Below are 115,343 nucleotides of genomic sequence, written 5' to 3'. Positions count from 1 at the left end.
CCAGAATCTTGATCAGGTGATGCCGCTGCTCGATTACTGCCTGGAGCGCGGCTATGAATTGCGTTTCATCGAGCTGATGCGCATGGGCCATCTGGCGACCGACTCCAATGCGTTCCTGCAGCAGTTCGTCAGCCTTCAGCAGTTGCTGAGCCTGATCGGCGAGCGTTATGAGTATCTGCAAGCCGATGCGCCGGTCGATGCCACGGCGGTGCGTTACGAGATTTCCGGCCTGGGCCATTTCGGCGTCATCGCCAACGAGAGTGTGCCGTTCTGCCGCACCTGCTCACGCTTGCGTCTTTCGTCCACGGGCTGGCTGCATGGCTGCCTGTCGTCGAGCAATCGCCATTATGTCGGCGACTTGCTGGACAAACCGCGTCATCAAGCGCTGCCCGCCTTGCAGCGCCTGCTGGTGAAAGCCTTGGGCGACAAGCAGGAAGTGGCATTCTCCGGTGGTGCAACCATCATGAAGATCATCGGCGGCTGAGCAGGCTCCCCTGTAGCAGCTGCCGAAGGCTGCGTCCGGCTGCGAAGCCGCCGTAAATCCTGTAATCAAAATATATCTGGAGTACCGTATCGCCTGATCTTGCGACCGCTGCGCAGTCGAACGCAGGCTTCGCCAGCTGCTACAGGGGCGTGCTTCTCCCGAGCTGGCGCGGAAGCTGCATCCCATGGCCATTCGCCGGTTTTCCGTCACCGGCCTCTGGAGGGTAGGATGCGTAGCCTGGTTTTGCTGCTGGCCGTTTTGGCGCTTGGTGGCTGCATGAAAGTCAGCGACATGGCTGAAGAGACTCACTACCAGATGAGTGACGTGGGACTGCTGGATCACAGCGACAGCCGTCGGGTGAACAATCTGCGCATTCAGCCGGACTCGTTCATTTACATCGCCCAAGGTCCTTTCGCGCCACCAGGTATCGTTTATCCGCGACCAAACGCGGTGGCTGAAGAAGCTTTCAACGGCTTTATCGAATACTTCCCGATGGTGCGCCGCGCCCAAACTCCCGAAGGCCTCGACCAGGCTATGGCGGACGCCCGTGCCGCCGGTGCGCATTACTTGCTTTACACCCGGTTCGCCAAGGCGGACGACCGTATTGGCAACACCGATGAGTGGATCGATCAGGAGTATGTGGACCGTCTCGGCATCGACAGCGGCGTGATTCAGATCATGTTGATCGAGACCAGCACCCAGTATTTGATTGATACTGCACGCATCAAGAGTCGTGGCGGTTTACTGACGTTCCACGACAACAAGCCAGAAGACCTGATTGGCCCGCCGCTGGAGCAATATGCGCGCAGCCTGATCGGGATCAGTAACCAGTAATCCAGGGAGAACGCCATGAGTGGCCCGCAAAAAGCCAACGATTTGTTGGGGCAAATCCCCAAAACCAAAGGCTTGCCGCCGGTCCATCTGTGGAACCCCGATTTCTGTGGCGACATCGACATGCGTATTGCCCGCGATGGCACCTGGTACTACCTGGGCACGCCAATCGGGCGCAAGCCGATGGTCAAACTGTTCTCCACCATCATTCGCCGCGATGGCGACGACTATTTCCTGATCACACCGGTCGAGAAGGTCGGGATCAAGGTCGATGATGCACCGTTTGTGGCAGTTGCCGTTGATGTGGAAGGCGAGGGCGAGGCTCAGATCCTGAACTTCACCACCAACGTCGACGAAACTGCGCAGGCGGGTGCCGAACATCCGATCCGCGTGGTGATTGACCCGGTCACGCAAGAGCCTGCGCCTTACGTTCATGTGCGTACTAATCTCGAAGCCTTGATTCACCGCAATGTGTTCTACCAATTGGTGGAGCTGGCAGTGAGCCGTGAGATCGACGGGCAGCGCTGGTTGGGTGTGTGGAGTGGCGGGGAGTTCTTTCCCATCGGCCTGGAGCCTTGACGCTCCCAGTGTTCATCCAAAAATCAAATTGACACCTAATCGTATGATGATTAGCGTGGGGCTCCATCGCGCCCGGTTCTGAGGTATCCATGTCCAGCAGTTTTCATGCGTCGACCGTCGATTGGCTCGGTTGCTGGATTGCCGCAGGCCAGGTGAAGCCCGGCGAAACCCTCAAGGTAGAAGCCGATCTGGGCGAGCAATTAGGTGTCAGCCGCACGGTCATCCGCGAAGCCATCAAAACCCTGGTCGCCAAAGGCCTGCTCGAAGTCGGGCCGAAGGTCGGCACGCGAGTGTTGCCGGTGCGTCGCTGGAATCTCTTCGATCCGCAAGTCGTCGGCTGGCTGTCACGCAGCGGTTTGCCGGAAAACTTCGTCGACGACTTGCTCGACCTGCGCCGCACCATCGAACCCATGGCCGTACGCTGGGCCTGCGAGCGGGCCACTGTCGAACAGGTGCAAGCCGTGCTGTTAGCCTATAACGCGCTGGCGCGGGCGGTGGACAGCGGCGTCGATTACAACCGCGCCGACCGGATATTCCACGAGTGCATCCTCGCCGCCAGCCACAATCAATTCATCGAGCAAATGGTCCCGGCCCTCGGCGCGCTGCTGGCGGTATCCTTCGAGGTTTCCGCCGCTGATCCGGATGAGCTGCGTCGTACGTTGCCGATTCACAAAGACATGGCCGATGCCATCGCCGCCCGCGATGCTGCGCGCGGGGTGTGGGCCTGCATGACCCTGATCGACAACGCGGAGCTGGCGATCAAGCGTTACTACCCGCAAGTCATGGCCGACAAAAAGGTCAGCTGATCACATAAAAGCAATAAGAATGGAGGTTTCATGGCGTTGAATGCGGTTACCCAGCACCGTGCACGGCTTGGCGAAGGCCCGTTCTGGGACGTGCGCACGCAAGCCTTGTACTGGGTCGACATCGCCGGCAAACAGGCGTTGCGGCTGATCGGTGCCAACGTACAGATCTGGGAAATGCCGGAACACATCTCCGCGTTCATCCCCTGCGAAAGCGGTGATGCGTTAGTCGCGTTGAGCAGTGGCGTCTATCGGCTGGACCTCGACTCCCCAGGCCTTGAGCCACGCCTGACCTTGTTCTGCGTCGCCGACCCGCAACCCGGCAATCGCCCCAACGAAGCCCGTTGCGATGCGCAGGGTCGGCTCTGGCTCGGCACCATGCAAAACAACATCGGTGAAAACGGCGAAGACTTGCCCGTCACGCGTCGCTCCGGCGGTCTGTTTCGCATCGACCGCGATGCCCGGGTCACGCCGCTGCTGCGGGGGTTGGGGATTCCCAACACGCTGTTGTGGAGCGAAGACGCCACGACGCTGTACTTCGCCGACAGCCTCGACGCCACGCTGTACCGGTATTTCATCCATGCCGACGGCAACCTGGACACCGCTTATGTCTGGTTCGGTCCCGACAAACGGGGCGTTCCCGACGGCTCGGCCATGGATGCCGAAGGCTATGTGTGGAACGCCCGCTGGGACGGCAATTGCCTGATCCGACTGACGCCGGACGGCCATATTGATCGAGTCATCGAACTGCCGATCAGCCGGCCCACCAGTTGCGTGTTTGGCGGCGAAGACTTGAAAACCCTGTACATCACCAGCGCTGCGAGCCCGCTCAACCACCCGCTGGACGGCGCGATGTTGTCCATTCGAGTGGACGTGGCTGGAAAGCCTTGTACGCGCTTCGCTGGATAAATCCCAAAATATGGGATGCAAAATTATATATTGAGATTTTTTATCGGGCAGGTTTATAGTCGGCCATCAGTTACACGCACTCACACTTAAAAAAAACAAAACAGGTGAAGTGATGCAGCGATTTTCCATACAGCCTTTTGACCGGACATCGACAGATGCCCGGTTTTTTTCGTGCCCGAAAAAGGAGTCTTGATTCATGGCTGAACCCCTTTCCTTGCCGCCGGTGCCTGAGCCGCCCAAAGGCGAGCGTCTTAAAAACAAAGTGGTCCTGCTGACCGGTGCCGCCCAGGGTATTGGCGAGGCCATCGTCGCGACGTTCGCATCGCAGCAGGCCAAGCTGATCATCAGCGACATCCAGGCCGAAAAAGTCGAGAAAGTCGCGGCGCATTGGCGTGAGCAGGGCGTCGATGTAGTGGCGATCAAGGCCGACGTGTCGAGCCAGCAAGACCTGCACGCCATGGCCAGGCTGGCGATCGACCTTCACGGGCGAATCGACGTGTTGGTCAACTGCGCCGGGGTCAACGTGTTCCGCGATCCACTGCAAATGACTGAAGAAGATTGGCGCCGCTGCTTCGCCATCGACCTCGACGGCGCCTGGTACGGTTGCAAGGCTGTGCTGCCGCAAATGATCGAGCAAGGCATCGGCAGCATCATCAACATTGCCTCGACCCATTCCACCCACATCATTCCGGGCTGCTTCCCGTACCCGGTGGCCAAGCACGGCTTGCTCGGCCTGACACGCGCACTCGGCATCGAATACGCGCCCAAGGGCATTCGCGTCAACGCCATCGCGCCGGGCTATATCGAAACCCAGCTGAACGTTGATTACTGGAACGGTTTCGCCGATCCACATGCCGAGCGTCAGCGCGCCTTTGATTTGCATCCACCACTCCGCATCGGTCAGCCGATTGAAGTGGCCATGACCGCTGTTTTCCTGGCCAGTGATGAAGCGCCGTTCATCAATGCGTCGTGCATCACCATCGATGGTGGTCGCTCGGTGATGTACCACGACTGAACAAAACGGCTTTCAGGCGCGGAATTACGCCTGAAAGCCAATCATCATACGATATGACTATTAGCTTCACCGTTTGCACCGGCTTTCAAATAACGCTCAAAAAAAATAACAAGGAGTCTGCTTATGAATCGTCGTCGTGGGATCCGTTCCCTGTGCTGTGCCGCTTTGGCGGTTACTGCGGTCAGCCTGAGCAGTACGTTGCTGGCGGCCGAGGAAGTGAAAATCGGTTTTCTGGTCAAGCAAGCGGAAGAGCCCTGGTTCCAGACGGAATGGGCGTTCGCTGAAAAAGCCGGCAAAGAGAAGGGCTTCACCCTCATCAAAATCGCCGTGCCGGACGGCGAGAAAACCCTCTCCGCCATCGACAGCCTGGCCGCCAACGGTGCCAAGGGCTTCGTGATTTGCCCGCCCGACGTGTCCCTCGGCCCTGCGATCATGGCCAAGGCCAAGCTCAACGGCTTGAAAGTGATCGCCGTCGATGACCGCTTTGTCGATGCTGGCGGCAAGTTCATGGAGGACGTTCCGTACCTCGGCATGGCCGCCTTTGAAGTCGGTCAGAAACAAGGCCACGCCATGGCCACCGAAGCGAAAAAACGCGGCTGGGACTGGAAAGACACCTATGCGGTGATCAACACCTACAACGAACTCGACACCGGCAAGAAACGCACCGACGGTTCGGTCAAGGCGCTGGAAGACGCGGGCATGCCCAAGGACCACATCCTGTTCTCGGCGCTGAAAACCCTCGACGTACCGGGCAGCATGGACGCCACCAACTCGGCACTGGTGAAACTGCCGGGTGCGGCGAAAAACCTGATCATCGGCGGCATGAACGACAACACCGTGCTCGGCGGCGTGCGCGCCACCGAAAGCGCCGGTTTTGCCGCGGCCAACGTCATCGGAATCGGCATCAACGGCACCGACGCCATCGGTGAACTAAAGAAACCTGACAGCGGTTTCTTCGGCTCGATGCTGCCCAGCCCCCACATCGAGGGCTACAACACCGCCAGCATGATGTACGAGTGGGTCACCACCGGCACCGAACCGGCAAAGTACACCGCCATGGACGACGTGACACTGATCACGCGCGACAACTTCAAGCAGGAACTGGAAAAGATCGGCCTCTGGAATTAACGGCTGGTTGAGTTCAACGGCGGCCCTGGCGACGGGGCTGCCTGACCTGTGTGAAGAGGTGGTTTTATGCACGCGCAACTACAGACACACGAACACAGCGTTGGCGGCAGCCTGCGTTTCAACGGGATCGGCAAGACCTTTCCCGGCGTGAAGGCGCTGGATGGCATCAGCTTCGTCGCGCATCCGGGGCAGGTTCACGCCTTGATGGGCGAAAACGGTGCCGGCAAATCCACGCTGCTGAAAATACTCGGCGGCGCCTACTCTCCAAGCAGTGGCGCCCTGCAGATCGGCGAGCAGACGATGGTCTTCAAGTCCACCGCCGACAGCATCGCCAGCCGCGTCGCGGTGATCCATCAGGAGCTGCACCTGGTGCCCGAAATGACCGTCGCGGAAAACCTGTTTCTGGGGCATCTGCCTGCCAGTTTCGGCTTGATCAATCGCGGCGCCTTGCGCCAACAAGCGCTGGCCTGTCTTAAGGGGCTGGCCGATGAAATTGATCCGCAAGAGAAGGTCGGGCGCCTGTCCCTTGGTCAGCGCCAATTGGTGGAAATCGCCAAGGCACTGTCCCGCGGCGCTCATGTGATCGCGTTCGACGAACCCACCAGCAGCCTGTCGGCGCGAGAAATCGACCGATTGATGGCGATCATCGGGCGCCTGCGCGATGAAGGCAAAGTGGTGCTCTACGTCTCCCATCGCATGGAAGAAGTGTTCCGCATCTGCAACGCCGTGACGGTGTTCAAGGATGGCCGTTACGTACGCACGTTCGAAGACATGCGCGAGCTGACTCACGATCAATTGGTCACGTGCATGGTCGGTCGCGATATTCAGGACATCTACGATTACCGACCCCGGAAACGGGGTGCAGTGGCGCTTAAAGTCGAGGGACTGCTGGGGCCAGGCTTGCGTGAACCGGTCAGTTTCGAGGCGCACAAAGGCGAGATCCTGGGGTTGTTCGGTCTGGTCGGCGCGGGGCGCACAGAGTTGTTCCGCTTGCTCAGCGGACTGGAGCGCAACACCGCCGGGCGCCTGGAATTACGGGGCCATGAATTGAAACTGCGTTCACCCCGCGATGCCATCGCCGCCGGTGTGCTGCTGTGCCCTGAGGACCGTAAGAAGGAGGGGATCCTGCCGCTCGCCAGTGTCGCCGAGAACATCAACATCAGCGCTCGCGGTGCGCACTCCACCTTCGGCTGCCTGTTGCGCGGCTTGTGGGAAAAGGGCAATGCCGACAAACAGATCAAGGCGCTGAAGGTGAAGACGCCGAGCGCCCAGCAAAAAATCATGTACCTGTCCGGCGGCAATCAGCAGAAGGCCATTCTGGGTCGCTGGCTATCGATGCCGATGAAAGTCCTGCTGCTGGATGAACCGACTCGCGGTATCGACATTGGTGCTAAAGCCGAAATTTACCAGATCATCCATAACCTGGCCGAAAGCGGCATCGCGGTGATTGTGGTGTCCAGCGACCTGATGGAAGTGATGGGCATTTCCGACCGTATTCTGGTGCTCTGCGAAGGCGCGATGCGCGGCGAGGTGTCTCGCGCCGAGGCCAACGAATCCAATCTGCTGCAACTGGCTTTGCCGCGCCAACGCGCTGACGGCGTGGCGAACTGAGAGGTGACTATGATGACAACCCAAAACAACACTTTGCCGACCCAGCGCAAACCGCTCGACCTGCGGCGCTTTCTCGATGACTGGGTGATGCTGCTGGCGGCGGTCGGGATTTTCGTCCTGTGTACGTTGCTGATCGACAACTTCCTCTCGCCGCTGAACATGCGCGGCCTGGGCCTGGCGATTTCGACCACCGGGATTGCCGCGTGCACGATGTTGTATTGCCTGGCGTCCGGGCACTTCGACTTGTCGGTGGGCTCGGTGATTGCCTGCGCCGGCGTGGTGGCGGCAGTGGTGATGCGCGACACCAACAGCGTATTTCTCGGTGTGGTGGCGGCGCTGTTCATGGGGCTGATTGTCGGGCTGATCAACGGGATCGTGATCGCCAAGTTGCGGGTCAACGCGTTGATCACCACGCTGGCAACCATGCAAATCGTTCGCGGTCTGGCGTACATCTTCGCCAACGGTAAAGCGGTCGGCGTTTCGCAAGAGCAGTTCTTCGTCTTCGGTAACGGCCAGTTGTTTGGCGTGCCGGTGCCGATCTTGATCACCATTGTCTGCTTTTTGTTTTTCGGCTGGCTGTTGAACTACACCACCTATGGGCGCAACACCATGGCCATCGGCGGTAACCAGGAAGCGGCGTTGCTGGCAGGGGTCAACGTTGATCGGACCAAGATCATTATCTTTGCCGTGCATGGCGTGATCGGGGCGTTGGCCGGGGTGATTCTGGCTTCGCGCATGACCTCCGGCCAGCCGATGATCGGCCAGGGTTTTGAGCTGACGGTGATTTCGGCCTGTGTGTTGGGCGGGGTGTCGCTCAGTGGCGGAATCGGCATGATCCGGCACGTGATTGCCGGGGTGCTGATTCTGGCGATCATTGAGAATGCGATGAACCTGAAGAACATCGACACGTTTTACCAGTACGTGATTCGCGGTTCGATTTTGCTGTTGGCCGTTGTCATCGACCGCCTCAAGCAACGCTGACTGATCCGACGTCATACTGATCGTTCCCACGCTCTGCGTGGGAATGCCTCAATGGACGCTCCGCGTCCGCTTCGGCAGGGACGCGGAGCGTCCCGGGCTGCATTCCCACGCAGAGCGTGGGAACGATCATTGAACGATCATTGACTACATGACGGTCCTCCTTCCGTCACTTCCCCTAAATATCCCTTGCCCGCCGTCGCCCGTTTCGGTTATCACTTTGTACATGATTAGACAGGTACGATTTGACAAGAAACAACGGGTGGTCGACGAACTCATCCGGCGCATCGAAAGCGGCCTCATGGAGGACGGCTTTCTGCTGCCGGGCGAGCATCAGTTGGCTCAAGAATTCAAAGTCAGCCGAGGTACGCTGCGTGAAGCCCTGGCCGAGTTGAAACGGCGCAACTACATCGCGACGCAAAGCGGGGTCGGTTCCATCGTCACCTTCGACGGTGTGGTGCTCGATCAGCGCAGTGGCTGGGCGCAGGCACTGGCCGACAGCGGCGCGCTGATCAACACCGAAGTGCTGCGGCTGGAGGCGGTCACCCGTCCCGATCTGCTGCCACGCTTTGGCACCGACCAGTTCATCACCCTCGACCGTCGTCGCCGCTCCAACGACGGCACGCTGGTTTCCCTTGAACGCTCATTGATGCCCGCCACCGGAGGCCTGGAAAGCCTGCCGCGCGTTGGCCTGATCGACAACTCCCTGACCATCACTCTGGCCGCTTACGGCTACATCGGCGAGCGCGGCGATCAATGGATCGGCGCAGAACCCTTGAATGCCGAAGACGCCGAGTTGCTGGGCCGTCCGGTCGGCACGGTGTTCCTCAAAGCGTTGCGCACCACCTACGACCGGCAAAACCGCTTCATGGAACAGGTCGAAAGCCTGCTCGATCCCGTGCATTTTCGCCTGCACCTGCAATTTGGAACTTCTTCATGACCGCGCTCAATCGTGCCCTTGGCGCGTTCTACGGACTGGCCCTGGGCGACGCGCTGGGCATGCCGACCCAATCGCTGAGCCGTACCGAGATCAAGGCCCGCTTCGGCGAAATCACCGATTTGCAGGATGCCGGCCCCGATCAACCCATCGCCGCCAACATGCCCAAAGGCTCAATCACCGACGACACTGAACAGGCGATGCTGGTCGGGCAGTTGCTGGTTGAAGGGAAGGGCAGGATCGAGCCGTCGATGCTTGCGCAACGCCTGATCGAATGGGAAGCCGAGATGCAGGCCAAGGGCTCGCAAGACTTGCTCGGGCCTTCGACCAAGCAGGCGATCGAGATGATCCTGGCGGGTCATTCGCCTGAAGAGGCGGGGCGCTATGGCACCACCAATGGCGCCGCGATGCGTATTACGCCCATCGGGATTGCGGCGGATGTCGCCGACCCTGAGCGCTTTATCGACGCCGTGGTGCAGGCCTGTCAGGTCACCCACAACACCACGCTGGGCATCTCCAGCGCAGCGGCGGTGGCGGCGGTGGTTTCGGCCGGAATCAATGGCATGGACCTGGGCGAGGCATTGAACCTCGGTCAGCAAATCGCTCAAAAAGCCGAAGGTCATGGCCACTGGGTGGCGGGCGGGCGGATGGCTTCGCGCATCAGTTGGGCGCGCAGCATCAGTGTCGACAGTGACAAGGCGTTGCTGGCGGATCTGCTGTATGACGTGATCGGTACTTCGGTGGCCTCGCAGGAGTCGGTGGTGGTGTCGTTTGCCCTGGCTCAGCAAGTGGCCATCGGCGAGATGAGCGCCTTCGAAGCCGTGTGCATGGCCGCCGGTTTAGGCGGCGATACCGACACCATCGCGGCGATTCTCGGCGCCATGCTCGGGGCCTGCCTGGGCCTTGAGAGTTGGCCAGCGGCAATGATCGATACGGTCAAAGCGGTCAACGATCTGGAGCTGGAACCGTTGGTGCAGGGGCTGTTGGCCTTGCGCTGACCGCGCTGACGCCTTCGCGGGCAAGCCCGCTCCCACAAGTACGATGCATCCCCTGTGGGAGCGGGCTTGCCCGCGAGGCGCGCCACCTATTTGAATTTTCCACCGCAACTTCCGTCATTGCCCACAACCACAAAAATGGCAACAGGAGCATTTTCATGAGTTCATCAACCGCCGGGCAAAGTGCCGGGCAACTGGAAACACGCGGCATCGAACCGGTGCCGGAAGCGGAGTGCAACGGTCATCCGCTGCAACTGTTTTGGGTCTGGTTTGCCGCCAACATTTCCATCCTTGGCCTGCCGCTGGGTGCCACGCTGGTGGCGTTTCGGGGGCTGGCGATCTGGCAGGCGATCATCGTCGCGATCCTTGGCGCCGCCGGTTCCTTCGCCGTCGTCGGGATCATCTCCATCGCCGGCCGTCGTGGTCGCGCACCGAGCCTGACCTTGTCGCGCGCGATCTTCGGTGTGCGCGGCAACATCGGTCCGACCCTGGTCTCGCTGATGTCGCGTCTGGGTTGGGAAACCGTCAACACCACCACCGCCGCGTTCGTGCTGTTGTCGCTGTGCTCGATCCTGTTCGGCTCGCCGGTAGAAGCCAAAAGCGCGCCGGTCCTGACGTTGGTGTTTATCGCGATTTTCGTGCTGCTGACGTTGTCGGTGTCCGGCCTCGGCCACGCGACGTTGCTGGTGATCCAGAAGTGGGCGACTTACGTGTTCGGCGCGTTGAACATTCTGGTCGGCGGTTTCCTCTGCGCCACCATCGACTGGAGTGCGGTGTTCAACGCCACGCCGGCGCCGTTGAGCGCGATGATCATCGGCGTCGGCACCATGGCCGCCGGCACCGGGATCGGTTGGGCCAACGCCGGTGCCGACATGTCGCGCTACCAGCATCGCAGCGTCAAAGCCGTGCGCCTCGTGGCCTCGGCAGCGTTCGGCGCGGGGATTCCGCTGGTGTTGCTGATCACCCTCGGCGGCCTGCTGTCGGTGGGTAACAACGACCTGGCCTCGGCCACCGACCCGATCGTCGCGATCCGCGACATGCTGCCGACCTGGATGGCGGTGCCGTACCTGATCACCGCGTTCGGCGGGTTGCTGCTGTCGAACAACCTGTCGGTGTACTCCGCCGGCCTGACCACGTTGACCCTCGGTCTGAAGGTCAAGCGCGTGCACGCCGTGGTGGTCGATATCGTCGCGATCTTCGCCGGTTCGATCTACTTCATGCTGATTGCAGACAGCTTCTACGGCCCGTTCATTACCTTCATTTCCTTGCTGGCGGTACCGATCACCGCGTGGGTCGGGATCTTCGTCGTCGACCTGATTCACCGTCACTACTACAGCCCCAAAGATCTGCTCGACGTCAGCCCGGGCAGCGCTTACTGGTACAGCGGCGGTATCGAATGGCGCGCGTTCGGGGCGTGGGCGGTGGCGATCGTGCTGGGCTTCAGTTTCACCACCATCGGCACCACCGAACAAACTGTGTGGTTCCGCGGCTTCCTGTCCGATTCGTGGCTGGGTCATAACGGCCTGGGCTGGATCGTAACCTTCCTGGTGGCCGGCGGGATCTACTGGGTACTCGGCGGCGCAAAAGATCGCCGCGCCGCCATGACCGAGAATGCTCATGCCTAGATTGCTGCACACCGGCCAGGTCATCATCGACCTGGTCATGGCCGTGGATAAACTGCCGCAGGCGGGCGGCGATGTATTGGCCCAGTCCGCCAGTTTCGAAGCCGGCGGTGGCTTCAATGTGATGGCTGCCGCGCAGCGTAATGGCCTGGCCGTGGTTTACCTCGGACGTCACGGCACTGGTCGTTTCGGCGACCTGGCGCGTGAGGCGATGAGCGCTGAAGGCATCCGGATCGGCATCGCCCACCGCGCTGAACGGGACACGGGATTGTGCGTAGCGGTGACGGAAGCGTCGGCCGAGCGCAGTTTCATTTCCTACATCGGTGCCGAAGGCGAGTTGACTGCTGGCGACCTGGCAAGTGTGCCGGCGCAGGCGGGCGACTTTGTCTACGTCAGTGGCTACAGCCTGCTGCAGGTTGGCAAGGCTCAGGCGCTGGTGGATTGGGTGTTGGAACTGCCGAAAGAGATCACGGTGATGTTCGATCCGGGCCCGCTGGTGGATTCGCCGGATGAGCCATTGATGCAAGCCTTGCTGGCGCACATCGATATCTGGACCAGCAACAGTGTCGAAGCGCTGCGCTTTACCGGCGCGCCGGACATTGCCGAGGCGCTGGATCGCTTGGTCGATCATCTGCCGGCCGAGGTGCTGATGGTGGTTCGCGATGGCCCGCAAGGGTGCTGGATCAGCCAGCGTGGCGATCGTCAGCATGTGCCGGGTTTCAAGGTGGCGGCCATAGACAGCAACGGCGCCGGTGATGCACATGCCGGGGTGTTTGTTGCCGGATTGGCGCAAGGCTTGTCGGCGCTGGAGGCAGCACGCCGGGCGAATGCGGCCGCGGCGTTGGCGGTGACACGGTGGGGGCCGGCGACTTCGCCGATGGCGGATGAAGTGGATGCGTTGATTCGCGAGACGTTCGGCGCCTGATTTTTCGCCTTCGCGGGCGAGCCCGCTCCCACAATGAACGTCGTCGTACACAATTCTTGTGTTCACAACCAAACCTGTGGGAGCGGGCTTGCCCGCGAAGGGGCCAGTAAACTCAACATCAATCCTGGCCTTAACACGTCTTGCGTAACGCCTCGATCAGGGTATGTCTTTGCTTCCACGCTTCAGGGATGTTGATCGTTATGGGCTGAGGCCACCTTTTTTACCCGAACTATCACTCGAACCGAGACCGCCTTCGCTGGGTGTCTTGGTGTCCGGTAGAATTCAACCCGCCCTGGCGGCCGGCATCGTTGCCCTGAGTCCTCGGGTCCGTCCCGGTGGAGGGCGGCAGGCTGCTGTCGACACCTGTGCCATTGGTGTTCATGCCGGGGGCGCTCTGGATAGCGGGTGCCTTCGGGCCCTCGACCGGGTTGGTCGGACCGGTGCTCGCGCCCAGCGTTCCGGCCAGGGATGCGCAAGACAACAGGGCGGTAAAGGAGAGGGCGGTCAACCTGGACAGGATCATGGCATCGTCTCCGATTAATAGAGTCCTTACCTGATGTTGGTCTGCCCCCAATCTGGATTGGTGCCTGATGAGCGACGAACGGTTCAGGCCTGGCGCATCGCTTCCGGTGTTGCGACCCGGCGCCAGATCAACCGGCCCACGGTGATCGACCAATTGACGAAGGCCACTGCCAGCACGGTCATCAGCAGCGCCGGCATGCCTTGCTCGACGATGATTTTCCCCGCCAGCAACGGAAAGCCAAACACGCCGATGAAGTAGCAGAGGCTGAACAGCAACAAGGCTTGCGACGTGGTGCCATGCGGTGCTTCGTTGGCCGCGAGGCCGTTGATCACCGAATAGGTCAAGCCGTAACCGACCCCGAGCATCACGGCCGCCAACACATAGCTGAACCCGCTGTCGACGACGAAACCAAACATCACTATCGACCCCATCATCAGGCCGGACAACAGGCAGGAGGCCCGCAACGGATCGCGCTTGACCACGATCCCGGCAATCAGCATCCGGCTGCTGATCGCCGCGCCCATGAAGCCGAAAAAGAACAGCGAGTAGTCCAGCGAACGCGATGCGGCGTAACTGGTCTGGAAGCTCGACAGCCCGCCGAACACGCACCCGCCGAGGCCGACCATGATGATCGGGAACACCGCTTTGGACGACAGCACCTGCGCCGTCGCCCGCCAGGAAATCCTGGCGGCCGAAGTGGACGGCGCGGGCGATTTTTTCAGCTGTGCATCCAGTCGCCAGAACAGCAAAACACCGATCAGGCTGGCCAGCGCAGCAAGGTAAAACGCTGCCGTCACCGGATAGCCGAGCGCGCTGGCCGCCCGGCCGAGCAACGGCCCGCTGCCGATCCCGGTCATCATGCTGCCCGACAGCAGCGCAAAGTATTTCGCGCGTTGGGCCGGCGTCACCAGACTGGCGACAATGATCGGCCCGAGGGTATAGAACACGCCCCAACCCAGTCCCAGCAGAAGTCCGAAAAACAACAGCAGATTGCCGAAGCCAGGCGTCAAGGCGAAACCAAGGCTGGCCGCTGCCAGCAACACGCCAAACACGGCAATCGAACGCGCAGCGCCGAGCGCATCGGACAAGTGCCCGGAGACAATCACCGCAGCGAAGGTACTGAGCATGGCGGCCGAAATCACACTGCCGGCATCGTGTTCATTGCCGCCGCGTGAGCCGATCAGCAACGACAGCAAAAAGGTCGAGCCATAGGACAGCGACAGCAAATAGCTGGCGAGGCAAAACAAGCCGAACAACCGGCCGGAGACTGGGGGTGTTGCGCTGGACATGAAACGGTTCCTTGACCCGAAAGAAGTGAGCGTCCTCTATCTATCACGCATGGCGTCGATGTTAGGTCCCTGGTTACCGATTTCAGGGTTAGTGCTGGCCGGAGTATTGCCGTCAGCAGGCGCCGATCTCTTCCTTGAACTGCTCCATGAAACCCTTCAATCGTGCATGTCGGATCTGCGCCAGGCCTTGACCGGTCGGGGTCTGGAAACCGTCCGCCAGGTGCAGCAGCTTGGTCTGGAAATGGTCGAGGCAAAAACGCGTGTCGTCGTAGTCGCGGTGCTTCGCCTCCGGGTCGAACGGGTCATACAACGCGCTGCCCATGCGCCCGGCCACGTAGAACGTGCGCGCTACACCGAGCATACCGAGGGAGTCGAGGCGGTCGGCGTCCTGCATGATTTTCGCTTCGAGCGAGGTGGGGGATGTTGGCGCTGAAGCTGTGCGCTTCGATGGCGTGGGCCACTTCGCTGACTTTTTCGTTTGGCCAATGCAGGTCGGCCAACACGGCGCACGCCTTCTCGGCAGCCATTCGCGACGCTTGCGATCGCAATGGCGAGTTCTTCTCGATCGCCACGCAATCATGCAAAAGCACCGCTGCCAGCAGCACCTCAAGATCACCCCCTTCCTGCGCGTGAAGTGTGCGCACGGTGTGCCAGACCCGGTGCAAGTGCGACAGATCGTGGGCGCCGTCCTCCGAGGGTTCCAGCGCATGGGGCAGCAATTGAGCGGCAAGGGTTTGCAGAGGGGAGAAAGCATGAATTGTCATAACAGTCCTTTGAAGTGAAAGTGTTGTAGCCGCTGGCGAAGCCTGCGTTCGGCTGCGCAGCAGTCGTGAGATCAGACAATGGGGTGTTACAGGAAAACCGCGTGCTCAGGTTTTACGACTGCTGCGCAGCCGAACGCAGGCTTCGCCAGCTGCTACACATGCTCTACAGATCAGCTTTGAATTTCCAGTGTGACGAGCGCCGCGAGGCGACTTAGTATGGCGTTTTTCAACCTTTGACGAAGGCACGTCCCCATGACGATCGAGATCCGCCCGGCGACCCCCAGCGATGCTCCGCAAATCCTCGGGTTCATCACTGAACTGGCCGACTACGAACGTGCCCGCCACGAAGTCATCGCCAGCGTCGCCGACATCGAGCGCAGCCTGTTCAGCGAAGGGGCCACCGCTCACGGCCTGATCTGCCTGCGCGACGGCCTGCCGATCGGCTTCGCGGTGTTCTTCTTCAGCTATTCCACGTGGCTTGGCAGCAACTGCCTGTACCTCGAAGACCTCTACATCACCCCCGAACAGCGCGGCGGCGGCGCCGGCAAAACCTTGCTGCGCCACCTGGCGAAAATCGCCTGCGCCAATGATTGCGGACGGTTTGAGTGGAGCGTGCTGGACTGGAACAAACCGGCCATCGAATTCTATAAATCGCTGGGCGCGCAGCCGCAGGGAGGAGTGGGTGCGGTATCGGATGGATGGGAAGGTATTGCGCGAGTTTGCCGAGGGCCATTGATCGTCAGCCTTGTCGGTTAAAAGGTCGCAGCCATGAGCTGCGATTTTTTTGCATGCATCCCAATATATGGGAGTGATATTTATATATTGAGATTATCCCGCTTCCGGGTTTATAGTCCCGCTCACTCACTGCCAATAAACAAAACAGGTGAAGCGATGCTGGCGCAATTGATCGCGCTCGATTGGGGGACAACCTCATTACGTGCTTACAAACTCGCCGACGGTGGCCAGGTGCTCGAACAGCGTGCGCTGTCGTCGGGGATCATGCAGTTGCCCAACACGCCGCGAGTGATTGCCGGTCAGGTGTGCGCTGACGGTTTTGAACTGGCTTTCGATGAGGCCTGCGGTGACTGGCTCGATGCGCAGCCGGATTTGCCGGTGATTGCCTGTGGCATGGTCGGCAGCGCCCAGGGTTGGCTTGAAGCGGCTTACCGCGATACACCGGCGAACGTCGCCACTCTCGGAACTTCCCTACAAACAGTACGCAGTCTTCGCGGTGTCGATGTGCACATCGTGCCGGGTGTGATTCAGCGGTCGCGATTGCCGAACGTGATGCGCGGCGAAGAAACCCAGGTGCTGGGTGTTCTGCAAACCCTGTCGAGCGAGGCGGGCAACGATCTGTTGATCGGCCTGCCGGGCAGTCATTCGAAATGGGTGGAAGTGGCCGATGGCTGCATCGTGCATTTCGATACCTTCATGACCGGCGAAATCTTCGCCGTGCTCAGCGAACACAGCATTCTGGGGCGCACCCAGCAGCAAGGCGCGTCCTTAGATGGCCAGGCTTTTGATCGTGGGGTGCAAGTGGCGTTGTCGGCGGACGGCGAGATCGGCCCGCTGTCGACGGTGTTCAGTGCCCGCAGCCTCGGACTGACCGGCGAACTGAGCGCCACGGCCCAGGCGGATTATTTGTCGGGCTTGTTGATCGGTCATGAGCTGGCGGCGCTGGCGACGGCCCAGCGGCGTCGGCGCAACAGCGTGCACCTGCCTTCGATCATCCTCATCGGTAATGCCCAACTCTGTGCCCGCTATAGCCGGGCCCTCGACGCCTGCGGATTTGCCCGGGTGACGCTGGCCGAACAAGCCACCGAACGCGGGTTGTGGCAGTTGGCGCTCGCCGCCGGACTGATCACTTCCAACCCATCCCGTTAAACCTGACTGGAGGTCTGACATGCTCAAACACGCCTTGGCGCAAAACGGCCTGATCGCGATCCTGCGTGGCCTGCGCCCGGAAGAAGCGGCGGCCATCGGCGAAGTCCTGTACGCCGCCGGATTTCGCGTCATCGAAGTGCCGCTCAATTCCCCTGAACCGTACGAAAGCATCCGCATCCTGCGCAGTACCTTGCCCGCCGATTGCCTGATCGGCGCGGGCACGGTGCTGACACCGGAGCAGGTCGAGCTGGTGAAAGCCGCTGGCGGCCAAGTGATCGTCATGCCGCACAGCGATCCGAAAGTGCTGCGCGCAGCGAAAGCGGCGGGGTTGTTCCTGTCGCCGGGTGTGGCGACACCGACCGAAGCGTTCGCCGCACTGGCCGAAGGCGCCGACGTGCTGAAGATGTTCCCCGCCGAGCAGATGGGGCCGGCGGTCATCAAGGCCTGGCTCGCGGTATTGCCGGCCGGGACCATTCTGGCGCCGGTTGGCGGGATCACGCCGGACAACATGCAGGTGTTTATCGACGCGGGTGTCAAAGGTTTCGGTCTCGGTTCTGGCTTGTTCAAACCGGGAATGACCCCAGAGGACGTGGCCGTCAATGCCAAGGCCTACGTGGCTGCCTGGAAAGCCCTTTCGCTAAGACTGTTTGGCGCTGTGAGCGCTGCCTCTAATAAGAGAGACAAGAAAATGAAAATCACCAAACTGACCACCTTCATCGTTCCGCCGCGCTGGTGCTTCCTCAAGATCGAAACCGACGAGGGCGTGACCGGTTGGGGCGAGCCCGTGGTTGAAGGCCGTGCCCACACCGTGGCGGCGGCCGTTGAAGAGTTGTCCGACTACCTGATCGGCAAAGACCCACGCAATATCGAGGACATCTGGACCGTGCTCTATCGCGGCGGCTTCTACCGGGGCGGCGCGATCCACATGAGCGCGCTGGCCGGTATCGATCAGGCGTTGTGGGACATCAAGGGCAAGGCCCTGGGCGTGTCGGTCAGCGATCTGCTCGGTGGCCAGGTGCGCGACAAGATTCGTGTGTATTCGTGGATCGGTGGCGACCGCCCGGCAGACACTGCGCGTGCGGCGAAAGAAGCGGTCTCCCGTGGTTTCACGGCGGTGAAAATGAACGGCACCGAAGAGCTGCAATTTCTCGACTCCTTCGAGAAAGTCGACCTGGCCCTGGCCAACGTCGCGGCCGTGCGTGATGCGGTCGGGCCGAACGTCGGCATCGGCGTGGACTTCCATGGCCGGGTGCACAAACCCATGGCCAAGGTGCTGATGAAGGAGCTTGATCCGTACAAACTGATGTTCATCGAAGAGCCGGTGCTCAGCGAAAACTATGAAGCGCTGAAGGAACTGGCGCCGCTGACCAGCACCCCGATTGCCCTCGGTGAGCGGCTGTTCTCGCGCTGGGATTTCAAGCGTGTGCTGAGCGAAGGTTACGTCGACATCATCCAGCCGGATGCGTCCCATGCCGGCGGCATCACCGAGACCCGCAAGATCGCCAACATGGCCGAAGCCTACGACGTGGCGCTGGCGCTGCATTGCCCGTTGGGGCCGATTGCGCTGGCGGCGTGCCTGCAACTGGACGCGGTTTGCTACAACGCGTTCATCCAGGAACAGAGCCTGGGCATCCACTACAACGAGAGCAATGACCTGCTCGACTACGTGAAAGATCCGCGGGTGTTCGACTACGACAAAGGCTTCGTGAAGATCCCTAATGGCCCGGGCCTGGGGATTGAGATCAACGAGGAATACGTGATCGAACGCGCAGCGGTCGGCCACCGCTGGCGCAACCCGATCTGGCGCCATGCCGATGGCAGTTTTGCCGAGTGGTGATTGATCCCTGACACCACACCGCCCCTGTAGGAGCACGGCTTGCCTGCGATGGCGTCAGTACTGACGCCGCTGACCATCAGCTGGACCGTGTAAGGCCCAATCGCGGGCAAGCCTTGCTCCTACAGGGGATACGTTGCGCCCACTGACCTCAATAACCATAAGAAGAGGCACTCCTCATGCAACCGCAAACCCTCACTGGGCAAGCGTCGTTGGTGACGCCCAGTCGCAAGCGATTTTTCATCATGGTCCTGCTGTTCATCACGGTGGTGATCAACTACCTGGACCGCAGCAACCTGTCCATCGCGGCCCCGGCGCTGACCAGCGAATTGGGGATCGATCCGATCCACGTCGGGTTGATCTTCTCGGCGTTCGGCTGGACCTATGCCGCGATGCAAATCCCCGGCGGCTGGCTGGTGGACCGTGTGCCGCCGCGCATCCTCTACAGCGTCGCCTTGCTGCTGTGGTCGATCGCTACGGTGATGCTCGGTTTCGCCGCCAGTTTCATCGCGTTGTTCGTGTTGCGCATGGCGGTCGGTGCTCTGGAAGCACCGGCGTACCCGATCAACAGCCGCGTGGTCACCACCTGGTTTCCCGAGCGCGAACGCGCCACGGCCATCGGTTTCTATACCTCCGGGCAGTTCGTCGGCCTGGCGTTCCTGACGCCGGTATTGGCCTGGCTGCAACACGCCTACGGCTGGCACATGGTGTTCGTCAGCACCGGCGCAGTGGGGATTCTATGGGCGGTGATCTGGTATGCGGTGTACCGCGAGGCCCGGGATTTCAAAGGCGCCAACGACGCTGAAATCGACTTGATTCGCGAGGGCGGCGGGTTGGTGGATATCCAGGCTGAACAAGCCAAAGTCAAAGCGAAATTCAGCTGGACGGACCTCGGGATTGTTCTGACCAAACGCAAACTCTGGGGCATCTACCTCGGGCAGTTCTGCCTCAACTCGACGTTGTGGTTTTTTCTGACGTGGTTCCCGACCTACCTGGTGAAATATCGCGGCATGGACTTCATCAAGTCCGGCCTGCTGGCGTCGCTGCCGTTTCTCGCGGCCTTCGTCGGCGTGCTGTGTTCGGGTTTTTTCTCGGATTTTCTGATTCGTCGTGGTTACACCGTAGGCTTCGCCCGCAAGCTGCCGATCATTGGTGGCCTGCTGATTTCCACCTCGATCATCGGCGCCAATTTCGTCGAGTCGACGCCGTTGGTCATTGCATTCCTGGCGTTGGCCTTTTTCGGCAACGGCCTGGCTTCGATCACTTGGTCGCTGGTATCGACCCTGGCCCCGGCACGGTTGCTGGGACTGACCGGCGGGGTATTCAATTTCATCGGCAACCTGTCGGCGATTGCCACGCCCATTGTCATCGGCTTCCTGGCGACCGGTGATTCGTTTGCCCCGGCGATTACCTACATCTCGGTGCTGGCGTTGATGGGCGCGCTTTCCTACATCTTGCTGGTGGGCAAAGTCGAGCGTATCAAGTTGTAGTCGCAGGCATCGGGCGACCATAATGCCGCCCGTTCACTCGCTCAACGGTAAAGGCTGGATATGCAGGAAGACGCCCCAAAAATCGCCAAGGACGCCGCGCCGACCGGCACCCAGACACTGCTTCGTGGTCTGGGTGTGGTTCAGGCCGTGGCCAGCGGCGCCCGCGATCTCAAGGAAATCGCCCGGCTGATCGGCACGACGCGCAGCACCACCCATCGTCTGGCCAGTTGCCTGGTGGACGAACGTTATCTGCGCGTGGTGCCGCAGGTCGGTTACCTGTTGGGGCCCAAGTTGATCGAACTGGGTTTCCAGGCGCGCGAAGAGTTGCCGTTGGTGACGCTGGCCGGGCCGTATCTGGATGAGCTGTCGGCGTTGACTGGCGACACCGTGCACCTGGCGATTCGTGAAGGTGACGAGGTGCTGTACCTGCACAAGAATCCGGGACGCAATGGCCCGGAAATGCGTTCGCGGGTCGGCCATCGCATGCCATTGGCGCGCACCGGGATCGGTAAGGCGTTGATGCTCGATGACACGCAGCAAGAGTGGCAGCGGCTGTACGAAGTCAGCTTGCCGGCGGGTGGGAAAAATCAGTTCTGGCCGCTGCACCCGGAGCAGTCCTGGGAGCAGTTTCAGCAGCGCATGGTCGAGTACGTGGCGGGTGGTTACGCTTTTGACCTGGAAGACAACGAACCGTCGATCCGTTGCGTGGCGGCACCGATCCGCGATGCGAGCAAACGCATCGTCGCCGGTATCAGCATCGCCAGCACCGTGCCCTATATGCCGCTGGAAAAAATGGCCGAGCTGATTCCCCTGATCAAAGGGGTCACGGCCCGGCTGTCGGCGGAGCTTGGCCTGAAGGTTTAAACCTTGAGGGTCGCCATGTCGATCACGAAACGGTACTTGACGTCACCGGCGATCATGCGGGCGTAAGCCTCGTTGATCTGGCGAATGTCGAGCATTTCGATGTCGCACGTGATGTTGTGCTCGGCGCAGAAATCCAGCACTTCCTGGGTTTCGGCAATGCCGCCAATCAACGAACCGGCCAGCATGCGACGGCCCAACACCAGTTTGGCGGCGTGCACGGGCGGGTCCACCGGTTCGATCAAGCCGACCAGAATGTGCACGCCGTCGAAGCGCAGGGTGTCGAGGTAGGGATTGAGGTCGTGCTGCACCGGAATGGTGTCCAGCAGGAAATCGAAATAGCCAGCCGCTGTTTTCATCTGCTCGGCATCGGTGGACACGATCACATGGTCCGCGCCCTGACGCCGGGCTTCTTCAGCCTTGCTCGCCGAACGGGTGAACAACGTGACTTCGGCGCCCATCGCCTTGGCGAACTTGATGCCCATGTGGCCGAGGCCGCCCATGCCGAGAATCCCGACTTTGTCGCCAGGCTTCACGCCGTAGTGTTTGAGCGGCGAGTAGGTGGTGATGCCGGCGCACAGGATCGGCGCGGCGCTGGCCAGCGCAAGTTTTTCCGGGATGCGCACCACAAAGTGTTCGCTGACGACGATGCTGTCGGAGTAGCCGCCCATGGTGTTGCTGCCATCGACCCGGTCCGGGGTGGCGTAGGTCATCGTCGGGCCTTCCAGGCAATATTGCTCAAGGTTGGACTGACAGGCTTCGCAGCTGCGGCAGGAGTCGACCATGCAACCGACACCGACCAAATCGCCGACTTGGTGTTGGGTAACGTTCGCACCGATGGCAGTGACTTTGCCTACGATCTCGTGGCCGGGCATTAGCGGGTACACGGCAATGCCCCACTCGTTTCGCGCCTGGTGGATGTCGGAATGGCAGACGCCACAGTAGAGAATCTCGATGGCAACGTCGTCGGCGCGAGGGCTGCGGCGTTCGAATTTCATCGGGGCGAGGGGAGTGGAGGGCGACTGGGCGGCGTATCCGATGGCGGTGTACATGAGGAACCTCGCAAAAGCAGTGACAGGTGAAGCGGCGCATTTTGGGCGCCACGCCGATCACCGGCCATGGCGATTCCTCCGGGTGTCATGCCTATTCCTCCGGCATCAGCCTTTGACCGATCCCATTGGTAACCAGACCTGCGATGATGCTTTCATCCCTTTTCTCGCGACTTTTTTGTGAAGAGCTTCCATGCAGTTGACCCGTCACCTCGATGCCAATGCCTCCCTGGTTTCGCTCATCGAGCCACTGTCCACCCGTGATGGCTTCGTGCCGACTGCATTGCCGGGCGTGCAGGTTTTACGCGCCAGTTGCGATGTCGCCCGTGGGCCACAGATCTATGAACCGAGCCTGGTGATCATCGCCCAGGGCAGCAAACTGGCGTATCTGGGGCCGCGCACCCTTGAATATGGCGCCGGGCATTATCTGATTCAGGCGCTGCCGGTGCCGTTCGAGTGTGAAACCTTTGCGGCACCCGGCGGGCCGATGCTGGGGGTGTCGGTCGCGATCGACAGGGTGATGCTGGGCGAGTTGGTGCTGGCAATGGGGTTGGCGCCGGGGCGTCATATTGCGGCGCAAACGCCAGAGTCCATGACTTCGGCGGTGCTCGATGATGAGATGCGCGGATGTGTCGAGCGGCTGCTGCGTTGTCTGCACGATCCGCTGGAGAGCCGGATCATGGGCCCGGCGAGATTGCGTGAATTGTTGTTTGTGGCGCTGCGTGGACCTCAGGCCGACGTGTTGCGGGCGCTGGTGGAGCAACAGGGGCAATTCGCCCGGATTGCAGCATCACTCAGTCATCTGCATGCGCATTACACCGAACCGTTGAATGTCGAGACCCTGGCCAGTTGCGCGAACATGAGTGCGTCGACGTTCCACGAGCATTTCAAGCGCAGCACATTGTTGTCGCCGGTGCAGTATCTCAAGCGTTTGCGGCTGCTCAAGGCGCAGGCGTTGCTGATGTCGGAGGGACTGGGCGTCGCGCAGGTGGCGCACCGTGTGGGGTATCAAAGCACGTCGCAATTCAGTCGCGAGTACAAGCGGTACTTCGAGCGTAATCCTGGGGAAGAACGTGTCGCCTGAGTTGGCAATGGATCCGCCTGTAGGAGCCGAGCTTGCTCGCGATAGCGGATTGTCATCCGACATCATTGTTGTCAGACACACCGCTATCGCGAGCAAGCTCGGCTCCTACAATATTAGCGGGCAACAAAAAGGCCCCCATTCGGGAGCCTTGATGTTCAGGCGTTCGGCTTACATATTCGGGTAAGTCGGGCCGCCAGCACCTTCCGGTGTGACCCAGGTGATGTTCTGTGCAGGGTCCTTGATGTCGCAGGTCTTGCAGTGAACGCAGTTCTGGGCGTTGATCTGGAAGCGCTTTTCGCCGTCTTCCTTGGTGATCACTTCGTACACGCCGGCCGGGCAATAACGTTGAGCGGGTTCATCGTACAGCGGCAGGTTTTTGCCGATCGGGATGCTCGCATCAGCCAGTTTCAAGTGGCACGGCTGCTCTTCTTCGTGGTTGGTACCGGAGATGAACACCGAGCTGAGTTTGTCGAAGCTGATCTTGCCGTCCGGTTTCGGGTAGTCGATCTTCTTGCAGTCGACCGCGAGCTTGAGGCAAGCGTAATCCGGCTTGGTATCGTGCAAGGTGAACGGCAGTTTGCCGCCGAAGATGTTCTGGTCCAGCCAGTTGAAACCACCGCCGACGATCGCGCCGAACTTGTGGATCGCCGGGCCGAAGTTACGGCTGGCGAACAGTTCGTCGTAGAGCCAGCTCTTCTTGAAGGCGTCGACGTAAGTGGTCAGCTCTTCGGTGCCGTCTTTCTCGGCGAACAGCGCTTGGGCCACGGATTCAGCGGCGAGCATGCCGGATTTCATCGCGGTGTGGCTGCCTTTGATCTTGGCGAAGTTCAGGGTGCCGAGGTCGCAACCGATCAGCGCGCCGCCCTTGAAGACCATTTTCGGCAACGAGTTCAAGCCGCCTTTGCAGATAGCACGCGCGCCGTAGCTGATGCGCTTGCCGCCTTCCAGGTACTGCTTGAGCACCGGGTGATGCTTGAGGCGCTGGAACTCGTCGAACGGCGACAGGTAAGTGTTGCTGTAGGATAGGTCGACGATCAGGCCGACGACCACCTGGTTGTTTTCCAGGTGATAAAGGAACGAGCCGCCGGTGTTCTCGGTGCCCATGATGTCCAGCGGCCAGCCAGCGGTGTGAACCACCAGGCCCGGCTGATGCTTGGCTGGATCGATTTCCCAGATCTCTTTCAGGCCGATGCCGTAATGCTGGGCATCGGCTTCGCTGTCGAGGTTGAAGCGCTTGATCAGTTGCTTGCCGATGTGGCCACGGCAGCCTTCGGCGAACAGCGTGTATTTGCCACGCAGTTCCATGCCAGGGGTGTACAGGCCTTCTTTCGGATTGCCTTCACGGTCAACACCCAGGTCGCCGGTGATGATCCCGCGAACCACGCCGTTCTCGTCGAACAGCGCTTCCTGAGCGGCGAAGCCCGGGTAGATTTCCACGCCCAGGTTCTCGGCTTGCTGGGCCAGCCAGCGGCACAGGTTACCCAGGGAGATGATGTAGTTGCCTTCGTTGTGCATGGTCTTGGGCACAAAGAGGTCCGGAACTTTTTGCGCGCTTTCAGCGTTCTTGAGAACGAAGATGTCATCGCGGGTGACCGGCGTGTTCAGTGGGGCGCCGAGTTCTTTCCAGTCCGGGAACAGTTCGTTCAGAGCCCGAGGTTCGAACACCGCGCCAGAAAGAATGTGTGCGCCGACTTCGGAGCCTTTTTCGACCACGCAGACGCTGATTTCCTTACCGGCTTCGGCGGCCTTCTGCTTCAAACGGCAGGCGGCGGAAAGACCAGCGGGGCCGGCACCGACGATGACCACGTCGAATTCCATGTATTCGCGTTCCACAGGTTATCTCCTACTCAAGGCTCAACAGTTTTTTTTCTAATTGGAGGTTTGGTGTCGCATCCATGAATCCCGGCACAATGCCAGGAGAGGATAATCGATGAGCCACCTTTCTCTCTGGGTGGCGCATTATATCTACACCACTCTCAGCGTCCAATACAAACGTTTGTTTGAATTGGCTCAAAGCCAGAGAAATCAAAGTCACGCGGCTTACGAACGGCCATTTTGCCGTATTGACCGGAATAGGCGTTCCGGTCAAGATACGGTCGGTTTTGCGCTCGCCGTAGGCTGGCTGTTGGTTTCAAGAGCACCTCTAAAGACAGGGCGAAGGCCGTACAAGGTGATGCGTAGCGCAGGTTTGGCGCGCAGTTTACACGCCGCGATAATGAATGACTCCTCAGTCACTACTGACGAACGGTCATCATCATCGTGAGCGAAGGTCACTTGACACGATTGCCGGCGTTTTTAGAGGTGCCCTTGCGCCCGATGAGCATCAACCGCCAGGTTCGCCTAGGCGACTTTCTTTTCACCGGAGAGTAACGAGGAATCCATGAAGGTTCTTGTAGCTGTCAAACGCGTTGTGGATTACAACGTCAAGGTTCGCGTCAAGGCGGACAATTCCGGCGTCGACCTCGCTAACGTGAAGATGTCGATGAACCCGTTCTGCGAAATCGCAGTGGAAGAAGCCGTACGCCTGAAAGAGAAAGGTGTTGCGACTGAAATCGTCGTCGTCTCCGTCGGCCCGTCCACCGCTCAAGAGCAACTGCGCACCGCGCTGGCTCTGGGGGCCGACCGCGCCATCCTCGTCGAGTCCGCCGAAGACCTGACTTCCCTGGCCGTTGCCAAACTGTTGAAAGCGGTTGTCGACAAGGAACAGCCTCAGCTGGTGATCCTTGGCAAACAAGCCATCGACAGCGACAACAACCAGACTGGCCAGATGCTCGCTGCATTGAGCGGCTACGGTCAGGGCACGTTCGCTTCGAAAGTCGAAATCAGCGGCGACAGCGTTGCCGTGACTCGCGAAGTCGACGGCGGCGCGCAGACAGTTTCCCTGAAACTGCCGGCCATCGTCACCACCGACCTGCGTTTGAACGAGCCGCGTTATGCGTCCCTGCCAAACATCATGAAAGCCAAGAAGAAGCCTCTCGAAGTGCTGACTCCGGATGCTTTGGGCGTTTCCACCGCCTCCACCAACAAGACCGTGAAAGTCGAAGCGCCTGCTGCACGCAGCGCGGGTATCAAGGTCAAGTCGGTGGCTGAACTGGTCGAGAAACTGAAAAACGAAGCGAAGGTAATCTAAATGACTATCTTGGTTATTGCTGAACACGACAACAAAGTGCTGGCCCCGGCCACGCTGAACACCGTTGCTGCTGCTGCCAAAATCGGTGGCGACATCCACGTTCTGGTTGCAGGTCAGGGCGCTGGCGCCGTGGCTGAAGCCGCTGCGAAAGTCGCTGGCGTGGCTAAAGTGCTGCTGGCCGACAACGCCGCTTACGCTCACCAGTTGCCGGAAAACGTTGCTCCGCTGGTCGCTGAATTGGGCAAGGGCTACAGCCACATCCTGGCTGCCGCGACTTCCAACGGCAAAAACATCCTGCCGCGCGTTGCTGCCGCGCTGGACGTTGACCAGATCTCCGAGATCATCTCGGTTGAAAGCGCTGACACCTTCAAGCGCCCGATCTACGCCGGTAACGCTATCGCTACCGTTCAGTCGACCGCTTCGGTGAAAGTCATCACCGTGCGTGCTACCGGTTTCGACCCGGTGGCTGCTGAAGGTGGTTCTGCTGCTATTGAAGCCGTTGCTGCTGCTCATGACGCTGGCACTTCGAGCTTCGTTGGCGAAGAACTGGCCAAGTCCGATCGTCCGGAACTGACCGCTGCCAAAATCGTCGTTTCCGGCGGTCGCGGCATGCAGAACGGCGACAACTTCAAACACCTGTACGCCCTGGCCGACAAGCTGGGCGCTGCTGTCGGAGCATCGCGCGCCGCAGTCGACGCAGGTTTTGTACCCAACGACATGCAGGTCGGTCAGACCGGCAAGATCGTTGCTCCACAGCTGTACATCGCCGTCGGTATCTCCGGCGCGATCCAGCACCTGGCCGGCATGAAAGACTCCAAAGTGATCGTTGCGATCAACAAGGACGAAGAAGCGCCGATCTTCCAGGTGGCCGATTACGGCCTGGTGGCGGACCTGTTCGAAGCCATCCCCGAGTTCGAGAAGCTGGTTTAATCCAGCGGCCTGACTTATAAAGAGCCCGACCTTTTGGTCGGGCTTTTTTTTGTTCTTCTGTAGGAGATGTCGAGTGAAACGAGGCTGCGATCTTTTGATCTTCCGCTTGGGATTCGAGTGGACCTGAAAATTCGCAGCCTCGTTTCACTCGACAGCTCCTACAGGCGATAACAGGGTTTTAGTGGAGAGTGTCGCCATGGATCTGCGCTGCGTAGTTGGCTGGTCATTACTGCTGGGCTTGACGGTGTTGCCGGCGTTGTCCAGTGCCGCGGGCAAGTGCGAGCGGCTGGTGGTAACCGGAAGTCCGGATGCGCCGCCGTACCTGTGGCAAGACCCGCAAGATCCAAAGCACCTGATCGGTGCCAGTGCTGATCTGTTGCAGCACGTGGCGGGGGAATTGGGCATCAAAGTCGAGTTGCTCTACGCCGGCAAACGCTCCCAGGCGCTGGACGAAGTGCGCAGCGGGCGCATGGACCTGCTGGCGGACACGCCATTGACGGTCACTGAGCTGGAAACCCTCGATTACATTCATCCGCCCCTACTGGAAAACGACTACCTGGTCTGGACACGTAAAGACTCGAAACTGGTCTACAACAACGTGCAAGACCTTCACGGCCATCCTGGCGCATTGTCGGAAAAGTCTCGAATGACCCCGGCATTCAGCACTTTTGCAGAGCAGCAACTGACGCTCAGCCGCACGCCCAACCTGACCCAGGCGTTTCAGAAACTGCTCTTGGGTGAAGTGGAGTTTGTTCTCGCGGGCCGCTATTCAGGCATGGCGGCCGCGCAGGCATTGAGCATGGCCAACGACCTGATCGCCCATGCCGAACCCGTCGACAAACCCGGCCTGTTCCTCGCGGTATCTCATAACTCCGCCTGCAACGATCCTTGGTTGCGCGGACAGCTGGCCAAAAAGATGACAGAATTGCCCGCCTCAGGACTGGCGGACACCGCATTGCAGCGCAATATCGAGCGTTGGAAAGCGCAGCAACAGCAACAACCTGTCAGTGCCCCAAAACAGTAGGGATTTTTAGTGAGTATTCGACCTCTTTTCGCTGCCCTGGCCGTTCTGGCTCTGGCGGGTTGTGCAGCTGACCCTGCGCCGAATGAACAGATTCGCCTGACCGAACAGGCACTCGTACAAGCCAAAGCCGTGGGTGCCACCGCCGAAGACGTGCCGGAAATGAAGCTGGCCGAAGAAAAATTCGCCCGTGCCCAAGGCAACATGGCTGACCAGTCCTACAAACATGCGCGCATGCGGGCCGAGCAGGCCGAGCTGGACGCGCGTCTGGCTGAAGCCAAAGTGCTGACCCTCAAGAGCGAGGAGCAATTGAATGTGCTCAACACCCGCATCACTCGTTTGCGCAAGCAACTGGGAGATGCCCAATGAGCCTCAAGTCAACAGTTCTCGGCGGCTTGATCCTGGCCGGTTGTGCAAGCCTGTATGGGTGCGCCGGCCAACACAGTGAAGCCGCCTTGCAAGAGGCTGGCGCAGACTTCCAGAAGGTCAAGGAAGACTCCAATGTGCTGCGTATCGCGCCAAAAGACGTGATCCGCGCCGGTGAATCCCTGGCCCGCGCCGATCGTCTGTCCAGCTATTGGGGCAGTGGTTCGGACGTCGTGCATTACGCCTACTTGAGCCAGCGCTACAGCGAAATTGCGCGTGAGCACACCAATCAAGTGCTCAACGAAGAGCGCGCGGCGAAGCTCGAACTGGAGCGCCAGCGTCTGCAATTGGCTCTGCGTGAATCCAAACTGGTTAGCGTGCAACAGCAAGGCAAATGGCTCGAAGAACAGATCCTCGCATTGACCACTACTCAGACCGACCGCGGTCTGGTGATGACATTGGGCGATATGCTGTTCGATACGGGCGAGGCGGAGCTGAAGAACTCGGCCAACCGCGTGGTATTGAAGATCGTGCAGTTCCTGCAGCTTAACCCCAACCGCGTGGTGCGGATCGAGGGGTATACCGACAGCACCGGTGGCAAGCAGGACAATATCAAGCTGTCCCGTGACCGTGCACAGTCGGTAGCCGATGTGCTGATGGATCTGGGGATCGATGAAAAGCGCATTCATGTCGAAGGGTACGGGGATGAATACCCGGTGGACGTGAACGCCTCCGAGCGCGGTCGTGCGCAAAACCGCCGCGTGGAAATTGTTTTCTCCGACGAAAAAGGCCAATTGGGCGCTGCTCGCTAAGGGCTGCGTCATTGGAAAGCCCGGCCTGCCAGTCAGCGCCGGGTTTTTTTACGCCTGCAAACGGCTTCACGTTCTCCCAAAAAGCAGTACAGATTTTGCTGACACTGCACTGTATGGTCGACTATTGTGGCAACTGTCCCAGTACACTTCTAAACTGTTCCGGTATTGTTCCCCACAAGAATAAAATGCCCGTGAAATCGAGTGCTGCGTCATGACCAATCTTTTGCTCTACCAACGTATTGCTCAACAACTGGCCGAAGACATCCGCCGTGGTGTCTATCAACCGGGAGAGCGCGTGCCTTCGGTGCGCAAGATGAGTTCGCAGCTCAACGTCAGCCATGCGACGGTGTTGCAGGCGTATGCCAATCTTGAAGATCAGGGCCTGATCCGTGCCCGGCCGCAGTCGGGTTATTACGTTCACCAGACACCGGCCCTGACCGCGCCAACTCCCGACATTGCCCGGGTCGAGCGTCCAGGCCTGGTCACGCGCAGCAGCATCATTCAACAAGTGTTGGTCGAATCCCGCCGCGAGGGGGTTTTTCCGTTGGGGGCTGCGGTGCCCAGCGTCGATTACCTGCCGGTGCGGGCGCTGCATCAGCAATTGGCCAAAGTCACCCGATTCCACAGTCCGCGTGCCTTCAGCTACATGTTCAGCCCAGGTTTTGAACCGTTGCGCCGGCAGGTGGCGATCCGCATGCGCGATGCCGGTGTGGTGGTTGATCCCTCCGAAGTGGTCATCACCCACGGCTGCGTCGATGCATTGCAGATGTCATTGCGGGTACTGACTCGGCCCCGGCGACCTGATCGCCGCCGAATCACCGACTTATTATGGTCTGCTGCAACTGGCCGACTTGCTCGGTCTCAAAGTGATCGAAATCCCCAGCGACCCCGCTACCGGCATGAGCCTGGAAGCCCTGCAACTGGCGGCCAATCAATGGTCGATCAAGGCGCTGGTGTTGACCACGCGTCTGAGCAATCCATTGGGCGGAACCATGCCCGAGGAACGCCAGAAACAATTGCTGCGCCTGGCGTCGGATTTCGACATCCAGATTGTCGAAGATGATATTTACGGCGAGCTGATGTTCGAGCAGGGGCGCACCAAATCGCTCAAGGCCTACGATCGGCTGGATCGGGTCATCTATTGTTCCAGCTTCTCCAAGACCTTGTCGCCGGGCGTGCGGATCGGCTGGATGATCGCTGGCAAGTACCAGCAGGAAATCCAGCGCTTGCAGACGTTCAGTACCCATTCGGCCTGCAGCGTCACGCAAATGGGCATTGCGGCTTATCTGGAAAACGGCGGTTACGACCGGCACTTGCGCTACATCCGTCAGGAATACCGCAAGAACCTCAGCGCCTTTCAGCTCGCAGTCCAGCAATACTTCCCGGAAGGCACGCAGATGACCCGGCCTACTGGCGGCTTCATTCTGTGGGTCAGTTTGCCGGGACGGGTAAACACACAGGAACTGCACGTACGGGCGTTGCAGCAGGGCATCAGCATCGCGCCGGGGCTGATCTTCAGTAACACCGAGCAGTTCAATCACTGCATTCGGCTGAACTGTGGCATCCCCTGGAATCGAGAAGCCGAACGTGCCTTGATGACCTTGGGGATGTTGGCGACGCAACTTTGCCAGGAGATGGCCGGCGGCTTCTAAGCCGTCGTGCGGTCGTTTTGCGCGGTGCTTGTCATGTGACGTGCAACAGGCGAGCATATGGCCCTCTGCCGTTAGCGCTGTTGGGTTCATGAAGCCGATTTTTCCTGCCGTCTGCCTGTCTTTTTGCCTGTTGATGACCGTTCAAGCCGAAGGCGTCATGGCGGCGGCTGGTCAGGAAAAACCGGCAGTCAGCGCAACGTCGAAAAAGCCGGCGCCCGCCAAGAAAGCCGCGCCAGCCAAAAAGAATGCGGCTGTGGTGAAAAAGCGACCACCCATTGCCTCCAAGTCGAAACCGGCCAGTGAAGTGGTGAAAACCCAGCTTCCTTCCGCCAATCTTGATTTGAGACTGCCCCCGCAAATGGCAGAAGAATTCAAACCGCTCGGCACTGTGCCTTTGCCCAGGCACGATCCGTTGTTGCCGCCCATGTTTGGCGAAAAAAAGCCGGACAGCAGCCCTTTTCAATTGAACGGCCGTTTGCTCAGCAACGAAATGCAGTTGCAACTGCGCAATGAAGAGCGCCGGGAAGTCGAAGGGGCGGCGCTGGATTTCGAGTTCAAGCAGTAAATCATTCCCATCCGTGACCCGCAGGCCAGACGCTTTGTCGGAGACTGGTCAGTCACGTTGATTTGAACGAAAAACCCCGGTTCAGGTAATTTTAAACAACTGTTTTAGCGGTTACTCTGTGCCCCGTCCTTTTACATATCACACCTCGTGAGGAGCTCGTCGTCATGAAATGCCGTGAAGGCTGTGGCGCCTGTTGCATTGCCCCTTCCATCAGTTCACCGATTCCCGGTATGCCCAATGGCAAAGCCGCGGGCGAACGTTGCGTACAACTTTCGGTCGATAACCTGTGCAGCATCTTCGGCAACCCGGAGCGCCCCGCGGTGTGTTCGGCATTTGAAGCCGACGTCGAAGTGTGCGGAAGCAGCAGTGACGAGGCGATCAAATTGCTGGGATGGTGGGAGCAAATGACCGCGGCGTGATGTGTTCAAACAACGGAACTTCAACAATAAGGAATAAGACTATGGGTTCGCTGCATCGTATTGCTGTTTTGTGTGGACTGACCGCCGCGTTGGCCACCACGGCCGTTCAGGCTGAAGACTGGAAAGTCGCCAAGAACGAGGACGGCATCAAGGTCTCCCTGAGTGAAGTGCCTGGCTCGGACTACAAGGCCTACCAGGGCGTCGTATTGATGAAGACCACTGTTGCCAAACTGCGCGCACTGCAGGAAGACGTGTCCGGTGCCTGTGCCTGGATTCACGAATGCAAAACCCAAAAGCTGCTCAAGCATGAAGGTGACCAGAGCTGGACCTACACCCAATTCAATACCCCATGGCCGGTTACCCCGCGTGACTCGGTGCTGCACGTCACCACCGTCGAAGGTACCGATGGCAGCCTGACCCGCAAGCTCGAAGGCGTACCGAAATACGTCCCGGAAGAAAAAGGTTTCGTGCGCGTCACCAAGGTCGACGGCTTCTGGAAGTTCGTACCCAAGGGTGACCAGGTTGAAGTGACCTATCAGGTTCACACCGAGCCAGGCGGCAGCGTGCCGTCGATGGTTGCCAACAAGTTTGTGGTCGATGCGCCGTTCGATACTTTGAAAGCCCTGAAACAACGCGCCGAGAAGTAATCACAGCGTTGTTCTACAAAACGCCCCGACTGGTTCGGGGCGTTTGCGTTTTAACGCAGGCCCCGGTTTTATTGTGTTTCCGGATATGCGTTGCACAAAATTTTCACAATGGCTCCAAGACAATCCGCCCGCACCCGCCAGTCAAACAGTAATCAATGGCAATGAGGCGGGTGATCGTGCAACATTTGCGCACCGCGCAAGCCCCGGGGCCAGGTATTGGCTAACAGAGGGCAGGGCGCCGCAGTATTTTTTGAAACTTCAACTTCCAATGGGTCCTAAAACGACATGGCAAACCCGGACGCCCTGAATCAGCAGCGAGCTTCTAGTCGCCTGCTGCAACCGACCGTCAAATCGCACCTGGCCTACACGCTGCTGTGCGCCTTGATCATGATGGTCATGTTCAGCCTGCTGCGTGTTGCGCTGCTGGTCTACAACCGCTCGATGATCCTCGACACACCGGCTTCCACTTTCCTTGAAGCATTCGCCAACGGTCTGCGTTTCGACCTGCGACTGGTGGTCTACCTTTGCGTTCCGCTGTTGCTGGCACTGTTCAGCGCGCGGGCCATGGCTGCGCGCGGCTTCTTCCGTTTCTGGCTGACCATCGCGTCGAGCATCGCGCTGTTCCTCGGCCTGATGGAGATGGACTTCTACCGCGAGTTCCACCAGCGCCTCAACGGTCTGGTCTTCCAGTACGTGAAGGAAGACCCGAAAACCGTGATGAGCATGCTCTGGTACGGTTTCCCGGTGGTTCGCTATCTGCTGGCCTGGGCCTTTGGCACATTGATTCTGACCCTGGCGTTCAAGGGCGCTGATCGTGCGACCCGTCCTCGCGGCCCGTTCAGCGGCGGCAGCATCGGCACTCGCCAGATCGCCCCGTGGTATGCGCGCATCGGCGTGTTCGTCGTTTGCCTGCTGATCTGCGTAGTGGCCGCTCGTGGCACTTTGCGTCAGGGCCCGCCGCTGCGCTGGGGTGACGTTTACACCACCGACTCGAACTTCGCCAACCAGTTGGGCCTCAACGGCACACTGTCGTTGATCGCGGCGGCCAAGAGCCGGATGTCCGAAGATCGCGACAACATCTGGAAAGCTACGCTGCCGCAGCCTCAGGCTCAGCAGACCGTGCGTGACATGCTGGTGATGAAAGACGAAAAACTGGTGGATGCCGACATCGCCGCCGTGCGTCGCGATTACATGCCACCGGCCGACAAGACCCTGCCGATCAAGAACGTGGTGGTGATCCTGATGGAAAGCATGGCCGGTCACTCGGTCGGCGCGTTGGGCGGCCCGGGTAACATCACCCCCTACCTCGACAAACTGTCGAAGGAAGGCCTGTTGTTCGACCGCTTCTTCTCCAATGGCACCCACACCCACCAGGGCATGTTTGCCACCATGGCCTGCTTCCCGAACCTGCCGGGTTTCGAATACCTGATGCAAACCCCGGAAGGCAGCCACAAATTGTCCGGCCTGCCGCAGTTGCTCAGTGCCCGCGACTTCGACGACGTATACGTCTATAACGGCGATTTCGCCTGGGATAACCAGTCGGGTTTCTTCAGCAACCAGGGCATGACCAACTTCATCGGGCGTAACGACTACGTGAACCCGGTGTTCTCCGACCCAACTTGGGGCGTGTCTGACCAGGATATGTTCGACCGTGGCCTGGTAGAGCTAAAGGCTCGTGAAAACGGCAAGCCGTTCTATGCCTTGCTGCAGACGCTGTCGAACCACACGCCGTATGCCTTGCCGACGCCATTGCCGGTTGAACGCGTGACTGATCGCGGCAACCTGAACGAACACCTGACCGCCATGCGCTACTCCGACTGGGCGCTCGGGCAATTCTTCGAGAAGGCGCGTAAAGAGCCGTACTTCAAGGAAACCCTGTTCGTGATCGTGGGTGACCATGGTTTCGGCAACGAACAGCAAATCACCGAAATGGACCTGGGCCGCTTCAACGTTCCGATGCTGATGATCGCGCCGGGTATCCAGGAAAAGTTCGGCCAGCGTGACCACACCGTCGGCACTCAGATCGACATCGTGCCGACCATCATGGGCCGTATCGGTGGCGAAGTGCGCCATCAGTGCTGGGGACGTGACCTGCTCAACCTGCCTGAAGGCGATGCCGGTTTTGGCGTGATCAAACCGTCGGGGAGCGAGCAGACTACCGCCATCCTTACGGCTGACCAGATCCTGGTGCTGCCAAAAGAAAAGGAAATGGAGCCGAAGGTGTACCGCTACGAACTGGGCGCCAACCCGCACGCCGAGATCGTTCCTAACGATCCGCGCACTGCCGAGTTGAAACTCAAGCTCGAGTCGTTCCTGCAAACGGCGACCAAAAGCCTGCTCGACAACACCGCCGGTGTGGTTGACGGCAAACCGGACTAAGTTTCCAGCGCATTAAAAAAGAGGCCCTTTTCAAGGGCCTCTTTTTTTGCCTGTTAAACCGTTATATCCGGCCAAGCAAGAGCAAAATCAACAGCACCACCAATACCACGCCGATGATACCCGACGGGCCATAACCCCAACTTCTGGAGTGCGGGAAGACCGGCAGACCACCGATCAGCAAGAGAATGAGAATAACGATCAAAATTGTGCCCATGTCTATTACCTTGTTGGAAGTGTTATGGAAAGACCTGACTTTTAACTGTCTGCTGGAAGGTTAAAATTTCAAGCTGCTTACAAAGTCCGACTGATGCGCGAGTCGGAAAATTCCATGTTTTTTTAATGTTTTTTGAAGACCCGGCTATTTCTTTTTCACAGGATTAGTTGGAGCACACGCGCCCGCGGTTTGCTCGGGCCATTCAGCAATCTGATACAGCGTGGGTCGGGTTATGTCCTTCGCTACACTCAGCGCATCTTCCCCGGAACCACAAGGCTGTTTGCTATGCAAAATCGCATGATGATCACTGGCGCGGGCTCGGGCCTGGGTCGCGAAATCGCGCTGCGCTGGGCGCGTGAAGGCTGGCAACTGGCCTTGTCGGATGTCAGCGAGCCTGGCCTGCAAGAAACCCTCAAACTCGTTCGCGACGCCGGCGGTGATGGTTTTATCCAGCGTTGCGATGTACGCGACTACAGCCAACTGACGGCCTTCGCCCAGGCGTGCGAAGAGAAGCTCGGCGGCATCGATGTCATCGTCAACAATGCGGGCGTGGCGTCGGGCGGCTTCTTCAGCGAACTGTCCCTGGAGGATTGGGACTGGCAGATCGCGATCAACCTGATGGGTGTGGTCAAGGGCTGCAAGGCGTTCTTGCCGCTGCTGGAGAAAAGTAAAGGCAAGATCATCAACATCGCGTCGATGGCCGCCCTGATGCAAGGCCCGGCCATGAGCAACTACAACGTGGCCAAGGCCGGCGTGGTGGCGTTGTCGGAAAGCCTGTTGATCGAACTGGCACAACAGGAAGTAGGCGTGCATGTCGTATGCCCGTCGTTCTTCCAGACCAACTTGCTCGACTCTTTCCGCGGCCCGACCCCAGCGATGAAAGCCCAGGTCGGCAAATTGCTGGAAAGTTCGCCAATCACCGCCACCGACATTGCCGACTACATCTACAAACAGGTGGCCGCCGGCGAATTCATGATCCTGCCTCACGAACAAGGCCGCATGGCGTGGGCGATCAAACAGAAGAACCCGCAACTGCTCTACAACGAAATGACCGTCATGGCCGACAAAATGCGCGCCAAGGCCAAACAAAACGCTGACTGAACTTGCCCATGGGTGTCAGCGTCGTTAGGGTGGCCGCCATCGGCCATCCTCACGAGGCATCTGCATGCTCAATTACCTGTGGTTTTTCCTCGCGGCGCTGTTCGAAATCGCTGGCTGTTTCGCGTTCTGGATGTGGTTGCGCCAAGGCAAAAGTGTTTGGTGGGTCGTGCCGGCACTGCTCAGCCTGACCTTGTTCGCGCTGCTGCTGACCCGCGTCGAAGCCGCCTACGCCGGTCGCGCCTACGCGGCCTACGGTGGCATTTACATCATCGCTTCAATTGGCTGGCTGGCGGTCGTCGAGCGGATTCGTCCATTGAGTTCGGACTGGATCGGCGTGGCGTTGTGCGTGATCGGCGCGAGCGTCATTTTGTTCGGCCCGCGCTTCTCGGTTTCCTGAAGGATTGTTCCTGCGTCCGAACGATTTGTCGGATGTTTCCGTCAGTGGTGGTCGTCCGGTGCTGTAGGGCCGGACTGATTTGTCGTCATCGCATTGAAGCCCTTCGATGCGCCGGGCATCTTCAAGGACCGGTAATCCTGAAGGACCAATGCCATGCTTGTACTCAGTCGTGTTGTGGGCGAGATGATTTCCATCGGTGACAACATTTCAGTGCGTATCCTCAACGTCAACGGCGCCAATGTGCGCTTTGGCGTCGAAGCGCCGCAAAACGTCAATGTGCATCGCGCCGAAGTCTATGAGCGCATCCAGGCCAAGCGGGCAAAGGCCAAGGGCCGCTGAACCGTTCAGTCAAACAGATGCTTGGGCACATCGTGCTTGAGCATCAATTGGCACTGCTCGCTTTCCGGATCGAAGACAATCAGCGCCTGGCCCTTGGTCAATGCCTGGCGAACCCGCAAAACGCGGGTTTCCAGCGGTGTATCGTCACCGTTGTCGGTGCCGTCACGGGTCACGAAGTCCTCGATCAGGCGGGTCAGGGTGTCGACTTCAAGTTGGTCGTGGGGAATCAGCATGGGCACCTCGGCTAAAACAATGTCGGGATGCTACGGCGAATGACCGCTTGCGACTAGCCTCGGCCTCATGCGTTGCCTGTGCGGACGCCTTCGCGAGCAAGCCCGCTCCCACATTCAATTGCGTTCCTTCAGGAGGAACTCGGTCAAATGTGGGAGCGGGCTTGCTCGCGAAGGCTATCTGTCAGCCACTAAAGATACCAGGCCTGGAGTCAGCTATCGTTGCGCTGCCCGACAAGGCTATCCACCGAAGGCACCCGCGTATCACTTTCCATCTGCGTCTCATGTTCAAGCTGATGACTGAACCGGTCCAGCGAGCCCTTCGCCGGTTGCGCATCACTGGCAAACACTGGCGGACTCAAGATGTAGGCGCCGAGCAATCGACTCAACGCCGCCAAACTGTCGATGTGCGTACGCTCATAACCGTGCGTGGCGTCGCAACCAAAGGCGAGCAGGGCGGTGCGAATGTCATGCCCGGCGGTTACCGCCGAGTGCGCATCGCTGAAGTAGTAACGGAACAGGTCGCGGCGCACGGGCAGTTCATTGTCACTGGCCAGTCGCAGCAAATGGCGCGACAAGTGATAGTCGTAAGGTCCGCCGGAATCCTGCATTGCCACACTGACGGCGTGTTCGCTGGAGTGCTGGCCGGGTGCGACGGGCGCAATGTCGATTCCGACGAATTCGCTAACGTCCCACGGCAACGCTGCCGCCGCGCCACTGCCGGTTTCCTCGGTAATGGTGAACAGTGGATGACAATCGATCATCAACGCTTCACCACTGTCGACGATGGCCTTGAGCGCCGCCAGCAGTGCGGCGACACCGGCCTTGTCGTCGAGATGGCGGGCGCTGATGTGGCCGCTTTCAGTGAATTCCGGCAACGGGTCGAAAGCCACGAAATCGCCCACGCTGATCCCCAGCGAATCGCAGTCGGCGCGGGTGGCGCAGTAGGCATCCAGGCGCAGTTCAACGTGATCCCAGCTGATCGGCATTTCGTCCACGGCCGTGTTGAAAGCATGCCCGGATGCCATCAGCGGCAACACGCTGCCGCGAATCACCCCGTTATCGGTGAACAGGCTGACCCGGCTGCCCTCGGCAAAACGGCTGGACCAGCAACCGACCGGCGCCAAGGCCAGGCGACCGTTATCCTTCACGGCACGAACCGCCGCACCGATGGTATCCAGGTGAGCGCAAACCGCACGGTCGGGGCTGCTTTTTTTGCCTTTGAGGGTTGCACGGATGGTTCCGCGCCGGGTCATTTCGAATGGAATGCCCAACTCTTCCAGGCGTTCGGCGACGTAGCGCACGATGGTGTCGGTGAACCCGGTCGGGCTGGGAATGGCGAGCATTTCCAGCAGGACTTTTTGCAGGTAATCGAGATCCGGTTCAGGGATTTTACTGGTCATGGAAACTCCTGATGGGTACAGAACATCGATGGTTTCGATGAGGGGGATAAGTTAGATTTTTGGTGCCTGGCACGCCGCCTTCGCGAGCAAGCCCGCTCCCACATTTGACCGAGTATCCCTGTGGGAGCGGGCTTGCTCGCGAAGGGGCCAGTTCAAGCACTACAGATCTAAAGGGCCGCCGGCTGACTGTGCGGAAACAACAAATCCACAAACCGCTCAGCCGTCGGCTGCGGTTCATGGTTGGCCAGCCCGGCGCGTTCATTGGCCTCGATAAACACATACTCAGGCTGGTCGGCGGCTCGCACCATCAGGTCGAGCCCGACCATCGGGATATCCAGCGCCCGTGCCGCCCGCACCGCGGCGTCGGCCAGGGTCGGATGCAGGATCGCCGTGACGTCCTCCAGAATCCCGCCTGTATGAAGATTCGCCGTCTTGCGTACGAACAGATGCTCGCCTGCTGGCAGGACGCTGTTGTAGTCGTAACCCGCCGCATGCAACGTGCGCTGGGTTTCATGATCCAGCGGGATTTTGCTTTCACCACGGGTGGCGGCCTGCCGACGCCGGCTCTGGGCCTCGATCAGTGCGCCGATGGCGTGCTGACCATCGCCGATCACTTGCGCCGGGCGCCGAATCGCCGCCGCCACCACCTCAAACCCGATCACCACAATCCGCAGGTCCAGCCCTTCGTGGAAGCTTTCCAGCAGCACGCGACTGTCGAATGGGCGGGCGGCTTCGATGGCGTGCTGCACCTCTTCAATCGTGCGCAAATCCACGGCAACGCCCTGGCCTTGTTCGCCATCCAGCGGTTTGACCACCACGCGTTCGTGCTCGTCGAGAAACGCCAGATTGTCATCGGCGTTACCGGCCAATTGTTGCGCAGGCAGGTTCAGTCCTGCGGCCTTGAGCACTTTGTGCGTCAGGCTTTTGTCCTGGCACAAGCTCATGCTGATGGCGCTGGTCAGGTCGCTCAACGATTCGCGACAACGCACCCGGCGTCCGCCATGGCTGAGAGTGAACAGGCCGGCATCGGCATCATCCACCTGTACATCAATGCCGCGACGATGGGCTTCCTCGACGATGATTCGCGCATATGGATTGAAATTGGCCTGCGGCCCCGGTCCGAGAAACAGCGGCTGATTGATGCCGTTCTTGCACTTGATGGCGAAGGTCGAGAGGTTGCGAAACCCGAGTTTGGCGTAGAGGCTTTTCGCTTGTCGGTTGTCGTGCAAAACGGACAAGTCCAGGCAACTGAGCCCACGGCTCATGAAGTGCTCGATCAAGTGACGCACCAACACTTCGCCCACCCCCGGTCGTGAACATTGCGGGTCGACCGCCAGGCACCACAGGCTGCTGCCGTTTTCCGGGTCGTTGAACGCCTTGTGGTGATTGAGGCCCATGACACTGCCAATGATTGCGCCGCTGTCTTCGTCTTCGGCCAGCCAATACACCGGGCCGCCCAGATGCCGTGGGGTCAACAGACTTGCATCGATCGGCAACATGCCGCGCGCCTGATACAGCTGGTTGATGGCCTGCCAGTCCGCCTCGCTTTGTGCCCGACGAATGCGAAAACCACGAAACACGCGAGTGGCCTGACGGTAATCGCTGAACCACAAACGCAAGGTGTCCGAGGGGTCGAGAAATAGCTGAGCCGGCTCCAGCCCCAGTATTTGTTGAGGCGCGGCGACGTACAGCGCAATGTCGCGCTCGCCCGGCTGCTCGTTGAGCAGCGCTTGGGCGAGGCAGGCCGGATCAGGAAAGGTGTGCCCGATCAGCAACCGGCCCCAGCCGCAATGCACGGCAATCGGCGCGGCGCTCAAGGCGCTGCCATCTTCGGCCAGACGCGCCTGCAAGCGTTCATAAGAAGGTGGCTGGCCGCGCAACAAGCGTTGGCTATAAGCCGTGGCGTGGGGTTTCATCGATCAGATTCCTTGCTCACTGAGCCACAGGTTCAGGGCCGCCAGTTGCCACAGCTTTGAGCCGCGCAACGGGGTCAATTGACCCTGCGGGTCCGTCAGCAAACGGTCGAGCATGGCCGGGTTGAACAGGCCGCGATCCTGGCTGGGGTCAAGCAACAGGTCGCGCACCCAGTTCAGCGTGTCACCTTGCAAATGCTTGAGGCCTGGCACCGGGAAGTAACCTTTCTTGCGGTCGATGACTTCATTCGGAATCACCGATCTCGCGGCTTCTTTCAAGACGTGTTTGCCACCGCCCGGCAGTTTGAATTTCCCCGGTACGCGGGCCGACAATTCCACCAGGCGATAGTCAAGAAACGGTGTACGCGCCTCCAGCCCCCAGGCCATGGTCATGTTGTCGACGCGTTTGACCGGGTCGTCCACCAGCATCACCGTGCTGTCCAGGCGCAGAGCCTTGTCCACCGCTGCATCGGCGCCGGGCTGTGCGAAATGTTCCTTCACGAAGTCACCGGCGGCGTCATTCGCTGTCAGCCATTTCGGCTGCACAGTGGCCGCGTACTCCTCATGGCTGCGGTCGAAGAACGCCTCGCGATAGGCTGCGTACGGATCGCTTGCGCCGTCGACCTGCGGATACCAGTGATAACCGGCGAACAGCTCGTCCGCACCCTGGCCGCTTTGCACCACTTTGCAATGCTTGGCCACTTCGCGTGACAGCAGATAGAAGGCGATGCAGTCATGACTGACCATCGGCTCGCTCATGGCGCGGAATGCCGCTGGCAATTGCTCGATGATCTCTTTTTCGTCGATGCGCAATTGATGATGCCGGGTGCCGTAGTGGGTGGCGATCAGGTCCGAATACTGGAACTCGTCGCCGCGTTCGCCGCCGGCATCCTCAAAACCAATGGAGAAGGTCGACAGGTTTTCCACGCCGACTTCACGCAACAGCCCGACCAGCAGGCTTGAGTCGACGCCGCCCGAGAGCAGAACGCCAACGTCGACCGCCGCCCGTTGGCGGATCGCCACGGCGTCGCGCGTGCTATCGAGGACACGGTCACGCCAGTCTTCGAGGGTCAGATTGATTTCGTCGGCGCGCGGGCCATAGGGCAGCGTCCACCAGGTTTTCTGTTCGGTGCTGCCGTCCGCTTCGATGCGCATCCAGGTCGCCGGTGGCAGTTTTTCAATGCCGGCCAGCAGGGTGCGCGGCGCCGGGACCACGGCGTGGAAGTTCAGGTAATGATTGAGCGCCACCGGGTCGAGAATCGGGTTGATGTCGCCACCCTTGAGCAACGCCGGCAACGCTGAGGCAAAGCGCAGGTGCTGACCGGTGCGCGACAGGTACAGCGGCTTCACACCGAGACGGTCGCGGGCGATGAACAATCGTTGGGCGTCGCGCTCCCAAATGGCGAACGCAAACATGCCGTTTAGCTTGGGCAGCAAGGCTTCACCCCAGGCGTGATAGCCCTTGAGCAGCACTTCGGTGTCCCCGCCGGAGTAGAACGTATAACCGAGGTTTTCGAGCTCGGTGCGCAACTCGGGGAAGTTATAGATCGCGCCGTTGAAGGCCAGGGACAGGCCCAGTTGATTGTCGATCATCGGCTGCGCCGAGCCGTCTGACAGGTCCATGATTTTCAAGCGCCGATGGCCTAGGGCAATCGGTCCTTGAGCATGAAAACCCCAGGCGTCAGGGCCACGAGGGGCTAAGTGATGGGTGATTCGTTCAACGGCCGCGAGGTCCGCAGGTTGATGATCGAAGCGTAACTCGCCAGCTAATCCGCACATAAAATCCTTACCGGTTTTTCCGTTGGGGAGGGTCAATCGATACCCGGCCAAATCGGCGGGTACTCAGAAACTGACCCAGTGGGACTGTGGGAGTTTTAGATCGATAAGTAATAAGCCCATGTGGTGGACGGGGCGGTCTTACCCGAAAAAAGGTGGGGGTGTGCGGTACATATTGCTGCCAAACATTGAAAATCCTGCTGTATCAACCACTGAACAGACCAGATTTTCGTGCTGTTAATCGGTCATTGAACGAGCTACTTCGGGGTCATTGACCCCGAATCAAACGCCGCAGCGCAAAACGGTTGGGATGACAGGCTTCGGCCACGGCCCTGGGCAGTGGCAGGGGTTCGTCATCGAGCCAGGCGGCAAGCAATTCGCCTGCTAACGGCGCGGTGATCAATCCCCGTGAACCATGGCCGCTGTTGACGTACAAGCCGTCCAGCCATGGAGCAAGGGATGTCCGGCGTTTGCCGGGCATCCTTGCTCAGGGCGATGTAAGCGTCGGCGAAAGCCTGGTGATCGGCCAAGGGGCCGACAATCGGCAAGTAGTCCGGGCTGGTGCAGCGAAACGCCGCGCGACCTTCAAGTGCTTCAGGTTGCAGGGTGTGCGCGCCGAGCCGTGTGACCAGATCCGCCGAAATCTCTTCGAGCATGTTCAGGTTGCCGGCATGCTCGGCCGCCGTGGGTGTCAGGTCATCGCTGTTGAAATCGAAACTGGCGCCCAGTGTGTGTTCACCCATCCGGGCCGGCGCGACATACCCTTCGGCGCAGACCACAGTACTCAGGCTTTGGCTGCCAGGTGTCTGATGCAGACGAGTGATCTGTCCGCGAATGCGTTTGAGCGGCAGTTCGCTGCTGTAGGGGAAACGCTTGATCTCGGCTGCGCCGGCCAGCACTACGACCGGTGCGCTCGCCAGCAAGGTCTCGCCATCCCAGGCTTGCCACTGATTATCCTGGCGACGCAGTTCCAGGACCTCGTGGTGCATCAGGAGCTTGATATTCGGTTGCCCGGCTTGCCATTGGCACAAGGCGGGCGGGTGCACCCAACCGCCTTCGGGATAAAACAGGCCGCCCGATTGCAGGCCGATGCCGGCACGGCTCTGGGCCTGCTCTCGATCCAGTGTGTGCAATAAATCCTCGGGGAACGCCGCCGCCAGTTGCGCCTGACGCTGCGCTTCCTTGGCATTGAACGCCAGTTGCAGGACACCACAACCGTCCCAGTCGAGGCCCCGCTGCAAATGCTCAAGCAAACGTCGGGTGTAGCCAAAACCGCTGACAATCAATTGCGACAGCGCCGTGCCATGGGCCGAAAGCTTGAGGTAAAGCACGCCCTGTGGATTGCCCGAGGCTTCCTGCGCCAGCGCGTCGTGGCGCTCCAGCAGGCTCACCTGCCAACCCCGCGCCGCCAGGCTGGCAGCGCTTGCACAACCGGCCAGGCCGGCACCGATGACCAAGGCATGACGCTCGCCCGTCAACGGCGCCGGACGCGCAAACCAGGGTTTTACGGCAATGGGCGCAACGGCGTCCTCGGGCCATCCGAGGAACACGCCCCGCAGGATTTCCCACTTGTGGCCGATGCCCGGCGTGCGCTTCATCTTGAACCCTGCGCCATTGAGCAAGCGTCGCACCCAACCGGTACTGGTGAACGTGCTGATGGTCGAGCCGGGCGCTGCCAGCCGTGCCAGTTCGGCAAACAGTTCGGCGGTCCACATGTCGGGGTTTTTGCCGGGGCGAAACCGTCGAGAAACCAGGCGTCAATCTGTGCGTCCAGTTGCGGCAACTGTTCAAGCGCATCGCCAATCAACAGGGTCAACGTCACGCGACCGTTATCCAGAATCAGGCGCTGGAAGCCTTGATGAATGGCCACGTACTGGGCGAGCAATTGATCGGCGAACGGTTTGAGTTCTGGCCACAACGCCAGGGCTCGCTGCAGGTCGGGCAAGCTCAGAGGGTACTTTTCGACGCTGACGAAGTGCAGCCGTGCACCCGCCACGGCGTGCTGTTCGAACAATTGCCAGGCACACAGAAAATTCAATCCGGTGCCGAAGCCCGTCTCGCCAATCACCAGTCGGCCGCCGTCCGCCAACGCGCTGAAACGCTCACGCAGAGCGTTTTGCTCAAGGAACACGTAACGGGTTTCTTCGAGGCCCGACTTGTCAGAAAAATAGACATCGTCGAACACTCGCGAGTACGGACGACCCTGGTCATCCCAGTCGAGTTGGGCGTGAGGCAATACAGGTTTCATGGCAGGCTCGGCAACGGCAAGGCCGCCATTCTAGCCGATCGACGGGACGCTGCCTGATCCATGGCAAGGTCCATGGCGGTCCCGACAGTGAAAATCGGATTTCTCCCCCGCTGGAGGAATCAATCCGCTAGTCTTGCTCACATCTGGAAGGGAGCCGCCCATGTTTGAGTCTGCTGAAATCGACCACGCCATTGACAAAGAAACCTATGACGCCGAAGTGCCGGCACTGCGCGAAGCCTTGCTCGAAGCTCAGTTTGAGCTAGGCCAGCAGAGCCGGTTTCCGGTGATCATTCTGATCAACGGCATCGAAGGTGCCGGCAAGGGCGAGACGGTCAAGTTGCTCAACGAATGGATGGACCCGCGCCTGATCGAGGTCCGCACGTTCGACCAGCAAACCGACGAAGAGCTGTCACGGCCACCGGCCTGGCGCTATTGGCGGATGCTTCCCGCCAAGGGACGCATGGGGATTTTCTTCGGAAACTGGTACAGCCAGATGCTTCAGGGCCGGGTCCATGGCGAGTTCAAGGACCCACGACTCGACCAGGCCATCAACGCGGCCGAGCGTCTGGAGAAAATGCTGTGCGATGAAGGCGCGTTGATCGTCAAGTTCTGGTTCCACCTCTCCAAGAAACAAATGAAGGCCCGCCTTAAAGCGTTGGCCGACGACCCTTTGCACAGCTGGCGCATCAGCCCGCTGGATTGGCAGCAATCGCAAACGTATGACCGGTTCGTGAAGTTCGGCGAGCGGGTATTGCGTCGCACCAGTCGTGACTACGCGCCGTGGCATGTGATCGCCGGGATGGACGCGCGCTATCGCAGCCTGGTGGTGGGCAAGATTCTGCTCGATAGCCTGCACGGCGCACTGAAGCGGCCGAAGATACACCCGGAAAAAGTCAGTGCCGCGCCCGTATTCCCCAGCGTCGATCAAGTGAACCTGCTCGACAGCCTCGACCTGACCCAGCAACTGGACAAAGACGACTACGAAGAGCAGTTGGTAACTGAACAGGCGCGGTTTTCCGGGTTGATGCGTGACAAGCGCATGCGCCGACATGCGCTGGTGGCGGTGTTCGAAGGCAACGATGCCGCAGGCAAGGGCGGGGCGATTCGCCGGGTGGCGGCGGCGCTTGATCCGCGTCAGTACAGCATCGTGCCGATTGCCGCGCCCACCGAAGAAGAGCGGGCGCAGCCCTATTTGTGGCGTTTCTGGAGACACCTTCCGGCGCGGGGCAAGTTCACCGTGTTCGATCGCTCCTGGTACGGACGGGTGCTGGTAGAGCGCATCGAAGGATTCTGCAGCCCGGCGGACTGGCTGCGCGCCTACAGCGAAATCAACGATTTCGAAGAGCAGGTCGCTGATGCCGGGGTGATCGTGGTCAAGTTCTGGCTGGCCATCGACAAACAGACGCAGCTGGAACGCTTCCAGGAGCGCGAACAGATCCCCTTCAAGCGGTTCAAGATTACGGAGGATGACTGGCGCAATCGCGACAAATGGGACGCGTACCGCGCCGCGGTCGGCGACATGGTTGACCGTACCAGCACGGAAATCTCTCCCTGGACCCTGGTCGAAGCCAATGACAAGCGCTGGGCGCGGGTCAAGGTGCTGCGCACCATTAATCTGGCGCTGGAAGAGGCGTTCGAAAAGTCCGACAAGAAGGCGAAGAAACACAAGGACTGAGTCGATGGCTACGCATACGCGGGATGAATGATTGTCGCGGTCGATTGTGAGGTGGACATATGCTCGGTCCACTCTCAACCGATAACAACAATGAGGTATGCCATGCGTGAAGTGGTGATCGTCGACAGCGTGCGGACCGGCCTGGCCAAGTCCTTTCGCGGCAAGTTCAACCAGACCCGTCCGGACGACATGGCGGCGCATTGTGTCGACTCGTTGCTAGCGCGCAACGGCATCGACCCGGCCAGCGTCGAGGATTGCATCGTCGGTGCGGGCTCCAACGAAGGCGCGCAGGGCTACAACATCGGGCGCAATGTCGCCGTGCTCTCGCGTCTGGGCATCGGCACTGCCGGCATGACCCTCAACCGCTTTTGCTCCTCGGGCTTGCAGGCGATTGCCATTGCCGCCAACCAGATTGCTTCGGGGTGCAGCGACATCATCGTGGCCGGTGGCGTCGAATCCATCAGCCTGACCATGAAAAGCGTCAACACCGATAACCTGATCAACCCGCTGCTCAAGGAGCAGGTGCCGGGCATTTACTTCCCGATGGGGCAGACCGCCGAAATCGTTGCGCGTCGGTACAACGTCAGCCGCCAGGAACAAGACCTGTACGCCTTGCAAAGCCAGCAGCGCACCGCCCAGGCGCAGGCCGCCGGTCTGTTCGATGATGAAATCGTGCCGATGGCGGTGAAGTACCGCGTGGAAGACAAGGCCACCGGTGCGATTCAAATCCTCGATGGCATCGTTGATCGCGATGACTGCAATCGGGCGGACACCACGCTGGAAAGCCTGGCGGGACTGAAGCCGGTGTTTGCTGAAGACGGCTCGGTGACGGCGGGCAACTCCTCGCAGCTGTCCGACGGTGCCTCGATGACGCTGGTGATGAGCCTGGAAAAAGCCCTGGAACTGGGGCTCAAGCCGAAGGCGTTTTTCCGTGGTTTCACGGTCGCCGGGTGCGAGCCGGATGAAATGGGCATCGGCCCGGTGTTCTCGGTGCCGAAGTTGCTCAAGGCCAAGGGCTTGCAGGTTGCCGACATTGATCTGTGGGAGCTCAACGAAGCGTTTGCCTCGCAGTGCCTGTACAGCCGAAATCGGCTGGAGATCGATAACGAGAAGTACAACGTCAATGGCGGTTCGATTTCCATCGGGCACCCGTTCGGCATGACCGGCTCGCGTCAGGTCGGGCATCTGGTGCGTGAGTTGCAGCGCCGCAATTTGCGCTACGGCATCGTCACCATGTGCGTGGGCGGCGGGATGGGCGCGACGGGGTTGTTTGAGGCGGTGCGTTAAATTCGCAAAGCTGTGTCGCCTGATCAACCGCTATCGCGGGCAAGCCCGCTCCCACATTGGAATGCGATCAACTGTGGGAGCGAGCCTGCTCGCGAAGGTAGCGCCTCGGTCTAAAGCTGGGCACTCGATGTCTGCATCCGCTCGATGTACGCCTGAATCTCGCGCTGCGCCGCCTCTGCATTATTAAACGGCCCCTCCAGCGTGTTTTCACGGGTACTGAAAAACAACTCCCCATTCACGCGACACAACCGGTCACTGCGAAAGTGTGTCGCGGGGGCTTTGTCCTGGGCGCGCATGCCGTACATGGCGATTCTCCTGAAAGTGATCCGATGAGCTTATGCACGAACCCCTTGGCACGCCTGAGCAACTGATCGACGGCCGATCGTCAATTAGTTGCTGCGACCTGCACAGTTTCATTTGCGCCTGCTCGCCAACTGTCCCTGTGTGCCAGGCCTCTCTGCGCCTAGAATGACGATTCTCGCCATCTGGCTGTTGGGGTTCGCATGCACATTTCATCCGGTCGCTGGGTTTACGGTCTGTTTCTGGCCCTGCTGACTGCGCTGCTGTGGGGAATCCTGCCGATCAAACTCAAGCAAGTGCTGCTGGTGATGGACCCGGTGACCGTCACCTGGTTTCGCTTGATCGTATCCGGCGGGTGCTTGTTCGTTTATCTGGCGGCGACCAAACGTTTGCCGAGCCGCAAAGTGCTCGGCCCGCGCGGTGGCTGGCTGGTGCTGATGGCGGTGCTCGGTCTGGTCGGTAACTACGTGTTGTACTTGATGGGTTTGAACTTGCTCAGCGCCGGCACCGCGCAATTGGTGGTGCAGATGGGCCCGATCATGTTGCTGATTGCCAGTCTGTTTGTGTTCAAGGAACGCTTCAGCGTGGGGCAGGGGGTTGGGCTGCTGGTGTTGCTGGTCGGTTTCGCCCTGTTTTTCAATCAGCGCCTGGCCGAGTTACTCACTTCGTTGACCGAGTACACCACCGGCGTGCTGCTGGTGTTGCTGGCGTCCACGGTCTGGACCTTCTACGCCTTGGGGCAGAAGCAACTGCTGACCGTGTGGAATTCGTTGCAGGTGATGATGGTGATCTACCTGTTCTGTGCGCTGTTGCTGACGCCGTGGGTGCACCCACTGGAAGCGCTGCAACTGAGCCCGCTGCAAGGCTGGCTGCTGCTGGCGTGCTGCATGAATACGCTGATTGCCTATGGCGCGTTTGCCGAAGCGTTGGCCCATTGGGAAGCTTCGCGGGTGAGTGCGACGCTGGCGATCACGCCGTTGGTGACGTTTGCCGCGGTGGCCGTGGCGGCATGGTTGTGGCCTGATTTTGTGCATGCCGAGACGATCAACGGTCTGGGCTATAGCGGCGCGGTGCTGGTGGTGCTGGGGTCGGCGCTGGTGGCGTTGGGGCCTTCGTTGATTGCCGGGCTCAAGGCCCGGAAGGTGCGGATGGCGGCCGGTTAAACCGCGTCATCGTTCATCGCGGGCAAGCCATGCTCCTACGGGTTTTGTGTCGATACCGGACATTTTGATCGACGCAAAACCCGTAGGAGCATGGCTTGCCCGCGATGGCTGACTGCTAGGCGCTACACATCTCAGCCCTTGGCCCCGGCCTCCAGCATGTTTTCCGGCCGCACCCACGCATCAAACTGTTCATCGGTCAGATAACCCAACTGCAACGCCGCCTCCCGCAACGTCAGCCCCTGCGCATACGCCTTCTTGGCAATCTCTGCCGATTTGTCATAGCCGATGTGCGGGTTCAACGCGGTCACCAGCATCAAGCCCCGCTCCAGATGTTCAGCCATTTGCTCTGCGTCCGGCTCAAGTCCGGCAATGCAGTGCTGCTGGAAGTTGCTGCAGCCATCGCCCAGCAGGCGGATAGATTGCAGCAGGTTGTGGATGATCACCGGTTTGAACACATTCAATTGCAGATGGCCCTGGCTCGCCGCAAACCCGATGGCGACGTCGTTGCCCAAGACCTGGCAAGCCAGCATCGATAGCGCTTCGCACTGCGTCGGATTGACCTTGCCCGGCATGATCGAGCTGCCCGGTTCGTTGGCCGGTAATTTCACTTCAGCAAAACCGGCTCGTGGCCCGGAGCCCAGCAGGCGCAAGTCGTTGGCGATTTTCATCAGGGTCACCGCCAGGGTTTTCAGTGCACCCGACAGGGTCGTCAGCGGCTCATGACCGGCCAGCGCGGCGAATTTGTTCGGCGCCGTGATGAAAGGCAGGCCGGAGAGGGCGGCCAGTTCGGCGGCAATCGCTTCGCCAAAACCGTGAGGCGAATTCAGCCCCGTGCCGACCGCGGTACCGCCCTGGGCCAGCTCACATACGGCTGGCAACGCGCTGCGGATCGCCCGTTCGGCGTAATCCAGTTGCGCGATGAACGCCGAAACTTCCTGGCCGAACGTGATCGGCGTGGCGTCCATCATGTGCGTTCGGCCGGTCTTGACCAGTTTCATGTGGCGCGCTGCCAGCTCGGCCAGGCCTCCCGACAATTCACTGATCGCCGGTAACAACTGCTGCTGAACGGCCTGCGCCGCGGCGATGTGCATGGCGGTGGGGAAACAGTCATTGGAGCTCTGGGAGCGATTGACGTGATCGTTGGGGTGCACCGGCGACTTGCCGCCGCGTGGGTTGCCGGCCAGCTCGTTGGCGCGGCCAGCGATCACTTCATTGACGTTCATATTGCTTTGGGTGCCGCTGCCGGTCTGCCAGACCACCAGCGGGAACTGGTCGTCATGGTTGCCATCGAGCACTTCGTCCGCCGCCTGTTCGATCAGCCGGGCGATGTCGGCGGGCACGTCGCCGTTACGGTCGTTGACTCGCGCCGCGGCTTTTTTGATCAGTGCCAGGGCATGCAGCACCGCCAGCGGCATTTTTTCGTTGCCGATGGCGAAGTTAATCAGCGAGCGTTGCGTCTGAGCGCCCCAGTAAGCTTCATCGGGGACTTCCACCTGGCCAAGGCTGTCGGTTTCGATACGGCTCATCATGCACACTCCTGTAGGTCTGATAGCGCAGTTTAGGCCGTGATCGTCGGCCGTGGTTCCATCTGACAGGTTTTTGAGCCTTCAACCCCTCTAATTCAGGCCCGACAAGGCTTGGGGTTGAGCGACACACTTTTTTAGGCGCAGAATGGACGCCCTTGGGGTTTTACCTCGCCTGCTAGAAAAGGAAACTCGATGACTCGTCTTCGTGCCATCTGTACCGCGGTTGCACTGGTTTGCGCCAGCGGCCCTGTTTTTGCCGATACCGCCAGCCATAACGCCAGTGCCGAAGCTTTCCTGACCCTGGCGCACGCTGACAAATTGGGCACTCCGGTGTACATGCAAGTGCAGCAAATGTTCGCTCAGCGCTTTGAACAGACCAAAGCCCCTGAATCGAAAAAAGCGTTGCTGGAAACGTATCAGGCCAAAGCCAACGCTGCGCTGGACCAAGCCATTGGCTGGAACAAGCTGAAACCGGAAATGGTCAAGCTCTACACCGCCAACTTCAGCGAGTCCGAGCTCAAAGACCTGGTTGCGTTCTACCAGTCGCCACTGGGCAAGAAAGTCCTGGAAAAAATGCCACAGCTGACTCAGCAATCGGCCCAGATGACTCAAGCCAAGCTGGAAAGCGCAGTGCCTGTAGTCAACAAGCTGCTGGCTGACATGACGGCCGAGCTGGAGCCGAAAGGCGCCGCCGCTCCAGCCAAGAAAAAGCCTTAAGCGGAGTTCGGTATGACCATGCAACAACGCATCGAATCGACACTGGGCCTGTTACAGCCGCAACACCTGCAAGTGCTGGATGAAAGCCACATGCACAGCCGTGGGTTGCAGACTCACTTCAAGGCCGTGGTGGTCAGCCAGCAGTTCGAAGGGCTGAATCGCGTCAAGCGTCACCAGAAAGTCTACGGCACGCTCGGCGAGTTGATGGGCGAGTTCCATGCGTTGGCGCTGCATACCTACACGCCCGAGGAATGGGCACAGATCGACGCGGCCCCGGCCTCACCGACCTGTGCTGGCGGCAGCAAGCATTAAACCCGCGTTTTTTGCTAGAATCCGCAACGCGCCGCTCACCCGGCGCGTTTTTTTGAATCCGGTTCACCCTTTGCGAGGGTAGCCACCTGGAGAAACACCCATGACACAACAGATTGTCGTGGCGGCACTGTATAAGTTCGTCACCCTGCAAGATTACGTCGCCCTGCGCGAGCCACTGCTGCAAGCCATGGTCGACAACGGCATCAAAGGCACGCTGCTGATAGCTGAAGAAGGCATCAACGGCACCGTGTCCGGTACCCGCGAAGGCATCGACGGACTGATGGCCTGGCTCAAGAACGACCCACGCATGGACGACATCGATCACAAAGAGTCGTACTGCGACGATCAGCCGTTCTATCGCACCAAAGTCAAACTCAAGAAAGAAATCGTCACCCTGGGTGTTGATGGCGTGGACCCGAACAAAAAGGTCGGCACCTACGTTGATCCGCAGGACTGGAATGCGTTGATCAACGATCCGGAAGTGCTGTTGATCGACACCCGCAACGATTACGAAGTATCGATTGGCACCTTCGAAGGCGCCATCGACCCGAAAACCACCAGTTTTCGCGAATTTCCCGACTACATCAAAGCCAACTTCGACCCGGCCGTGCACAAGAAGGTCGCGATGTTCTGCACCGGCGGCATCCGTTGCGAGAAAGCGTCGAGCTACATGCTCAGCGAAGGTTTCGATGAGGTCTATCACCTCAAGGGCGGTATCCTGAAGTACCTCGAAGAGGTGCCGCAGGAAGAAACCAAATGGCAGGGCGACTGCTTTGTGTTCGATAACCGTGTGACCGTTCGTCATGACCTCAGCGAAGGTGATTACGATCAGTGTCATGCCTGTCGTACACCAGTCAGCGTTGAAGACCGCGCCTCAGAGCACTACGTGGCCGGCATCAGTTGCCCGCATTGCTGGGACACCTTGAGCGAAAAAACCCGGCGCAGCGCCATTGATCGGCAGAAGCAGATCGAACTGGCCAAGGCGCGCAACTTGCCTCACCCGATCGGCTACAACTACAAGCAAACTCCTTCCGAGGCTTGAACCATGTCAGCGCGCCGCCTGCTCTATGTGATGGATCCGATGTGTTCTTGGTGCTGGGGCTTTGCGCCAGTGGCTAACGCCTTGGTCGCGCAAGCACAGGCGGCAGGCGTCGACGTGCATTTGATCGTCGGTGGTTTGCGCACCGGCAGCGGGGCGGCGCTGGAGCCCACCACCCGGCGCTACATTCTTGAACATTGGCAAGCGGTCACCGAGGCCACCGGCCAACCGTTCAAGCTTGAGGGGGCGCTGCCCGACGGTTTTGTCTACGACACCGAGCCCGCGTGCCGGGCTCTGGTCACTGCGCGCAGCCTGGCGCCGGATTGCGCGTGGAAGCTGCTGGGCCTGATTCAGCACGCGTTCTACGCCGAAGGTCGCGACGTCACCCGCGCCAGCGTGCTGGTCGAACTCGCCGAGCAGGCCGGTTTGCCGCGCATTGAGTTTGCCGCCGCGTTCGACCGTGCCGATATGCACGCCGCCACGGCGGCCGACTTCACCTGGGTCCAGGACTTGGGCATCGCCGGTTTCCCAACCTTGCTGGCTGAGCGTAATGGTCAATTGGCGTTGCTGACCAACGGGTATCAGCCTCTGAGTGAACTGTCCCCGTTGCTCGGCCGCTGGCTGGAGCGTGCTGCCTGTGCATGATGTGCCCGATGACGTCCCGGCGCCCAAGCCTGTCGATCGATTGAGCTGGGCCGAAATCCGCCGACTGGCCTTGCACCATAAAAAATCCCTGTGGATCGCCAACGGCGTCGCCGTGCTGGCGACCTTGTGCAGCGTGCCGATTCCATTGCTGCTGCCGTTGCTGGTGGACGAAGTATTGCTGGGGCACGGTGACGCCGCGCTGAAGGTCATGAACCACGCCCTGCCCGAAGGCTGGCAGAAAGCGGCGGGCTACATTGGCCTGATGTTGCTCGTGACCTTGGTGTTGCGCTGCGGGGCCTTGTTGTTCAACGTCGTGCAGGCAAAGTTGTTCGCGGCGCTGGCCAAGGACATCGTCTATCGCATTCGCACCCGGCTGATCGAGCGGCTCAAGCGAATTTCCCTGGGCGAATACGAAAGCCTGGGCAGCGGCACCGTGACCACGCACCTGGTCACCGACCTGGACACGCTGGACAAATTCGTCGGCGAAACCCTCAGTCGTTTCCTCGTGGCGATGCTGACCCTGGTGGGTACCGCGAGCATTCTGATCTGGATGCACTGGAAGCTGGCGCTGCTGATCATGCTGTTCAACCCGTTGGTGATCTATGCCACGGTGCAGTTGGGCAAGCGGGTCAAACACCTGAAAAAACTCGAAAACGACAGCACCTCGCGCTTCACCCAGGCACTGACCGAAACCCTCGATTCAATTCAGGAAGTACGCGCCGGTAACCGCCAGGGGTTCTTCCTCGGGCGCCTTGGCCTGCGAGCCCGGGAGGTGCGCGATTACGCGGTGAACTCTCAGTGGAAAACCGATGCCTCGAACCGCGCCAGCGGCCTGTTGTTCCAGTTTGGCATCGATATTTTCCGTGCCGCGGCCATGCTCACCGTGCTGTTTTCCGACCTGTCCATCGGCCAGATGCTGGCGGTGTTCAGCTACCTGTGGTTCATGATCGGTCCGGTGGAACAACTGCTGAACTTGCAGTACGCCTATTACGCCGCCAGCGGCGCGTTGTCGCGGATTAACGAACTGCTGTCCCGGGCCGATGAGCCGCAGTACCCGGGTGGCGTCGACCCGTTTCAGGGCCGTGACACCGTGGGCATTGAAGTCCAGGGCCTGAGTTTCGGTTATGGCGACGAGTTGGTGTTGAACAAGATGGACCTGTCCATCGCCCCCGGGGAAAAAGTCGCCATCGTCGGTGCCAGTGGCGGCGGTAAAAGCACCTTGGTGCAGTTGCTGCTGGGTTTATACACGCCGCTGGCCGGGACCATTCGCTTCGGTGGTTCGACCCAGCAAGAGATCGGCCTGGAAACGGTCCGCGAAAACGTCGCTGTCGTCCTGCAACACCCCGCGCTGTTTAACGACACCATTCGCGCCAACCTGACGATGGGCCGTGAGCGCAGTGACGAAGCCTGCTGGCAAGCGCTGGAAATTGCGCAATTGCAGCACACGGTTCGAGAATTGCCTGACGGCCTCGACAGCATCGTCGGATGCTCCGGTGTGCGTTTGTCCGGCGGCCAGCGCCAACGCCTGGCGATTGCGCGGATGGTACTGGCCGAACCCAAAGTGGTGATCCTCGACGAGGCCACTTCCGCACTGGATGCTGCCACTGAATACAACCTGCACCAGGCGCTGGCACGGTTCCTGAGCAACCGCACCACGCTAATCATCGCGCACCGCTTGTCGGCGGTGAAACAGGCCGACCGGGTACTGGTGTTCGATGGCGGGCAGATTGCCGAGGATGGCGACCATCAGCAGTTGATTGCCGATGGTGGTTTGTACGCCAAGCTTTATGGGCATTTGCAGCAGTTGTAGCTTAGCGCCAAAGGACGTTAAGGGCGTTTTCCCCGCCGTCGTAACCGAACTCCTTCATCACCACTGAGCACGATGTGCAGGGCGGCATGGTGGTGGCGATGTTCACCGATTTGATTGCTTTTGGATCAGGGTATTTCTCGCGAATCACTCTGATCAATTTACTTTCGCTGTCCAGGGAAGTTGGCGCGCTGGTCAATGCTGGATGATAGGTTCCAATGTCTTTGATGGTGGGCGGCACAGCGAGTATTTTTCCGGTGTCAGTCACTTCCAGAGCGGTGCGCGGGAACTGCTGATTGATGTCGATATTGAAATAAGTTGTTGTGCCGACGTTGACCCGATCCGCGCCTAGATTATTCCTGAACAAGGGAAGATGTCCCGTCGCCCCTTGCGCTCCCGAAACACTCACGTAGATCTCCCGGTTTCCGGTGCTGGTGGTGACTTCGGCATAGGCGATATTCCTCGGATTGTAAGAGCGCTGATGACGAGGGATCAGTGCATGGAGCTTTCTCATCGTCTCGTCGATCCTCAAAGAGCTGGTCGTATTCTTCAGATTGATGGTTGGCTCAAGAAACAATGTATCGAAAATTTCTACTGTTCTTTGACGAAAGGCCTCGGGCGCTTCCTTGCTACGGGACCAGGTTGTTGCACCCTCTGGTAGTCGGGTGACAATCATTCGGGTCGAGTGATCAAACATCAATGCCTCACCCGGGCTTGTATCAACCTTCAACCATTTCATGTAGTTCGCAGGCGTGGCGGTCGTTCCAATGGGGATGGCGATTTTATCCATAGTCTTCATCGCGCGTTCAAGTGCAGGGAGGCCGTGGATACGTGCGATATTGTTAGCGTTCAGGGAGCCTGTGTACACGCGCAGCAGTTCTTCGCCGACAGTGCCATCGGCCAGTTCACCCTTCAACATCCGTTTCAGTGTCAGCGGCTCACGCAGACTTTGCTCTTTTGACAACGTCGCAACGTAGTACTTGTCTGTGTTGAATCGGCTGAAAACGTAGGTCGTCGATTCATCGGCGGACTGCACGATAATGGCGCCGACCTTATGCGAATCGGTAGCGCCTTCATAGGTTCCCCCGACCATGATGCGTCCGTAGATTCCTTTCTGAAACTCCAGTGCTGCCGGGATGGTTTTTTTAGGAACTGGCCATGACTTGGTGAAGCCCAGTGTTGTCAGGTCTGCGTCGAACTTCTTCAGTGTGTCTCCCGCCCCTTGATAGACGGCGCCGTCAATGACCAGGAAAGGCTCAGCGTGGCCGCCCCTGGCACCCGGTGTAGATATCCGGTCGCCGAACCAGGGGGCGTAGTCTTTTGTTTCATCGAATGAGCCAACGGCAGGGGTGGCAAAGGGGTCTCCGTTGACGTAGCTGACAGGACAGGTGGTCTCCCCTGGCGCACGACGCAGGCGACAGGGAACCAGCTTCCGCGCAAGGCTGTCGTCAATCAAACCGATGCGTCGCAGTTTGTCGCGATCGAGCCGATAAGGCACATCGTCGAAGAAAAAGGTCGTTCGGCCATCGACCTCAAGTATCTCCTGCACTCGAGTATCTTCCGGGATTTTAACCAGTAGGGAGTCGCCGCTCTTTCCAATGGGCGGATACAACGATGGCCCAATAGACAGTGCGTTTTCAGAAGTTGTCAGAGGATGTCCGTAGGGTTTGGCAGAAACAGGATCGATCAGATAGTGGACTGGTTTGGTCGTTGATCCGATATTGCGTACAGGGACATCGTCGAGTCCGCGAAAGGTCGCCAATTGATCGCTCTGTGTGAGGGGGCGCCAGCGGCCTGGATCATTGACCTGAGGCAAGCCTTCGATGAAGTTGTACGTGTTTGCTCTACCGAGTGCAGGCTTCAAGCTGTTGTAAGACTTTTTGGCTGCGAATTTAACGCCTGCATACAAACCTCTCAGAGTTCCGCGTGAGAGCCGTAGTGCCAGCGTCGGAAGGCCATAGAAAGGAATTGCGTTTTGTACGGATGAAATAAGCAGTTTTTCAGCCAGTGCGCCAAATCGCGGAAGTGCAGCGCGTACACCCGAGCGGACTGCAATGGAGGCCAGCTTCACTGAGCCCGATACGAATTTCCCCAAGGGAAGCGCGAACGAGACCGCATCCACAATCAAACCAAAAATGGCCCATACCCTTTTTTCGGGTCGCCTGAAAGCAGGTCCTCTATGCCTCCCCAAAACGGTATGAATCCTTTGACGGAGACCAGCCAATGAGGGCGCGCGGCGATACGCTCAATCTCGGTTTCGCCCTTGGCCGAAGCATGAAGCAGTTTTTCGTCATGGTAAAAAAAGTGGTCGGCAATGTAGTTTGAAAGTTCCGTTGCTCGGGAACTCGTTACGCTTGGGCGCGCCGATTGCTCATTCTCGATGCCAATGGAAGGGGCGGTAAATGTTTTACCAAACTGATCAATAATTGCCTCACACGCTGCATCTTTCTTTGGAAAACTACCGGCTTCATGAGCTTGCCAATCAAACGGCACTCTTGTTTTATGGCGAAAAGAAACGGCTTTAAAGTTAACGAGGGGCACTGGGGTTAGCTGGGAGCTTACTGTTCCGCCAAGCATGGATAATAAAAAATCCGTACGCAGTCTAATAATCCCTGCACGTGGTAAACATTCGTAATAGGCAACCCGGTTCTTGTAAGAGATCTGCAAAATAAAGCCCATTCGAAGCCGAAGCGGTAGCGTGATGGCGGGTGTCTCGTCTTCTAGCTCTATCTCGTTGGTGGATTTTCTCAAGGTGTAGATCTTTACCTCGCCCAACTCTATGGCTTGGCGTTCATCATGGGGGAGTGATGTCAGCAGGCTTTTCAGCAGTGTTTGATACGCGCTTTTACTCAAATCGAGATAGCTTTTGAATTCCGCCTCAAATAACTGCGTCGCATCTGGCAGGGGTTTTCGCTTCAGTGCGGCAGGAAAACTGGGATCATTGGAGTTAATTGTACGGTCTGTGTTGAGGCTGATTCGATACGCGCTTTTGCGTGTTCCATCCTGCTGGGTGATGTGCCAGCTTCTGTTCAGCCTCCCTGACATGTAGACGTCTTGAAAGGTGTAGATTTTGTCCCGTAGCGGTGGTGTTCGTAAAAACCCACCTGCTTCACTGGATTCGAAGTCTTCAATTAACTTTCGCCCGTCAGAGATGAACGGAAAGTGGGTTCGGTTGCCAAAGACTTCTCTGAATCCTACAGGCGTCCAGCGTAAAGAGTCCCTGAAATACGTCCTCATCTCCCTCTCGGCGATAGAAGATCTTTTTGGGTAGTCGACGTCCAGTTGAATGATCGCTTTTCTCAAGGCGTCGGTGTGTTCGTCGAGTGACTTGATAGATTGAGTTTTTTCCTCAAGTGAGTAATCCGCGTCGGTTCTCTCAGTAACAACACCATTGGTAATCGCCCATTCGAGAGTTGCAGGCATTCTGCACAGGGTGATGAGTTCCAGCTCTTGTGGACTGGCTTGCATAGACTGCCGAAGCGGCAAATCCACCAATTGCTGGAAGCTCATGCGCTGGATCAAGTCCGGCTCCATGGCTTCAGCGAGCGTGACTCCGTGAACGAAATTGACCCAGACGACGGAGCTTCTATAGGGCAGGCCGGGCGGGATGTCGCAGACTTGAAACTCTGTTGGAAATTCGGTTTGGAACAAGCGAGCGAGCAAGATGGCCTCAACCATTGAGGACGCCCGTTTGCTGTCGAATAGATGCTGCTCGAATTCCGCCCAGATGTTCTGGTAACTCTTTCCCCAGTTTGAGCGCTGTTGCCAAGGGTACCCGGAAATGTTTTCTGGCTTGTCGTTCCTTGATGCATTTGTCCAGAGCCGAATGGCTTTACTGATTAATTTGATTCGTACCCCGGCAGAGGCATCCTCACCCGGTTTTCCGCCGTACCAGTTCAATCCTTCCAGCAATAAACTCCCTAGTCGCTGGGACTCCGCAGAGCGCAGAATTTTTTCGAGAAAAACCATAGGCGTCGCGCGAACTTGCTCGATGGTCGGGCGAGGGGAGGTGTTTTTTTCGAAGTGGCTAAAGAGTGAAGTTTGTGATCCGGGGAGGAATCGCTTAACGATGTCGATAATGTCCCGATCCGTCAGTTGAGCGATCAGGCTATCGAGGGTCATGCCATCTTTCGGTGAGGCCTTCTGGATGGTTGCCAGGAGCTTAAGGTCTTTTTTGTCTGGGGTGCGATTGATCGCTTCGATATCAACACCACTGTCCAGTTGCAGCGAGTAGCGGGCGCGCTTTTCTTCCAGGGTGTGAATCGTCGCACGATGTTCAGCGGCGTTTCCCGGATCCCAGGGGGAAATGCCGTAATGGTTGATCATTTGTACAAGCTTGAGGGTGCCTGGTTCTTTATCTTGGGCGCGGAGGAGGGAAGTAGATTGGAGAACTATGAAGGTTTCCAGGTCTTTTGATGAGAAATCGGGCTTTCTCAGAGCGGCGATAAGTGTGTCGTAGTCGGACAACACTTCTTGGTACTCCATGGCCGCGGAGAATGGTAGATGTTGTTCTTCTGATAAGTCACTCGGTGATGTTGTAGGTAACGGCATGTTCATGGGTGTCTCTCTATTATTGGCTGGACTCCTGTAAGGCGATGTTCAAGTTGTAAGCGCTTACAGAAAGACGAGCAGTTTTACGCCGGCAAAAAATAATAGTGAGGTACATATGTATCGCTCCAGATTCTTGGCATGAGGCCCCGACGAGAGCGGTTCATAGGTCGATATCCAGAGTGACTGTATTGGTTTGCGTGCATTGGCTTTTTAGTGTTTGAGAATGCGTCCACATGCCTCTGAGGGAGCACGGAGGGTGAAATGTCGACTCTGGCTTGCCTGTAGGGGCAACGCACCCTAGTCTTGGAGGAGCGATCACATTGGGATGATGATCTGGTAGTGCTAAAACAAGGGACCTCATGAATCAAACCCGGACTCTCGGAACGCCGCGGCTATTGGGCATTGTCTGGCCATTTATTGCCGTCGTGCTGTTTCAGGCCCTGTTGGGTGGCGTCAGCCTTTACGTTCTGTCGGCAGTGCGCGGCTATGTGGCCGGTGAAAGTTTGTGGTCGAAGGGGCAAAAAGACGCCATCTATTACCTCAACCTTTACGCGGACAGTCGCGACGAGGCAATTTTTCTCAAATACCAGAAAGCCATTGCTGTACCTCAGGGTGGCCACGAGTTGCGCCTGGCGCTGGACCACCAGCCACCTGATATCGAAGCCGCGCGAGTGGCGATCCTCAAGGGCGGCAACCACCCGGACGACGTTTCCAGTCTGATCTGGCTCTACCTCAACTTTCGGCACTTCAGTTACCTTGAAAAAGCCATCGACCGCTGGACGGTGGGGGACGCGTACCTGCTGCAGCTCGATGAGGTTGCGCAAGAGATGCACCGGCGCGTGGCCGACAGTCAGGTCACATCTGCCGATATCAAACGCTGGAGAGACCAGATACTCGCCATCAACGATGCCGTGACGCCAGCCGCCAAAGCGTTCAGCGACGCATTGGGCGAGGGCTCTCGCTTGATTCTCCGGTTATTGCTGGTGACCAACCTCGCCACGGCGCTGGGCCTGATTGCCCTTGCGTTGCTGCGTACGCACAAGTTGCTCAAGCAGCGCCATGAGTTCGCCGAGGCGCTGCAACTGGAGAAAGACCGGGCTCAGATCACCTTGCAATCGATCGGCGACGGGGTGATCACCACGGATGTCGAAGGCGCTATCGCCTACATGAACCCCGCCGCCGAGGCCCTGACCCACTGGAAAGCCGAACAGGCGACGGGTTTGCCTCTGGCGGCGCTGTTCAACTTGCTGGACGAAAACGCCCAGGCTGACGGGTTCACCCTGATCGAACATATTCTGAGTGGTCAACTCAGTGGGGGCAGCGAACATTCCAAACTGATTCAGCGGCTCGATGGCAGCACGGTGTCGGTGACGCTGGTCGGTTCGCCGATTCGCAATGCGGGCAAGGTCAGCGGCACCGTTCTGGTGTTGCACGACATGACGCAGGAGCGCCAATACATTGCCAATCTGTCCTGGCAGGCGACACATGACGCCTTGACCGGGCTCGCCAACCGGCGTGAGTTCGAGTTCCGACTGGAGCAGGCACTGCACAACCTGACACGGCATTCCGGGCGCCATGCCCTGATGTTTCTCGATCTGGATCAATTCAAACTGGTCAACGACACCTGCGGCCACGCGGCGGGCGATGAGTTGCTGCGGCATATTTGTGCCTTGTTGCAATCCGGTTTGCGTGAAGGAGACACCCTGGCTCGGCTGGGGGGCGATGAGTTCGGTATCTTGCTGGAAAACTGCGCACCGGAGGCGGCCGAGAAGATTGCCGAAAGTTTGCGTCAGACCGTACAGAACCTGCATTTTGTCTGGAAGGGGCGACCCTTTGTCACCACGGTGAGTATCGGGCTGGTGCATGTCGCGCAACCGCCTACAACCCTGGAGGCTTCCTTGCGCGCCGCGGATATGGCGTGTTACATGGCCAAGGAAAAAGGGCGCAATCGGGTTCAGGTCTATCACGCCGATGACTCGGAACTGTCACTGCGTTTTGGCGAGATGGCGTGGGTGCAGCGCCTGCACATGGCGCTGGAAGAGAACCGGTTTTGCCTGTACTCCCAGGAAATCGCGCCGTTGGGGCATACCGAGCGCGGTGGCGGGCATATCGAGATTCTGTTGCGCCTGCATGATGAAGCCGGTCGTATGATCCTGCCGGACAGTTTTATTCCGGCGGCGGAGCGTTATGGACTGATGACCGCTCTCGATCGCTGGGTGGTGGAGAATGTCTTTAAGATCATTGCCCAATGCAAAGCCGAAGAGCGCAAGGGGCCGTACGCGATGTGTGCGATTAATCTGTCAGGCACAACTATCGGAGATGAGGCGTTTCTGGACTTCCTGCGTGAACAGTTTGTTAATTATTCAATTCCGCCTGAAATGATTTGTTTTGAAATCACTGAAACAAGTGCAATTTCCAATTTGGGCAGTGCAATTAGATTTATCAATGAACTCAAAGGTTTAGGCTGTCACTTCTCGTTAGATGACTTTTGTGCCGGAATGTCCTCGTTCGCTTACTTGAAACATTTGCCTGTAGACTTCCTGAAGATCGATGGGAGTTTCGTAAAGGATATGTTGGACGACCCGATTAACCGCGCCATGGTCGAAGTGATCAACCACATCGGCCATGTCATGGGTAAGCGCACGATTGCCGAGTTTGTAGAGTCACCCCAGATTGAACAGGCATTGCTGGAGATCGGGGTCGATTTCGCTCAAGGGTATGTGATTGAACGCCCGCATCTGTTTACCTGCGATAGTTTGCAAAGTCGTCCTGCCAGGCCCCAGCCTCTGTTGTTCAAGGCCCCGGGCACGTTCCGTTGAAATCTCTTGTTGATCCGAACAATCACAATCAAAAGGAGCCCGACAGTGATCGACACATTCAACCGAACCGGACCACTCATGGAAGCTGCAAGTTATCCCGCCTGGGCGCAACAGCTCATCAAGGATTGCAGCGAGAGTAAGCGCCGGGTTGTCGAACACGAGCTGTATCAACGCATGCGAGACAACAAGCTCAGTGCAAAAACCATGCGCCAGTACCTTATCGGTGGCTGGCCGGTGGTTGAACAGTTCGCGTTATACATGGCACAAAACCTGACCAAGACCCGCTTTGCCCGCCATCCAGGTGAAGACATGGCGCGTCGTTGGCTGATGCGCAATATTCGCGTCGAGCTGAACCACGCCGATTACTGGGTGCATTGGAGCAGGGCTCATGGTGTCAGCCTGGAGGATCTGCAAGCGCAACAAGTCGCTCCCGAACTTCATGCACTGAGCCATTGGTGCTGGCACACCAGTTCAGCAGACTCGTTGATCGTCGCCATCGCGGCCACCAACTACGCCATCGAAGGCGCCACTGGGGAGTGGTCGGCGCTGGTGTGCTCCAGTGGCATCTACGCCGCAGCGTTCCCTGAAGAAGATCGCAAACGGGCCATGAAGTGGTTGAAGATGCACGCTCAGTACGACGACGCGCATCCATGGGAAGCGCTGGAAATCATCTGCACCCTGGCGGGCATGAACCCGAGCGCATCCCTGCAAGTGGAATTGCGCCAGGCCGTCTGCAAGAGCTACGACTACATGCATCTGTTTCTGGAGCGCTGCATGCAACTGGAACATTCAGAAAAAGCTGCGGTGGTGCGTGAGCGCATGGCGTTGGCGGAAAGTTGATCTGACGGTTGTGCACAAAAAAGGGGAGCCGATTGGCTCCCCTTTTTTTTGAGTTTTCAAAGGCTTAACCCGCCATCGCCAAACGGTTACGTCCTTCGCGCTTGGCGACATACAACGCACTGTCGGCGCGCCGCAACAGGCTTTCGGCAGACTCACCTGGCAACAGGGTCGAGCATCCAAGGCTGACGGTCAGTTCAACGGCATTACCATCCGCCTGATAGTCCTGGGACTGGGCCGCAATCCGCAGTCGCTCGCCGACCATGGCTGCTGCTTCCCGAGTGGTGTTGGACAACAGGATCAGGAACTCTTCGCCCCCAAACCGAAACACCATGTCGACATTGCGCAGCTGGTTTTTGATTGCGCCGGCGACTGTCTTGAGCACTTCATCGCCAGCATTGTGACCGTAGCTGTCGTTGACGTTTTTGAAATGATCGATGTCCAGCATCAGCAACGACAAAGGCATCAAGTGGCGCCGCGACATCTCGATTTCGCGCTCGAGGGTCTGGTCCATGGCAATGCGGTTGCCGGTATCGGTCAAGGGGTCGCGTAATGCACTTTGGGTCGCCGCCCGGTACAGCAAGGCGTTGCGTATCGGAAAGAGCAGTGCGGACAGCAGCGACTCCAGGTTGCCCTGATCAAGTTCACTGAAACGTTGATTACGACGGAATACCAAGTCACCAAGGGGCTCGCCTTCATGGCTGAGGCTGTAACTGACCGAGTGATGGCCGCGCTGGCCAAACTCCAGGCGCAGGTCACTGGCCTGATGCTCGTATTTCAAGGCATCCAGCGGCACCAGGCGCTGAACTTCGCGAAAGAAAAGTCCGAGTATCCGTTGGGGCTCAAGACTGGTTTGCAGCTGCTGGCCCAGTTGCTGACGCAATTGCGCAAGGCTGACGGGCCGCTCCAGAAGGGGTGGCTGCTGACCAAGTCCCAGGCGTTGCAATTTCGCGCTATCGAAGTCAATTGCGTTGGTCTGGGGAGGTGATTTCATATGGCGTGAGCCCCTAAAGCAGTAAGACTGTCTTACAGGCTGGGTGAGAGCGGCTTTGGGCTGCGCGTCGTACTGGTCCATCAGTCCCGTAGGACATTTGGCGCAAGTTTAGTCTGCTTTGCCGAAGATTAGTAACCTATCGACTCAGACATCCCCCCGACTGCTTTCACACTGCGTGTTTGAGCAACGTTAGATCGAAAGTCGTGCCATTCGGTTCATTCAGATAAAAGGCTATCAAATTCAGCAGGTTGGACTTTGCAGGGAAGACGGCTGGCAAAGTGGGTGGCGGTTGTTTGACAGCTGCGGGAGTGTTTACGACGCGCTTTAAGTGCCGCGACGGGAAGTCGGCGCGGCACGTAAAAGCGACGTGTGGTGATTACTGCGCGTTAAAAGCCTGACCATTGATGCCGGTACTGTCCGGGCCCATCAAGTAGAGATAGACCGGCATGATCTCCTCCGGGGTTGGATTGTTCAGCGGATTTTCCCCCGGATAGGCCTGGGCTCGCATGCTGGTGCGCGTGGCGCCCGGGTTGATGCTGTTGGAGCGAACGGGGGCCACGGTGTCTACTTCGTCCGCCAGGGTTTGCATCAAGCCTTCGGTGGCAAACTTGGACACGCCATAAGCGCCCCAATAGGCGCGCCCCTTACGGCCGACGCTGCTGGAGGTGAACACCACCGAGGCGTCCTGCGACAGCTTGAGCAGTGGCAGCAGGGTGCTGGTGAGCATGAACATGGCGTTGACGTTGACTTGCATGACCCGCATGAAGTTTTCGCCGGACAGCTGTTCGAGCGGCGTGCGCGGACCAATGATCGATGCGTTGTGCAGCAAGCCGTCGAGATGGCCGAATTCGGTCTCGATCATCGCCGCCAGTTCATCGTACTGGTGGGGCAGGGCGGTTTCCAGGTTGAACGGGATCACCGCTGGCTGTGGGTGCCCGGCCGCTTCGATTTCGTCATAAACCTGCGTCAGGTTCGCTTCGGTCTTGCCCAGCAACAATACGGTGGCGCCATGGGCTGCGTAGGTTTTCGCAGCGGCCGCGCCGATGCCACGGCCTGCACCGGTAATCAGAATGACCCGGTCCTTGAGCAATTCGGGGCGGGCGGAATAATCAAACATAAGAAACCTCTACGAGAGTTAGATCGTTCCCACGCTCCGCGTGGGAATGCAGCCAGTGACGCTCTGCGTCGTCGCTCAGCAGCCACACAGCGCGCTATCGAGCACCTTGCGCAACTCCAGCGGATGATCGACCACTACATCCGCACCCCAATGCCGCGGGTTATCGTCCGGATGAATGTAGCCATAGGTCACGGCGGCCGTCTTGGTGCCGGCGTCGCGCCCCGACTCGATATCACGCAGGTCATCGCCGACAAACAACACGCTGGCCGGGTCCAGATCGAGCATCTTGCACGCGAGAATCAGCGGCTCCGGGTCGGGCTTGCTGTTCTTCACATGATCCGGGCAGATCAGCAGCGCGGAACGCTCGGCCAGCCCCAGCTGTTGCATGATCGGCTCGGCGAAACGCAGCGGCTTGTTAGTGACCACGCCCCAGATCAGGTTGCTCTTCTCGATGTCGGCCAGTAATTCGCCCATTCCGTCGAAGAGCTTGCTGTGAACCGCACAACCGGCGAGATAGCGCTCCAGGAATTCCAGTCGCAGCTCTTCAAAGCCTGGTGATTCCGGGTCCATCGAAAAGGTCACGGCGACCATCGCCTTGGCGCCACCGGATATCTCGTCACGAATGTGCTTGTCATTCATGGGGGGCAAGCCACGGTCGGCGCGCATTGCCTGGCAGATGGCAATAAAGTCCGGCGCGGTGTCGAGCAGCGTGCCGTCCATGTCAAAAAGGACTGCTCTGATACGCATCGGCTTACTCCTCGCGCAGGGTCTGGATCATGTAGTTGACGTCCACGTCGGCCGCCAGTTTGTAGTGTTTGGTCAGCGGGTTGTAGGTCAGGCCGATGATGTCTTTGACGGTCAGGCCGGCCATTCGACTCCAGGCGCCGAGCTCGGAAGGGCGGATGAACTTCTTGAAATCATGGGTGCCGCGCGGCAGCAGTTTCATGATGTATTCCGCGCCGACGATAGCGAACATATACGCCTTCGGGTTGCGGTTGATGGTGGAGAAGAACACTTGGCCGCCGGGCTTGACCATGCGGAAGCAGGCGCGGATGACCGAAGAAGGATCGGGCACGTGCTCGAGCATTTCCAGGCACGTGACGACGTCGAACTGCTCGGGCATTTCTTCGGCGAGGCCTTCGGCGGTGATCTGGCGGTATTCGACGTTCACGCCCGATTCCAGCTGATGCAGCTGGGCGACCGCGAGCGGTGCTTCGCCCATGTCGATACCCATGACGGTGGCACCGCGCTGGGCCATGGCCTCGCTCAGGATGCCGCCGCCGCAACCGACGTCCAGAACCTTCTTGCCGGCCAGGTTGACCCGCTCGTCAATCCAGTTGACCCGCAGCGGGTTGATGTCGTGAAGCGGCTTGAACTCGCTTTCACGGTCCCACCAGCGATGGGCCAGGGCTTCGAATTTGGCGATTTCGGCGTAGTCGACGTTGCTCATGATTCAGTCCTCTAAAACTTGAAAAATCCTGTTGCCCCGGTTTTCGGTCCGGGGATCTTACGATTCGGTACGGCCACTGATGCGCTGGCCCCAGGCTTTGGCGGTGGCACAAAGCTGTTCTTCATCCAGGCGGGTCAGGCGTCGGTCATCGAGCAGTTGCTTGCCAGCGACCCACAGGTGTTTCACGCAATCGCGGCCGGTGGCGTAGATCAGTTGCGAAACCGGGTCGTAGACCGGTTGTTGCGCCAGGCCTGACAGGTCGAAGGCAACGATATCTGCCGCTTTGCCGACTTCCAGTGAGCCGGTTTCAGACTCGATGCCCAGCGCGCGAGCGCCATTGAGCGTGGCCATGCGCAAGGCACGATGAGCATCCAGCGCAGTGGCGGAGCCGGCAACGGCCTTGGCCAGCAAGGCAGCGGTGCGGGTTTCGCCCAGCAGGTCGAGATCGTTGTTGCTGGCGGCGCCATCGGTGCCCACGGCCACATTGACGCCCGCCTGCCACAACCGCTCGACCGGGCAAAAACCACTGGCCAGCTTGAGGTTGGACTCCGGGCAATGAATCACACTGGTGTTGCTTTCTACCAGCATCACCAGGTCTTCATCGCTGATCTGGGTCATGTGAACGGCCTGGAAGCGTGGCCCGAGCAAGCCCAGGCGCCCGAGTCGGGCCAAAGGACGTTCACCACGCTGCTCGAGGGACTGCTGCACTTCGAAAGCCGTCTCATGGACATGCATATGGATCGAGGCGTCCAGCTCTTCGGCAATCACCCGGATTTTTTCCAGATTGTCATCGCCCACGGTGTAGGGGGCATGGGGCCCGAAGGTGACTTTGATGCGCTCGTGATGCTTGAGATCGCCAAACAACTCCACGCCCTGACGAATGGCTTCGTCCGCCGTGCTGGCGCCCGGGATCGGGAAATCGAGAATCGGAATGGCGATTTGCGCGCGTATACCGCTGTTATGCACGCGCTCGCTGGCAACCTTCGGGAAGAAATACATGTCAGAGAAGCAGGTGATGCCACCTTTGATCTGTTCGGCGATGGCCAGGTCCGTGCCGTCACGTACAAACGCTTCATCGACCCATTTGGCTTCTGCGGGCCAAATGTGGTTCTCCAGCCAGGTCATCAGCGGCAGATCATCGGCCAGGCCACGAAACAGCGTCATGGCGGCGTGGCCGTGGGCATTGATCAGGCCGGGGCTGAGTAGCACGTCTGGCAACTCGCGTACTTCAGTTGCGTTAAGCTTCAGCGCAGCCGAGCGTGGGCCGATAAACACGATGCGTCCGTCACGGATGCCCAGGCCATGCTCTTTGAGGACAACGCCAGCGGGTTCGACGGGTACCAGCCAGGTCGGCAGCAATAACAGGTCGAGCGCAGCGGCTGTGTTCGGCATCGAAGATCGGTTCCAGTGCTTTTGTAAAGGATGGCGAAGTATACCCGAGCGTCTTCGCGGGGGGATCGCTATAATCGGCGGCTTTTGTGCTTGAGTGCGGGGTGTGGGATGCGCGATCGACTGTTGGCTGCGGAGAAAGTGAAGGCCATCGATTGGCGTGATGGTGCCCTGTACCTGCTGGATCAGCGTATTTTGCCCTTCGAAGAGACCTGGATTGCCTACACCAGCGCAGCCGGTGTGGCCGAGGCCATTCGTTCGATGGTGGTGCGCGGTGCGCCGGCGATCGGTATCAGTGCGGCCTATGCCATGGTGCTTTCCGCCCGCGCCCGAATTGCCGAGGGCGGTGACTGGCAGGCCTCGTGGGAAGAGGATTACGCGTTGCTGGCCGATTCCCGTCCAACGGCGGTGAATCTGTTCTGGGCCTTGAGTCGCATGCGTGACCGCCTGGATCGCCTCAAGGAAGATGCTGATCCGCTGGCGGCACTGGAGGCGGAGGCTATCGCCATTCACGAAAGTGATCGCGAAGCTAACCTGACCATGGCCCAACTGGGTGTGGACCTGATCCGCAAACATCAGGGCAATGCCCAGGCAATCCTGACCCATTGCAATACCGGCGCACTGGCCACCGGCGGCTTCGGCACTGCTCTGGGTGTCATTCGCGGCGCTTTTATTGAAGGCATGGTCGAGCGCGTTTACGCCGATGAAACCCGTCCGTGGCTGCAAGGTTCGCGTCTGACGGCGTGGGAGCTGGCCAACGAGGGGATTCCCGTGACCCTGAATGCCGATTCAGCCGCCGCGCACATCATGAAAACCAAAGGCGTGACCTGGGTGATCGTCGGCGCCGACCGGATCACCGCCAATGGCGATGTCGCGAACAAGATCGGCACCTATCAGTTGGCGGTCACCGCCATGCACCACGGCGTGCGCTTCATGGTGGTGGCGCCGAGCTCGACCATCGACATGAACCTGGCCAGTGGTGATGAAATTCCTATCGAGGAACGTGACGGTCGCGAGTTGCTGGAAGTCGGCGGCAAGCGGGTCGGGGCGGACGTCGATGCGTTCAATCCGGTGTTCGACGTCACCCCGGCGGACCTGATTGATGCGATCGTTACTGAAAAAGGCATCGTCGAGCGTCCGGATACCGCGAAGATGGCGCAGTTGATGTGCCGCAAGCGCCTGCATTGACGCTTTGTGTTGTCGGATAAATTGCTATCGCGAGCAAGCTTTGCTCCCACAGGTTTCACGTTCCTGTAGGAGCAAGGCTTGCCTGCGATGAACGATTACTCGGTCTGCCCCCGCATTTCGCCTGCAAATCCGGACTTGGGATAGCTCTGAGCCTCTCTCGTCTCCTTCAAGCCTGTCATCGGTCAACTAACTATGCTCCATGCGCATCTGGGGGATAGGTGCGTGGCGGCTCTTGTGATAACATCCGGCGTTTTCCGAGGCTGCCCCACGGGGTTGTCTTTACTGCGCAAATCCAGGGTTCAACTTGTTGATTTGTCGTAAGTCGGTGTATGGCACTCAGCCTGCAGCGGCGAGCTTCGTTCGTCCCATATGGATGTGACGAAGTTTCACCAGAAAAAGGAATCGAGCTTCTCATGGGCGAACTGGCCAAAGAAATCCTCCCGGTCAATATCGAAGACGAGCTGAAGCAGTCCTACCTCGACTACGCAATGAGCGTAATTGTCGGGCGGGCCTTGCCGGATGCGCGCGATGGCTTGAAGCCCGTGCACCGGCGTGTGCTGTTCGCGATGAGCGAGCTGGGCAACGACTTCAACAAGCCGTACAAGAAATCTGCCCGTGTTGTCGGCGACGTTATCGGTAAGTATCACCCGCACGGTGATACCGCGGTATACGACACGATCGTCCGGATGGCGCAGCCATTCTCGCTGCGCTACCTGCTGGTAGACGGTCAAGGCAACTTCGGTTCGGTGGACGGCGACAATGCCGCGGCCATGCGATACACCGAAGTGCGCATGACCAAGCTGGCGCACGAGCTGCTGGCTGACCTGCACAAGGAAACCGTGGACTGGGTGCCGAACTACGACGGCACCGAAATGATCCCGGCGGTCATGCCGACCCGTATTCCCAACCTGCTCGTCAACGGCTCCAGCGGTATCGCCGTGGGCATGGCGACCAACATTCCGCCGCACAACCTCGGTGAAGTCATCGACGGTTGCCTGGCACTCATCGACAACCCCGAGTTGACCATTGATGAGCTGATGCAATACATCCCTGGTCCGGACTTCCCGACGGCCGCGATCATCAACGGTCGCGCCGGCATCATCGAAGCCTATCGCACCGGCCGTGGCCGCATTTATATGCGCGCCCGCTCGACGATCGAAGACATCGACAAGGTCGGTGGCCGCCAGCAGATCGTCATCACCGAACTCCCTTACCAGCTCAACAAGGCGCGTCTGATCGAGAAGATCGCCGAGCTGGTGAAAGAGAAGAAACTTGAAGGCATCACCGAACTGCGCGACGAGTCCGACAAGGACGGTATGCGCGTCGTGATCGAGTTGCGCCGTGGCGAAGTGCCTGAGGTGATCCTCAACAATCTCTACGCCCAGACTCAGTTGCAAGCGGTTTTCGGTATCAACATTGTTGCGCTGATCGACGGCCGTCCGCGGATCCTGAACCTCAAGGACCTGCTGGAAGCCTTCGTTCGTCACCGTCGCGAAGTCGTTACCCGCCGTACCGTGTTCGAACTGCGTAAAGCCCGCGAACGTGGTCACATTCTGGAAGGTCAAGCGGTTGCCCTGTCGAACATCGACCCGGTCATCGCCCTGATCAAGGCCTCGCCAACGCCGTCGGAAGCCAAGGAAGCGCTGATCAGCACTGCCTGGGAATCCTCCGCCGTAGTGGCGATGGTCGAGCGTGCCGGTGCCGACTCTTGCCGTCCAGAGACCCTGGACCCGCAATACGGTCTGCGCGAAGGCAAGTACTTCCTGTCGCCAGAGCAGGCGCAAGCCATTCTGGAACTGCGTCTGCACCGCCTGACCGGTCTGGAACACGAAAAGCTGCTGGCCGAGTATCAAGAGATCCTCAACCAGATCGGCGAGCTGATCCGCATCCTCAGCAGCGCCACGCGCCTGATGGAAGTGATCCGCGAAGAGCTGGAAGTGATTCGCGCCGAATACGGCGATGTGCGCCGCACCGAGATTCTCGATGCCCGTCTCGACCTGACCCTGGGTGACATGATCCCGGAAGAAGAGCGCGTCGTGACCATTTCCCACGGTGGCTATGCCAAGACCCAGCCTTTGGCTGCGTACCAGGCTCAGCGTCGTGGCGGTAAAGGCAAGTCGGCGACTGGCGTCAAGGATGAGGACTACATCGCTCACCTGCTGGTCGCCAACAGCCACACCACGCTGCTGCTGTTCTCCAGCAAGGGCAAGGTGTACTGGCTGAAAACCTATGAAATTCCGGAAGCGTCCCGCGCTGCCCGTGGTCGTCCGCTGGTCAACCTGCTGCCGCTGGACAGTGATGAATACATCACCACCATGCTGCCGGTCGAGGAGTACACAGAAGGTCATTTCATCTTCATGGCCACTGCCAAAGGCACCGTGAAGAAGACCCCGCTGGAATCCTTCAGCCGTCAACGCAGCGTAGGTCTGATCGCGCTGGAGCTGGACGAAGGTGACGTGCTGATCTCTGCCGCGATTACCGATGGCGAGCGCGAAGTCATGCTGTTCTCCGACGGTGGCAAGGTCACTCGCTTCAAGGAAACCGACGTTCGCGCCATGGGCCGTACCGCTCGCGGTGTTCGCGGCATGCGCCTGCCGGAAGGTCAGAAGCTGATTTCCATGCTGATCCCGGAAGAAGGCAGCCAGATCCTCACCGCTTCGGCGCGTGGTTTCGGCAAGCGTACGGCGATCACCGAGTTCCCTGAGTACAAGCGTGGCGGCCAGGGCGTTATCGCCATGGTCAGCAACGACCGTAACGGTCGTCTGGTCGGTGCAGTCCAGGTGCTCGACGGCGAGGAAATCATGTTGATTTCCGACCAGGGTACCTTGGTTCGTACCCGTGTCGACGAAGTCTCCAGCCTGGGTCGAAACACCCAGGGCGTGACCCTCATCAAGCTGGCCAGCGATGAAACGCTGGTCGGTCTGGAGCGGGTTCAGGAGCCGTCGGAAGTCGAAGGTGAAGAACTGGAAGGTGAAGAGGGTGTTGAGCTGGAAGGAACCGTAATCGGTGCCGAACCGGACGATGCTGTCGACAACCTGCAGGCGGACGCCGCAGACGAAGAAGAGCCGCAAGACTAACCAAAATCGTAGCAGGGCAGAGTGTTTGCTCTGTCCGCTACCGTGATTGCATAGCGAGAGTGGATGTGAGCAAACGAGCCTATAACTTCTGCGCAGGTCCTGCTGCGCTTCCTGAAGCTGTCCTGTTGCGTGCCCAGTCCGAGTTGCTCGACTGGCATGGTAAAGGTCTGTCGGTCATGGAGATGAGCCATCGCAGCGATGAGTTCGTGTCCATTGCCACCAAGGCCGAGCAGGATCTGCGTGATCTGCTGAATATCCCCTCGAACTATAAAGTGCTGTTTCTGCAAGGTGGCGCCAGCCAGCAATTTGCTCAGATTCCTCTGAACCTGTTGCCGGAAAACGGCTCTGCCGACTATATCGACACCGGTATCTGGTCGCAGAAAGCTATCGAAGAGGCTTCGCGCTTCGGCCACGTCAACGTTGCCGCTACCGCCAAGCCTTACGACTATTTCGCCATTCCTGGCCAGAACGAATGGAAGCTGTCGAAAGACGCGGCCTACGTTCACTACGCACCAAACGAAACCATCGGTGGCCTGGAATTCCAGTGGATCCCGGAAACCGGCGACGTTCCGCTGGTCGCCGACATGTCTTCGGACATTCTTTCGCGTCCGGTCGATGTTTCGCGTTTCGGCATGATCTACGCTGGCGCCCAGAAAAACATCGGTCCGAGCGGTATCGTGGTGAACATCGTTCGCGAGGACCTGTTGGGTCACGCCCGTTCCATTTGCCCGACCATGCTCAACTACAAGGTCGCCGCCGATAACGGCTCGATGTACAACACGCCTCCAACCCTGGCCTGGTACTTGTCTGGTCTGGTGTTCGAGTGGCTCAAGGAGCAAGGTGGTGTTGAAGCCATCGGCAAGCTCAACGAAGTGAAGCAGCGCACGCTGTACAACTTCATCGATGCCAGCGGCTTGTACAGCAACCCGATCAACACGCCTGACCGCTCGTGGATGAACGTGCCGTTCCGTCTGGCGGACGACCGTCTCGACAAGCCGTTCCTGGCCGGTGCCGACGAGCGTGGCTTGTTGAACCTCAAGGGCCACCGCTCCGTGGGTGGCATGCGCGCCTCCATCTATAACGCCGTCGATATCGTTGCGGTCAACGCATTGGTTTCGTACATGGCAGAGTTCGAGAAGGAACACGGCTGATGTCTGAGCAAGAACTCAAGGCACTGCGCCTGCGCATTGATGCCCTGGACGAAAAAGTCCTTGAGCTGATCAGTGAGCGCGCACGTTGCGCCCAGGAAGTTGCGCGAGTAAAGATGGCCTCGCTGGCCGAAGGCGAAGTGCCGGTGTTCTATCGTCCTGAGCGTGAAGCCCAGGTGCTCAAGCGCGTAATGGAGCGCAATCAGGGGCCGTTGGGCAACGAAGAGATGGCGCGGTTGTTCCGTGAAATCATGTCCTCGTGCCTGGCGCTCGAGCAGCCGCTGAAAGTGGCTTACCTCGGCCCTGAAGGCACGTTCACTCAAGCGGCGGCCATGAAGCACTTCGGCCACGCCGTGATCAGCAAGCCCATGGCGGCGATCGACGAAGTGTTCCGCGAAGTGGCGGCCGGTGCGGTGAATTTTGGCGTGGTGCCGGTGGAAAACTCCACCGAGGGTGCGGTCAACCACACCCTCGATAGTTTCCTGGAACACGACATGGTCATCTGTGGCGAAGTCGAGTTGCGGATTCACCACCACCTGTTGGTCGGTGAAAACACCAAGACTGACAGCATCAGCCGCATCTACTCCCATGCCCAGTCCCTGGCCCAGTGCCGCAAGTGGCTGGACGCGCACTACCCGAATGTCGAGCGCGTGGCGGTGTCCAGCAACGCCGAAGCGGCCAAGCGAGTAAAAGGTGAGTGGAACTCGGCGGCGATTGCCGGCGACATGGCTGCCGGCCTGTACGGGCTGACCCGCCTGGCCGAGAAAATCGAGGATCGCCCGGATAACTCCACGCGATTCCTGATGATCGGTAGCCAGGAAGTGCCGCCGACCGGCGACGACAAGACTTCGATCATCGTCTCCATGAGCAACAAACCCGGTGCGCTTCACGAGTTGCTGGTGCCGTTCCACGACAACGGAATCGACCTGACGCGAATCGAAACGCGTCCATCGCGCAGCGGTAAATGGACCTACGTGTTCTTCATCGACTTCGTCGGCCACCACCGTGATCCATTGGTCAAAGGTGTGCTGGAAAAGATCAGTCAGGAAGCAGTGGCACTCAAAGTGCTGGGTTCCTACCCGAAAGCAGTTCTCTAAGGGGTAGCAAATGAGTGGAGACTTCCTCGCTCTGGCACAGCCGGGCGTGCAACAACTTTCGCCTTACGTTCCGGGCAAGCCTGTGGATGAGCTGGCACGTGAGCTGGACCTTGATCCGGCGAGCATCGTCAAGCTGGCCAGCAACGAAAACCCGTTGGGCGCTAGCCCCAAGGCGCTGGCCGCGATTCGTGATGCGCTGGCCGAACTGACCCGCTATCCGGACGGCAACGGCTTTGCACTCAAGACCCTGTTGGCCGAGCAGTGCCGTGTCGAACTGAGCCAGGTGACGCTGGGCAATGGCTCCAATGACATTCTTGAGTTGGTCGCGCGTGCCTATCTGGCGCCGGGCCTCAACGCCGTGTTCAGCGAACACGCGTTCGCGGTTTATCCAATCGCGACTCAGGCTGTCGGCGCGCAGGCCAAGGTGGTTCCGGCCAAGGATTGGGGGCATGACCTGCCTGCAATGCTGGCGGCCATCGATGCCAATACTCGTGTGGTGTTCATCGCCAACCCGAACAACCCGACCGGGACCTGGTTCGATACCGAGGCGCTGGACGAGTTCCTGCAAGACGTGCCGGAGCACGTGCTGGTGGTGCTGGATGAGGCTTACATCGAGTACGCCGAAGGCAGTGATCTGCCGGATGGCCTGGATTTCCTCGCGGCTTACCCGAACCTGCTGGTTTCGCGCACGTTCTCCAAGGCCTATGGCCTGGCATCGCTGCGCGTTGGTTATGGCTTGTCCACTGCCGTCGTCGCTGATGTGCTGAACCGTGTCCGCCAGCCGTTCAACGTCAACAGCCTGGCCCTGGCCGCGGCGTGTGCTGCGTTGCAGGATGTCGAGTACCTGGCTGAAAGCCGTCGCCTGAACGAATCCGGTATGCAGCAACTGCAAGCGGGTTTTCGTGAACTGGGGTTGAGCTGGATTCCATCCAAGGGCAACTTCATCTGTGTCGATCTGGGTCAAGTGGCCGCGCCGGTGTTCCAGGGTTTGCTGCGTGAAGGTGTGATCGTGCGTCCTGTGGCCAATTACGGTATGCCGAACCATCTGCGCATCACCATCGGTTTGCCGGCTGAAAACAGTCGCTTCCTTGAGGCGCTGACCAAGGTTCTGGCTCGTGGTTGATGTCACTGCACTGCAATCTGCTGCACCTATGATCGGTCGCCTGGTGGTGGTCGGTCTGGGATTGATCGGTGGTTCGTTCGCCAAGGGTTTGCGTGAAAGTGGCCTGTGCCGCGAAGTGGTGGGGGTCGATCTCGACCCGCAGTCGCGCAAACTGGCGGTCGAGTTGGGCGTGGTGGATCGCTGCGAAGAAGACCTGGCTGTTGCGTGCCAGGGCGCGGACGTGATTCAGCTGGCCGTGCCGATCCTTGCCATGGAAAAAATGCTGGCGCGCCTGGCTGCAATGGATCTGGGTGCTGCGATTCTGACTGACGTCGGCAGTGCCAAAGGCAATGTGGTGCGTGCGGCAACTGAAGCTTTTGGCGGCATACCGTCGCGTTTCGTGCCGGGGCATCCGATTGCCGGTTCCGAGCAGAGCGGGGTGGAAGCCTCCAATGCCGAGCTGTTCCGTCGTCATAAAGTGATTCTGACGCCGCTGGATCAAACCGATCCGGCCGCGCTGGCAGTGGTCGACCGTTTGTGGCGCGAATTGGGCGCCGATGTCGAACACATGCAGGTCGAACGCCACGATGAAGTGTTGGCGGCGACCAGCCATTTGCCACACCTGTTGGCGTTCGGTTTGGTCGATTCGTTGGCCAAGCGCAATGAAAACCTTGAGATCTTCCGTTACGCTGCCGGCGGTTTCCGCGATTTCACAAGAATCGCGGGGAGCGACCCGGTCATGTGGCACGACATCTTCCTCGCCAACCGCGAAGCTGTCCTGCGCACACTTGATACATTTCGCAGCGACCTCGACGCCTTGCGCGACGCGGTCGATGCAGGGGATGGGCACCAATTGTTGGGCGTGTTCACGCGCGCCCGTGTTGCCCGCGAGCATTTCAGTAAAATCCTGGCCCGCCGGGCCTATGTGGACGCTATGAATTCCAACGATCTGATTTTCCTGGCTCAACCTGGTGGCCGCTTGTCCGGTCGGATTCGCGTACCAGGTGACAAATCGATTTCCCACCGTTCGATCATGCTCGGCTCCCTGGCTGAAGGCGTCACCGAAGTCGAAGGCTTCCTTGAGGGCGAAGACGCTCTGGCGACCCTGCAGGCCTTCCGTGACATGGGCGTTGTGATCGAAGGTCCGCACCATGGTCGCGTGACCATTCACGGCGTTGGCCTGCATGGCCTGAAACCTGCGCCAGGCCCGATCTATCTGGGTAACTCCGGTACGTCGATGCGCCTGCTGTCCGGCCTGTTGGCTGCGCAGAACTTCGACAGCACGCTCACGGGCGATGCTTCGCTGTCCAAGCGCCCAATGAACCGCGTGGCCAACCCGCTGCGTGAAATGGGGGCGGTGATCGAGACCGCTGCTGAAGGTCGCCCGCCGATGATCATCCGTGGCGGCAATAAGCTCAAAGGCCTGACCTACACCATGCCTATGGCCAGCGCTCAGGTGAAATCCTGCCTGTTGCTGGCCGGTTTGTATGCCGACGGCAAGACCACCGTTACCGAGCCGGCGCCGACTCGTGACCACACCGAGCGCATGCTGTGCGGCTTTGGCTACCCGGTCACCGTCAATGGCGCGACCGCATCGGTTGAATCCGGTCACAAACTCACTGCAACCCACATTGAAGTGCCGGGCGATATCTCTTCCTCCGCATTCTTCCTCGTGGCGGCGTCGATCGCTGAAGGTTCGGAGCTGGTACTTGAGCACGTTGGAATCAATCCGACGCGTACTGGCGTAATCGATATCCTGCGTCTGATGGGCGCCGATATCACGCTGGAAAACCAGCGTGAAGTCGGCGGCGAGCCCGTTGCAGATTTGCGCGTTCGTGCAGCTAAACTGAAAGGTATCGAGATTCCCGAGGCGCTGGTTCCGCTGGCTATCGACGAATTCCCGGTGCTGTTCGTGGCTGCAGCCTGTGCCGAAGGGCGCACGGTACTGCGAGGCGCTGAAGAGCTGCGGGTCAAAGAGTCGGACCGGATTCAGGTCATGGCTGATGGCTTGCTGGCGCTGGGCGTCAAATGCGAACCGACCCCGGATGGCATCATCATCGACGGCGGCCAGATCGGCGGCGGTGTGGTGCATGGTCATGGTGACCACCGGATCGCCATGGCATTCAGCGTTGCATCGCTGCGCGCGACTGCGCCGATCCGCATTCATGACTGCGCCAACGTTGCGACGTCGTTCCCGAACTTCCTCGCGTTGTGCGCACAGGTCGGTATCCGGGTTGCTGAAGAGGCTCAGTCGTGATCAACAAGTCGCCAGTCATTACCATCGATGGTCCGAGCGGTTCCGGTAAAGGCACCATCGCCGGGATATTGGCAAAGCGTCTGGGCTGGAATCTGCTGGATTCGGGCGCGTTGTACCGATTGCTGGCGTTCGCCGCGCACAATCATGGTGTTGATCTGACCAATGAAGAGTTGCTGAAAGCGCTCGCCGCTCATCTGGACGTGCAATTCATCGCTGCGACCGACGGTCAGTTGCAGCGAATCATTCTGGAAGGCGATGAAGTCAGTGATGTGATTCGCACTGAAAGTGTCGGCGCCGGAGCATCCCAGGTTGCGGCGCTGCCCGCTGTACGCGAGGCGCTGCTGCAGCGCCAGCGTGCTTTCCAGGAAATGCCGGGCCTGGTCGCTGATGGTCGCGACATGGGCACGGTGGTTTTTCCGGACGCGCCCTTGAAGATTTTCCTCACCGCCAGTGCCGAGGAGCGTGCGCGCCGTCGATACTTGCAGTTGAAGGGCAAAGTCGATGGTGTTAGTCTGTCGAGTCTGCTAGATGAGATACGTGTTCGCGATGAGCGTGACACCCAGCGAGCGGTAGCCCCGCTCAAACCGGCGGCTGACGCCATACAGCTGGATTCCACGGAATTATCCATCGATCAGGTGCTGGAACGCATCATGAGCGAGATCGCCATTCGCGATATCGCCGGGTGACCAAGAAGGCCGCAGGGGACCAGTCATAGTCCTGTGGTGGCTTCTTTTAAATGAAACTAACCCATACCGTCTGGGGTGTGGAGATGGGCGTAGTCTTCGCCCTCATCAACAGGAATTAAAATGAGCGAAAGCTTTGCGGAACTCTTTGAAGAAAGCCTAAAAACCCTGAACCTTCAGGCGGGCTCCATCATCACCGGTGTTATCGTTGATATCGATTACCAAGCTCGCTGGGTAACCGTTCACGCTGGCCTGAAGTCTGAAGCACTCATCCCGCTTGAGCAGTTCTACAACGACGCTGGCGAACTGAACATCAACGTCGGTGACGAAGTTCACGTTGCTCTGGACTCGGTTGAAGACGGCTTTGGTGAAACCAAGCTGTCCCGTGAAAAAGCCAAGCGCGCTGAATGCTGGATTGTTCTGGAAGCAGCCTTCGCAGCCGAAGAAGTGGTCAAGGGCGTTATCAACGGTAAGGTTAAAGGCGGCTTCACTGTCGACGTTAACGGCATCCGTGCGTTCCTGCCAGGTTCTCTGGTTGACGTCCGTCCTGTGCGCGATACTACGCACCTGGAAGGCAAAGAGCTGGAATTCAAGGTCATCAAACTCGACCAGAAACGCAACAACGTTGTCGTTTCCCGTCGCAGCGTCCTCGAAGCCGAGAACTCCGCCGAGCGTGAAGCTCTGCTGGAATCCCTGCAGGAAGGTCAGCAAGTCAAAGGTATCGTCAAAAACCTCACCGATTACGGCGCATTCGTCGATCTGGGTGGCGTGGATGGCCTGCTGCACATTACCGACATGGCTTGGAAGCGTATCAAGCATCCTTCCGAAATCGTCAACGTTGGCGACGAGATCGATGTCAAGGTTCTGAAGTACGATCGCGAACGCAATCGTGTTTCCCTGGGCCTGAAGCAACTGGGCGAAGATCCATGGGTTGCTATCAAAGCCCGTTACCCAGAAAGCACTCGCGTTACCGCTCGTGTAACCAACCTGACCGACTACGGCTGCTTCGCTGAGCTGGAAGAAGGCGTTGAAGGTCTGGTACACGTTTCCGAAATGGACTGGACCAACAAGAACATCCACCCTTCGAAAGTCGTACAAGTCGGCGACGAAGTGGAAGTTATGGTTCTGGACATCGACGAAGAGCGTCGTCGTATCTCCCTGGGCATCAAGCAGTGTAAATCTAACCCATGGGAAGATTTCTCTGGCCAGTTCAACAAGGGCGATAAAATCTCCGGCACCATCAAGTCGATCACCGATTTCGGTATCTTCATTGGTCTGGACGGCGGCATCGACGGTCTGGTTCACCTGTCCGACATCTCCTGGAACGAAGTGGGCGAAGAAGCCGTTCGCCGCTTCAAGAAGGGCGACGAGCTGGACACCGTTATCCTGTCGGTTGACCCAGAGCGCGAGCGTATCTCCCTGGGTATCAAGCAACTGGAAAGCGATCCGTTCTCCGAGTACGTTCAAGAGAACGACAAAGGCGCAATCGTTAAAGGCATCGTGAAAGAAGTTGACGCTAAAGGCGCCATCATCACTCTGGCCGACGATATCGAAGCGACTCTGAAAGCCTCCGAAATCAGCCGTGACCGCGTTGAAGACGCGCGTAACGTTCTGAAAGAAGGCGAAGAAGTAGAAGCCAAGATCATCAGCGTTGACCGTAAGAGCCGCGTAATCCAGCTGTCGATCAAGTCGAAAGACGTTGAAGACGAGAAAGAAGCAATCCAGAGCTTGAAAGACAAGCCTGCTGCTGACGTCGCTGCTGGTCCTACCACTCTGGGCGACCTGTTGCGTGCACAAATGGAAAAGCAGAACTAAGTTCTGTCAGACCATAGAAAAAGGGCGACTTCGGTCGCCCTTTTTTGTGCCTGCGATTTGGTGGGATTGCCGATGCATTTGGGGGGGGCAGTGATGTGATTGCTTGTGAAACCAACATCCCCTATAAACGGTCTTTTTGTATAGTCGGATCAAACGTTTGTTTGCAGCTAACCTTTAGCTTGAAGTGAACGACAGCCGGGCAGGGCGTCCGGCATAAGGAAGTGAATGAACAAGCTCATTGTCGCTATAGCAGTACTGACATTGGCGGGTTGTACTACTAATGCCAAGACTCACGTCGTGCGCGGGGTGAGTGGTATCGAGATTGATTGTTCCGGACTGGGGTCTGGGTGGGAGAAGTGTCGCAAGCGAGCAGACAAGGAGTGCAAAAAGCAGGGTTACAAGGTCCTGGCCCGATCTGATGATGTCAAGGATGATGAATTCCCCTTTGGTTTCAACCCGGCGGGATACCTCACGCGGACCATGCTTGTAATTTGTCGGTGAGGTTGAGTGTCTTGAGATCGCTTGAATTTGGGTGAGTTGTTTTGATAACGATTTGTCAAATCCTGGGCTGTTCAAATTCTTCCGGGCGTGCTAAAACCTCTGAAGCGATTTTCCTAGCTGCTTGAAAAAGAAGGGAAAAATATGACGAAGTCGGAGTTGATCGAACGAATTGTCACCCATCAAGGGCTGCTCTCATCCAAGGATGTGGAGTTGGCCATCAAGACCATGCTTGAGCAAATGTCCCAATGTCTGGCCACTGGCGATCGTATCGAGATCCGTGGTTTTGGCAGCTTCTCCCTGCACTACCGCGCACCGCGCGTAGGTCGCAATCCGAAAACCGGTCAGTCCGTCAGCCTCGACGGCAAGTTCGTTCCACATTTCAAGCCAGGTAAAGAACTGCGTGATCGTGTGAACGAGGATGAGGAGGAGGGGCTTTGACGGCTGCCATCTTTCAAGGAGCCATTCATGCGTAATCTCAAGCGTGTATTGCTCGCCTTGTTTGTGTTGTTGCTCGTATTGGTGATTCTGGCGTTTGTTTTAGAGAATCAACAATCGGTTTCCCTGCTATTTCTTGGCTGGGCAGGGCCGCAGCTACCAGTGTCGCTGGTGGTGGTTCTTGCGTTGCTGGTCGGCATGGTTATCGGTCCGATGCTTGGCTGGTTTCTGGGGCGCGCGGCCCGGGCTTCACGCAAGCGCCTGGCCTGACAGTCGAAACTCTGGCGAGTTGCTGAGGTATCGAGAGTGTTATCTCGGCAGCTGTTCGTCACATTCCCAACGATATCATTGACGCGGCCCTTAACGCCGATAGACTCATCCGTGGCCGATGGTTAGGGGGTGTCGGGCATGATCCTGCAACAACTTGGTTGTGGAAACCGTAATAGACAAATCTGCTTGCCATGAACACAACGCGCTCGTTATTCAGAAGCGGTTCGGCGTTCGCGGCTGAAGAGTAATGGAAGTTTTCAGGATGAATGTGGTGGGCAAGAGCAAATGAGTTGTTCAAAAGTCCTGGTGACGGGCGCGAGTGGGTTTGTCGGGTCCGCGGTTGTAACCAAGTTGTTGTCGAGTGAGAAGTTTTCCGCGGTGTGCGGTGTTCGCGGGTCGTCCCAAACGGACTTTCCCTGTGAGCATATCTTTTTTGAGTTGGGCGCCAACATTCCTGTAGATGCATTGGCAGGTGTTACGGCGGTCGTGCATGCAGCTGCGCGTGTGCATGTGATGACTGCGCAGGGGGCGGATGACCTTAGTGCCTTCCGGGCAGCCAATGTCGATGGAACAATCAAATTGGCGGCCATTGCCGCGCAGGCGGGCGTAAAGCGCTTTGTTTTCATCAGTTCAATCAAGGTCAATGGGGAGCATACCCTTCCTGGCCAGCCATTTACTTCGATTGATTTGCCGGCACCAGTCGACGCCTATGGCATCTCCAAGCGTGAGGCTGAGGACGCTCTAATGGAGCTGGGGGCGCGCACCGGAATGGAGATTGTGATAATTCGTCCTCCTCTGGTCTATGGCCCGGGCGTAAAGGCCAATTTCCTCAATATGCTTCGATGGGTCGAACGAGGAGTACCGCTGCCATTTGGTTCGATCAACAATCGACGCAGCATGGTTGCACTGGATAATCTGGTTGATTTGATCGTACGTTGCATTGAGCATCCCGCGGCCCCGGGTAATACCTTTCTCGTCAGTGATGGCGAAGATCTTTCCACGACACAGTTACTTCGACGTGTGGCGCAATCACTTGGCGTGCGCTCTGTACTGATCCCTTTCCCGCAAAAAATACTGTCTCTGGCGTTGGTTTTGATGGGGAAGCAGGCTCTTTCCGTACGCTTGTGTGGTTCGCTTCAGGTCGATGTGCGGCGAACATGTGAGTTGTTGCAGTGGGCGCCGCCTGTCGGTATTGAACAAGCGCTAGCAGGTGTGGCGAAACATTATCTGGATACGAAAACCAAATGATCTTTCTGTTGTTGGTAGGGGTGTTTGTCGCATCCTGGTTGATGACGTTTTATTTGCGACGCTACGCCTTGCGTAACAGTCTCATTGATATTCCCAATGCCCGAAGTTCGCACTCGATCCCTACTCCTAGGGGGGGCGGCGTATCGATAGTTGTTTCGTTCCTTGGAGCATTGTGTGTTTGCGTTTTATCCGGGGTGGTTTCGTGGGGCGCGTTTGCGGGATTGTTTGGGGCTGGTGCTGTCGTGGCCTTGATAGGGTTTGCTGATGATCATGGTCACATTGCGGCTCGATGGCGGTTGCTCGGGCACTTTTCAGCGGCCGCGTGGTTTTTGTTTTGCATTGGGGGGCTCGCCCCTCTGAACCTGTTTGGATTTGTTGTCGACCTGGGTTGGTGGGGAGGTGCGCTGGCTGCAATCTATCTGGTCTGGCTCTTGAACTTGTATAACTTCATGGATGGGATCGACGGTATTGCGGGGGCTGAGGCTATCTGTGTCTGCCTGGGTGGTGCATTTCTATACTGGTTGGGCGGCTTTACAGGTGAGTTGTGGGTGCCTCTTTTGCTCGCCAGCGCTTGTGCGGGTTTTTTGATCTGGAATTTTCCGCCTGCGAAAATTTTCATGGGGGATGCCGGCAGTGGGTTTCTTGGATTGATTCTCGGCGGCCTGGCTTTGCAGGCGGCTTGGGTTGCCCCGCAATTGCTGTGGAGTTGGCTGATTTTTGCGGGTGTTTTCATCGTGGATGCGACCTACACAATGCTGCACCGCTTGATTCGGGGAGAAGGTGTATGAGGCGCATCGTAGTCATGCCTATCAATATGCGTCTCGACATCACCTCAGCCACAAGAAAATCACCCTCGCGGTCGTTTTGATCAATGTTCTTTGGTTGGCTCCGCTCGCGATATGGGTTGGGATTGGGTCGCTGGATGGGGGGATCGGTCTGTTGGTCGCCTATTTGCCTCTTGTTGTGTTGGCGGTGAAGTACAACGCAGGCAAAGCCGAGACCTGATTCGAGCGGTGTTTGGCGCGAAGCTGTTTGTATGGGCTTATAGATGGCCACTGTCAAGCGCAGATCTTTGAGTAAGGTGCGCTTGCGACGATGGTGGTCACTTGGTCGCCAAGGCACAGAATCCGCGGATGGACGTACTGTAGCCGCCACTCAATTGCACAAAATTGTATGGTAAACTTCTCTGGTTTTTGCGGAGTGATGGCATAAAGCCAATACTCCGCTGGCAGATGTGATTCTCTTGCGTAGCCAACGCAGCATTGCTATGCGCAAGGGTGATGTGTTCGTTCGGGTGTAATGGGGTGGGTAACCTCCTTCGGGTTACGCCGGTCTATCCCGCAGTTCCTGGGTAGCATGGATGAGCAGTGAGCACTTGCTGGCGATCCTGTTGCAGGTATTCGAACATCGTCATTGTTTTTCAGGCATTGACGGTGAGCGGGGCTGCAAGAATGGATCGCTGCGCAAGAGGGCTCCAGCCCGTGTTGAGTACAGATTCGCGATATGTCCCCCTTTTTGTTGCTCCTCTGGATGCAGCGGGTGTAGACGTTCAACTGATGAGTGGCAACCGGATGATGGAATCGGGTTTTTGGTCCGGGAAGTGAGGAGTAGGGCAATGAGAGTTATGGTGTTGGGTGTTTCCGGAATGCTGGGTAACGCAGCCTACCGAGTGTTGTCGGCTAACCCCGATTTGACCGTTTACGGTACTGCTCGGAGCGAGGGTTCCCGGAAATTTTTCTCAGAGGCCTTGGCCGAGAAAATCATTCTTGGCGTGGATGTCGAAAGTCAGGATTCGCTGATCAAGGCTTTCGGGACGATAAGACCTGATGTCGTGATCAACTGTGTGGGACTGGTCAAGCAATTGGCCGATGCAAATGATCCTCTTCAGGCTGTGCCAATCAATACATTGCTGCCTCACCGTCTGGCTGCCTTGTGCAAGGCGACTGGCGCGCGCCTGGTCCATATCAGCACCGATTGCGTTTTCTCGGGTGAGAAGGGTGGGTATCTGGAATCCGATTTCCCTGACGCTTACGACCTGTATGGGCGTTCCAAGCTGTTGGGCGAGGTTGATTATCCTCACGCCATTACATTGCGCACTTCGATTATTGGCCGGGAGCTGTCTGGACATCGCAGCCTCGTCGGTTGGTTCCTTGCGCAGCAAGGGACCGTTCAAGGATTTACCGGCGCTATCTTCTCCGGTTTGCCAACCATGGAGTTGGCACGAGTGATCAACGAGTACGTTTTGCCGCGCCCTGATCTGCATGGTCTGTATCACGTAGCGACCCAGCCTATAAACAAGTACGACTTGCTGAAGCTTGTGGCGAAAACTTATGGAAAAGACACTGAGATTGTCCCTTCGGACAGGTTGACGATCGACCGTTCGTTAAACGCGGACCGCTTCCGGGAGGCAACTGGTTACGTTGCCCCTGAGTGGCCGGTTTTAGTACAAAACATGCATGACTTCAATTAAGCGCAAGGTTTAGATAATGTTCGATAATAAAGTTTTGATGATTACCGGCGGTACAGGCTCTTTCGGTAACGCTGTTCTGAATCGTTTTCTGAAGACAGACGTCAAAGAAATTCGCATCTTCAGCCGTGATGAAAAAAAGCAAGAAGACATGCGGATTGCCTTGAACAATCCAAAGCTGAAATTCTACATCGGCGACGTTCGTGACTACGACAGCATCCGCGATGCGATGAAAGGCGTTGATTACGTCTTTCACGCGGCCGCGCTGAAGCAGGTTCCTTCCTGCGAGTTCTACCCGATGGAAGCGGTACGCACCAACGTCCTGGGTGCGGATAACGTCATGAAAGCGGCAATCGCGAACCACGTTGATCGCGTTATCGTGCTCAGTACCGACAAAGCGGTGTATCCGATCAATGCAATGGGCATCTCCAAGGCAATGATGGAGAAGCTCATGGTGGCCAAGGCCCGCATGCAGTCCGAAGGCGAAACCGTATTTTGCGCGACGCGTTACGGCAACGTCATGGCCTCCCGTGGCTCGGTTATTCCGTTGTTCATCGAGCAGCTGCGCGAAGGCAAGTCGATCACCATTACCGACCCGACCATGACCCGCTTCCTGATGTCGCTGGAAGACTCTGTCGACCTGGTATTGCATGCATTCGAACACGGCCGTCAAGGCGACATCTTCGTTCAGAAGGCCCCGGCATCGACCATCGAGGTGTTGGCTCAGGCGCTGAAGGAATTGTTCGCCAAAGAAAACGACATTCGCGTCATTGGTACTCGTCATGGCGAAAAACTCTACGAGTCGCTGGTTTCACGTGAAGAGTTGGCAAAAGCCGAGGACATGGGTCAGTACTATCGTGTACCTGCCGATAATCGTGACCTCAACTATGCAAAATTTGTCGTTGAAGGCGAGCTGGAAATCACCCAGTTCGAAGACTACACCTCTCACAACACGACTCAACTCGATGTCGAAGGCGTGAAGCAATTGCTCCTGAAACTGTCCTACATCCAGGAGCAACTCAATGCTTAAGGTAATGACCATTGTCGGGACTCGTCCCGAGCTGATCAAAATGTCGCGGGTTATTGCCGAGTTCGATGCTCATACCCAGCACATCCTCGTTCATACCGGACAGAACTTCGACTATGAGTTGAACCAGGTATTCTTCGATGACCTGGATATCCGCAAGCCGGATTACTTCCTCGGAGCAGTAGGCGCCAACGCCGCGCAAACCATCGCGCGCGTAATCGAGAAAGCCGACGAAGTCCTGGAGGCTGAGAAGCCGGACGCTCTGATGCTGTACGGCGATACCAACTCCTGCCTGGCAGTGATTGCAGCCAAGCGTAGAAAAATTCCGGTATTCCACATGGAAGCTGGTAACCGCTGCTTCGACCAGCGTGTTCCGGAAGAACTCAATCGCAAGGTTCTGGATCACCTCAGCGACATTAACCTGGTATTGACCGAGCACGCTCGTCGCTACTTGCTGGATGAAGGGATTCCACCCGATCGTATTATCAAATCGGGCTCTCACATGCAGGAAGTGCTGGAGCATTTCGAACCCAAGATCGTGGGCTCGCAAATCCTCGAAAAACTTGAGCTGAAGTCGAAGAACTTTTTCGTTGTCAGCGCGCACCGTGAAGAAAACGTCGATACGCCGGCCAACCTGCAGGACCTGTTGAATACGCTGCAGGCTCTGGTTGAAACCTATGACATGCCAGTCATTGTTTCTACCCACCCGCGTACACGTCAGCGTCTGGAAGCATTGGGGCTCGACGGTCTGGATTCGAGAATTCAGTTCCTCAAGCCATTCGGTTTCTTTGACTACATCAAGCTGCAGATGGAAGCGTTCTGCATTCTGTCTGACAGCGGCACCATCACCGAAGAGGCTTCGCTGCTGGGCTTGACCGCCGTGACGATTCGTAATGCACACGAGCGTCCAGAGGGTATGGACCAGGGCACACTGATCATGAGCGGCCTGAAGTCGGAGCGGGTTCTGGATGCTGTGCGTATTGTCACCAGCCAGGATCAGGCCGGTGCTATTCGTCGTGTGGTACCAGACTATGAAGGTGGGCTGGTGTCGCAGAAAGTGCTGCGGATTGTTTTGAGTTACGTAGATTTTATCAATCGGACCGTTTGGTCGAAGTAAATCCGAATTTAGCGCAAGCAAAAAATAGCGAGAGAAAAATGAGCACGAATACTCAGACGTTGGACGCAATTTACAATGCAGGTGAACGTCTGGTTCCGGGAGAGACTCACGGTCGAGATGAAGTGGTTCGTCATAAAAGCAGTTATCAACTGTTTCGTGATGTTATTGAAGCCGACATCTTGCGTGATCCGTCAATGCTTGTGTCTGGTATCACTATCCTGGACATCGGCTGTGGCACAGGGCATGGGACCTTCATGCTCGGTGAAATTCTGGGCGCACAAATCGTGGGCATCGATCCAAGTATCGAGTCGGTTCAGTACGCAAAAGATAACTACGGCGCGAAAAACATTCAGTATGTGAACGGCGATGCCGAGTCATTCGTGCGCGATGCCCATTCATTCGACTACGTCGTCTCTCGCCATGCGCTAGAACATGTCGTGGATGGCCTGAACTTTGCGCTTAAAGTTCATTGCCGGAAACGTCTGATGGTTAACGTTCCATTTAACGAGGGGGATGGTAACGTCCACCACCTCGTTCACTGGATCAAAGAAGAGCATTTCGAAGCCTATCCGAATAAAGAGTTCTTTTACGAAGGACTGGATGGCGTTACCGAACTGACGCGTACCGAAGAAAATCCGCCAAACTCGATTCTTTGCATTTCCAGTGCTCCTGAACTGAAGCCTGTGCGCGAGCTTTTCGAGTTTCCGATCGCAGAATGGAAGCCTGAGTTCCTGCAGAACCTGGGTATTGAAAGTCTTGAGTCGGATCTTGAACAGCGCGAGTTGAACATTCAGCAGCTTCATGCGCAGATCCAGCAGCGTGAGCAGTATTTCATTGAGAAAGAAGCTCAACTTGACGCGCATCACTCAAATTTGCGCGACCTGGAAAATGACATTCGTCGTCGTGAAGCGTGGGTCGCAGAGAAAGAAACTCAACTCGCTACTCATGAAGCAAACCTGGCTGGTATGCAGGCAGACCTCGTACGTCGCGAAGAGATCATTGCCAATAGCAAGATTGCTCGTCTCGCACTGAAAGCAGGTTCTTATCGCAAATGAAGGTACTTCAGGTCAATGGTTACGAGTCACCAGGTCGTCGATTTAATGGTCTATCCATTACGCCGCTTCTGAAAAAATACGATGTCGAATCTCGACACCTTATTTGGGAGAAGGATACTCAGAACCCCGAAGTCCTGACTTTCGAGGGAAAGAACACAAGGAAAATCAACCGGATTATCAATCGGGTTGAACGCCTGACTTCAATGCAGTCGGTGTTGTATCCGCACGCCAAGCAGATGATGAAAATGCCTGCCTTCGAGGAGGCAGATGTACTGCATTTGCACATCATCCACTCGGGTTACATGAGCCTCGGCGACCTGCCGGAAATCACCCGTCGCAAACCGACGGTGTGGACGCTGCATGATCCGTGGGCAATGACCGGGCATTGCGTCTACCCGTTTGAATGCAAGCGCTGGATGACTGGCTGCGGTAAGTGTCCTGACCTGGATATTCACTTTCCACTGCTGATGGATACCACGCGGTTTTTGTTCAAATACAAAAAACGCGCTTACAACAAATCGAAGTTTGACGTAATCGTTGCCTCGAAGTGGATGCGCGATATGGTCGAGGCTTCTCCTCTTTTCGAGGATGTTGATATCCACCAGGTACCGTTTGGCCTGGACCTTGATTTCTTCAATCCCAAAGCCTCGCCGGATGCGCGTAAACGCTTCGGTATTCCCGATGATGCGTTGGTCATTTGCTTCAGGGCTGTGGATAACCAGTTCAAAGGGCTGCCATACATCATCCAGGCACTTGAGCGTATTAGCGCCAAACAACCGGTCTGTCTGCTGACGCTCAATAGCAAAGGTTTGATGGAGCAGTTTGCCGATCGATTCCAGTTGGTTGAGCTTGGCTGGACCAACGATGAAGAGCAGGCCCGGGATGCTTTTGTCGCGTCAGACATCTTCCTGATGCCGTCGATCGTAGAAGCCTTTGGCGTAATGGCCATTGAAGCGTTCGCTTGCGGCAAGCCGGTGATCGTGTTCGAAGGGACTTCGTTGCCAGAAGTAACTTTCGCTCCGGAGGTCGGGGTGTCCGTACCGATGCACGATGGAGAAGGACTCTACCGTGCCCTGCAACACCTGATCGACAATCCGGCCGAACGTGAAGAGCGTGGTCGCAAGGGACGAGAGATTGCCGAGTTGCACTATGGTGACGACTTGTATGCCCAGCGACTGGCGGAGATATACAAAACGGTTGCTGCTAAATGAAAGTACTGCTTTTAACTGATATTCCACCTTGCCGTAACTTTACTGCAGGTTTGGTACTGGATCGGTTGGTCGGTTTTTTGCCCAAGGACCAGATCGCAATTTGTGCGGTTGTTAATCCGGCGCTGAACCCGGAGATTCCGGCGGAACTTGACGCAGTCCCCAAGCTGATTTTAAAGAAGCCACGAGAAGCAGCTGTTCGAGTGTTGCCTCGTAAAGCAGGGATACTGTCGGCGTTTCCGTTTGAATTGGTACAGGCTGGTCGCGTTAGCAAAGAGTTGCTGCCGCAGATCGTCGAGTTTGCCAAGGCGCAGAAAGTTGATGCGGTGTGGGTCGTATTGCAAGGCCAGACGATGGTGCGTCTGGCCCGTCAATTGACCAAAGCCCTCAATGTGCCGCTACTGACTCAGGTCTGGGATCCCTTCGGTTGGTGGTTGCAAGCGAACCTCATCGATGGGTTTACTCGCCGTCGTTTGCTCAAGGAGTTCGACGAAGTCATCAAGGGTAGCGTTTCCTGTGCCACCGCGTCGTGGGCGATGTCCGAAAACTACACGAGCAAGTACCGCGTCGTTAATGCGCCGGTAATTGCCGGCCTGCCTCGTGAACTGGCATTGCCGCCCGCAACCCGCGCGCATGATAGCGATGAATTTATCATTGCCATGGCCGGGCAATTCTATGCACAGACAGAGTGGGAGTGCCTGCAACACGCCCTGAATGCCTGCAACTGGAAAATTGCCGGTAAACGGATTCGTGTGCGTGTCATGGGTGGGGCTTTCAAAGTATTCACTCAGAGTCCGTCAAACTTCGAGTACCTGGGTTGGCAAAGCCAGGAAGAGACCATTCGACTGTTGTCCGAGTCGGACCTCCTCTATTTGCCTTACTGGTTCTCGGGCGAGTACCACGAAGAATCCAGCAACAGCTTCCCGTCGAAGGTCGTCACTTACTTTGCCGCGGGCCGGCCGGTGTTTTGTCATGCGCCGACTTACGCCTCTCCAGCAAAGTACATCAAGGCCAATGATGCTGGCTTCCTTTGCGAGTCACTCGATACTTCGGCGATCATCAGCCAATTGGAGAGAGCCGTTCAGGACACCGAGGCGTACGGTCGTTTTGCCGCCAATGGCCATTCATGCTTCATGAAGGATTTCACTCTGGAACGCATGAAAGAATCCTTTCTTGCGTTTTTGGGAAATCACACCAAAGCATCAATGGGGCTTTCTAATTGAGTCAGAATATCCTCACCGCTCATGTAAGGCACTTCGATCTAATCAAGCAACTGATCAAACGCGATGTTGATATGCGATTCAAAGGGGCGCTGTTGGGCGTCCTTTGGCCGCTGATCACGCCATTGATGACGTTGGCGATGTATGCCGTAGTGTTTGGCTACTTTTTGCCTTCTCGTTGGCCTGGTGTCGAAGGCATCACTGGTTTTGCGTTGATGTTGTTCCCCGGTCTGATCGTATTCACGTTTTTTGCTGAATGCGTAAACCGCGCGCCCAACCTGATTACCTCAAATCCCAATTTCGTCAAGAAAGTGGTGTTTCCGGTCGAACTATTGGTTTGGGTACCCATCGGCTCAGCCGTGTTCCAGCTGTGCCTGAGTGTGGTCGCGTGGGCGGCTATTGCGTTGTTCGTCAACGGCGGACTGCAATGGACCATTGTATTTCTGCCAATCGTCATCGCCCCAATGGTTTTATGCCTGTTAGGCATTACGTGGTTCCTCAGTGCCCTCGGGGTTTTCCTGCGGGATATCGCGCAGTTGACCATCGTGATCACCCAGGCCTTGATGTTTTTCTCCCCAGTGCTCTATCCACTCGACAAGCTCCCTCAGTGGGCCAGTCAGTTGATCATGCTCAATCCGCTGTCGTTCATCGTTGAGCAGGCGCGATTGGTAATGATTAATGGCGTGCTTCCCAACTTTCAAGGGTTGTTGATCTACGCCTGCGTGAGCCTGGTCGTCTGCTGGCTCGGCCTTCGCTTCTTCAGATCTGTCAGACACGGCTTTGCGGACGTTTTATGAGTATGGACATGACTACAGAAGTAAAACCGCAACCGGTCATCGAAGTTGTTGGTCTTGAAAAGGCCTACCACATTTATGACGCGCCCCATGACCGCCTGAAACAGATCTTTCTCGGTTGGAAGCGCAATTACTATCGCGATTTCCTCGCACTGAAAGACGTCAGCTTCGAAGTGCTGAAGGGGCAATCAGTCGGTGTGATCGGTCGCAACGGTGCCGGTAAAAGCACTTTGCTGCAACTGTTGACCGGGACACTGACACCGACCAAAGGCTCGGTGAAAATTAACGGGAAGGTCGCCGCAGTCCTGGAGCTGGGTTCGGGGTTCAATCCAGAGTTCAGCGGGCGCGAAAACATCTACCTGTACGCCAGTTTGTTTGAACTGAAGAAGTCTTGCATTGAGGAACGGTTCCAGAAGATTGTCGACTTCTCGGAACTGGGCGATTTTATCGATCAACCTGTAAAGGCCTACTCCAGTGGTATGCAGGCTCGATTGGCGTTCTCCGTAATTGCTCATGTCGACGCAGATATTCTGATTATCGATGAAGCCTTGTCTGTCGGGGACGCGTTCTTCGCGCAGAAGTGCATGCGATTCCTGAGACAGTTTCAGGAGCAGGGCACGATTCTATTCGTAAGCCACGATCTTGCTGCAGTAACGGCTTTTTGCGATCACGCTATCTGGCTTGAAGGTGGTGTTGTTCGCGATGCTGGCAGCGCGAAAGACGTCTGTGAGAAGTACTTTGCGCAGCTCTACATGCAACATACCGGTGCCGAGGGCGCGGCTCCGGTGGCGGTTGAGGCAGGCGTCGAAGAAGAGATCGAAGATGTAGTCGAAGAAGAACCAATCGACGAAGTTATCGAGCAACGTATCGTCATGCATGACGATGAGTCCATCGCCAAAGGGGCTCAAGAAATCGAGAGCTTTGGCTTCAACCCACAGTCTTCAACATTCGGGACCGGTGGCGCAGAAATACAAAAAGTCAGTTTCACCAATGCCAACGGTCGCCAGCTCACGGTCTGTGAGGGGGGCTGAAGTTGTCGTCAAGGTTTCAGCCAAGGCGATCCACGATGTGGATTTGCCGATTATCGGTTTCATCATCAAAGACCGTTTGGGGCAGCCTTTGATCGGTGGCAATACCTACCACTCCTATAAAGAGTCACCGGTCAGGGTTGCTGCAGGCAAGCGAATTGATGCCGAATTCCATTTCAAGCTACCGATTCTGGCCGTTGGTGACTATTCGATCGTGGCCGCTATCGCCAACGGTACTTTGCATGAACACGTGCAACTGCATTGGATGCACGACGCCGTATTGTTCAAAGTAGTTGCTACGAGCATCGACGGCGTCATCGTCGGAGCGCCGTTGGACAAAATCATTCTTACCTCTAAGGCCTGACCCGACCATGACACAACAACAAGATCCAGGGCGGTTAGCCTGGGCGGATGCTTGCCGACTGATTGCGATGTTTGGGGTGTTGCTCATCCATATTTCGGCACCGATTTTTTACGATTATCGAAATATAGAACTCAATAGTTTCCTGGTCGCTAACGCCCTCGACTCGATCGCGAGGGTTTCTGTGCCGCTGTTTGCAATGCTTTCCGGGGCATTGTTGCTGGGGCGAGACATGTCCAAAGGGCTGGGCGGGATTGTGTCCAGGGTTCTGAAGGTCGCTATCCCACTCGCGTTCTGGAGTGTGCTGCACGTTTTCTGGCTTAACTACTGGACCGGGAAACCGCTCGATGTTCCGAATGCGCTGTTCCAAGCCCTGCAAGGACCGGTGATGTATCACCTGTGGTTTGTCTACATGACCATCGGTGTTTACATTCTGCTGCCTATTCTCCAACCGATTTCGGTAGCTCTACTGGCTAGCAAACGATTCGCGGCTTATTTCTTCGGCGTTTGGTTTGTGATCAACGCGGTGACAGTTTACTTTCCGGTCAACATCCTCACGCATCTAACGCTCTCCAACTTTTTGAGTTGGCCTGGCTACTTCCTGCTGGGGTTCTATCTCATTCGCTCGGATATTCTGAGTAAGTTTCCTGTCTGGTGCAGCGGGGTCGTCTTTTTCCTGGCGAGCCTGGCGACGTTCCTGATCAGTTGGCGCCTCAATTCGTTGTCACCCGTTCCGAACGAGACCGCCTTCCTGTATTTCAGTCCTAACGTATTGATTGCAGCGTGCGCCGCATTCCATATGATCAGGAAAATCCGGGTGACCGCTGTGTTGATCCGCCCTGTGGCGTTTTTGTCGAGCATCGTCTTCCCAGTCTATTTTATGCATTTGTTGGTAATCGACCTGATCAAGGCAGGGATGTTCGGATTTACCTTGAACCTTGCCGCCATGTCGACATTCACGGCAATTTTCAGTCTGTCGCTGGCAACCTTTGCCGTTTGTCTAGTTCTGGCTGCGTTGACTCGCGTGATACCTTATTCGTCAAAACTGGTTGGCTGACTATAAAATTTTGATAAAAGCCGCTTGAAGACGGCTTTATACGAGGGGGCAAAATGACCGTAAACGAATCGATGGGCTCATTGCAGCAGGATTCCTCGGTAGAGGATCCTATAGATCTCACCATTGTTATTCCTTGCTTGAACGAAGCGGAAAACATTGTCGGTATTCTTGATAGTGTGAAAGCAGCAGTCGCCGGGCAGCCGTTCACCACTGAAGTCATCGTTGTCGACGATAAAAGTGATGATGAAACGTACAGCCTTGCATCCGCCTGGGGGGATGCCAACAAAGTCCAATTGCCGGTTCGAGTGATCAGCCGTTCATTGCATCGTCGCGGCTACGGTGCCGTTGTTCGGTACGGTGCAGCCCACGGCATCGGTCGGTATTGCATATTTGTCTCCGCAGATGCCGTTGACCCGATTCACTTGATTCCAGCGCTCTACAATGAGATGCAGAAGGGCGCCATCCTGGCTCAGTGCTCGCGTTATATTCAAGCTGGTGATGACGGAACCATTCCATTCAAATACAAATTCTTTCAATTCTTCTTCCGAATTGGAGTGCGTGTAGCGTTGGGTCAATATATTCCGGACTCGACCTACGCATTCAAAATGTTTCGCAGAAGAGAGACCCTGGGCGTTGGGCTTAGCCAAAACAGATTCAGCATTAGCCCGGAGATCACCTTTAAATCTATTTTGATGGGCGGCGAAGTCAAATATATCGCTGGTGCGCAAGGTGTGCGCGAACGTGGGGTGTCAAAGTTTATCTTCCGAAAGGAAGGACTGGGTTTTGGGTATTGCTTGATTAGGGCTTTTTTGCACAAAACGAAATTAGTTTATTGGTTTTGATGTATTTATAGTCAATGTATTTGGAATCCCAGTGCCTAATTTTATTGTTTCGTTCTTCAGATGTTTGCCTGTAAGTCGTCGTGTTCTTGAGGCTTATTTAGTAGCGTTGATTCTGATCGTTGCTGCTTTTCCTGACGTGATTTTCAATCAGGCTAGCTTGCGATTAACGGATCAGATAACGGGTGCTTTTAATGGGGTTCCTTTAAAGCCTTTTTACCCTATTCCAAACTCGACTGGATGGTGGGCGGGCTACAATGATAATGGGGGGGCTACTTATCAATCGGAACCCATGATCCAGTTCATGGCAAACAGTATTAAAAATGGAGAGTCGCCTTATTGGAATCCTTATTCGGCGGCAGGGGCTCTAGGTCCAGAAGCGCTTGTTGATCAGAAATTTTCTTTTTTGACCCTTCTCAATGCGGTGATGGGTGGCAGTTCAATTGTCTATAATCTCGTTATCTTGGGGTTTGCCTATTTCGCGGTGTTCTTTGTTTACCGGATTGTCAGAGAGCGATTTGGCCTGACAGCACTGGCAGCGACGTCTGCCTGTATTTTTTACTTGTTAAATGGATACATCACTGCAAATTTTGGCTCGAATGTCACTCAGAGCTATTTTCTCGTTCCGCTGTGCTTGTATGCGGCGTTGTCGTTTGTTCAGTTTACGTCTGTGTTGAGATGGATTTCGGTAGTTCTATCCTTCGCATTGTTTTTTTCGTTTACATTTATGCCGACTACTATTACCTCGATCATTGCGATGGGGGTCGTAGTGATTGGTTTTATTGTGCAGGCGATGAGAGAAAGAGACTGGTCAATCAAGCATGTCACTTTACTGTTGTCCTTGCTGGCGGGCGGGCTGTTGGCGTCGTTGCTGTTGTTGGCGCCGCTGTATTTTCCGTTTGTGGAGAGCCTCTCCAGTCTCGGAACATTGGATGATTATTCGAAGCGCGTATTTTGGTCGCTAAATTTTCCCTATGCACTCGCATCGTTCTACTCTCCTTCACACTTGATTGAGTCTTATAATGCGATGGAGCCCGCGGCGATTCTTTGGGACACGGGTGCCAGCTCTAGCTCTATCATGGGGAATACTGTCTACCACAGCGGAGTCATCGCTATTGCGTTAGCGGGATGTGCTCTGTTTCGAAAGACGGATCACTTCAAGTGGCTGGTTCGATTGAGCTTCATCGGTATTACGCTTGTGGTGGTCAGATTGTTTGATCCGCTGTGGATCAACTTTATTTTTAAGTATTTGCCTGTTGTCGGTAATATTGGAAGCCAATATTGGTGGCCAGTCATCATGACGTTGATGACGTTTATGGTAGGTTTTGGTGTTGCTGCAATTCAGGCACAACGGTTCAGGTTGTTTCCCGCTTTCATCCTGATGCTGATTTGTTGTGCTTCTGTTGCAGTCATGTTCAAGGTTTACGGGCTTCGCGAGCCTCATATTGACTACAAAACCAACTCCTTGATATTTTTGGTTGGGTTGTTGATATTCATAATGTTTAGTCTACTGTTGATTAGGGTATTTAATAATTCACGCTTTTCAAATCTGCTGATCGGAAGCGCTCTGATTGTAATGTTTACAGAGTTGCTGGTGGGTGGGAAGATGATTCGTTTTGAAAGAAATGATCTATTTACGAATATTCCTGTCGCATTGAAGTATGTAAAAGATAACGCCGGTTTGTACAGGTCGTTAAACTTTGGTCAAGGCGGGCTGTATCCTGAGTTGGGCTCTGCGTTTGGGATTCAAGAACTTACAACTATCAACCAAGGTTTATTGCCTGCCTTTAAGGACTACTTCTACGCGTCCATAAATCTGGAGAGTCGCCAGCGACTCGGCTTCCATCCGACGTTAGCACCGGAGGGAGCCTTTCCTTCATTGATACTCATTCAAGACACCCCCTCGAGTAATAAAATTGACTGGGCGGCTGTCAGTCTATTGGGCGTTAAATACCTGATCCTGCCTACCACTTACACTTCCTATCGAGCCGAACTAAGGTCGCTTGGCTTCTCGGAGGTTTTCGCAAGTGATGCAAGTGTGATTGTGGAAAATAAAGGTGTGTTGCCTCGGGCTTTTTCAATCGATAAACCAGTCGGGGACGCTGGCGCATTCAGTCTGGCGCGTGGTTTCGAGAGTACCTTGGCTCCGGCATCCATTGACTCTTATCGTAACGGGATGGTGTTGATCTCGGGAGCAGTCAGTCGCGAATCCCTGGTGGTACTGACGGATAACTGGCACAAAAACTGGTCCGCAACCTTAAATGGTAAAAAAGTACCTATCCTCAAGATCAACGGCACGCTGCGTGGCATTGTTGTTCCAGCAGGAGATTATCAAATTCGAATGGACTATCAGCCTGCTTCCTTGTCCGTGGCGATTGGCTCTTCTCTTTTATTATCCTGTTTCTGATTGTCATTGGTTTCAAGCGAAGAGGTCTTGACACCGCAGTGCGGGCCCGCCTTGTCTCATGAGATGTGCTGGTCGTGGCAACCATCAGTTCAACAGGCAGATTCTGTTGTGGACAGTATTTGCGCTGCAAAGCTAGTTGTTTTCAAGCGCTCCTCTTTTTTGGATGAAAAGGGGAGTGGATCACCCTATACTCCCGCGCAGGGACGGGGTTTCAGAGTAATCCTGGCTGACAGATCAGTAGTATGAGTCAGTAAATCATTGTTTCACAAAGCCAGAGTTGAGAGTTGAGTTTTATGCGCCATATAAAAAAAGGCCACATCTTTTTACTTTTGAAAATTTTGGTAGCCGTTGCGTTGGTTGTCGTATTGTTAAATAGCGGCCAACTAGACTTTGGCTCGATTGTCGTTGTTTTCGATAATCTTAATTATTTCGTTCCGGCGTTGATTTGTCTTTTTTAGGCATAGTGATCAGCGGGTTTCGTTGGTGGTTGCTGTTACGCGCAACGGGTAATAATATTCCGCTGGGGACGGTGATTAACCTTCAACTTATCGGTAGTTTTTTCTCTACCTGGTTGCCCGGGGCTGCGGGAGGAGACGCTGTCAGAGGGGTGCAGGTTTTTCGGTTGTTAAATAATGGCAGGTCCACGGCATTGTTATCTATTGTTACAGACCGTGTTTTTGCAATGATCGGTCTGATTTCAATCGCAGCGTTAATTAGCTTTTTTCTATCAGCTGCCATTTCTGCCGATGCGACTGTGTTTGAATACATGGGCTTACTCAAAGTTCTTGTTTATCTCTCCGTTGCAGGCGTGGTATTCGGCGTGCTTGGTGTGTATTTGGCATTGCGCTTTTCTGTGATTGGTTACTTCCCTGCGAAGGTTCGTCATTACCTGCATCCTTTCGGTGTCACCATTCTTATGTATCTTCGTGCATGGCCAACTTTGCTTCTGTGTTGGCTGGTGTCAGTGTTGGCAACGGGTATTGTCATCATTGGCATGGTCACAATCGCGTCTATTTTCCCCTTCGCCGCGAACCCACAGATCACGGCCATCGCAGGTGTTTTTGGTAACTTGTTTTCTGTCATCCCTATCACGCCTGGTGGGTTAGGGGTTGGCGAGTCCGTATTTTCCAAGGTTTGCGTCGAGCTTTCTGCTCGGATAGCCCCCTTCGCTACGATTTATTTCAGCTTCCGGGTAGGGATGCTGATCGTGAACATCCCCGGTATGATTGTTTCCTTGTTCTACAACACTGCAAAGCATCGAGAAAAAGCGGATTCTTTGAGTCGTATTCAGTGAGCTCTATTTTCAACGTCGGGCAAGGGCAGGGCGGTAGCTGAGATGAGTTTTTCCCAGAGGCGGGTTTTGTTTCTGACCGATTTAATCCGTTGGTGACGATTGTTATACCGGTGTATAACGGCGCTGAGTTTCTGGCGGATGCTATTCAAAGTGCGCTAGACCAAACCTACAGTGCTATCGAAATTATTGTCGTCAATGACGGCAGCAATGACAGTGGCGCAACTGAACGTGTAGCCAGGTCCTTTGGCAATGCTATCCGCTATTTCTCAAAGAGTAATGGCGGTGTTGCATCAGCGCTAAATCTGGCCATTCTGGAAATGTCCGGCGATTATTTTTCCTGGCTCAGTCATGATGACCTCTACGTCGCGGACAAGATCACCAATCAAGTCGCGTTTATATCGGCGCATGGCGATTCTCAGACTATTGTTTACTCCGATTTCTCTATTTTCACGGATAATCGGGTGGACGGTGCTGTGCCTGTCGTTATGCCGGGTGTGCGTGCGGAACACTTTCGTTACTGGATCACGGCTGAAAGCGCATTACATGGCTGCAGTCTGCTAATACCGCGGTCGGCGTTCGACAGCGTTGGCCCTTTCAACGAAAGCTTACGAACTACACAGGACTACGAGCTTTGGTTTCGGATGGCGGCTCACTATCGCTTCGTCCATCTTCCTCAGGTCTTGATGGGCGCTCGTAGCCACGCCAATCAGGACACGCATAAGATTGCCGATGTCGCTTTTAAAGAGGCCGGGAATCTGTATCTCGAATTTGTAAAGTTGATTGAGCCTTGCGAAGTACCTGGTAATTCGCCGGTGGAAATAGGCATCAGCTATTTGCGGTTGGCTTCGAGTCTGTGGCAACGAGGTTTTGACGATGCAGCGGCTCATTGTGCCGCAATGGCGCGCCACTACGGCGCTTCTTTCGTTCAGGTTGTTGTCGCACAATTGATCGCTTACAGCGCCAGGATTGCCAGGCGAGTCGCCCGCACGTTATTTTCACCTCAAGCCAGACAGGTTATACGCCGATTTGTCGCTCGTATGCCTCCTTTCCAGCGAGGCCGATAGTTTCCTTGAACAATCCTCAAAAGCTGTTTTTGCATGCGCCTAACGTGCATGTCGGTGGCGGTCTGACGCTTCTGAAGGCTCTTTACTCAGCGCCTGAGTTGAGCATTTATTTTGAGCAGGTGGATACCCGAGCGATACAGCAACTGCCGCCATCACTTGGTGAAAGGCACTACGTCCGTCCATCCCTTTTTTCCCGATTGGCGGCAGAGGTTCGCCTGTGGCGCCGTGTCGCCAAAGACGATCTGGTGCTGTGTTTCCACGGATTGGTGCCTTTATTTCCATTGAAGGGCGAGGTAGTTGTTTTTCTGCAGAATCGAATTCTGCTTACTGAGGACAGCCTGCAAGATTACCCTCTTAAAACGAGAGTGCGCCTTTCGGTTGAACGCTTGATGGTCAAGAGACTGGCCCGCAGAGTGAAGAGGTTTATCGTCCAGACGCCTTCGATGGCGGTGCAGGCCCAATCCTTCCTGGGGCCTGGGGCAACTGTTGTGATCTGTCCTTTTGTTGTTGCGACTCCGGCGTCCGTTGAGACGCTTCAGGATAAACGCTTTGATTATGTTTACGTGGCCAGTGCCGATCATCACAAAAATCACCACAAGCTTTTAGAGGCTTGGTGTCTATTGGCACAACAAAATGTTCGACCCCGGTTGGCGCTCACCGTATCGCATGGCTCATCGCTGGCAATGGAAATTGAAAGGCTAAAAGAACAATGGCAGTTGAACGTGGTCAACTTTGGGCATGTAAGCCCGCTCGAGGTTACAGCGTTGTATGACCAATCAACTGCGTTAATTTATCCCTCTACCACCGAGTCCCTTGGATTGCCATTGATCGAGGCCAATGAACGAGGGCTGCCGATTATTGCTGCTGAACTTGATTATGTTCGAGACGTCGTTGAGCCGGTTCAGACCTTCGATCCCGATTCTCCTGTGTCCATTGCTCGCGCAGTGAAGCGGCATCTTCGAATAGTCGAATGCCCTCAACCGGTGCATGGACCTGAAGTGTTTTTGAAAGAAGTCCTTCGATGAAAGTTTTGGTGTGGACACAGTATTTTTGGCCTGAGAATTTTCACATTAATCAGGTAGTTGCCGAACTACGTGAACAGGGGATGGACGTCACCGTACTGACGGGTAAACCAAACTACCCCGATGGAGAGATTTTCTCGGGTTATCGCGCTTTGGGTATTCAGACCGAGCATCGCGAAGGCGTGGAAATTATCAGATTACCCTTGCGGCCTAGAGGTAAGAGTTCGGCCAAGGGGCTGATACTGAATTATCTTTCGTTTATTGCGTCGGGCTATGTACTGGGCCCATGGGCATTGCGCGGGCGATCTTTCGATGTGGTGTTTGTCTATGCCCCGTCGCCGCTGCTTCAAGCGTTGCCGGCAATATTTATTTCCTGGACAAAGCGTGCCCCTCTTGCATTGTGGGTACAGGATATTTGGCCTGAATCCTTGCAGGCGACAGGTTTTATCAATAATCGTCGTATTCTAAAATTAATTGAGTACGTTGTTCGTTATATTTACCGTTTTTCCGATTCGATACTTATTCAATCCGAAGGTTTTCGGAGCTCTGTTCAGCGGTTATCCAACGATACGAGCAAAATAAAATTTTTCCCGAATTCTGCTCAAGACTCCGCTGTTACGGTCGAGCCGAGTTCGCTGGACATGAGTCGTGTTTCTGGTCAGTTCTCGGTTGTTTTCGCCGGGAATGTTGGTATCGCTCAGTCATGTACGACTATCGTCGAGGCCGCGAGGATTTTGCAGGCCTACAAAGATATTCGGTTTTTTATTGTCGGCAGCGGAAGTATGGAGAATACGATTGCTGGCATGATTCACGATGAGCAGCTGGATAACATCGAGTTGATCGGGCGTGTGTCGCCTGAGGAAGTGGCAAGCATTTATGCTGCGTCCTCTGTGCTGCTGCTGACCCTGAGAGACGATCCGACATTGGCGGCCACAGTGCCTAGCAAGTTTCAAAGCTACCTGGCCGCGGGCAAGCCCATTATTGCATGTTGTAATGGGCAGACAGTGCAACTGCTGGCAGAAGCGAAGGCCGGGTTGAGCTGTGCCGCGGAGGACTCCCGGCAATTGGCTGAGTCAGTGCTTGAGTTGTATGGCAGTGAGGCTGCCCAGCTCGAAAAAATGGGTAAAAACGGACGCGATTTTTTTCTCGGTCAGTTCCATTTGCCGGCCAAGGTTTCTCAATTGATCAAGCACTTCAAAAGCTTGGTAAACAAACCCAGGGATTGAATCTGTAAGTAGCGCAGTGGGGAGAGGAAATACCTTTTCCCCACTTTCTGACGGCCTCAGGAAACCAGTTCTGGTTTGACTGATCGAGTCTGTACCGGTGCATTTTCGCTGTTGAGATATTTGTTCGCTTTGGCGATGCCGCGTTTGCGTAACGGGTTTTCGATCAGACGATAGTTGGCTTCGCAAAGTACCACGATGAGTACGATGGCGGTTGCCAGGAATCGTACAGTGTCCGAGCCGTTAAACTGTGCCTCGGGCCCTTCGATACGGAACCAGATTTCGCGTGTGGCCCAAAAGACAGGGTTGTGAATCAGATAGATCGCAAAAGAGCGAGTACCAATGTAAGCGAGAACTTTGCGGTACGTTCCCGACGGGAAAAGGTAGCCTGCGTTATAAGAGCCAACCCATACCAGAATCACACACATGATGCTGACCAGAGTAAACACGAACGGCACCACACCACCGTACGCAGGGATCATCAGAATGCAGAGCACCAGGAAGGGCGCCGCCACATACTTCATGATGCCATTCTTGAGAAAGGTAGGCTGGATAAGATGATATGTTTTGGTGTTCTGGAATATGGCGAGGCCTACACCCAGTAGAATGCCGTCAACCCTGCTGAACAATACATAAGTCATTGGTGTGATCATGTAGTACATGATGGCGGTGGCCAGCAGAATCACCCCGGTCAGAATTGAGATCCAACGAATTCTCAGAAAGAAGAGGAAAGGAAATAGAAAGTAAAATTGCTCTTCCAGGGAAACACTCCAATAAATTGAGTTGTTTCCACATAACTTGTCACCCAGCGTGTGGACATAGCAGCTTGCGAAGTGGAAGTTGGACAAGCTTAATACGATTGACAGGGCGTCAAACAAGTTTGCCTTCAGTGCGCCAAAGATTCCGGATTGGTTAAAGAAAACGGAGCACACGCAAACAACCGCAATCCATAACCACGCGGATGGCAGGATTCTGTAGGCGCGACGAATGTAAAAGGAAACTACTTCTTTCACAAAACGTGTTTTGTCTTCGCGTCTGGCGGTGGAATAAAATGTCTTGTAAAACGCGTTGGCAATCACGTAGCCGGAAATACAAAAAAAGATGTCAACCCCGGCCCACAACCCTAGCGTTATCTGGCCAATTGTCGGATTCCAGTAGAGTAGATTCCCCATATGGCCCAGAACTGGTAGAAATACGGCGATGGCGCGAAGCGCCTCGATTTCATGGTTTTTTTTATTCGCTGACATGGATGTCATGTGTAAACCTGTGGGGTTGATTTTCAGAATCGGTGTTTCTCTTTCGCGTGAAAATGACGCAAAAACCACGCCTCTGTTTTCAAGAGGTATGCTGCACGTCCGTTAGGGGCGTGTCGTCCGAGAGTTTCCCTTTTTATTTCTGCCCGATGAAGGCGTTTCAAAATGAGAGTGCTTTAATAGCATCATGCTCGTAATGTTAAAACGCCTGTCTCCGGGCGCGCGATGCTATCACTGACTTATCCTCTCGTCGTTTTTTTCTGTGATGGCACACCCGACCTACGTACAATGAATTTTACCGGACCAGACAAGGGAGCAGGCAGATTGGGACAGGGGTATATGGATAGACTACGCATGTTTTTGCTGGAACTGCCGCGTCGACAGAAGCGGTTGATTCAGGTGCTGACAGACGTTGTTCTCGTTTGGATTGCCCTGTGGATGGCATTCATCGTGCGCTTGGGGATTGACGAGATGATCAATCCTTTCAAAGTCCATTTCTGGCTTTTCATTTGTGCTCCCGTAGTCGCTATCCCCCTGTTCATTCGATTCGGGATGTACCGGGCGGTCATGCGGTATTTTGGCAACGATGCGCTCGTCGCTATTATCAAGGCGGTCAGCCTTTCGTCGTTGATCCTGGCGCTGGTGGTTTACTGGTACAGCAACCACGAGGCCGTCGTCCCGCGCTCCATTATTTTCAACTACTGGTGGCTCAGCCTCGTGATCATCGGCGGCTTGCGTCTATGCATGCGCCAGTATTTCATGGGCGATTGGTTTACCGCTGCGCAGCATGTCCCCTTCACCAGTCGCGATGATGGCTTGACCAAGGTAGCGATCTACGGTGCCGGCGTGGCGGGCAATCAGTTAGTAGCCGCGTTGCGGATGGGCCGGGTGATGCGCCCGGTCGCGTTTATCGATGACGACTCCAGTATTGCCGATCGTTCTATCTCCGGGCTGCAGGTCTATAAGCCCAAGCATATTCAGCAGATGATCGATGTGACCGGTGCCCAGGAAATCCTCTTGGCGTTGCCGTCTTCGACGCGAGCCAGACGCCGGGAGATTCTTAATTTGCTGGAAGGTTACCCGCTGCATGTGCGCAGCGTGCCGAATTTCACCGATCTGGCCAGTGGTCGTGTGAAGGTCGAGGACATTCAGGAAGTCGACATCGCCGATTTGCTGGGGCGCGATGCAGTACCGGCGCAGCCTGATTTGCTTGAACGCTGTATTAAAGGCAAGACGGTCATGGTGACCGGGGCGGGTGGTTCGATTGGCTCTGAGCTTTGTCGTCAGATTTTCTCTTTAAGACCGACCACGCTACTGTTGTTTGAACACAGTGAGTTCAACCTTTACAGCATTCTCTCGGAATTGGAGCAGCGTGGTATTCGTGAGTCGGTTTCGATCAAGTTGTTGCCAATCCTTGGCTCCATCCGTCACCAGCACAAGCTTCTCGATGTCATGAAGACCTGGCGCGTGGACACCGTCTACCACGCCGCCGCCTACAAGCATGTCCCTATGGTGGAGCACAACATAGCCGAAGGCGTGCTGAACAATGTGATCGGAACGCTCAACACGGCCCAGGCGGCATTGCAGTCGGGTGTTTCCAACTTTGTGTTGATCTCCACTGACAAGGCTGTCCGCCCTACAAATGTGATGGGTAGCACCAAGCGTCTTGCCGAGTTGACCCTTCAGGCACTGAGCCGTGAAATTGCCCCTGTCCTGTTCGGCGATAAGGCAAACGTGTCACGCGTCAACAAAACGCGCTTTACGATGGTTCGTTTCGGCAATGTGCTGGGGTCGTCGGGGTCAGTCATCCCGCTGTTCCACCGCCAGATCAAAACCGGTGGCCCGTTGACGGTTACCCATCCGAAGATCACTCGTTATTTCATGACGATTCCCGAAGCTGCCCAGCTGGTGATCCAGGCCGGCTCCATGGGACAAGGCGGCGATGTGTTTGTACTGGACATGGGCGAGCCGGTAAAAATTGTCGAGCTGGCAGAGAAGATGATCCACCTGTCTGGCTTGAGCATCCGGTCAGAAAGGAATCCCCAAGGCGATATCTCCATTGAGTTTACGGGCCTGCGTCCAGGCGAGAAACTGTACGAGGAGTTGCTGATCGGCGATAACGTATCGGCCACCCAGCATCCAATGATCATGAGTGCCAATGAAGACCACCTGCCATGGGACGTCCTCAAAGGGCGCTTGACCGAACTGCTGGTTGCCGTAGAACAGGACGACTATTCCCGTGTCCGCCAGCTCCTGCGCGAAACCGTCAGCGGCTATACCCCTGATGGCGAAATCGTCGACTGGATCTACCAGCAACGCCGTCTCGAACCCTGATTGTTTCACATCCTGCAATAGACACATTTTTGACAGTTCCACCACATCGCCTAAGTTTGGAGAGCAGCTTCGGAAAAGCTGCTTTCTCAAACGATGTCATGGAGCTTCAATTATGCGTACTGGCTATTTCTACTCCCTGGTTTTTGCCCTGCTTACCAGCGCTTCTGTTGCCACCATTGCCGCGCCTGCGGCAAAACCGGAAGCTGTCACCCCTCCGTTGGTACTGGACGTTTCCGCCAAGGCGCAATCTGGCAAAGTCGATCTCAATGAAGCCGATGCCCCGACACTGCAGCGTGAGCTGGCCGGCATCGGTGAGGCCAAAGCCAAGGCGATTGTTGCTTATCGTGAGAGTAATGGGCCATTCTCATCCGTAGATGAACTGTTGGAAGTGAAGGGGATAGGTAAAGCGATCCTGGACAAGAACCGCGAAAAACTTCAAGTGAACTAAGCTTGTAACTCAACGCCAGAGGCCGGTCATTGACCGGCCTTTTTTACATTCTGGCGACTGTGGTGGCGGGGAGCATTTCATTGCTCAGTAAAAAATTATGTCTATCATATTGCTCTTAAATTATGCCTATAATCCATTTGTCATGCGCCACGACGTGCTGGCATTTAGACGCTAACTTCCCTCAAGCCTCTCCCAGGAGCACAGTCATGACTTCTCCCCAGTCCCAAGGTACGGCCCTCGTCACCGGAGCGTCTTCCGGTATCGGTGCGATTTACGCTGAGCGGTTGGCAGCGCGTGGTTTTGATTTGCTTTTGGTGGCTCGCGATGAGCAGAGGCTAGAGGCTGCGGCGAGTAAATTGCGCGCCGAACATGGCGTTCAGGTGGAGGTGCTCAAGGCAGACCTGACGCAAAAGGATGATGTGTTGAAGATCGAGCAGCGTCTTCGCAGCGATTCAAGTATCAGCCTGTTGCTGAATAACGCTGGCGTCGCGGCGGATGGGCTGCTGGCGAATGCCGATATGGAACAGCTGGAGAAGTTGATTCAACTGAATGTCACCACGGTCACTCGATTGGCATCGGCGGCAGCCGCCAGTTTTGCCAAGGCAGGTCGGGGGGCGATCATCAATATCGCGTCGGTGGTGGCCTTGTTTCCAGAGCGCTTCAATGCGACCTACAGCGCCAGTAAAGCTTATGTGTTAAGCCTGACACAGTCCCTGAATGCCGAACTGGACGGGACCGGGGTCAAGGTTCAGGCCGTGTTGCCCGGCGTTACGCGTACCGAGATCTGGGAACGTTCAGGTATCGACGCTAGCCAGATTCCGGCGGACATGGTCATGGAAGCAAGTGAAATGGTCGATGCCGCCTTGTCGGGGCTGGACCAGGGTGAATTGATCACTATTCCTTCGTTGCCAAACGCGTCCGAGTGGGACGACTTTGTAAAGGCTCGCCTGGTAATGGCGCCCAATCTTTCCAAAAGTAAGGCCGCCGCACGTTACAAATGAGGCACCTTCCATCGGCTTGAGGTAATAACGGCATGAGTGATCGTCGAGTAGTTGTAACCGGCATGGGCCTGGTGTCTCCGCTGGGTAGCGGTGTGGAGACTGTCTGGGAGCGTCTGCTGGCTGGGCGTTCGGGATTACGAAATTTGCCGGACGAGGTGGTCGCCGATCTGCCGGCGAAGGTCGGCGGAGTGGTGCCGACGTTGGCGGAGGATGCCGAGGCGGGTTTTGACCCGGATCGAGCGACCCCCCAAAGAGCAGAAGAAGATGGACCGCTTCATTCTGTTTGCCATGGAGGCCGCGCGCCAGGCGTTGGAGCAAGCCGGTTGGCAAGCGCTGGAAGCACAAGCTCAGGAACGCACGGCCACTATTATCGGTTCGGGTGTCGGTGGGTTCGGTGCCATTGCCGATGCGGTGCGTACCACCGACAGTCGTGGTCCACGACGATTGTCGCCCTTCACCATTCCTTCGTTTCTGGTCAACCTCGCGGCGGGACATGTGTCGATCCAGCACGGATTCAAGGGCCCGCTGGGCGCCCCGGTGACGGCATGTGCGGCCGGGGTGCAAGCGATCGGTGATGCCGCTCGGTTGATTCGTTGTGGTGAAGCGGACATTGCCGTGTGTGGCGGCGCCGAGGCTTCGATTGATCGGGTCAGTCTGGCCGGGTTCGCGGCGGCGCGGGCCTTGTCCAGCGGTTACAACGACACCCCGGAGCGCGCTTCCCGGCCGTTCGACAGTGGGCGTGACGGCTTTGTGATGGGCGAGGGCGCGGGCCTTCTGGTGATTGAATCGCTGGAGCATGCCTTGGCTCGCGGGGCGCAGCCAATAGCCGAGTTAGTCGGCTACGGCACCAGTGCCGACGCCTTTCACCTGACAGCAGGCCCCGAAGATGGCAATGGTGCGCGCCGAGCGATGTCGCTGGCGTTGGCGCAGGCCGGGATTTCACCGTCTCAGGTGCAGCATCTCAATGCACACGCAACTTCGACGCCGGTTGGCGATCTCGGCGAGTTGGCCGCGATCAAATCGTTGTTCGGTTCTGACAATAAGGTGGCGGTGACATCGACCAAGTCGGCGACGGGGCATTTGCTCGGTGCGGCCGGTGGGATTGAGGCGATTTTCACGTTATTGGCGATTCGCGATCAAATCGTGCCGGCCACCCTGAATTTCGAGAATCCGGACCCGGCGGCTCAAGGCGTGGACATCGTCCATGGTCAGGCGCGGCCAATGGCGATCGAGTATGCGTTGTCCAACGGTTTCGGGTTTGGCGGAGTCAACGCCAGTGTGCTGTTCAAGCGCTGGCAGGGTTAATCCTGTGATCGCTTGAGGTAGGCGCGAGTCACGTCGAGGATCCGCTGAGCCAGTTCCGGATTCTCGACACTACGCGATAGCAGAAGCGCCCCGACCAGCGTCGACATGATGACAATGCTGTGGTCGGCGGCGTCATCTCGGTCCAGGGTTCCCTGGATTTGATCGAGCCGGGCGTGGAGCACCACATCACTGGTCGGGCTCGGCTGCCCGCGCAAGCCAAGTTCCGACGACATGGTTGGCAACGGGCAACCTTCTTGAGGTGAGGTCTGGTGCCATTCAGATAAGTAAGCGTCGATGAAGGCGTCCAGCGGGCGATCCTGGGCAAACAGCTCGGCACATTTGACGTCGACCTGATCGCCAGCGGCCTGGAGCGCCTTTTCCACCAGTTCGTCTTTCGATTTGAAGTGCGAATAAAAACCGCCGTGAGTCAACCCCAGCGCTTTCATGAGTGGTTGCAGGCCAGTCGCACCAATACCGTCACGACGAAATCGCGCCGAAGCTTCCTTGATGATGCGTTTGTGGGTCTGGGCTTTATGGTCCTGCGAGTAACGCATGTGAAATCTCCGCAACAATGCGCCATCTTAACCAATGAAAATTGAATGGTGACTGTACTTCTACTTCTAAAAAGCATGCAGATGCGTCCAACTCCGTCCTGAGTGCGACAAAAACATGGCATGAATAGTGATTACTCGGTAACTGGAGATTGTTGAACAATCAAGGGCGAAGAGCATGAGCAACGGACAGTCCCTGGCCGACCAGATCACATTGGAATTGCGCGCCGACATCATTGGCGGTCGTTTGCTACCCGGCATGGCATTGGTCGAAAACGATCTTGTGCTTGCCTACAGCGCGTCCCGCAACACGATCCGCGAAGCCTTGCATCGGTTGGGGCAGGAAGGGTTGACCGTGTATGTACGCAACAAAGGTGTGAGGGTGCGCAGGCTCGGTGTCAAGGATGTGGTGGACCTGTTCAAGGTCCGTCGCACTCTGGAGTTACAGGCCATCAACGTCAGTCAGCCGTTGGGCGATGACCAGTCCGACCAAATGCTCCTGGCCCTTGAAGCTACTGAATTGGCCAGGGAGCGCGAGGACTGGCGTGCGGTCGGCACCCACAGCCTGGCGTTTCATCAACACATTGTCGGGTTGTTGCGCAGTCCACTATTCGATGAGTTCTTCACCAACGTTGTCGCGCAATTGCGCCTGGTGTTTTTCGTCGCCCCCGATGAGTCGCGTTTTCAATCACCTTTGGCTTGCGCGTGACCAGCAGATCCATCAATTGTTGGCCGAAGGCGACCAGCGTGCGGCGATGGAGGCCATGAGCCTTTATCTCGACGACTCCGAACACCTCCTGTTGCAAATGCTTGCCTCTTCATCCCATCACTGATCGAGGACTCGTGCCATGTACAAAGACTATCCGGCGGCCTATCAAGTCAGCAAAGGCTCGGCACTGCAGGTGGACAAGCCGTTCTACGAACGGATTCGTGACGCAAAGGAGGGGCGCACACTGATTGAGCAGTTCGAAGTACCCATCCGCACCGGCCGCGCCTGGAACGTGCCGGCAGGGCATGTGTTTCGGGTGACCACACCGGTGGGCCCGCAAGTGGGAGACTTCAATGTGTGGAATGCACACGACCCACGGGAGCGCTTGTGGGCGGCGCGAACCCGTCAATTGCAAGGTGCCCACGTCAGCACCCATGACCGGCTCTGGTCGAACCTGCCTTTTTTGCGCCCTTTGGTGACCATTACCGACGACAGCCTGGCCAGTTATGGCATCGACGAACATGGCGGGCGCTTGCACGATTTACTCGGCACCCGCTGCGATCCTTATGTGAACAAAATGCTCACTGGCGAGGACTTTCATCATCACTGCCACTCCAACCTGACCCGCGCCGTGTTGCCCCATGGCCTGACCGAGTTCGACGTGCACGACGTGCTGAATATTTTCCAGTGCACGGGCCTGAACCACGACGACCTGTACTTCATGAAAGCCTGTCCGGCGCAGAAGGGCGATTATCTGGAGTTTTTTGCCGAGATCGATTTGCTGTGCGCACTCTCGACCTGCCCCGGCGGTGACCTGTCGCTGGCCATGTGGGGGCCGGATGCGCAGGATCCGCTGACCGTGTGCCGGCCACTGGGCGTGGAGATTTATCGGTTGGAGGATTCGTTGTTGCAAGGCTGGAGCCAGCCGGAGCGTGCGGCCTACAAGGGGCTGCATGGCTTGCACATCGCCAAGGCCGATTGGGAGCAGTAGGCACGTAAAACCCTGTCATTCACTGAGAATGACAGGGTTTTTGGTTTAACGGTCCTGCGCTTCCTTGGCATCCATTTCCGCATTGCGTTCAGCGACGCGTTTACGTTGTTCGTCGCTCAGTTCGACCTTGTTGGCGGTGTCGCGCAACATCATCAATCCGCCAACGATCGAGCCGATGGCAACGATCAGAATCAACCAGGCATACCAGGGCATAGGGCTCTCCTTGAGGGCAGGCCGATTGGCGGAGATCGTCAATCGATCGTGCATACCACTTTGAGCGATGAGGTTTCGCCGTGGTTCCATTCTATGCCTGATCTGGCCAGTGCACCTGCGCCGTTTATAGCCCGGTCAACATGGCGTCCGCCGGTGCATCCGCGCGCAACTGCGCGGTCATCAGGAAGTACACGAAACCCACCGCCATGAAGCCGAGGAAAATCAGCCCGATCAAGGTGTTGAACCAGGCCATCGCCACCAGGCAGACCACTGCCAGCAACAACGCGATCATCGGCACCAGCGGATAGCACGGCGCGCGGAAAGTGCGTTCCAGGTTCGGTTCGGTTTTACGCAACTTGAACAGGCTGAGCATGCTCATGATGTACATCACGATCGCGCCGAACACCGCCATGGTGATCATCGCCGCGGTCAGCGTCATGCCACCGAGGTTGATCAGGCCATCGCTGTAAATCGCGGCGATTCCGATCACGCCGCCCACGATAATGGCTCGATGCGGGGTCTGGAAACGCGACAGTTTGGCCAGGGAGGCCGGCAGATAACCGGCCCGGGCCAACGCGAAGAACTGCCGCGAGTAGCCGAGAATGATCCCGTGGAAACTGGCCACCAGGCCGAACAGGCCGATCCACACCAGCATGTGCAACCACCCGGAGCTTTCGCCGACCACGGTTTTCATGGCTTGCGGCAGTGGATCGTTGATGTTCGACAGGGTGCGCCAGTCACCCACGCCGCCAGCAAAGAACATCACGCCCATGGCCAGCAATACCAGGGTCAGAATGCCGCTGATGTAGGCTTTTGGAATCGTGCGTTTCGGGTCCTTGGCTTCTTCGGCCGCCATGGCCGCGCCTTCGATGGCGAGAAAGAACCAGATGGCGAAAGGGATTGCCGCGAACATCCCGGCTATTGCCGGGGCGCCAAACACGTCGGAACCGGCCCAGCCATTCAACGCGAAGTTACTGAAGCTGAACGCCGGGGCGACCACACCCATGAACACCAGCAGTTCTGCCACGGCCAATACGCAGACGACCAGCTCGAAGGTGGCCGCGAGCTTCACCCCGAGAATGTTCAGGCCCATGAACACAATGTACGCGCCGACCGCTGCGTGCTTAGGGTCCAGGGCCGGGAATTGCACGTTCAGATACGCACCAATCGCCAAGGCAATCGCTGGCGGCGCGAAGACGAATTCGATCAGCGTCGCCAGCCCGGCGATCAATCCGCCTTTTTCACCAAAGGCGCGACGACTGTAGGCAAACGGGCCGCCGGCATGGGGAATCGCCGTGGTCAGTTCGGTGAAGCTGAAGATGAAGCAGGTGTACATGGTGGCGACCATAAAAGAAGTCACCAGAAAGCCCAATGTCCCCGCCACGCCCCAGCCGTAACTCCAGCCAAAGTACTCGCCGGAAATCACCAGCCCGACGGCAATGCCCCACAGGTGCAACGTGCCCAGCGTGGGTTTGAGTTGTGTGTTCATGCGCTTGCTCCCTGAACGGTTTGGAATGCTCGGGGGAGGGCGTGTGCAGCGGGCGTGCCAGTGTTGTGATTGCAGTCGTAAAGCGCAAAAAGGTGTCGTATCGGGGATGTTCGCAGCTGGATGGGGGCATTTTTATGCGCTAGTTGGGTGCGATGTTGTTAGAACTGCCGCCATCGCGGGCAAGCCCGGCTCCCACAGGATTTGTGCCAACCGCATCATCTGTTTCCACCGCTGAACCTGTGGGAGCCGGGCTTGCCCGCGATGAGGCCCGTCGAGACACCGAAAAAACGGCCTGTAACAAACCCATAAACCCACTCTTTACGCTTTCTTTATGCCCCGCACACACCCTCGATCTCGTTCCTTTACAGCCTTCCTTCCGACAATGACTCCACACGCGGCAATACGCCGTAACACGGAGAACTTCCATGAGCGTTCTGGACGGAGTGTCACTGCTACTGGCAGTGGGGCTGTTCATTTATCTGTTGGTTGCGCTGTTGCGCGCGGACCGGAACTAGGAGCGGCTATGCACAGTTATGACTATTGGCTGATCCTCGCGTTTTTCGCGGTGGTATTGGTCCCGGCGCCGTTTCTAGGGCGCTTCTACTACAAGGTAATGGAAGGTCAGCGCACGTGGCTGACACCGATTCTCGGGCCGGTGGAGCGCGGCTGTTATCGCGTGGCCGGCGTTGATCCGCAGGCTGAACAGAGCTGGCAGAAATACACGCTGGCCTTGCTCGCCTTCAATCTTGCGGGCTTCTTGCTGTTGTTTGCGATCCTGTTGTTCCAGGATCACCTGCCGCTGAACCCGCAAAACCTGCCGGGTCAGGAGTGGACATTGGCGTTCAACACCGCCATCAGCTTCATGACCAACACCAACTGGCAGGCCTACAGCGGTGAAGCGTCCCTGAGTTACTTGAGTCAGATGGCCGGCCTCACCGTGCAGAACTTCGTCAGCGCCGCCACCGGCCTGGCGGTATTGGTTGCGCTGTGTCGCGGTATTGGTCGCAAGTCGACCAAGACCCTGGGCAACTTCTGGGTCGACATGACCCGCGCCACCCTCTACGGCTTGTTGCCGCTGTGCCTGCTGCTGGCGCTGTACCTGGTCTGGCAGGGCGTGCCGCAAACCTTCGCTCAGTACGTGAATGCCGTGACGATGCAAGGTGTCGATCAGGTGATCCCACTCGGTCCTGCCGCCAGCCAGATTGCGATCAAGCAACTGGGCACCAACGGTGGCGGCTTCTTCGGCGTCAACTCGGCGCACCCGTTCGAGAACCCGACGGCGTGGAGCAACTTGTTCGAAGTGGGCTCGATCATCCTGATCCCGGTCGCGCTGGTATTCACCTTCGGCCACTACGTCAAAGACTTGCGTCAGAGCCGCGCGATCATCGCCTGCATGCTGGCCCTGTTCCTGATTGGCGGCGCGACTTCGCTGTGGGCCGAGTACCAACCTAACCCTGCGCTGAACAACGTCGCCGTCGAACAGACCGCGCCGCTGGAAGGCAAGGAAGCGCGTTTCGGCACTACCGCCACAGTGCTGTGGTCAGTGACCACCACGGCGGCGTCCAACGGTTCGGTCAACGGCATGCATGACAGCCTTAACCCGCTGAGCGGCATGGTCGCGCTGGTCAACATGATGGTCGGCGAAGTGATCTTCGGCGGTGTCGGCGCTGGCCTCTACGGCATGTTGCTGAACGTGTTGATCGCGGTGTTCCTCGCCGGCCTGATGATCGGGCGCACGCCGGAATACCTCGGCAAGAAACTGCAAGCCAAAGAAGTGCAGTTGCTGGTGGTGACGTTGCTGGTGATGCCGGTCGGCGTGCTGGTGCTCGGCGCGATTGCGGCGAGCCTGCCCGGTCCTGTCGCCGCCGTCAGCAACCCCGGTCCGCACGGTTTCAGCCAATTGCTTTACGCCTACACCTCGGCCAGCGCCAACAACGGTTCTGCGTTCGGTGGCTTCGGCGCCAACACCCCGTTCCACAACCTGATGCTGGGGCTTGGCATGTTGATCGGTCGCTTCGGTTACATCCTCCCGGTACTGGCCCTGGCCGGCAGCCTGGCGATGAAGAAATCCGCACCGATCGGCCCGAACAGCTTCCCGACCCATGGCCCGCTGTTTGTGACGTTGTTGACCGTGACCATTTTGCTCGTGGGTGGTTTGACCTTCTTGCCGACGTTGGCGCTGGGTCCGATTGCCGAACACTTGAGCTTGGGCTTCTGAGGAATCAATGATGAATATGCCCGCAACTAAAGCCGCTGCCGTCAAGGCGCCGGAACAACCGA

General features: G+C 57.3%; 95 protein-coding genes and 10 pseudogenes (2 of these 105 running past the window's edge). 81 read left to right on the top strand and 24 right to left on the bottom strand.

All coding sequences use genetic code 11. The features are described 5' to 3' along the window. The 13 genes from AB4N76_RS05980 to AB4N76_RS05920 all read left to right on the top strand — a co-directional run. Positions 1 to 484, top strand: the end of a protein-coding gene (locus AB4N76_RS05980) for a GTP 3',8-cyclase MoaA (RefSeq protein WP_077431537.1). It extends 485 nt beyond the left edge of the window; 484 of the gene's 969 nt are visible here — the last part of the coding sequence; its start codon lies beyond the left edge, outside the window; the stop codon is at positions 482 to 484. A 228-nt stretch (positions 485 to 712) separates the two neighbouring features. Further along, positions 713 to 1,318 (top strand): DUF4823 domain-containing protein, encoded by a 606-nt coding sequence (locus tag AB4N76_RS05975; protein ID WP_077431539.1) that lies wholly within the window; start codon positions 713 to 715, stop codon positions 1,316 to 1,318. Between the two features lie 15 nt (positions 1,319 to 1,333). Beyond that, positions 1,334 to 1,894, top strand: a complete 561-nt coding sequence (locus AB4N76_RS05970) for a DUF1285 domain-containing protein (RefSeq protein ID WP_046031694.1) — start codon at positions 1,334 to 1,336, stop codon at positions 1,892 to 1,894. 89 nt (positions 1,895 to 1,983) lie between these two features. Continuing rightward, positions 1,984 to 2,700: a FadR/GntR family transcriptional regulator gene (locus AB4N76_RS05965; protein ID WP_046031695.1), complete on the top strand. Its 717-nt coding sequence runs from the start codon at positions 1,984 to 1,986 to the stop codon at positions 2,698 to 2,700. Positions 2,701 to 2,730: 30 nt separating this feature from the next. After that, positions 2,731 to 3,606, top strand: coding sequence for an SMP-30/gluconolactonase/LRE family protein (locus AB4N76_RS05960; protein WP_460164263.1), 876 nt, complete (start codon positions 2,731 to 2,733; stop codon positions 3,604 to 3,606). 196 nt (positions 3,607 to 3,802) lie between these two features. Further along, positions 3,803 to 4,621, top strand: a complete 819-nt coding sequence (locus tag AB4N76_RS05955; RefSeq protein ID WP_460164262.1) for an SDR family oxidoreductase — start codon at positions 3,803 to 3,805, stop codon at positions 4,619 to 4,621. A 123-nt stretch (positions 4,622 to 4,744) separates the two neighbouring features. After that, on the top strand, positions 4,745 to 5,749 hold the full coding sequence (locus tag AB4N76_RS05950; protein ID WP_046031698.1) for a substrate-binding domain-containing protein: 1,005 nt from the start codon (positions 4,745 to 4,747) through the stop codon (positions 5,747 to 5,749). 66 nt (positions 5,750 to 5,815) lie between these two features. Continuing rightward, positions 5,816 to 7,360: an L-arabinose ABC transporter ATP-binding protein AraG gene (araG, locus tag AB4N76_RS05945; RefSeq protein ID WP_046031699.1), complete on the top strand. Its 1,545-nt coding sequence runs from the start codon at positions 5,816 to 5,818 to the stop codon at positions 7,358 to 7,360. 12 nt (positions 7,361 to 7,372) lie between these two features. Next, positions 7,373 to 8,341 carry an L-arabinose ABC transporter permease AraH gene (araH, locus tag AB4N76_RS05940; protein WP_046031830.1) on the top strand — a complete coding sequence of 323 codons (969 nt, stop codon included), beginning with the start codon at positions 7,373 to 7,375 and terminating at the stop codon, positions 8,339 to 8,341. A 223-nt stretch (positions 8,342 to 8,564) separates the two neighbouring features. After that, the gene (locus tag AB4N76_RS05935; protein WP_046031700.1) at positions 8,565 to 9,278 is read left to right on the top strand and encodes a GntR family transcriptional regulator; all 714 of its coding nucleotides are present in this window, start codon (positions 8,565 to 8,567) and stop codon (positions 9,276 to 9,278) included. Next, a complete protein-coding gene (locus AB4N76_RS05930; RefSeq protein ID WP_046031701.1) occupies positions 9,275 to 10,273 on the top strand; it encodes an ADP-ribosylglycohydrolase family protein in 999 nt (332 codons plus the stop codon). Before AB4N76_RS05935 ends, AB4N76_RS05930 begins: the two co-directional genes overlap by 4 nt. 155 nt (positions 10,274 to 10,428) lie before the next feature. Next, positions 10,429 to 11,895: a purine-cytosine permease family protein gene (locus tag AB4N76_RS05925; protein ID WP_046031702.1), complete on the top strand. Its 1,467-nt coding sequence runs from the start codon at positions 10,429 to 10,431 to the stop codon at positions 11,893 to 11,895. Beyond that, on the top strand, positions 11,888 to 12,817 hold the full coding sequence (locus AB4N76_RS05920; RefSeq protein WP_460164261.1) for a PfkB family carbohydrate kinase: 930 nt from the start codon (positions 11,888 to 11,890) through the stop codon (positions 12,815 to 12,817). Before AB4N76_RS05925 ends, AB4N76_RS05920 begins: the two co-directional genes overlap by 8 nt. A gap of 198 nt (positions 12,818 to 13,015) precedes the next feature. Here the strand turns inward: AB4N76_RS05920 and AB4N76_RS05915 are convergent. The 3 genes and pseudogenes from AB4N76_RS05915 to AB4N76_RS05905 all read right to left on the bottom strand — a co-directional run bounded on the left by AB4N76_RS05915 (position 13,016) and on the right by AB4N76_RS05905 (position 15,393). Beyond that, a pseudogene (locus tag AB4N76_RS05915) lies at positions 13,016 to 13,340 on the bottom strand (hypothetical protein). An 83-nt stretch (positions 13,341 to 13,423) separates the two neighbouring features. Continuing rightward, on the bottom strand, positions 13,424 to 14,629 hold the full coding sequence (locus AB4N76_RS05910) for an MFS transporter (RefSeq protein ID WP_046031705.1): 1,206 nt from the start codon (positions 14,627 to 14,629) through the stop codon (positions 13,424 to 13,426). 112 nt (positions 14,630 to 14,741) lie between these two features. After that, positions 14,742 to 15,393 (bottom strand): annotated as a pseudogene (locus tag AB4N76_RS05905) (HD domain-containing protein). A gap of 252 nt (positions 15,394 to 15,645) precedes the next feature. Here AB4N76_RS05905 and AB4N76_RS05900 point away from each other — a divergent pair. The 6 genes and pseudogenes from AB4N76_RS05900 (at position 15,646) to AB4N76_RS05875 (ending at position 21,465) form a co-directional block, all read left to right on the top strand. Then, positions 15,646 to 16,129: pseudogene (locus tag AB4N76_RS05900) on the top strand (N-acetyltransferase family protein). A 155-nt stretch (positions 16,130 to 16,284) separates the two neighbouring features. Further along, positions 16,285 to 17,277: a 2-dehydro-3-deoxygalactonokinase gene (locus AB4N76_RS05895; RefSeq protein ID WP_460164260.1), complete on the top strand. Its 993-nt coding sequence runs from the start codon at positions 16,285 to 16,287 to the stop codon at positions 17,275 to 17,277. A 19-nt stretch (positions 17,278 to 17,296) separates the two neighbouring features. Further along, positions 17,297 to 17,911: pseudogene (locus AB4N76_RS05890) on the top strand (2-dehydro-3-deoxy-6-phosphogalactonate aldolase); the annotation flags it as partial. Between the two features lie 54 nt (positions 17,912 to 17,965). Continuing rightward, positions 17,966 to 19,114 carry a galactonate dehydratase gene (dgoD, locus tag AB4N76_RS05885; RefSeq protein ID WP_030131992.1) on the top strand — a complete coding sequence of 383 codons (1,149 nt, stop codon included), beginning with the start codon at positions 17,966 to 17,968 and terminating at the stop codon, positions 19,112 to 19,114. Positions 19,115 to 19,290: 176 nt separating this feature from the next. Then, a complete protein-coding gene (locus tag AB4N76_RS05880; protein WP_460164259.1) occupies positions 19,291 to 20,601 on the top strand; it encodes an MFS transporter in 1,311 nt (436 codons plus the stop codon). 60 nt (positions 20,602 to 20,661) lie between these two features. Continuing rightward, complete coding sequence (locus tag AB4N76_RS05875) at positions 20,662 to 21,465, top strand: IclR family transcriptional regulator (RefSeq protein WP_046031712.1); 804 nt, start codon at positions 20,662 to 20,664, stop codon at positions 21,463 to 21,465. Here the strand turns inward: AB4N76_RS05875 and AB4N76_RS05870 are convergent. Continuing rightward, a complete protein-coding gene (locus tag AB4N76_RS05870; RefSeq protein ID WP_046031713.1) occupies positions 21,462 to 22,514 on the bottom strand; it encodes an NAD(P)-dependent alcohol dehydrogenase in 1,053 nt (350 codons plus the stop codon). The two genes, AB4N76_RS05875 and AB4N76_RS05870, sit on opposite strands and share 4 nt — an antisense overlap. A gap of 190 nt (positions 22,515 to 22,704) precedes the next feature. On the opposite strand from AB4N76_RS05870, the gene AB4N76_RS05865 reads away from it, so the two are divergent. Then, complete coding sequence (locus AB4N76_RS05865) at positions 22,705 to 23,595, top strand: AraC family transcriptional regulator (protein ID WP_046031714.1); 891 nt, start codon at positions 22,705 to 22,707, stop codon at positions 23,593 to 23,595. A gap of 168 nt (positions 23,596 to 23,763) precedes the next feature. Here AB4N76_RS05865 and AB4N76_RS05860 read toward each other — a convergent pair whose 3' ends face one another. Next, positions 23,764 to 25,428, bottom strand: coding sequence for an electron transfer flavoprotein-ubiquinone oxidoreductase (locus AB4N76_RS05860; protein WP_046031715.1), 1,665 nt, complete (start codon positions 25,426 to 25,428; stop codon positions 23,764 to 23,766). A gap of 547 nt (positions 25,429 to 25,975) precedes the next feature. Here AB4N76_RS05860 and AB4N76_RS05855 point away from each other — a divergent pair. The 10 genes and pseudogenes from AB4N76_RS05855 (at position 25,976) to AB4N76_RS05810 (ending at position 35,516) form a co-directional block, all read left to right on the top strand. After that, positions 25,976 to 26,725 carry an electron transfer flavoprotein subunit beta/FixA family protein gene (locus tag AB4N76_RS05855; protein ID WP_007945693.1) on the top strand — a complete coding sequence of 250 codons (750 nt, stop codon included), beginning with the start codon at positions 25,976 to 25,978 and terminating at the stop codon, positions 26,723 to 26,725. Further along, a complete protein-coding gene (locus AB4N76_RS05850) occupies positions 26,726 to 27,655 on the top strand; it encodes an electron transfer flavoprotein subunit alpha/FixB family protein (RefSeq protein ID WP_046031716.1) in 930 nt (309 codons plus the stop codon). A 196-nt stretch (positions 27,656 to 27,851) separates the two neighbouring features. Continuing rightward, entirely contained in the window at positions 27,852 to 28,679 is an 828-nt protein-coding gene (locus AB4N76_RS05845; RefSeq protein WP_046031717.1) for a substrate-binding periplasmic protein, read from the top strand. 9 nt (positions 28,680 to 28,688) lie between these two features. Beyond that, positions 28,689 to 29,045 carry a DUF4398 domain-containing protein gene (locus tag AB4N76_RS05840; protein WP_046031718.1) on the top strand — a complete coding sequence of 119 codons (357 nt, stop codon included), beginning with the start codon at positions 28,689 to 28,691 and terminating at the stop codon, positions 29,043 to 29,045. Continuing rightward, positions 29,042 to 29,854 (top strand): OmpA family protein, encoded by an 813-nt coding sequence (locus AB4N76_RS05835; protein ID WP_046031719.1) that lies wholly within the window; start codon positions 29,042 to 29,044, stop codon positions 29,852 to 29,854. The genes AB4N76_RS05840 and AB4N76_RS05835 overlap by 4 nt, the downstream gene beginning before the upstream one ends. A gap of 211 nt (positions 29,855 to 30,065) precedes the next feature. Beyond that, positions 30,066 to 31,506: pseudogene (locus AB4N76_RS05830) on the top strand (aminotransferase-like domain-containing protein). 88 nt (positions 31,507 to 31,594) lie between these two features. Further along, the gene (locus tag AB4N76_RS05825) at positions 31,595 to 32,071 is read left to right on the top strand and encodes a hypothetical protein (RefSeq protein WP_046031721.1); all 477 of its coding nucleotides are present in this window, start codon (positions 31,595 to 31,597) and stop codon (positions 32,069 to 32,071) included. A gap of 164 nt (positions 32,072 to 32,235) precedes the next feature. After that, positions 32,236 to 32,490 (top strand): YkgJ family cysteine cluster protein, encoded by a 255-nt coding sequence (locus AB4N76_RS05820; RefSeq protein ID WP_046031722.1) that lies wholly within the window; start codon positions 32,236 to 32,238, stop codon positions 32,488 to 32,490. Between the two features lie 41 nt (positions 32,491 to 32,531). After that, entirely contained in the window at positions 32,532 to 33,137 is a 606-nt protein-coding gene (locus AB4N76_RS05815) for an START domain-containing protein (protein WP_046031723.1), read from the top strand. 285 nt (positions 33,138 to 33,422) lie between these two features. After that, on the top strand, positions 33,423 to 35,516 hold the full coding sequence (locus AB4N76_RS05810; protein WP_077431563.1) for an LTA synthase family protein: 2,094 nt from the start codon (positions 33,423 to 33,425) through the stop codon (positions 35,514 to 35,516). Positions 35,517 to 35,577: 61 nt separating this feature from the next. Here AB4N76_RS05810 and AB4N76_RS05805 read toward each other — a convergent pair whose 3' ends face one another. Then, on the bottom strand, positions 35,578 to 35,736 hold the full coding sequence (locus AB4N76_RS05805) for a DUF3309 family protein (protein WP_172825980.1): 159 nt from the start codon (positions 35,734 to 35,736) through the stop codon (positions 35,578 to 35,580). Positions 35,737 to 36,015: 279 nt separating this feature from the next. Between AB4N76_RS05805 and AB4N76_RS05800 the strand changes: the two genes are divergently transcribed. The 3 genes from AB4N76_RS05800 (at position 36,016) to csrA (ending at position 37,567) form a co-directional block, all read left to right on the top strand. After that, positions 36,016 to 36,831, top strand: coding sequence for an SDR family oxidoreductase (locus tag AB4N76_RS05800; RefSeq protein ID WP_046031725.1), 816 nt, complete (start codon positions 36,016 to 36,018; stop codon positions 36,829 to 36,831). A gap of 64 nt (positions 36,832 to 36,895) precedes the next feature. Next, positions 36,896 to 37,228, top strand: coding sequence for a YnfA family protein (locus AB4N76_RS05795; RefSeq protein ID WP_077431565.1), 333 nt, complete (start codon positions 36,896 to 36,898; stop codon positions 37,226 to 37,228). Positions 37,229 to 37,381: 153 nt separating this feature from the next. Continuing rightward, positions 37,382 to 37,567: a carbon storage regulator CsrA gene (gene csrA / locus AB4N76_RS05790; protein ID WP_077431567.1), complete on the top strand. Its 186-nt coding sequence runs from the start codon at positions 37,382 to 37,384 to the stop codon at positions 37,565 to 37,567. 5 nt (positions 37,568 to 37,572) lie between these two features. Here the strand turns inward: csrA and AB4N76_RS05785 are convergent, their stop codons facing one another. The 5 genes and pseudogenes from AB4N76_RS05785 to mnmC all read right to left on the bottom strand — a co-directional run bounded on the left by AB4N76_RS05785 (position 37,573) and on the right by mnmC (position 45,137). Then, a complete protein-coding gene (locus AB4N76_RS05785; protein WP_003199186.1) occupies positions 37,573 to 37,800 on the bottom strand; it encodes a YheU family protein in 228 nt (75 codons plus the stop codon). A gap of 209 nt (positions 37,801 to 38,009) precedes the next feature. Further along, positions 38,010 to 39,200: an osmoprotectant NAGGN system M42 family peptidase gene (locus AB4N76_RS05780; RefSeq protein WP_046031728.1), complete on the bottom strand. Its 1,191-nt coding sequence runs from the start codon at positions 39,198 to 39,200 to the stop codon at positions 38,010 to 38,012. 167 nt (positions 39,201 to 39,367) lie between these two features. Further along, on the bottom strand, positions 39,368 to 41,116 hold the full coding sequence (gene ngg / locus AB4N76_RS05775; protein WP_460164258.1) for an N-acetylglutaminylglutamine synthetase: 1,749 nt from the start codon (positions 41,114 to 41,116) through the stop codon (positions 39,368 to 39,370). 3 nt (positions 41,117 to 41,119) lie between these two features. Next, a complete protein-coding gene (locus AB4N76_RS05770; RefSeq protein WP_460164257.1) occupies positions 41,120 to 42,892 on the bottom strand; it encodes an N-acetylglutaminylglutamine amidotransferase in 1,773 nt (590 codons plus the stop codon). A 265-nt stretch (positions 42,893 to 43,157) separates the two neighbouring features. Then, a pseudogene (mnmC, locus tag AB4N76_RS05765) lies at positions 43,158 to 45,137 on the bottom strand (bifunctional tRNA (5-methylaminomethyl-2-thiouridine)(34)-methyltransferase MnmD/FAD-dependent 5-carboxymethylaminomethyl-2-thiouridine(34) oxidoreductase MnmC). Positions 45,138 to 45,297: 160 nt separating this feature from the next. Here mnmC and pap point away from each other — a divergent pair. Then, a complete protein-coding gene (gene pap / locus AB4N76_RS05760; protein ID WP_077431572.1) occupies positions 45,298 to 46,812 on the top strand; it encodes a polyphosphate:AMP phosphotransferase in 1,515 nt (504 codons plus the stop codon). Between the two features lie 102 nt (positions 46,813 to 46,914). Further along, positions 46,915 to 48,099: a thiolase family protein gene (locus AB4N76_RS05755; protein WP_046031733.1), complete on the top strand. Its 1,185-nt coding sequence runs from the start codon at positions 46,915 to 46,917 to the stop codon at positions 48,097 to 48,099. Between the two features lie 110 nt (positions 48,100 to 48,209). Here AB4N76_RS05755 and AB4N76_RS05750 read toward each other — a convergent pair whose 3' ends face one another. Beyond that, positions 48,210 to 48,404, bottom strand: coding sequence for a DUF6316 family protein (locus AB4N76_RS05750; protein ID WP_460164256.1), 195 nt, complete (start codon positions 48,402 to 48,404; stop codon positions 48,210 to 48,212). Positions 48,405 to 48,602: 198 nt separating this feature from the next. Between AB4N76_RS05750 and AB4N76_RS05745 the strand changes: the two genes are divergently transcribed. Continuing rightward, entirely contained in the window at positions 48,603 to 49,562 is a 960-nt protein-coding gene (locus tag AB4N76_RS05745) for a DMT family transporter (protein WP_460164255.1), read from the top strand. 131 nt (positions 49,563 to 49,693) lie between these two features. Here AB4N76_RS05745 and AB4N76_RS05740 read toward each other — a convergent pair whose 3' ends face one another. After that, positions 49,694 to 51,088 carry a class II fumarate hydratase gene (locus tag AB4N76_RS05740; RefSeq protein ID WP_046031736.1) on the bottom strand — a complete coding sequence of 465 codons (1,395 nt, stop codon included), beginning with the start codon at positions 51,086 to 51,088 and terminating at the stop codon, positions 49,694 to 49,696. A gap of 192 nt (positions 51,089 to 51,280) precedes the next feature. Between AB4N76_RS05740 and AB4N76_RS05735 the strand changes: the two genes are divergently transcribed. The 5 genes from AB4N76_RS05735 to AB4N76_RS05715 all read left to right on the top strand — a co-directional run bounded on the left by AB4N76_RS05735 (position 51,281) and on the right by AB4N76_RS05715 (position 55,611). Continuing rightward, positions 51,281 to 51,805: a DUF2059 domain-containing protein gene (locus tag AB4N76_RS05735; protein ID WP_046031737.1), complete on the top strand. Its 525-nt coding sequence runs from the start codon at positions 51,281 to 51,283 to the stop codon at positions 51,803 to 51,805. A 12-nt stretch (positions 51,806 to 51,817) separates the two neighbouring features. Then, the gene (locus AB4N76_RS05730; protein ID WP_008151216.1) at positions 51,818 to 52,117 is read left to right on the top strand and encodes a BolA family protein; all 300 of its coding nucleotides are present in this window, start codon (positions 51,818 to 51,820) and stop codon (positions 52,115 to 52,117) included. Positions 52,118 to 52,217: 100 nt separating this feature from the next. Further along, positions 52,218 to 53,159, top strand: coding sequence for an oxygen-dependent tRNA uridine(34) hydroxylase TrhO (gene trhO / locus AB4N76_RS05725; protein WP_046031738.1), 942 nt, complete (start codon positions 52,218 to 52,220; stop codon positions 53,157 to 53,159). 39 nt (positions 53,160 to 53,198) lie between these two features. Further along, positions 53,199 to 53,801, top strand: coding sequence for a DsbA family protein (locus AB4N76_RS05720; protein ID WP_175649043.1), 603 nt, complete (start codon positions 53,199 to 53,201; stop codon positions 53,799 to 53,801). Beyond that, positions 53,794 to 55,611, top strand: a complete 1,818-nt coding sequence (locus tag AB4N76_RS05715) for an ABC transporter ATP-binding protein (RefSeq protein WP_460164254.1) — start codon at positions 53,794 to 53,796, stop codon at positions 55,609 to 55,611. Before AB4N76_RS05720 ends, AB4N76_RS05715 begins: the two co-directional genes overlap by 8 nt. Before the next feature lies 1 nt (position 55,612). On the opposite strand, the gene AB4N76_RS05710 is transcribed toward AB4N76_RS05715, so the two are convergent. Both AB4N76_RS05710 and AB4N76_RS05705 read right to left on the bottom strand, forming a co-directional pair. After that, positions 55,613 to 57,730, bottom strand: a complete 2,118-nt coding sequence (locus tag AB4N76_RS05710) for a hypothetical protein (RefSeq protein WP_460164253.1) — start codon at positions 57,728 to 57,730, stop codon at positions 55,613 to 55,615. 2 nt (positions 57,731 to 57,732) lie between these two features. Then, on the bottom strand, positions 57,733 to 60,165 hold the full coding sequence (locus AB4N76_RS05705; RefSeq protein ID WP_460164252.1) for a hypothetical protein: 2,433 nt from the start codon (positions 60,163 to 60,165) through the stop codon (positions 57,733 to 57,735). A 353-nt stretch (positions 60,166 to 60,518) separates the two neighbouring features. Between AB4N76_RS05705 and AB4N76_RS05700 the strand changes: the two genes are divergently transcribed. Both AB4N76_RS05700 and AB4N76_RS05695 read left to right on the top strand, forming a co-directional pair. Continuing rightward, positions 60,519 to 62,978: an EAL domain-containing protein gene (locus tag AB4N76_RS05700; RefSeq protein ID WP_046031741.1), complete on the top strand. Its 2,460-nt coding sequence runs from the start codon at positions 60,519 to 60,521 to the stop codon at positions 62,976 to 62,978. Between the two features lie 78 nt (positions 62,979 to 63,056). After that, positions 63,057 to 63,818: a TenA family transcriptional regulator gene (locus AB4N76_RS05695; RefSeq protein WP_263295453.1), complete on the top strand. Its 762-nt coding sequence runs from the start codon at positions 63,057 to 63,059 to the stop codon at positions 63,816 to 63,818. Between the two features lie 64 nt (positions 63,819 to 63,882). Here AB4N76_RS05695 and AB4N76_RS05690 read toward each other — a convergent pair whose 3' ends face one another. The 5 genes from AB4N76_RS05690 to AB4N76_RS05670 all read right to left on the bottom strand — a co-directional run bounded on the left by AB4N76_RS05690 (position 63,883) and on the right by AB4N76_RS05670 (position 68,768). Continuing rightward, positions 63,883 to 64,809 carry a GGDEF domain-containing protein gene (locus AB4N76_RS05690; protein ID WP_046031743.1) on the bottom strand — a complete coding sequence of 309 codons (927 nt, stop codon included), beginning with the start codon at positions 64,807 to 64,809 and terminating at the stop codon, positions 63,883 to 63,885. Between the two features lie 376 nt (positions 64,810 to 65,185). Beyond that, the gene (locus AB4N76_RS05685; RefSeq protein ID WP_046031744.1) at positions 65,186 to 65,926 is read right to left on the bottom strand and encodes a YciK family oxidoreductase; all 741 of its coding nucleotides are present in this window, start codon (positions 65,924 to 65,926) and stop codon (positions 65,186 to 65,188) included. A 75-nt stretch (positions 65,927 to 66,001) separates the two neighbouring features. After that, a complete protein-coding gene (gene mupP / locus AB4N76_RS05680; RefSeq protein WP_046031745.1) occupies positions 66,002 to 66,673 on the bottom strand; it encodes an N-acetylmuramic acid 6-phosphate phosphatase MupP in 672 nt (223 codons plus the stop codon). Between the two features lie 4 nt (positions 66,674 to 66,677). Then, positions 66,678 to 67,376, bottom strand: a complete 699-nt coding sequence (gene ubiG / locus AB4N76_RS05675) for a bifunctional 2-polyprenyl-6-hydroxyphenol methylase/3-demethylubiquinol 3-O-methyltransferase UbiG (RefSeq protein WP_046031746.1) — start codon at positions 67,374 to 67,376, stop codon at positions 66,678 to 66,680. 57 nt (positions 67,377 to 67,433) lie between these two features. Then, positions 67,434 to 68,768: a TRZ/ATZ family hydrolase gene (locus AB4N76_RS05670; protein ID WP_077431578.1), complete on the bottom strand. Its 1,335-nt coding sequence runs from the start codon at positions 68,766 to 68,768 to the stop codon at positions 67,434 to 67,436. Between the two features lie 108 nt (positions 68,769 to 68,876). On the opposite strand from AB4N76_RS05670, the gene mtnA reads away from it, so the two are divergent. The 29 genes and pseudogenes from mtnA (at position 68,877) to AB4N76_RS05525 (ending at position 102,772) form a co-directional block, all read left to right on the top strand. After that, a complete protein-coding gene (mtnA, locus tag AB4N76_RS05665; RefSeq protein WP_077431579.1) occupies positions 68,877 to 69,953 on the top strand; it encodes an S-methyl-5-thioribose-1-phosphate isomerase in 1,077 nt (358 codons plus the stop codon). Positions 69,954 to 70,366: 413 nt separating this feature from the next. After that, positions 70,367 to 73,030: a DNA gyrase subunit A gene (gene gyrA, locus AB4N76_RS05660; protein WP_046031749.1), complete on the top strand. Its 2,664-nt coding sequence runs from the start codon at positions 70,367 to 70,369 to the stop codon at positions 73,028 to 73,030. Positions 73,031 to 73,095: 65 nt separating this feature from the next. Then, on the top strand, positions 73,096 to 74,181 hold the full coding sequence (gene serC / locus AB4N76_RS05655; protein ID WP_046031750.1) for a 3-phosphoserine/phosphohydroxythreonine transaminase: 1,086 nt from the start codon (positions 73,096 to 73,098) through the stop codon (positions 74,179 to 74,181). Continuing rightward, complete coding sequence (gene pheA, locus AB4N76_RS05650) at positions 74,181 to 75,275, top strand: prephenate dehydratase (RefSeq protein ID WP_007899727.1); 1,095 nt, start codon at positions 74,181 to 74,183, stop codon at positions 75,273 to 75,275. Before serC ends, pheA begins: the two co-directional genes overlap by 1 nt. 10 nt (positions 75,276 to 75,285) lie before the next feature. Next, complete coding sequence (gene hisC, locus AB4N76_RS05645) at positions 75,286 to 76,398, top strand: histidinol-phosphate transaminase (protein ID WP_460164251.1); 1,113 nt, start codon at positions 75,286 to 75,288, stop codon at positions 76,396 to 76,398. Positions 76,399 to 76,426: 28 nt separating this feature from the next. After that, positions 76,427 to 78,634, top strand: a complete 2,208-nt coding sequence (locus AB4N76_RS05640) for a bifunctional prephenate dehydrogenase/3-phosphoshikimate 1-carboxyvinyltransferase (protein ID WP_460164597.1) — start codon at positions 76,427 to 76,429, stop codon at positions 78,632 to 78,634. Beyond that, a complete protein-coding gene (gene cmk, locus AB4N76_RS05635; RefSeq protein ID WP_027924112.1) occupies positions 78,631 to 79,320 on the top strand; it encodes a (d)CMP kinase in 690 nt (229 codons plus the stop codon). Before AB4N76_RS05640 ends, cmk begins: the two co-directional genes overlap by 4 nt. A 120-nt stretch (positions 79,321 to 79,440) precedes the next feature. Next, positions 79,441 to 81,132: a 30S ribosomal protein S1 gene (gene rpsA, locus AB4N76_RS05630; protein WP_046031753.1), complete on the top strand. Its 1,692-nt coding sequence runs from the start codon at positions 79,441 to 79,443 to the stop codon at positions 81,130 to 81,132. A 225-nt stretch (positions 81,133 to 81,357) separates the two neighbouring features. After that, entirely contained in the window at positions 81,358 to 81,633 is a 276-nt protein-coding gene (locus tag AB4N76_RS05625; RefSeq protein WP_046031754.1) for a hypothetical protein, read from the top strand. Between the two features lie 141 nt (positions 81,634 to 81,774). Then, positions 81,775 to 82,071: an integration host factor subunit beta gene (ihfB, locus tag AB4N76_RS05620; protein WP_003369729.1), complete on the top strand. Its 297-nt coding sequence runs from the start codon at positions 81,775 to 81,777 to the stop codon at positions 82,069 to 82,071. A 27-nt stretch (positions 82,072 to 82,098) separates the two neighbouring features. Continuing rightward, the gene (locus AB4N76_RS05615; RefSeq protein WP_046031755.1) at positions 82,099 to 82,338 is read left to right on the top strand and encodes a lipopolysaccharide assembly protein LapA domain-containing protein; all 240 of its coding nucleotides are present in this window, start codon (positions 82,099 to 82,101) and stop codon (positions 82,336 to 82,338) included. A gap of 285 nt (positions 82,339 to 82,623) precedes the next feature. Next, positions 82,624 to 83,586 carry a UDP-glucose 4-epimerase family protein gene (locus tag AB4N76_RS05610; RefSeq protein ID WP_046031756.1) on the top strand — a complete coding sequence of 321 codons (963 nt, stop codon included), beginning with the start codon at positions 82,624 to 82,626 and terminating at the stop codon, positions 83,584 to 83,586. Then, positions 83,583 to 84,591, top strand: a pseudogene (locus tag AB4N76_RS05605) (MraY family glycosyltransferase). The gene AB4N76_RS05610 and the pseudogene AB4N76_RS05605 overlap by 4 nt, the downstream one beginning before the upstream one ends. A 610-nt stretch (positions 84,592 to 85,201) precedes the next feature. Beyond that, entirely contained in the window at positions 85,202 to 86,056 is an 855-nt protein-coding gene (locus tag AB4N76_RS05600; RefSeq protein WP_046031758.1) for a dTDP-4-dehydrorhamnose reductase family protein, read from the top strand. A 16-nt stretch (positions 86,057 to 86,072) separates the two neighbouring features. Next, positions 86,073 to 87,083, top strand: coding sequence for a polysaccharide biosynthesis protein (locus AB4N76_RS05595; RefSeq protein WP_046031759.1), 1,011 nt, complete (start codon positions 86,073 to 86,075; stop codon positions 87,081 to 87,083). Beyond that, complete coding sequence (gene wecB, locus AB4N76_RS05590) at positions 87,076 to 88,197, top strand: non-hydrolyzing UDP-N-acetylglucosamine 2-epimerase (RefSeq protein ID WP_046031760.1); 1,122 nt, start codon at positions 87,076 to 87,078, stop codon at positions 88,195 to 88,197. Before AB4N76_RS05595 ends, wecB begins: the two co-directional genes overlap by 8 nt. A 38-nt stretch (positions 88,198 to 88,235) precedes the next feature. Beyond that, positions 88,236 to 89,252: a class I SAM-dependent methyltransferase gene (locus AB4N76_RS05585; RefSeq protein WP_077431582.1), complete on the top strand. Its 1,017-nt coding sequence runs from the start codon at positions 88,236 to 88,238 to the stop codon at positions 89,250 to 89,252. Then, positions 89,249 to 90,463 carry a glycosyltransferase family 4 protein gene (locus AB4N76_RS05580; RefSeq protein ID WP_046031761.1) on the top strand — a complete coding sequence of 405 codons (1,215 nt, stop codon included), beginning with the start codon at positions 89,249 to 89,251 and terminating at the stop codon, positions 90,461 to 90,463. Before AB4N76_RS05585 ends, AB4N76_RS05580 begins: the two co-directional genes overlap by 4 nt. Next, a complete protein-coding gene (locus AB4N76_RS05575; protein ID WP_077431583.1) occupies positions 90,460 to 91,683 on the top strand; it encodes a glycosyltransferase in 1,224 nt (407 codons plus the stop codon). The genes AB4N76_RS05580 and AB4N76_RS05575 overlap by 4 nt, the downstream gene beginning before the upstream one ends. Before the next feature lie 71 nt (positions 91,684 to 91,754). Then, positions 91,755 to 92,477: an ABC transporter permease gene (locus AB4N76_RS05570; RefSeq protein WP_052961900.1), complete on the top strand. Its 723-nt coding sequence runs from the start codon at positions 91,755 to 91,757 to the stop codon at positions 92,475 to 92,477. An 8-nt stretch (positions 92,478 to 92,485) separates the two neighbouring features. Then, positions 92,486 to 93,505 carry an ABC transporter ATP-binding protein gene (locus AB4N76_RS05565; protein ID WP_460164250.1) on the top strand — a complete coding sequence of 340 codons (1,020 nt, stop codon included), beginning with the start codon at positions 92,486 to 92,488 and terminating at the stop codon, positions 93,503 to 93,505. Between the two features lie 37 nt (positions 93,506 to 93,542). Beyond that, positions 93,543 to 93,866 (top strand): Wzt carbohydrate-binding domain-containing protein, encoded by a 324-nt coding sequence (locus tag AB4N76_RS05560; protein WP_460164249.1) that lies wholly within the window; start codon positions 93,543 to 93,545, stop codon positions 93,864 to 93,866. 7 nt (positions 93,867 to 93,873) lie between these two features. Next, positions 93,874 to 94,920 carry an acyltransferase gene (locus tag AB4N76_RS05555; protein WP_077431584.1) on the top strand — a complete coding sequence of 349 codons (1,047 nt, stop codon included), beginning with the start codon at positions 93,874 to 93,876 and terminating at the stop codon, positions 94,918 to 94,920. A 53-nt stretch (positions 94,921 to 94,973) separates the two neighbouring features. Further along, positions 94,974 to 95,762, top strand: a complete 789-nt coding sequence (locus tag AB4N76_RS05550) for a glycosyltransferase family 2 protein (RefSeq protein WP_218191592.1) — start codon at positions 94,974 to 94,976, stop codon at positions 95,760 to 95,762. A 31-nt stretch (positions 95,763 to 95,793) separates the two neighbouring features. Continuing rightward, on the top strand, positions 95,794 to 98,166 hold the full coding sequence (locus AB4N76_RS05545; protein ID WP_460164248.1) for a hypothetical protein: 2,373 nt from the start codon (positions 95,794 to 95,796) through the stop codon (positions 98,164 to 98,166). Between the two features lie 445 nt (positions 98,167 to 98,611). Beyond that, on the top strand, positions 98,612 to 99,460 hold the full coding sequence (locus AB4N76_RS05540; protein WP_460164247.1) for a lysylphosphatidylglycerol synthase transmembrane domain-containing protein: 849 nt from the start codon (positions 98,612 to 98,614) through the stop codon (positions 99,458 to 99,460). Between the two features lie 92 nt (positions 99,461 to 99,552). Beyond that, on the top strand, positions 99,553 to 100,524 hold the full coding sequence (locus AB4N76_RS05535; protein ID WP_460164596.1) for a glycosyltransferase: 972 nt from the start codon (positions 99,553 to 99,555) through the stop codon (positions 100,522 to 100,524). Between the two features lie 5 nt (positions 100,525 to 100,529). After that, entirely contained in the window at positions 100,530 to 101,549 is a 1,020-nt protein-coding gene (locus tag AB4N76_RS05530; RefSeq protein WP_139348102.1) for a glycosyltransferase, read from the top strand. Beyond that, positions 101,546 to 102,772, top strand: a complete 1,227-nt coding sequence (locus tag AB4N76_RS05525; RefSeq protein WP_046031767.1) for a glycosyltransferase family 4 protein — start codon at positions 101,546 to 101,548, stop codon at positions 102,770 to 102,772. The genes AB4N76_RS05530 and AB4N76_RS05525 overlap by 4 nt, the downstream gene beginning before the upstream one ends. Positions 102,773 to 102,828: 56 nt before the next feature. Here AB4N76_RS05525 and AB4N76_RS05520 read toward each other — a convergent pair whose 3' ends face one another. Next, positions 102,829 to 104,094: an acyltransferase family protein gene (locus tag AB4N76_RS05520; protein WP_460164246.1), complete on the bottom strand. Its 1,266-nt coding sequence runs from the start codon at positions 104,092 to 104,094 to the stop codon at positions 102,829 to 102,831. Positions 104,095 to 104,361: 267 nt separating this feature from the next. On the opposite strand from AB4N76_RS05520, the gene AB4N76_RS05515 reads away from it, so the two are divergent. From AB4N76_RS05515 to fabF, 4 genes and pseudogenes are all read left to right on the top strand, one after another. After that, complete coding sequence (locus tag AB4N76_RS05515; RefSeq protein ID WP_046031769.1) at positions 104,362 to 106,356, top strand: polysaccharide biosynthesis protein; 1,995 nt, start codon at positions 104,362 to 104,364, stop codon at positions 106,354 to 106,356. Positions 106,357 to 106,468: 112 nt separating this feature from the next. Next, positions 106,469 to 106,804 (top strand): ComEA family DNA-binding protein, encoded by a 336-nt coding sequence (locus AB4N76_RS05510; protein ID WP_046031770.1) that lies wholly within the window; start codon positions 106,469 to 106,471, stop codon positions 106,802 to 106,804. Between the two features lie 206 nt (positions 106,805 to 107,010). Next, positions 107,011 to 107,805 carry an SDR family NAD(P)-dependent oxidoreductase gene (locus tag AB4N76_RS05505; RefSeq protein WP_046031771.1) on the top strand — a complete coding sequence of 265 codons (795 nt, stop codon included), beginning with the start codon at positions 107,011 to 107,013 and terminating at the stop codon, positions 107,803 to 107,805. 32 nt (positions 107,806 to 107,837) lie between these two features. Beyond that, positions 107,838 to 109,110 (top strand): annotated as a pseudogene (gene fabF / locus AB4N76_RS05500) (beta-ketoacyl-ACP synthase II). Here the strand turns inward: fabF and AB4N76_RS05495 are convergent. Continuing rightward, positions 109,107 to 109,664 (bottom strand): TetR/AcrR family transcriptional regulator, encoded by a 558-nt coding sequence (locus AB4N76_RS05495; protein WP_077431588.1) that lies wholly within the window; start codon positions 109,662 to 109,664, stop codon positions 109,107 to 109,109. The pseudogene fabF and the gene AB4N76_RS05495 overlap by 4 nt on opposite strands. A 175-nt stretch (positions 109,665 to 109,839) precedes the next feature. Here AB4N76_RS05495 and AB4N76_RS05490 point away from each other — a divergent pair. After that, positions 109,840 to 110,494, top strand: a pseudogene (locus AB4N76_RS05490) (GntR family transcriptional regulator). Positions 110,495 to 110,509: 15 nt separating this feature from the next. Next, on the top strand, positions 110,510 to 111,361 hold the full coding sequence (locus AB4N76_RS05485; protein WP_046031775.1) for an urea carboxylase-associated family protein: 852 nt from the start codon (positions 110,510 to 110,512) through the stop codon (positions 111,359 to 111,361). Between the two features lie 45 nt (positions 111,362 to 111,406). Here the strand turns inward: AB4N76_RS05485 and AB4N76_RS05480 are convergent, their stop codons facing one another. Next, entirely contained in the window at positions 111,407 to 111,574 is a 168-nt protein-coding gene (locus AB4N76_RS05480) for a DUF2897 family protein (protein WP_077431589.1), read from the bottom strand. Between the two features lie 124 nt (positions 111,575 to 111,698). After that, on the bottom strand, positions 111,699 to 113,063 hold the full coding sequence (eat, locus tag AB4N76_RS05475) for an ethanolamine permease (RefSeq protein ID WP_077431590.1): 1,365 nt from the start codon (positions 113,061 to 113,063) through the stop codon (positions 111,699 to 111,701). 425 nt (positions 113,064 to 113,488) lie between these two features. On the opposite strand from eat, the gene kdpF reads away from it, so the two are divergent. From kdpF to kdpB, 3 genes and pseudogenes are all read left to right on the top strand, one after another. Continuing rightward, complete coding sequence (gene kdpF / locus AB4N76_RS05470; RefSeq protein ID WP_007899818.1) at positions 113,489 to 113,578, top strand: K(+)-transporting ATPase subunit F; 90 nt, start codon at positions 113,489 to 113,491, stop codon at positions 113,576 to 113,578. Positions 113,579 to 113,586: 8 nt separating this feature from the next. Beyond that, positions 113,587 to 115,281 (top strand): potassium-transporting ATPase subunit KdpA, encoded by a 1,695-nt coding sequence (kdpA, locus tag AB4N76_RS05465; RefSeq protein WP_223522758.1) that lies wholly within the window; start codon positions 113,587 to 113,589, stop codon positions 115,279 to 115,281. A gap of 10 nt (positions 115,282 to 115,291) precedes the next feature. Continuing rightward, positions 115,292 to 115,343: pseudogene (gene kdpB, locus AB4N76_RS05460) on the top strand (potassium-transporting ATPase subunit KdpB) (it continues 2,005 nt past the right edge of the window).

It is taken from the genome of Pseudomonas sp. S2_F03 (assembly GCF_054668335.1).
The sequence above is the reverse complement of the archived record's forward strand: the minus strand, read 5'-3'. Positions and strand labels throughout refer to the sequence as shown.

Excerpts from the sequence above, each read along its gene's own strand:
- AB4N76_RS05975 (WP_077431539.1), top strand. The coding sequence starts at position 713 with ATGCGTAGCCTGGTTTTGCTGCTGGCCGTTTTGGCGCTTGGTGGCTGC.
- AB4N76_RS05970 (WP_046031694.1), top strand. The coding sequence starts at position 1,334 with ATGAGTGGCCCGCAAAAAGCCAACGATTTGTTGGGGCAAATCCCCAAA.
- AB4N76_RS05965 (WP_046031695.1), top strand. The coding sequence starts at position 1,984 with ATGTCCAGCAGTTTTCATGCGTCGACCGTCGATTGGCTCGGTTGCTGG.
- AB4N76_RS05960 (WP_460164263.1), top strand. The coding sequence starts at position 2,731 with ATGGCGTTGAATGCGGTTACCCAGCACCGTGCACGGCTTGGCGAAGGC.
- AB4N76_RS05955 (WP_460164262.1), top strand. The coding sequence starts at position 3,803 with ATGGCTGAACCCCTTTCCTTGCCGCCGGTGCCTGAGCCGCCCAAAGGC.
- AB4N76_RS05950 (WP_046031698.1), top strand. The coding sequence starts at position 4,745 with ATGAATCGTCGTCGTGGGATCCGTTCCCTGTGCTGTGCCGCTTTGGCG.
- araG (WP_046031699.1), top strand. The coding sequence starts at position 5,816 with ATGCACGCGCAACTACAGACACACGAACACAGCGTTGGCGGCAGCCTG.
- araH (WP_046031830.1), top strand. The coding sequence starts at position 7,373 with ATGACAACCCAAAACAACACTTTGCCGACCCAGCGCAAACCGCTCGAC.
- AB4N76_RS05935 (WP_046031700.1), top strand. The coding sequence starts at position 8,565 with ATGATTAGACAGGTACGATTTGACAAGAAACAACGGGTGGTCGACGAA.
- AB4N76_RS05930 (WP_046031701.1), top strand. The coding sequence starts at position 9,275 with ATGACCGCGCTCAATCGTGCCCTTGGCGCGTTCTACGGACTGGCCCTG.
- AB4N76_RS05925 (WP_046031702.1), top strand. The coding sequence starts at position 10,429 with ATGAGTTCATCAACCGCCGGGCAAAGTGCCGGGCAACTGGAAACACGC.
- AB4N76_RS05920 (WP_460164261.1), top strand. The coding sequence starts at position 11,888 with ATGCCTAGATTGCTGCACACCGGCCAGGTCATCATCGACCTGGTCATG.
- AB4N76_RS05910 (WP_046031705.1), bottom strand. The coding sequence starts at position 14,629 with ATGTCCAGCGCAACACCCCCAGTCTCCGGCCGGTTGTTCGGCTTGTTT.
- AB4N76_RS05895 (WP_460164260.1), top strand. The coding sequence starts at position 16,285 with ATGCTGGCGCAATTGATCGCGCTCGATTGGGGGACAACCTCATTACGT.
- dgoD (WP_030131992.1), top strand. The coding sequence starts at position 17,966 with ATGAAAATCACCAAACTGACCACCTTCATCGTTCCGCCGCGCTGGTGC.
- AB4N76_RS05880 (WP_460164259.1), top strand. The coding sequence starts at position 19,291 with ATGCAACCGCAAACCCTCACTGGGCAAGCGTCGTTGGTGACGCCCAGT.
- AB4N76_RS05875 (WP_046031712.1), top strand. The coding sequence starts at position 20,662 with ATGCAGGAAGACGCCCCAAAAATCGCCAAGGACGCCGCGCCGACCGGC.
- AB4N76_RS05870 (WP_046031713.1), bottom strand. The coding sequence starts at position 22,514 with ATGTACACCGCCATCGGATACGCCGCCCAGTCGCCCTCCACTCCCCTC.
- AB4N76_RS05865 (WP_046031714.1), top strand. The coding sequence starts at position 22,705 with ATGCAGTTGACCCGTCACCTCGATGCCAATGCCTCCCTGGTTTCGCTC.
- AB4N76_RS05855 (WP_007945693.1), top strand. The coding sequence starts at position 25,976 with ATGAAGGTTCTTGTAGCTGTCAAACGCGTTGTGGATTACAACGTCAAG.
- AB4N76_RS05850 (WP_046031716.1), top strand. The coding sequence starts at position 26,726 with ATGACTATCTTGGTTATTGCTGAACACGACAACAAAGTGCTGGCCCCG.
- AB4N76_RS05845 (WP_046031717.1), top strand. The coding sequence starts at position 27,852 with ATGGATCTGCGCTGCGTAGTTGGCTGGTCATTACTGCTGGGCTTGACG.
- AB4N76_RS05835 (WP_046031719.1), top strand. The coding sequence starts at position 29,042 with ATGAGCCTCAAGTCAACAGTTCTCGGCGGCTTGATCCTGGCCGGTTGT.
- AB4N76_RS05825 (WP_046031721.1), top strand. The coding sequence starts at position 31,595 with ATGAAGCCGATTTTTCCTGCCGTCTGCCTGTCTTTTTGCCTGTTGATG.
- AB4N76_RS05820 (WP_046031722.1), top strand. The coding sequence starts at position 32,236 with ATGAAATGCCGTGAAGGCTGTGGCGCCTGTTGCATTGCCCCTTCCATC.
- AB4N76_RS05815 (WP_046031723.1), top strand. The coding sequence starts at position 32,532 with ATGGGTTCGCTGCATCGTATTGCTGTTTTGTGTGGACTGACCGCCGCG.
- AB4N76_RS05810 (WP_077431563.1), top strand. The coding sequence starts at position 33,423 with ATGGCAAACCCGGACGCCCTGAATCAGCAGCGAGCTTCTAGTCGCCTG.
- AB4N76_RS05800 (WP_046031725.1), top strand. The coding sequence starts at position 36,016 with ATGCAAAATCGCATGATGATCACTGGCGCGGGCTCGGGCCTGGGTCGC.
- AB4N76_RS05795 (WP_077431565.1), top strand. The coding sequence starts at position 36,896 with ATGCTCAATTACCTGTGGTTTTTCCTCGCGGCGCTGTTCGAAATCGCT.
- csrA (WP_077431567.1), top strand. The coding sequence starts at position 37,382 with ATGCTTGTACTCAGTCGTGTTGTGGGCGAGATGATTTCCATCGGTGAC.
- AB4N76_RS05785 (WP_003199186.1), bottom strand. The coding sequence starts at position 37,800 with ATGCTGATTCCCCACGACCAACTTGAAGTCGACACCCTGACCCGCCTG.
- AB4N76_RS05780 (WP_046031728.1), bottom strand. The coding sequence starts at position 39,200 with ATGACCAGTAAAATCCCTGAACCGGATCTCGATTACCTGCAAAAAGTC.
- ngg (WP_460164258.1), bottom strand. The coding sequence starts at position 41,116 with ATGAAACCCCACGCCACGGCTTATAGCCAACGCTTGTTGCGCGGCCAG.
- AB4N76_RS05770 (WP_460164257.1), bottom strand. The coding sequence starts at position 42,892 with ATGTGCGGATTAGCTGGCGAGTTACGCTTCGATCATCAACCTGCGGAC.
- pap (WP_077431572.1), top strand. The coding sequence starts at position 45,298 with ATGTTTGAGTCTGCTGAAATCGACCACGCCATTGACAAAGAAACCTAT.
- AB4N76_RS05755 (WP_046031733.1), top strand. The coding sequence starts at position 46,915 with ATGCGTGAAGTGGTGATCGTCGACAGCGTGCGGACCGGCCTGGCCAAG.
- AB4N76_RS05750 (WP_460164256.1), bottom strand. The coding sequence starts at position 48,404 with ATGTACGGCATGCGCGCCCAGGACAAAGCCCCCGCGACACACTTTCGC.
- AB4N76_RS05745 (WP_460164255.1), top strand. The coding sequence starts at position 48,603 with ATGCACATTTCATCCGGTCGCTGGGTTTACGGTCTGTTTCTGGCCCTG.
- AB4N76_RS05740 (WP_046031736.1), bottom strand. The coding sequence starts at position 51,088 with ATGAGCCGTATCGAAACCGACAGCCTTGGCCAGGTGGAAGTCCCCGAT.
- AB4N76_RS05735 (WP_046031737.1), top strand. The coding sequence starts at position 51,281 with ATGACTCGTCTTCGTGCCATCTGTACCGCGGTTGCACTGGTTTGCGCC.
- AB4N76_RS05730 (WP_008151216.1), top strand. The coding sequence starts at position 51,818 with ATGACCATGCAACAACGCATCGAATCGACACTGGGCCTGTTACAGCCG.
- trhO (WP_046031738.1), top strand. The coding sequence starts at position 52,218 with ATGACACAACAGATTGTCGTGGCGGCACTGTATAAGTTCGTCACCCTG.
- AB4N76_RS05720 (WP_175649043.1), top strand. The coding sequence starts at position 53,199 with ATGTGTTCTTGGTGCTGGGGCTTTGCGCCAGTGGCTAACGCCTTGGTC.
- AB4N76_RS05705 (WP_460164252.1), bottom strand. The coding sequence starts at position 60,165 with ATGAACATGCCGTTACCTACAACATCACCGAGTGACTTATCAGAAGAA.
- AB4N76_RS05700 (WP_046031741.1), top strand. The coding sequence starts at position 60,519 with ATGAATCAAACCCGGACTCTCGGAACGCCGCGGCTATTGGGCATTGTC.
- AB4N76_RS05695 (WP_263295453.1), top strand. The coding sequence starts at position 63,057 with ATGGAAGCTGCAAGTTATCCCGCCTGGGCGCAACAGCTCATCAAGGAT.
- AB4N76_RS05690 (WP_046031743.1), bottom strand. The coding sequence starts at position 64,809 with ATGAAATCACCTCCCCAGACCAACGCAATTGACTTCGATAGCGCGAAA.
- AB4N76_RS05685 (WP_046031744.1), bottom strand. The coding sequence starts at position 65,926 with ATGTTTGATTATTCCGCCCGCCCCGAATTGCTCAAGGACCGGGTCATT.
- mupP (WP_046031745.1), bottom strand. The coding sequence starts at position 66,673 with ATGCGTATCAGAGCAGTCCTTTTTGACATGGACGGCACGCTGCTCGAC.
- ubiG (WP_046031746.1), bottom strand. The coding sequence starts at position 67,376 with ATGAGCAACGTCGACTACGCCGAAATCGCCAAATTCGAAGCCCTGGCC.
- AB4N76_RS05670 (WP_077431578.1), bottom strand. The coding sequence starts at position 68,768 with ATGCCGAACACAGCCGCTGCGCTCGACCTGTTATTGCTGCCGACCTGG.
- mtnA (WP_077431579.1), top strand. The coding sequence starts at position 68,877 with ATGCGCGATCGACTGTTGGCTGCGGAGAAAGTGAAGGCCATCGATTGG.
- gyrA (WP_046031749.1), top strand. The coding sequence starts at position 70,367 with ATGGGCGAACTGGCCAAAGAAATCCTCCCGGTCAATATCGAAGACGAG.
- pheA (WP_007899727.1), top strand. The coding sequence starts at position 74,181 with ATGTCTGAGCAAGAACTCAAGGCACTGCGCCTGCGCATTGATGCCCTG.
- hisC (WP_460164251.1), top strand. The coding sequence starts at position 75,286 with ATGAGTGGAGACTTCCTCGCTCTGGCACAGCCGGGCGTGCAACAACTT.
- AB4N76_RS05640 (WP_460164597.1), top strand. The coding sequence starts at position 76,427 with ATGATCGGTCGCCTGGTGGTGGTCGGTCTGGGATTGATCGGTGGTTCG.
- rpsA (WP_046031753.1), top strand. The coding sequence starts at position 79,441 with ATGAGCGAAAGCTTTGCGGAACTCTTTGAAGAAAGCCTAAAAACCCTG.
- AB4N76_RS05625 (WP_046031754.1), top strand. The coding sequence starts at position 81,358 with ATGAACAAGCTCATTGTCGCTATAGCAGTACTGACATTGGCGGGTTGT.
- ihfB (WP_003369729.1), top strand. The coding sequence starts at position 81,775 with ATGACGAAGTCGGAGTTGATCGAACGAATTGTCACCCATCAAGGGCTG.
- AB4N76_RS05615 (WP_046031755.1), top strand. The coding sequence starts at position 82,099 with ATGCGTAATCTCAAGCGTGTATTGCTCGCCTTGTTTGTGTTGTTGCTC.
- AB4N76_RS05610 (WP_046031756.1), top strand. The coding sequence starts at position 82,624 with ATGAGTTGTTCAAAAGTCCTGGTGACGGGCGCGAGTGGGTTTGTCGGG.
- AB4N76_RS05600 (WP_046031758.1), top strand. The coding sequence starts at position 85,202 with ATGAGAGTTATGGTGTTGGGTGTTTCCGGAATGCTGGGTAACGCAGCC.
- AB4N76_RS05595 (WP_046031759.1), top strand. The coding sequence starts at position 86,073 with ATGTTCGATAATAAAGTTTTGATGATTACCGGCGGTACAGGCTCTTTC.
- wecB (WP_046031760.1), top strand. The coding sequence starts at position 87,076 with ATGCTTAAGGTAATGACCATTGTCGGGACTCGTCCCGAGCTGATCAAA.
- AB4N76_RS05585 (WP_077431582.1), top strand. The coding sequence starts at position 88,236 with ATGAGCACGAATACTCAGACGTTGGACGCAATTTACAATGCAGGTGAA.
- AB4N76_RS05580 (WP_046031761.1), top strand. The coding sequence starts at position 89,249 with ATGAAGGTACTTCAGGTCAATGGTTACGAGTCACCAGGTCGTCGATTT.
- AB4N76_RS05575 (WP_077431583.1), top strand. The coding sequence starts at position 90,460 with ATGAAAGTACTGCTTTTAACTGATATTCCACCTTGCCGTAACTTTACT.
- AB4N76_RS05570 (WP_052961900.1), top strand. The coding sequence starts at position 91,755 with ATGCGATTCAAAGGGGCGCTGTTGGGCGTCCTTTGGCCGCTGATCACG.
- AB4N76_RS05565 (WP_460164250.1), top strand. The coding sequence starts at position 92,486 with ATGACTACAGAAGTAAAACCGCAACCGGTCATCGAAGTTGTTGGTCTT.
- AB4N76_RS05555 (WP_077431584.1), top strand. The coding sequence starts at position 93,874 with ATGACACAACAACAAGATCCAGGGCGGTTAGCCTGGGCGGATGCTTGC.
- AB4N76_RS05550 (WP_218191592.1), top strand. The coding sequence starts at position 94,974 with ATGACCGTAAACGAATCGATGGGCTCATTGCAGCAGGATTCCTCGGTA.
- AB4N76_RS05525 (WP_046031767.1), top strand. The coding sequence starts at position 101,546 with ATGAAAGTTTTGGTGTGGACACAGTATTTTTGGCCTGAGAATTTTCAC.
- AB4N76_RS05515 (WP_046031769.1), top strand. The coding sequence starts at position 104,362 with ATGGATAGACTACGCATGTTTTTGCTGGAACTGCCGCGTCGACAGAAG.
- AB4N76_RS05510 (WP_046031770.1), top strand. The coding sequence starts at position 106,469 with ATGCGTACTGGCTATTTCTACTCCCTGGTTTTTGCCCTGCTTACCAGC.
- AB4N76_RS05505 (WP_046031771.1), top strand. The coding sequence starts at position 107,011 with ATGACTTCTCCCCAGTCCCAAGGTACGGCCCTCGTCACCGGAGCGTCT.
- AB4N76_RS05495 (WP_077431588.1), bottom strand. The coding sequence starts at position 109,664 with ATGCGTTACTCGCAGGACCATAAAGCCCAGACCCACAAACGCATCATC.
- AB4N76_RS05485 (WP_046031775.1), top strand. The coding sequence starts at position 110,510 with ATGTACAAAGACTATCCGGCGGCCTATCAAGTCAGCAAAGGCTCGGCA.
- AB4N76_RS05480 (WP_077431589.1), bottom strand. The coding sequence starts at position 111,574 with ATGCCCTGGTATGCCTGGTTGATTCTGATCGTTGCCATCGGCTCGATC.
- eat (WP_077431590.1), bottom strand. The coding sequence starts at position 113,063 with ATGAACACACAACTCAAACCCACGCTGGGCACGTTGCACCTGTGGGGC.
- kdpF (WP_007899818.1), top strand. The coding sequence starts at position 113,489 with ATGAGCGTTCTGGACGGAGTGTCACTGCTACTGGCAGTGGGGCTGTTC.
- kdpA (WP_223522758.1), top strand. The coding sequence starts at position 113,587 with ATGCACAGTTATGACTATTGGCTGATCCTCGCGTTTTTCGCGGTGGTA.